Origin of the sequence: Clostridium perfringens ATCC 13124, from assembly GCF_000013285.1 — a bacterium.
Lineage (GTDB): Bacteria > Bacillota > Clostridia > Clostridiales > Clostridiaceae > Sarcina > Sarcina perfringens.
The window spans coordinates 2,191,518-2,306,860 of sequence record NC_008261.1 but is presented as its reverse complement, the minus strand read 5'-3'; the positions used below and the strand labels follow the sequence as shown (position 1 = coordinate 2,306,860).

Here is a 115,343-nt window from a genome sequence, read left to right as displayed (position 1 = left end):
TAATTGTAAAAAAATGGATATATAAAGTTGGTTAAGGAGAGAAAAGCATGAAGGAATCAAAAATATCTGTATTAATTGCTGATGATAACAAAGAGTTTTGCAATATTTTAAATGACTATTTATTAAGTCAAAGGGATATTGTTGTTACAGGAATTGCAAAGGATGGATTGGAAGCTTTAAAACTTATAGAAGAAAAACAACCAGATTTAGTTGTATTAGATATAATTATGCCACATTTAGATGGATTAGGTGTACTTGAAAGAATAAATTCTCTAGGATTAGAAAAAACTCCAAGAGTAATAGTATTATCTGCTGTTGGACAAGACAAAATTACTCAAAGAGCTATAACTTTAGGGGCAGATTATTATGTTGTTAAACCATTTGACATGGATGTATTTACAGAGAGAATAAGACAAATGTTTAATAGCACAATATCAGAGGAACCTACAAATAGTAAACCTACAATTAGTGTAGTTGAAGGTTCAAAAAGTGAGGATTCATCTTCTGATGATAACAAAGAGCCTATGGATTTAGAGGTTGAAATAACTAGTATAATTCATGAAATAGGAGTTCCAGCTCACATAAAAGGATATATGTATTTAAGAGAAGCTATAACTATGGTTGTAAATGATATGGAATTATTATCAGCTATAACAAAAGAGTTATATCCTTCAATAGCAAAGAAATATAATACTACTGCAAGTAGAGTTGAAAGAGCTATAAGACATGCTATAGAGGTTGCTTGGGGAAGAGGACAAATAGATGCTATAAACAAAATATTTGGACATACTATTCACAATGATAAGGGTAAACCAACAAACTCAGAGTTTATAGCTATGGTTGCAGATAAATTAAGACTAAAGAATAAAGTTAGCTAAATTAAGGAGAAAGCACTTTTTATCAGATAATATTTTCACTGATAAAAAGTGCTTTTTTATAGAGAGGTGAGGTAATTTGAGAAAAGCGGTATATGTAGAAGGAAATGAAAAAAAGATTATTTTAGCTAATTGTATAACTAAATCTGAGTATGAAAAAATATATAAAAAGAATTTAGTATGTCCAATAGATGGATGTAAAGCAAAACTTGGTTTTAGGGAAGTTAAAAAGCAAAGAGATGGAAAATATTTTTATACATTACCTAATAATAAACATGTTGATGGATGTCCTTATAAAATTCAAAAGAAGAAAAGAAGAGTAAGAAGAAAAATAGATAATAATTTAAGTGAGGATTTTTCACAAATATCCTTTGAAATTTTATAATATTTATATAAATTAAAAAAATAATTTTAGATTTTTTAGGTTCAAAATTGAGGTGATATATATGGATTTATATGAAAAAACTTTAAATGAGGAGAGCATATTTAAGTGTTCTTTTATGGAACTTGTTAAGCAAAAGGTGAAATTACCAGATGGCAATGAGGCAGAAAGAGATATTGTTAAACATTCAAATGGGGTTTGTGTTATAGCTTTCAATGAAAAAGGAAATATTCTTATGGTAGAACAGTTTAGAAAGCCTTTTAATAGAGTGTTTTTAGAATTACCAGCAGGAAAGGTTGATAAGGAAGAAATATTAGAAAAAGCAGCCTTAAGAGAACTTAAAGAAGAGACAGGATATTTCGCTAATAAGATAACATATTTAGGACAAATAGCACCATCACCAGGATTTTGTGATGAAGTAGTTCATATATATAAAGCTCATGAACTTAAAAAGGGAGAAACTAATTTTGATCATGATGAATTTTTAAATTTAAATGAATATTCCTTAGAGGAAGTTAAAAATATGATTATAGAAGGAAAAATAACTGATGCAAAAACTATAGCATGTTTATTTTTCTATGAAAATATTAAATAATGAGAAATAGGAACTAAAGTATTTGAAATTACTTTAGTTCTTATTTTTTTATAAATTTAAAAAAGTATGTATCTTTTTATTATGTTAATCATATCTTTTAATAAATAGCTTTAATGGAGGGGAAGAAGAATTTATGAGGATGTTTTTTAGTGGACTTATGGAGTCATTAAAGGAAAATAAAATCACTTTTTTATGGGTACTTTTATTCTTTTTAGTTGGAATAGTTTTAGGATCTTATACTGTTTATTACATGAGTGATTTTAATAGGGTTGAAATTACTACTTATTTTAATAACTTTTTAGAGTTTTTAGGTGGAAATTCTGTATCTTATACAAGTATTCTTGTAGATAGTATAAAGAGTATTTTACCAATGGTTGCAATAATAGTTTTATTAGGTTACACAGCTGTAGGAACACCAATAATTCTTATGATGGATTTAGCTAAAGGATATGTTATTGGATTTACATTTTCTTTAATCGTTAGCATGTTAGGAAGCAAGGGTGTTATGTTAGTCTTATCAGGATTAATGCTTCAGAATTTAATTTTTATTCCAATAATAATGTTAATCAGCGTTTTGGCTATAAGACATTCAGTTACAAAGTTAAAAATGGGAGTATCTAGAGATAGGGTAAAACTTGATGTTAGTAGAGCATATTTAAACTTTCAAGGGCTTTTAAGCTTAATTATAATATCAGGAATACTAATTGAAACATATATATCACCTAATTTAATAAGATTAGTAATTAGTAGGTGATTTCTGTAATATAAATAATTATGTAATAACATTTTGGTTAGGAGTTAATATGAAAGATTTAGTAAGCAAATACGAAGTATATCTAGAATCAATAGGCAAGAGAAAGAATACCGTAAGTGCATACATTACAGATGTCTCTATGTATTTAGATTTTGTAGAGGAAAAAGGGTTTAAGGTAAGTGAGGATTCATATCCTTTAATATCTTATGTACAACATCTAAAAGAGAGCCACAAGTCTCCATCATCAATTCAAAGAACAATCATCTCTTTAAGAAATTTTTATAATTTCTTAGTAGCAGAAGAATTTTTAAAGAAGGTTCCAAATTTAACTATGAAAAAAGAAAGAGTTGAAAAGAAAAAACCTTTAGTTTTAACTGTTGAAGAGATAAATAAAATAATGAACTCTACTAATGTTTTAACTGAAAAGGGAATACGCGATAAGGCTTTATTAGAACTTATGTATGCTACTGGAATGAAAGTTTCAGAGTTAATATCTTTAAGAATTGAAGATATTAATTTGGATTCATCTTTTGTAAATTGTAGAGATAGTAGAGGGTATGAGAGACTTATACCAATAGGAAAAGCAGCTAAGGAATCTCTTAAAAGATATATTGTGGTAAGAGAAGATAATTCTAAAGGATCAGATAAGCTTTTCTTAAATATGAGTGGAGAACCTATAACTAGGCAAGGAGTTTGGAGAATTGTTAAGGAGTATGCTGTTATTGCAAATATTGGTAAGGATATAAATTTAAATACCTTTAGACATTCTTTTGCAGTGCATTTATTACAAAACGGAGCAAATGCTAAGGTGGTACAAGAACTATTAGGAAATCAAGTTATGACTTATATAGATATGTACTATGATATTATAAACAATGAAAAAATTAACAATATATACAGAAAGGCTCATCCAAGAGCATAATATATAAAAGAAAAGGCTTTCATAAAAGTCTTTTCTTTTTATAATTTTTAGCTTTAAAATATTAGAATTTATCAAAAAATACATAAAAATAATTTGAATTTTATAATTAGGAAAAGAAAAATTCATTAATATTGAAAAAAATATAATATTTTATAGGGTGAAAGTACTTGTAAATAAGGAATCTCTCTGATAAAATGAATTTATGAAAAGGTTATCACAAATTGATAGTGTGGAGGAAAGAAACTTATGAGAATGTATGATTTAATATTAAAAAAGAGAAATGGTGGGGAATTAAGCACTGAAGAAATAAACTTTTTTGTTGATAAATATACAAATGGTGAAATACCAGATTATCAAGTAGCAGCCTTATTAATGGCTATATATTTCCAAAAAATGAATAAGAGAGAAACTTCAGATTTAACTATGGCTATGGTTAATTCAGGAGATATATTAGATTTAAGTGAAATACACGGTATAAAAGTAGATAAGCATTCAACTGGTGGGGTTGGTGATACTACTACTTTAGTTTTAGGACCTATGGTTGCAGCTTTAGGAATTCCTGTAGCTAAAATGTCAGGAAGAGGTCTTGGACATACTGGTGGAACAATAGATAAATTAGAAAGTTTTGATGGATTCTCAGTAGAAATGACTAAGGATCAATTTATAAATAATGTTAATAATATAAAATTAGCAGTTGGTGGACAAACAGGAGATTTAGCTCCAGCTGATAAAAAACTTTATGCTTTAAGAGATGTTACTGGAACTGTTGATAATGTATCATTAATAGCTTCAAGTATTATGAGTAAAAAAATTGCTGCAGGCGCTGATGCCATAGTATTAGACGTTAAGGTTGGAGATGGAGCATTTATGAAAACTCCAGAGGCAGCTAGAGAACTTGCAACTGAAATGGTTGGAATAGGTAAACATGTTGGAAGAAATACTGTTGCCATAATTTCAGATATGGATCAACCTTTAGGATTTGCTATAGGTAATGCATTAGAAGTTAAAGAAGCCATAGAAACTTTAAGAGGAAATGGTCCTAAGGATCTTTTAGAGCTTTGCTTAACACTTGGAAGCAACATGGTTGTTTTAGCAGGTGCTGCTAAAGATACTGATGAAGCAAGAAAAATGTTAATGGAAACAATAACTTCAGGAAAAGCAATTGAAAAATTAAAAGAATTTGTAAAAGCTCAAGGTGGAGATGCATCAGTTATTGATGATATATCAAACTTCCATAATGCTAAATATGTAATTCCAGTTAAAGCTAATAAATCAGGGGTTGTAAGCAAAATACATGCTGAAAACATAGGATTAGTTGCTATGGAACTTGGAGCAGGAAGAGCTACTAAAGAAAGTATTATAGATTTAGCTGTTGGTATTGTTCTTCAAAAGAAAAGAGGAGACAAAGTTAATGAAGGAGATATAATAGCATATATTCATGCTGATGATGAAGAAAAAGGTAAGAAAGCAGTAGATGGAATATTAGCTAATTACGAAATATCAGATTCAGTAAAAGATATTCCATTAATATATGATATAGTTAAATAGTTTTAAAAAATGCTTTAAAGCTGGTTGGATTCTTGTCAGGTATAGCTAAGATTTATAGTTATGCATCGTAATCTTTGAATAACCATATCTAACAAGGAACCCAACCACTTTAAATAAATTAAGTTTTGGTACTCATTATAGATTTTCTCGTTAAAGTTATCCTATACAAATTAAAGTATAGGATAACTTTTTCTTTTTTGCTTATAATTTATTTCTTTTGGGAGAAAATAAGCAAGAAAGGAGGAGATATTATGAAAAAATACATAAGAAAAATAGCAGCTTTTGCAATATTTTTATCTTTATTTAGCATTGTTTCTTCTGTTCCTGTAAAAGCTGAAGAGGCAATAGAAGTAGAAGCAAGATCAGCTCTTCTTATGGAAGCTAGTACAGGAAAAATAATTTATGAAAAAAATGCTAATGAAAAATTTGCACCTGCTTCAGTAACAAAGATTATGACAATGTTACTTGCCATGGAAAAAGTAGATAGAGGAGAAATAAAACTTTCAGATCAAATCACAGTAAGTGAGACTGCTAAGAAAATGGGTGGTAGTACTATGCTCCTAGATGTTGGAGAAGTAAGAACTGTTGAGGAGATTATAAAAGGTATAGGAATAGCTTCAGGTAATGATGCCGCTGTAGCTATGGCTGAATATTTAGGTGGAAGTGAAAGTGGTTTTGTTGAGATGATGAACAAAAGAGCTAAGGAGCTTGGAATGAAAAACACTACATTTAAAAACTGCACAGGGCTTCCTATAGAAGGACATTTATCTACTGCATATGATATTTCTATTATGTCTAGGGAATTATTAAAACATCCTACTATATTAAAATATACAGGAACTTATATGGAAACTATATCAGAGGGAAGAAAATCTCCTATTGAACTTGTTAACCATAATAAATTAGTTAGATTCTTTAAGGGATGTGATGGTCTTAAAACTGGATTTACTAATGACGCTAAATACTGTATATCAGCTACAGCAACTAGGGACGGAGTTAGAATGCTTTCAGTAATAATGGGAGCTCCAACATTTAAAATAAGAAATAGAGATGCTAGTATGCTTATGAATTATGGATTTTCTAAGTTTGAAAGCAAGCAAGTAGCTACAAAAGATGGTGAGGTAGAACAAATTCCTATGAGTCAAACAGGAGATAAGTTTATCATAGGAAAAGCTAAGGATGATTTAACTTTAGTTTGTCCAAAGGGTATGAGTGACAAAATAGAGAAAAAAGTTGTTTTAGATGAAAGTAAGAAAAAAATTAAAGAATTTGATACTATAGGATATTGTGAATATTATCTAGATGGTGAACTTCTAGGTAAAGTTGAATTATATTCAGATAGAGATATGAAAAAAGGCGGAATTATTGATAGTGTTAAATTCAAGGTTAAGAATTTCTTTAATGGTGAAGAGGAAGATAAAGTAGAAGAAAAAACAGAAGAAAAGAGTAATGAAAAATAAAGTATTAATTAGACATTTTGATTGTATTCATTAAAAATAAATACCTATAAGTTGAAAGAAGAACAACTAGCATATAGTCTCCTTATGCTAGTTGTTTTTATATATAAATTTTTCTTATATAGATGCAAAGTTAGTAAAAGAATACTAGAGAGAAGGTTATTTTTATAAAATCAAATTCTTGTATCTCTTAAACTTAGTGTTAATTGCTTTTTTATATGATAGTTGTTATGATATTATGTGAAGTTTTGAATAGTAGGAGAAAAATAGACTATGGAAATGCCAATTATCAAACTTAAAAACTTTGATGGACCTTTTGATTTGCTTTTGCATTTAATCAAAAAAAATGAAATGAGTATTACTGAGATAAAGATTCATGAAATCACAAAACAGTATTTAGAATATATAGCCTTAATGAAGGAACTTGATTTAGAAATAACTTCAGAGTTTATAGTTATGGCAGCTACTTTAATAGAAATAAAATCGAAATCATTACTTCCTAAGGTTAAAGTTGAAGATGAGACTTGTGAGGAAGATCTTCAGAAAATATTAATGGAAAAACTTCAAGAGTATAAAAAGTTTAAGAAAATAAGTGCTTATTTAAGAGAAAGAGAACTTTCTACTGGAGAAGTATTTACAAAAAAAGCTGAAATTATTGAAGTTGAAGTGGACAACAAACTTGATGATGATTACTTTAAAAATATAACTATGCTTGATCTTTATAAGCTCTATAACAATCTTATGAGAATTTACGGTGAAAAACAAAATGTAAATGTTATGGAGAAAAAGATAAGTGTAGATAAATATAAAATTACTGATAAAATTAATTTCTTAAGGGATAAGCTAAGTGAAAAGAGCATTGTTAGGTTTTCAGAGTTTATACCACAGTGCGAATGTAAGCTAGAAGTAGTTGTTACTTTTATGGCAATGCTTGAACTTATAAAAAGAAGTGAAATTAAAGTTGTCCAATATGAAAACTTTGGTGAGATTATGATGGAAAAGGTGATAGTAAATGAGTGATATAAATCAAATAGAATTTAGTGAAATATCTAAAAAAGACGAGCTTAAGTCTATTATAGAATCTCTTTTATTTGTTAGTGGAGAACCTCTTGCTTTAAAGGATATATGTAGAATAGTAGAAGAGGATTTTAAATATGTAGAAGATTTAATGAGAGAATTAATGAATATATATAATGGAGATAGTTCAAGAGGGATAAAAATTATTAGTTTAAATGGAACTTATCAGTTAGTTACTAAAACAAAAAATAGTGAATATGTTCAAAAGCTTTTAAAAAAGAATGTTAGACAATCCTTATCTCAGGCTTCTTTAGAAAGTTTAGCAATAATATGTTATAAGCAACCTATTACTAGAGTTGAGATAGATGAGATAAGAGGAGTAAAAAGCGAAAGTGCTATACAAAGACTTGTTGAAAAAAATTTAGTTGAGGAAACTGGAAGATTAGAGGTTCCAGGAAGACCTATACTTTATGGAACTACAGATGAATTTTTAAGACATTTTGCATTAAATGATTTAGGAGATCTTCCATCTATAGAGTTATTTGAAGAAAATGATGAGGTTTCTGACATGGTGGAAGAGTAGATGATTCTAAATTTATAAAAAGTAAAATAGTATAACTTAAGGAATTTAGTATAATAATTTGTTTATATAAATTAAGAAGGTAGAGAATATTAATTATTCTCTACCTTCTATTATTTAAATAGCAAATTAACTCATTAAACTATAAAGTTTCTATTTCTTACTCCCTGCGAAGTAAGAATTTTATTTTTTAGGTTTTAGGTTGTTTTATTATGGAGTTTGATTGGTTGATTTTATTGTATTAGAGGGTATTTATAATGTTTAACTCTTCAATAAAATCAGGAATAGTTAAGAAACTATTTAAATGAGTTAATAAAGCTATAGCAGGCTTTTAATCACAAAAATTAGAATCTTCTTTTTTGTCTTTACACTTTTTAATGCCCATATCCTTAAATATTTCAATTATTTGAGGAATATTATCAACTATTCTGTCATAAGTATTAGTTTGGTTTACAGGTAATAGCCTTACAGAATCACCTTTAAGAACTAAGAAAGCAACTGGCTTTACACTAACACCAGCGCCAGAGCCCCCACCAAAGGCAAATCTATCATCTATTTTTTCACATTCTTTATTTGGAAGTTCTGAGCCTCCCGAAGCAAATCCAAAGGAAACTTTTGATATTGGAATTATGTAACTTCCATCTCTAGTTTCTATGGCATCTCCAACTACAGTATTAACATCTATCATGTCTCTTATGTTTTCCATTGTTGTACCCATTAGATTTTCTATTGGGTGATTTGAGTTTATCATGGTACAAACCTCCTAAAGTATTTTTAAACTCTATTAAAAATAATATTTATAACTTCTTGAAGTTTAATAAGTAAAGAAATCCTATATATATAATTTGAGCAAAATTTATGGTTATTATACCTTGAACTTCAAAAAATAAGTAATTTTCATTATTAAATTTAGGATTTATGTTTCCAGTAAACTTTTTTAGTTTAAAAAAGTAATCCAATCTTGTGTATATTAAAGATAAAATTTGATGTATAAATCCATATAAGATAGCAGTTAAAGCTGCATCTTCACTTGAAAAATTTAAATCTAATACAATTTTTAAAGACGGTTTAAATTTACTTTTAGTTAATAATTTTATTAATTTTGCAATGGTAAGGTTAGATGGAGGCTTTAAAAAGGTTCTTTTCTTTTTAGAAGATTTCTTTATTTTAGTGTCCTTATTTCCTTTTTTTGAAATTTCCTTTTTTTCTTTATGAGCTCCTAATATTTTATTTAAAGATAATATTTCAAATTTATAAAGATTAATCTTAAAATCTTTTTCTGAAAATACTAATTTGAATTTTAAATTTATTGGAAAAAACAATAAAACTAAAAGTAGTAATAATAAAAATAATAAAAAAAACTTCAGCACTTCATAAACCTCCTTACCATTTATACATTATTGACAATAATAGCTTTAATTATCCAAAAATATACTAGGTTATTAAATTTATAAAGTGGAAAGCTAATAAAAGAAGGTTTCATAGATAAAAAAGCTTAGTTTAAGGAGAGATATTTTATGAAAAAGAAGATTTCAATTCTTATGTTTTTTTTAATAACAATATCTATATGTTCTAATGTTATTGTTCTTGGAAAGGAAAGTTGTATTCCAGAGGAAGTTTCAGTAGAGACTATGGATGTAAAAGATGGATATGGAAAGCAGTGCAAGGATATTACTCCTGATGCACATTTTGCTATTGCCTATGATGCTAAAAACAAAAAGATTTTATATGAAAAGAATGCTTTTAGAAATGTACCTATGGCAAGTACCACTAAAATATTAACTGCTTTAGTTGCAATAAATTATTCTGACTTAGATGAAGAGGTTACAATATCTAAAACTGCAGCAAGTATTAGAGGATCAAAAGTTGGATTTAGGGCTGGAGAAAAGGTTACAATGAGAGAACTTCTTTTTGGGCTTATGTACAAGTCAGGAAATGATGCTGCCATAGCTATTGCAGAGCATATTGGTGGTAGTATAGAGAACTTTTCTATACTTATGAATGATTTTGCTAGAATGTTAGGTCTTAAGGATTCAAACTTTCAATCTCCTCATGGATTAGATAGCCAAATGCATTTTTCCTCTGCTTATGATTTAGCGGTTTTAATGTCAAAAGCTATGGAGGAGCCTTTCTTTAGAGAGATATCAGGAACTAAGGAAGTAGGGGCTGAAAAATATAATTTTACTAGAAGTTATAGCAATATAAATAAAATGCTTTGGAGATTACCTAATGCCAATGGAGGAAAAACAGGCTATACTGGTCAGGCAGGGAAATGTTTAGTAAGTTCTGTAGATCATAATGGAAGAAATATAATCATAGTAGTTTTAAATTGTCCAACTAGGTGGGAAGCCACTGAAAGAGTTTATGAATATGTTAAAGCAAATTATTCTTAAAATCAAAGGTGTTATATTGATATTTTAATATAACACCTTTGATTTTTTGTTTTAAAGTTTAAAAAATATATTATTTTGTTATATATAAATGCTTAATAGCTTTTAATACTAGGGATTTAAAGTTCTATATTTAAAATAATTTTAGAAAATATTTTAAGGATTAATTATTTATTAAAGAAATTTTGTAACATTTTTAATCTCTCAGGGATATTTTAATAGTAAGAATTCAAATGGGAGGGTTTTTATGGATTATGAAGTAATTGATTGTATAGATGCTGGTACGGAATTTTGTCCTTGTCACTTAGCAGAAGAAGGAGAATGCATACTTTGTTCTCAACTTCACGGAAAGTGTTTTTGTGATTGTGTAAACTGGAAAGGGGTTTGCATATATGAAGAATTTGCAAGTAATGGATTTAAAGCTAAGGAAGGCAGAAAAACTTTTACTTGTGATGTCATAGATGCTGTAGAAGTTGAAGAAGGATTATTATTTATAGAGTTTAGGGCACCTCATAAACTTTGTATTGATTTACTTGGACCAGGTAAGTTTATATTCATAAGAACTAATGATAATCCGTTTTTTGATGTACCTATATCTATTTTAGAATCTGATGCAGATAAAAATATAATAAAAGTACTTATTGAAGTTAGAGGAATAAAAACTAAGAGGCTCTTAAATACTGAGGTCAAAGGAGAAATAACTATAAGAGGGCCTTATTTTAATGGAGTGTTTGGAATAAAAAATATAGACTCAACTAAGAATGGAGAGGTCCTTGTACTTTGCAGAGGAATTGGATTAGCTCCTGCTGTACCAGTTATTAAAAAATTAGCTAATGAAGGAAATAAGGTTAAGATTCTTTTAGATAAGGCACCTTTTAAAGAAAGTTATATAGAAAAATATTTAGAAGGATATGATGTTCAGTATATTCCTATGAATTTAATCAATAAAGGTGAAATATCAAATGAAGCAAAGGAAGTTATTAAAAATGGACAATGGGATTTAATCCATTGTGCTGGAGCGGATATATTAACTTATAAACTTATAGAATATTTAAATGATTTGAAAGATGAATCTACAAAAGTATCTTGTTGTAATAATGCTAAAATGTGCTGCGGAGAAGGGGTATGTGGAAGCTGTACAGCTAGGTTTGCTGGTCACAAGGTAAAAAGACTTTGTAAGGTGCAAAGTGATCCTAGAAAAATATTTGAAGATAGAAGATTCATTTAATAAAGATTAATTTATAGAAGGGAGAGTTTTTATGAAAGTTGTTGTTATTGGTGGCGGATGGTCAGGAGTTGCAGCCGCTATTGAAGCAAAAAAAATGGGAGCAGATGTAGTTCTTTTTGAAAAGACAGATTTATTATTAGGACTTGGTAATGTTGGCGGAATAATGAGGAATAATGGAAGATATACAGCCTCTCAGGAATTAATAGCTATGGGAGGCGGAGATTTAATAAATATAACTGATAAGGTTAGTAGACACAAGGATATACCATTTCCTGGACATGAACATGCTTGGCTTTATGATGTTAATTTAGTTGAGGGAGAAGTTAAAAGATATGTAGAAAGTCTAGGAATTGAAACAAAAATGGTTTCTAGAATCATTGATATAAAACAAGAAGACAACAAAATTTTAGGAGTTTATACAAGTGATGGACAATATTATAAAGGAGATGTGTTCATTGAAACTACTGGTTCAACAGGCCCTATGGGAAATTGCCTAAGATACGGTAATGGATGCTCTATGTGTATTTTAAGATGTCCTTCCTTTGGTCCTAGAATTAGTATAAGTTCAAGATGTGGAGTTGAAGATATACAAGGAGAAAGAGTTGGAGATGAACTAGGAGCATTTAGTGGTTCATGTAAACTTGCAAAAGAAACTCTTTCAGAGGAAATAAGAAAAGAACTTGAGGAAAAAGGTTGTGTCGTTCTTAAAATTCCAAAAGAAGATGTTAATTATGATAAATTAAATACAAAGGTTTGTCAGCAATATGCTCTTAAGGAATTTGCAGAAAATGTTGTTTTATTAGATACTGGACATGCTAAGCTTATGACTACTTATTATCCTCTTGAAAAGCTTAGAAAGATTAAAGGTCTTGAAAATGCTAAGTATGTTGATCCATATGCAGGTGGAAAGGGTAACTCTATAAGATACCTATCAGTGGCTCCAAGAGATGATAATATGAAGGTTAAAGGAGTTACTAATTTATTCTGTGCAGGAGAAAAATCAGGACTTTTTGTTGGACATACAGAGGCTATAGTTACAGGTACTTTAGCTGGACACAATGCAGTAAGACATGCTTTAGGAATTCCTTATTTAATTCTTCCAAGAGCAACTGTTTTAGGAGATATAATAGCCTTTGCTAATGAAGAATCTCAATCTAGAGAAGGAAAGAAAAATAGATATACCTTTGCAGGTTCAGTTTACTTTAATAGAATGAAAGAGTTAGGACTTTATACAATAGATAAAGATGAAATTCAAAAGAGAGTAGCTCAATTAAATTTAGATGGAGTTTTTAGCAAAAAACTTATGTAAATTTAAGATTTTATAATATTATTATGCTTAAAATATAGTTTGAAAACAAAAAGTATCTTTAGAATATTTATAAATATTAAGTTTATTTATATTCTTTAGATACTTTATTTTTTATAAAGAAATTAAGAAAATTTCAGTAAGTAAATAGAGTGTTAAATTAAGTAGGAATATAATTACAATGGGAATTTATATTATAAAATTAAGTAACAGGGGGTGTCTATATGAAAATATGTAAAAGATGTGGAGAGGTCAATGAGGATGAAAATTTGCTTTGTAAAAATGGTGATTGCTTAAATAAAGAGTTTGAAGATTATGAAGCCCTTAAAAATAAGGCGAAAAATAATTTAATAAGAAAAGAAAAATTAAAAAGTATTTTAGAAAAGGCTATTTTTATTACATATTTAGCAGGCGTTTTAATTGCAGGTATAATAAACTTTAGAAATTTAAGTTTTTCAAATATTATTTTAACTATAGTTTTAGGGATATCAGGTATTATGTGTATAAAGTTTACTAGTTTTGTTTTTGAGATTCAACATATTTTTTCTTTAAAAGACCCTAGTGGAGACAATATGGCTGATATTTATGAAAGTTATTTAAAAGTAATTGGAGTATTAGCTTTAATTTATTCAGTTTATTTATTGTTTAAATAAAAGATTAAATATATAAGTAATAAATAAGTATATAATTTATTTGTTATTTTAGTAAAAGGTACTATGATTAATTCATAGTACCTTTTCTTAGTTAAGATTTAAATTTAAAAACAAAAAATAACTTTCAGATTAAGAAAAAAGTTTTAACAAAGAAAATTAAAATAATTTAAAATGTAGTTAAAAAGCGTGATAATTATCATATTATTATGGATAATATAATGATATAATTCAAATAAGTATGATAAATTTTTAACAAAGTTATGTTTGTGAACGGAGGAAAAAAGTATGAAAAGAATACAATCTACTTGTAACTATTGTGCTCTTGCGTGTAATTTAGATTTTTACACAGAGGATGGAAAAATAAAAAGAGTAGTTCCAACTCCACATTATCCAGTTAATAAGGGATTTTCTTGTATAAAAGGACTTAATTTAGATAAACAATGTACTAAGTTTAATGGTTCAAAGAAGCCTTTACTTAAAATGAAAGATGGAGAAAGAAAAGCTATAGAATGGAAAGAAGCTTTTGATTTATTTGCTAGTAAGATGACAGCTATTCAAGAAAAGTATGGTAAAGAAAGTGTAGCTTACATAAGTACAGGTCAATTACCAACAGAGGAAATGGCTCTTTTAGGTCATGTAGGAAGAAGCTACATGGGTATAAATGGAGATGGTAATACAAGACTTTGTATGGCATCAGCAGTTGTAGCTTATAAACAAAGCTTTGGATTTGACGCCCCTCCATATACTTTAAAAGATTTAGAACTTTCAGATACTATATTTTTTATTGGAGCAAATCCAGTTATAGCTCATCCAATAGCTTGGGGAAGAGTTAGAAAAAATAAGGATGCTAAAATAATTACTATAGATCCAAGAAAGTCTGAGACAGCTATGAATTCAGATATGTGGATTGATATAAAAACTAAGGGAGATTTAGCTCTTTTCTATACTTTAGCAAATGTTCTTATAGAAAAAGGATGGATAAACCAAGATTATATAAATAATTACACAGAGGGCTTTGAAGATTTCAAAGCACATGTTAAGAAATATACATTAGAAGATGTTGAAGAAAGAACAGGAATCTCTAAGATGAGAGTTCTAGAACTTGCAAAAATAATCCATGAAGGAAAGAGAGTTTCATTCTGGTGGACAATGGGAGTTAACCAAAGCTATGAAGCTGTTAGAACTGCTCAAGCCATTATAAATCTTGCTTTAATCACAGGAAATATGGGAAGAGAAGGAACAGGAGCTAACTCCTTAACAGGACAATGTAATGCTATGGGATCAAGAATGTTTAGTAACACAACTGCTCTTTATGGTGGTGGAGAATACAATAACAAAGAGAGAAGAAAAGTGGTTGCTGATATATTAGGCATGGATGAGAATATGCTTCCAACTAAGCCAACTTTAGATTATGAGCAAATAATAAAAGGAATAAATAAGGGAGAAATCAAAGGACTATGGGTAGTTTGTACTAACCCTAGACATTCATTTAGTAACAACGAAGAGTTTAAAAAAGCTATGAAAAACCTAGATTTCTTTGTAGTTCAAGATATTTATGAAGATACAGATAGTTCTAAAGAATGTGATTTATATTTACCTTCAGTTCCAGCTATTAAAAAAGAAGGTTTCTTAATAAATACTGAGCGTAGACTTTCAGCTTTAGTTCCTGTTTTAGAGAAGGAAGAAGATGAATTAAGTGATTATGAAATATTATTAGGAATTGGAGAAGCCTTAGGAATGGGAAGTCTTTTAGACAAATGGAGAACTCCAGAGGATGCCTTTAAGCTTCTAAGAGAATGTAGTAAAGGAATGCCTTGTGATATTACAGGAGTATCTTATGAAAGATTAAGAGATTCTAAGGGAATTCAATGGCCTTGTAGAAAAGGAGAAGAATTAGAGTCTGATGAAAGAAGATTATTTGAAGACGGAAAATATTATACTCCAAGTGGAAAAGCTAAGTTTATTTTTGAAGATGTAACTGAAAATCCAAATGCTACAAATGAAGAGTTCCCATTTAACTTAAACACTGGTAGAGGAACTGTGGGACAATGGCATACTCATACTAGAACTAGAGAAATACAAGCTGTAACTAATATAGTTTCACAAAAGGCATATGTAGATATAAATAGAAAAGATGCAGAAAAGCTTGATATAAAAGAAAATGATGAGGTTTTAATTCATTCATCAAATGGGCATACATCTAAGTTTATAGCAAGATTAACTGATAATCTTAAAGAAAAAACTTTATATGCACCAATACATTATATAGAAACAAATTTATTAACACCATCTGTATTTGATCCTTATTCTAAGGAGCCTTCATATAAAACAGTTCAAGTTAATATAGAAAAGGTTAGAAAATAGGAGGGGATTACTTTGAAAAGAATAAAAATCAATAGAGATAAATGCGTGGGATGCTTAACATGCACAACTGCTTGTATAGTTTCTCATGATTCAGAGGATACAAGAAGTAGAATTGCAATAACAAGTGAAGGAAAATACACTCCTATTTTCTGTAGACACTGTGATAGACCAGAGTGTGTTTACACTTGTATGAGTGGTGCTATGAAGAAAGATAAAGAAACTGGTTTTGTAACTTATGACAAATCAAGATGTGCAAGTTGCTTTATGTGTGTAATGGCTTGCCCATATGGAGTATTAAAAGCTGAACATGAAATGAATAAATATATAATGAAATGTGATATGTGTGCAAGTACAAAAGAAAAAACTCCTCAATGCGTTGCAAAATGTCCAATGGGAGCAATAACTTTAGAGGAGGTAGAAGAATAATATGAGATATATTGTTGTGGGGGCATCAGCTGCTGGAATAAGTGGAGCAAAAACACTTAGAGAACTTGACAAAGATGCAGAAATAATATTAGTTTCAAAGGACGAAAATGTTTATTCAAGATGTATATTACATCATTACATAAGTGGCCATAGAGATATTGAGGCTTTAGATTTTACAGATAGAGATTTCTTTGAAAAATACAACATAGAGTGGAAAAAAGGCTTAGAAGTTAAAGCTATAGATGATAGAGAACATGTAATAGTTCTTTCAAATGGAGAAAGCTTAAAATATGATAAGATATTATTAGCAACAGGAGCATCAGCATTCATTCCTCCAGTAGAGAATTTAAGAGAAGCTAAAAATGTTGTTGGATTAAGAAACTTAGAGGATGCTATTAAAATTAAAGAAGAGGCAGAAAAGGTTAAAAACGTGGTTGTTTTAGGAGCAGGACTTGTTGGCATAGACGCCATAGCAGGACTTGCATTTAAAGATTTAAATGTTACTTTAGTTGAAATGGGGGACAGAGTCCTTCCAATTCAACTTGATAAATATGCTTCTTCTAAATACGAGAAGAGATTTGAAGATGCTGGAGTTAAATTAAAACTTGGAGTTAGAGCGGAAAAAGTTTTAATTGATGAAAATAAAAATCCAAAGGCATTACTTATAAATACAGGAGAAGAAATTCCTTGCGAGCTTATAATAGTTGCAACTGGAGTTAGATCAAATGTAGCATTCTTAAAAGATAGCTCTATAGAAACAGATAGATTTGGATTAATAATAAATGAAAAAGGCGAAACTAATGCAAGAGATGTCTATGGAGCTGGAGATATCACTGGAAGAAATCCTATATGGCCAACTGCTGTAAAAGAAGGTATAATAGCAGCAAACAATATGGTTGGTAATGAAATATTCATGGAAGATTTCTTTGGAAGTAAGAATACAATGAATTTCTTAGGACTTACAACAATGTCTTTAGGAGTTGTTAATGCTCCAGATGATTCTTACACAGAAGAAATTGATATTTCAGGAGAGAATTATAAAAAGATAATCCATAAGGATGGAAAAATTTATGGAGCTATAATTCAAGGCGATTTATCTTATGCAGGAGTTTTAACTCAACTTATAAAAGAGAAGATACACGTATCAAAGGTTAAAAAGCCATTATTTGAAATTGACTATGCAGATTTCTTCAATATAAAAGAAAATTTAGAGTACACATATTAATATAAATTATAATATAAGTATGTAAATTTTAATTTGGAAAACAATATATTTAAGTTATAATGGGAGGAAAAGGCTTTGGCTAAGATTGTGAATGTAGTTGCTAGCTGTTCTAATACAGGAAAAACAGTTTTAATAGAAGGACTTATAAAAGAGCTTAAAAATAGAGGATATACTGTTGCTACTATAAAGCATGATGTTCATGGTTTTGATATAGACAAAGAGGGAAAAGATACTTGGCGTCATAGAAAAGCAGGAGCTGAAGCAGTAATAATTTCCTCAAAGGAAAGAATGGCTCTTATAAGAGAGGTTCAGGAAGAAGTTCCTCTAGAAGAGTTAATAAAGCAAGTTGAAGATTTCGATTTTATAATAATAGAAGGTTATAAAAAGAGCAAATATAGAAAGCTTGAAGTATATAGACAAGGTATTAGTAAGAAAATAATAACTCCAAAGGAAAAGCTTATAGGAGTTGCTAGTGATGTTAGTTTATCTCTAGAAGGAGTTAGAGTTGTTAACTTAAATAATTATGAAGAAATTGCTAACCTTGTAATAGAAAATTAGTATAAATCTCCAAGCTTAAAGATCTAAGGAGAAGGTTCTATGATTTTTAAGCCTGGATTACTAAATTATTTAACATTAAGTTTAATAAGAACTTAAATTGTTAATTGGTTTAATTGGGGTAATCCACAGGGTAAGGTTTGAAAGAATTTTGCCTCCACGTATTTTGGGAAGGAGAATAAGCAAAAGTAAAAAACATAGAACTTACATAATAATATTGTTAATTATGTTTTTTAGTTTTAATATTAAGGTCTAAAAAGACTATTTAATTTAATGCTTATTATTCTTGTTGTTATAACAAAAATAATAAGCATTTTATTTTATAAAGGGATGGTGATATTTTGAAAAAATTTATAGCTTTAGAAGAAGCTCTTGAAATATTAAATAAGAACACTAAGGCTTTAAAAAGTGAGGTTGTTAGCATAAAGGATTCTTTAAAGAGAGTTTTGTATGGTGATGTTAAATCTAAGATTAATAATCCTCCCTTTAATAAGTCAGTTTTTGATGGATATGCTTTTAAATCAGAAGATTCTAAGGGAACTTCAAAAGAAAATCCTATAGAGCTTAAAATAGTAGATGAGATATTTGCAGGTGATTTTTCAGAAATAGAAATAAAACATGGAGAGGCTATTAGAATTATGACTGGGGCTCCAATCCCTGTGGGAGCTGATTGCGTACTTAAGCAAGAAGAAACAGAAAGACATGGAGATTTGGTTAAAATATTTAAGGAAATGAAAGCTAATGAGAACATATCTTTTATGGGAGAGGATATAAAGATTGGAGAAACTTTAATTAAAAAAGGTAAAAGACTTGATTATGCTGATTTAGGCATAATGGCTAGCTCTGGTATAAGTGAGGTACTTGTTTATAAAAAGCCTAAGGTTTCAATAATTAGTACCGGGGATGAGGTATGTGATATAAATTCCACCTTAAAACCAGGAAAAATATATGACAGTAATTTATATAGTTTAAGTGCAAGAATAGAAGAGCTAGGATACAATGTTTTGTCTATGGAACATGTAGGAGACAATATCTTAAAAATAGGAGAAGCTATAGAAAAAGCCTTTGAAAAATCAGATATAGTATTTACTACAGGAGGAGCTTCTGTAGGAGAAAAAGATCTTATGCAAAAGGTTTCTGGAAGTATAGGCTTTGAAAGGTTATTTTGGAAAATAAAAATTAAACCTGGCTCTGCAGTTGTATGTAGCAAAAGGCAAGAAAAAATATTGATAAGCCTTTCAGGAAATCCTAATGCTGCCTTAACTACATTTGAATTATTAGGAAAGTCTGTACTTAAAAAATTAGAGGGAGAGGAAGAAAATATAAATATTAAAAGAGAAAAGGGAGTCTTAATGGATTCTTTTAATAAAAAAAGCCCTCAAAGAAGGTTTTTAAGAGGAAATATTATATATGATGAAAAGGGAGCAAAGGTTTATATAACTCAAATTAAAAGTGGAAATGGTATATTAAGTTCTCTTCTAAATGCTAATTGCTTAATAGAAATTGAAAAAGGAAATGAAGGCTTAAATAGAGGAGAAGTAGTAAACATAATAAAATTATAAATAAATAATTAGTTTAAAAATAGGTTTATAGGAGGTGTATTAAGGTGATAAAAAAGAGTGCTGCTATTTTAGCTGGAGGGAAAAGTAGTAGAATGAATTATAGAAATAAGGCTTTTTTAAAATATGAAGAGGACTATTTTATAGAGAGAATAATAAAAGCCTTAGAAGATTATGAGGAAATAATAATAATATCCAATAATCCAGGAGAGTATAAGGAGTTTGGACTTAAAGTTTTTAAGGATATATATCCTGGTCAAGGGCCTTTAAGTGGAATTCATTCAGCCTTAAATCATATTAAAAATGATTATTGCTTAGTTGTTGCCTGTGATATGCCTTTTATAAATAAAGATGTGGTTAATTATTTAGGAAATATAAAGGAAGACTATGAAATTTTAATTCCTAAGTTTCAGGAAAGACTACAACCTCTTTGTGCCATATATAAAAAAAGTTGCAAAGATATTATGGAAAAAGAACTTATAAATAATAGCAATAAATTAATAAAAACCTGTTTTAAATTTTCTATGAAGGTAGTTGAAGAATTTCCTTTTATAGAAAAAGTACATAAAAAAGAAATAAAGAATTTTTATAATATAAATACAGTTGATGAGTATGAAGATTTAATAAAGAAAAAAGAAATTTAGGAAACCTTTTATTACTAAAAACACTAGGAGGAGGTGAACTGTTTAAAGTTATTTATATTAAATATATAGTTTTAGATGGAGATGGACTTAAAATAAATAACTTATAACAGGATTAGTATGAAACAAATAAGAGTTGAAGATGCTGTTGGAACAATATTATCTCATGATGTAACTCAAATAATACCAGGTAAATTTAAAGGAAGAGCCTTTAAAAAGGGCCATGTTATAAGAGAAGAAGATATAGAAAAACTTTTATCAATAGGAAAAGAACATGTTTATGTATGGGAAAAAGAAGAGGGAATGCTTCATGAAAATGAGGCTGCTGAAAGATTAAAGGACCTAGTTTGTGGAGAAGGATTAAGTTTTGGAGAAATAAAAGAAGGAAAAATAGAATTTTTAGCTGATAAAGACGGACTTTTAAAAATAGATAAGGAAAAATTATTAGAATTAAATATGCTAGGTGAAATAATAGTTTCTACAATTCATGGGAATTTTCCAGTTAAAAAAGGTGATAAGGTAGGGGCTACTAGAGTAATTCCACTAGTTATAGATGAAAATAAAATAATAGAAGCAGAAAATCTTATAAAAGATAAGATTATAGAAGTTAAAGAGATAAAAAATAAAAAGACTTTTGCAATAACTACAGGAAATGAAGTTTATAGTGGAAGAATAAAAGATGCCTTTGGTCCTGTTCTTAAGGAAAAGCTTAAGGAATTTAATATAGATCTTGAAAGACAGGTTATTCTTCCAGATGATAAGGAGAAAATTATAGAGGAAATAAAAAGAGCTTTAGATGAAGGTGCAGAACTTATACTTTGTACAGGGGGAATGTCAGTTGATCCAGACGATGTTACTCCTACAGCTATAAAGGAATGTGGAGGAGAATTAATAACATATGGTTCACCTGTACTTCCAGGAGCTATGCTTCTTTTAGCTTATTATAATGATGTTCCTATTATTGGAATACCAAGCTGTGCCATGTATTCAAAAAGAACAGCTTTAGATTTAGTCCTTCCAAGAGTTTTAGCAGATGAAAGATTAACTTTAAGAGATATAGCTGAATATGGTCATGGTGGACTTTGTTTAAATTGCCCAGTTTGTACTTTTCCACATTGTTCCTTTGGAAAGTAATTAGAAATTATTGTTAAAGGTTAGAAAAAGTTTGGATAAAGAGATAAAATCATTATTCACCTAAAAGAGGGAATGGAATTTGTATAAAGAAGAAGGTGAGAAAATGAAAGATAAATATGGAAGAGAAATTGACTATTTAAGAATTTCTTTAACTGATAAATGTAATTTAAGATGTGCTTATTGTATGGAGAAAGATCACAATGATTTTATTCACAATGATAAGCTTATGACTTTAGATGAGATTTTAAGAGTTGTTAAAGAATGTGCTTCTATTGGAATAAAAAAAGTAAGACTTACAGGTGGTGAGCCTCTTGTAAGAGAAGGTGTAGTAGATTTAATAAAAAATATAAACAAAATACCAGAGATAGAAGAGATTTGTTTAACCACTAATGGGATTTTACTAGGAGATAAAGTAAAGGAACTTAGTGAAAATGGATTAAAGAGAGTAAATATAAGTTTAGATACACTAAAAGAAGATAGATTTAAAGAAATAACAAGGATAGGAACCTTAGATAAAGTACTTTATTCAATAGAAAAGTGCTTAGAAAATAATGTTAAGGTAAAGATAAATACTATAATATTAGAAGATTTCAATAAAGATGAAATTTTAGATTTAATAAACTTAGCTTATAAAAATCCAATAGATCTTAGATTTATAGAGCTTATGCCTATTGGAGAAGGTAAAAAGTTTAAGGGCGTTACTAATAGTGAGATTTTAGAAATTATAAAGAAAGAAAAAAAGGTATTAAGTGATGGAAAAACCTTAAGACTAAATGGTCCAGCTAAATACATAAGCATAGAAGGATTCAAAGGAAAAATAGGCTTTATAAGTGCTATGAGTGATTGTTTTTGTGAGGATTGTAATAGAATAAGGGTCACTCCTGAAGGCTTTATGAAACAGTGTTTACATTGGAAGTATGGAATAAACTTAAGAGATAAGATGAGAAATGGAATAAGTGATGAAGAGCTTAGGGAGATAATTAAAAAAAGTATTTATGAAAAGCCAGAAAAACATAACTTTAAAATGAAAGAAAAAGATGAAGATAAAAGATTTATGTATGAAATAGGAGGATAAAAATGAGCAAGATAAGAGCTATTTGTATAAGTGAAAAGAAAGGTACAGCTAAGGTGCAAGTTCCTAAAGCTGAGTTTATAGAAGATTTCGGAATTAAGGGAGATGCTCATGCTGGGAAGTGGCATAGACAAGTAAGTTTATTAGCTTTTGAAAAGATAGAGGATTTTAGAGCTGATGGCGGAAATGTGGATTTTGGAGCTTTTGGAGAAAACCTAGTTGTAGATGGAATAGAACTAAATAAACTTCCTATAGGGCAAAAAATAAAGATAGGAGAGGCTCTTTTAGAAGTAACACAAATAGGGAAAAAATGTCATGATAAATGTGCAATATACTATCAAGTAGGAAGATGTATAATGCCTGCTTATGGTATATTTACAAAGGTATTAAATGGAGGAGAAGTAATTTTAGGAGAAGAGGTAGAGCTTCTTTAAAAATTTTTTAATATAAAGGTTCTAATATTTTTTATTAGAATCTTTTTTATTGTATAATTGTTAATAAAGAATGTACGGAAAATAGAGAGGTACAAATTTAAGAATAATTAGTTTTAGATATTCCTTTAATATGTAGTAAGGTGTAGAAAGAAATTAAAAGTTCTAAGGACTGGAGGAAAGAATATTGGAAGTTTTACTAGATGTAAAAGAAAGAATGTCTATATTAAAGAACTTTTATGATGAAGTTAGAGTGGTAGATCCTATAAATAATATAGTATTTTCAGATGACTTTAACCTAAAAATCAATAATAAATTTAATGAAAAAGATTGTTCACTAAGCAATTGTTATGATGTGTGGGGAAAAAAATCAATATGTAGTACTTGCATATCAAAAAAAGCTTATTTAAAAAATGATACTTTTATAAAGTTAGAATATAATAAAAATCATGTGTTTTTAGTTATAGCTTCCCCAATTGAATTTAATGAAAATAAATATGTTGTTGAAATATTAAAAGATATAACTAATAATGGCAGTATAGTAGATGGTAGTGGAGAAGGTAATTATTTAGACTTAACAATGAAAAAGATGGGAGAAAATCTTATTAAGGATTATTTAACTGGAGTCTATAATAAAAGGTATATAGATCAGAGATTTTCAAAGGAAGCTCATAGAAACTTAAAAGAATCTATACCTACAACTGTAATTATGACTGATATAGATTCCTTTAAAAAAGTAAATGATACCTATGGTCATTTAGTAGGTGACAAAATTTTAAGGGGTTTTGCAAAGGTATTAAATAATAATATCAGAGAAAATAGTGACTGGATTGGTAGATATGGAGGAGAAGAATTCATAATTGTTTTAAATAATACCAATTTGAAAAATGGAGTGAAGGTTGCTGAGAAGCTTAGAAAAATCATAGAAAAAATGAGCTTTGACTATGGTGATTTAAGTTTAAAAATAACTTCTAGCTTCGGAGTTTGTGAAGTTTCAGAAAAAGAAGATCCTTTTGATACCATAAAAAATGCTGATGAAAAATTATATATGGCAAAAATGACAGGAAGAAATAAAACTGTATTTTAGTATTATAATAAATTTTAGAATTGAATTAAGATTTACTTTAGGAAATTCATTAACTATAAAAGTATAAGAAGGGAGGAAAATTATCAAATTTCATATTAATATATTATGTTTTATAAATAAGGAGCTTTTTAATGAATACAAAATTAAGAGAAGTATTCAGTTAACATATTAATCTTATTGAAATTTTGATAATTGAAAAATTTGAGACCTTTAGCAGATATTATGCGTCCTAAAAAATTAGAGGATATAGTTGGACAGAAACACATTGTAGGAGAAGGAACTCCTTTAAACAAGCTTATAAAAAACAAGAACATAATGAATTGCATTTTTTATGGTCCACCTGGTGTTGGAAAAACTACTTTAGCTAATATAATTTCAAATTACACTGATAAGAAATTTTATAAAATAAATGCTACTACATCTTCCATAAAAGAAATACAAAGTATAACTTCTGATATAGATAATTTATTAAATTTTAAGGGAATAATACTGTATATAGATGAGCTTCAGCATTTTAATAAAAAACAGCAGCAAGCACTTTTAGAATTTATTGAAGATGGGAGAGTAATATTAATAGCAAGTACTACAGAAAATCCATACTTTGCTATACATAAGGCCATACTAAGCAGAAGTACCATATTTCAATTTAAACCAGTAAGTACTGAAGATATAATAATAGCTTTAGAAAGAGCAGTAAGTAAACTTGAAAAAGAAGGATATGTTATTTCTCTTGAAGAAGGCGTTTTAAAATATATTGGAGAGATTTCTCAAGGAGATGTAAGAAAAGCTTACACAGTGTTAGAATTAGCTATTAAATCTCAAGAAAAAGATAATATCCTTTTAAATAAAGAGTATGTAGAAAAATTAGGGCAATCTAATTTGAAATCTGATTCATAAGGAGATGATTATTATAATTTATTAAGTGCTCTTCAAAAAAGTATAAGAGGAAGTGACCCTGATGCCTCAATTCATTATTTAGCTAGACTTATTAAGGGTGGAAATATGGATAGCGTAATTAGGAGGATAGGAGTAATTGCAGCTGAAGATATAGGTCTTGCTCATCCTAATGCTTTGCAAGTTGTAAATAGCGGAATAGACCTTGCTTTGAAAATAGGAATGCCAGAAGCAAGAATAATATTATCTGAATTAGTAATATATTTAGCTACCTTACCTAAGTCAAATAGTGCGTATATGGCTATTGATGATGCTTTAAGAGATTTAGAAAGGAATAATGCAGGTGATGTGCCAAAACATTTAAAAGATGCTCATTATAGTGGAGCAAGCAATTTAGGTGTTGGTGGGTATTTATATCCACATAATTATCCTAATGGTTATATAAATCAAGAATATATGCCTGAAAATATGAGAGGAAAAGAATATTATAAGCCTAAGGATAATAAATACGAAAGTAGTATAAAAGCCTACTGGAATAATGTAAAAAACAAATAGTTGAATTTCAATTTTAAATTCCATTTTTTAAGTAAAAAATATGTGAATATTATTGTTGACAAATTTACTCGGTTTTGATATTATAATCACATAAAGTACATCGAATTAGTCAGATTTAGAGGTGATTAAATGAAATTATCTACCAAAGGAAGATATGGTGTAAAAGCCATGGTTGATTTAGCTATACATTATGGTGGATCACCTGTGTCAATAAAGTCAATATCGCAAAGACAGAATATATCTGAATATTATTTAGAGCAATTATTTAGTTCTTTAAGAAAAGCTAAGCTTATAAAGAGTATTAGAGGTGCTCAAGGAGGATATATTTTAAATAGACAACCAGAAGATATAACAGTTTCAGATATTATAGAGGTTTTAGAAGGACCAATAGAAATATCAGATTGTTTAGATGGTGTAACTTGCAATAATGTTGATTGTTGTGCAACTAGACTTTTATGGAAAAAGATAAAAACAAGCATAGATGAGGTTACTAATTCAGTAACACTTAAAGATATAGTAGAAGATTATAAAGCTATGAAAGAAAAAAATGAAGCTTTAAAAATTGTTAGTAGGAGTGAAGAAAATGAATAATAGAGTTGTTTATATGGACTACTCAGCAACTACATATGTTAAGCCAGAAGTATTAGAGGAAATGTTACCATATTTCACAAATAAGTTTGGAAATCCATCAGCATTTTACGGAGTTTCAAGAGAATCAAGAATGGCTGTAGACACTGCTAGAGAAAGAGTAGCTAAAGTATTAAATGCTGATACAAATGAAATCTACTTTACTGGTGGCGGATCAGAAGCAGATAACTGGGCAATAAAAGGAATAGCTTTTGCTCATAAAAATAAAGGAAATCATATAATAACTACAAAAATAGAGCACCATGCTGTATTACATACTTGCCAATGGTTAGAAAAACAAGGCTTTGAAGTAACTTACTTAGATGTAAATGAAGAAGGTTTTGTTGATTTAGAAGAATTAAAAAATGCTATTACTGATAAAACTATCTTAGTTTCTGTAATGTTTGCAAACAATGAAATAGGAACTATAGAGCCAGTTAAGGAAATAGGAAAAATTTGTAGAGAAAGAAAAGTAATATTCCATACAGATGCAGTTCAAGCTGTAGGAAATGTAAAGATAGATGTTAAAGATATGAACATCGATTTACTTTCATTAGCTGGACATAAAGTTTATGGACCAAAAGGAATCGGAGCTTTATATATAAGAAAAGGTATAAGAATAGATAACTTAATCCACGGTGGTGGTCAAGAGAGAGCTAGAAGAGCTGGAACTGAGAACATACCTGCAATAGTTGGATTAGGAAAGGCTATGGAAATAGCTGGAGAAAACTTAGATGAGCATATAGCTAAAATTTCTAAGTTAAGAGATAAGTTAATAAAAGGATTATTAGAAGTACCATTTACAAGATTAAATGGACCAAAAGATGGTAGCAAGAGATTACCAGGTAACGTAAATGTATGCTTTGAATTCATTGAAGGTGAAGGAATTCTTCTTTCATTAGACTTTGAAGGAATTTGTGGTTCAAGTGGAAGTGCTTGTACATCAGGATCATTAGATCCATCACACGTGTTATTAGCAATAGGTTTACCTCATGAAATAGCACACGGATCATTAAGATTAAGTTTAGGTGAAGGTACAACTGAAGAAGACGTTGATTACGTATTAGAAAAAGTACCACCAATAATCGCAAGATTAAGAAGTATGTCACCATTATGGAAAAATCATTTAAGAGAAGTAGAAGGAGAGAATTAATTATGATATATAGTGAAAAAGTTATGGATCATTTCAAAAACCCAAGAAATGTAGGAGAAATTAAAGATGCTAACGGAATCGGAGAAGTTGGTAACGCTAAATGTGGAGATATAATGAGAATATATCTTAAAATAGAAAATAACATTGTAGAAGATGTTAAATTTGAAACTTATGGATGTGGATCTGCTATTGCTTCATCAAGTATGGCTACAGAGCTTATAAAAGGAAAAACTGTAGAAGAAGCTTGGGAATTATCAAACAAAGCTGTTGCAGAAGCTTTAGATGGTCTTCCACCAGTAAAAATGCACTGTTCAGTATTAGCTGAGGAAGCTATACACAAGGCTATAAACGACTATAGACAAAGACAAGGATTAGAGCCTTGGGATATGAAAGAACATTCACATGACATACATGAGCATGTTCACGGTTAAGAATAATATTAAAGTGGTGATTTTGTGACAAAGAAAAAGGTTGTTATAGGTATGAGCGGCGGAGTTGATAGCTCCGTTGCTGCTTACCTTTTAAAGGAACAGGGATACGATGTAATTGGTGTTACAATGCAAATATGGCAAGAGGATAAGGAATATGAGGAAAGAGAAGGTGGATGTTGTTCACTGTCAGCAGTGGATGATGCTAGAAGAGTTGCTCAAAAACTAGATATTCCTTTTTACGTTTTAAACTTTAGAGATAGTTTTAAAAGAAATGTAATAGATTATTTTGTAGACGAATATATACAAGGTAGAACTCCAAATCCATGTATTGCATGTAACAAATATCTTAAATTTGATGAGCTTTTACAAAAAGCTAAAGGTATAGGTGCAGACTATGTTGCAACAGGTCACTATGCTAAAATTGAAGAAAGAGATGGAAGATTCCAACTTATAAGATCAAAGGATGATAGAAAAGATCAAACTTATGCTTTATACAATCTAACTCAAGAACAGTTAGAGCATACTTTAATGCCTTGTGGAGAATTCACTAAGGATAAGATTAGAGAAATAGCTAAAGAGATCGGTCTAGATGTACATAATAAAAAGGACAGTGAAGAAATATGCTTTATTCCAGATAATAATCATGGAAGATACATATGTGAAGCTGCTCCAAACAAAGTTAGACCAGGAAACTTTGTCGATAAGTATGGAAATGTCTTAGGAAAACATAAAGGAATAGTCTATTATACAATAGGACAAAGAAAGGGCTTAGGATTAGCTCTTGGAAGACCAGTGTTTGTTACTGATATAAACCCTGTAACTAATACTGTTGTAGTAGGACCAGAAGAGGATATCTTTAAAACTGATTTAGTTTGTAAAGATATAAATTTCATATCTATAGATAAACTTGAAGGCCCTATGGAAGTTGAAGCTAAAATTAGATATTCAGCTAGACCAGCTAAGGCTACTATAAGTCCTATGGAAAATGGAAGAGTTAAAGTTTCTTTTGAAGATAAGCAAAGAGCTATAACTAAAGGTCAATCTGTTGTTTTCTATAAAGATGATTTAGTTGTAGGTGGAGGAATAATCGAAAGCCTACTTTAATAGAAAGCTCCCGAAAGGGGGCTTTTTTCTTTTATATTAAAACTTTTTAAATTTTATTTTCAATATAAAGTGCACTATACAAAGTGTATTTATTAAGTTAATAATATATACTTACTTTATTTAGTTAATAACTTACTTAGAAAGTTTAAGGATTATTATTTAAGTTTACAAAAATAAATTTAAAATACCTATGAAACTATGTATTTTTTGGAAGGATATAGATAATACTAAATATATTACTAATGGCTTTACTTAAATTAGAAAGGGATGACTTTTAGAGTGTATAGAATAAGAGATTTAATTGGTCTTAAGGTTTTTGATTCTAATGGAAAAAAGGTTGGAGTAGTTTGTGATCTTGCTATAGATTATTTTAATGGGAAAGTCATGGGCTTTATAATAACAAAAAAATTATTTTCAAAAAGAGATTATGTGGACTTAACTAATGTTATTTCTTTAAGCGATACTATTATGACAGAAGGGGTACATGTACATAGAGGGTTAAAATTTAGCGAGATAAAAAACTTTGATCTTATAAATAAGGATGGCCATATGATAGGAATATTAGAAGATATTTTAATAGATTACGACTTTTATATAAGAGGACTAATAGTGGTAAGTGGATTAGTTGATAAATTTAAAAATGGAAAGCGAGTTATACAATTAAAAGAAACTATTTTAGGAGAAGAAAGCATTTTATTTTTTGGCAATAAAAATATAAATATGAGAATGATTCCAAGAAAATATTTTGGCGAGGTAAATTAAAAAAGGAGGAGTAGGAATGTTTAGAGCTTTAAAAGATAAAAAAAGATTTATAAGAAATTTAATATTAACATTTATAATTTTTTTATTTATATTCCTTTTATATCAATTTGAAGCTTTTAGAGACATTATTTTTATAGTGCTTGTATCAGGGATTTTTGCATATATTCTTAAGCCTCTATATAGATTTTTATGTGAAAGAACAAAAATAAATAAAAACTTTTTAGCTATGTCTATAGTACTTAGTGTAATTTTTCTTATATTATTTTTTTTAACAGTTCTAATTCCAAGTATGTTTAAAGAAGGGGAAAGTTTTGATGGTTTAATAAATGGTATAGAATTCTTTATAAATGATTTGATTATGAAGATGAAGTTTATGAAGCTAGGGATTTTTTATGGAGATTTTATATTAAGGATAATAAATTTTTATATTGCTGCCCAATAGAGAAGAGAGCTCTATTAAAAAATCTAGGGAGAGATGTTGATAAAGTCTTAGGTAAATATATTTTAGGGCAATTACTTTTAAGCTTATTAGTTGGAGTTATGACATTTATAGGTATGCTTATACTAGGAATAAAGTTTCCTCTATTATTAGCGTTTTTAAATGCGTTACTCAATATTATACCATATTTTGGAGCGGTTTTAGGAGCAATACCTGCAATAGTTGTAGCATTAGTAGAAGGCCCAAATAAAATTTTGTGGGTTATATTGACTTTTTTAATAATTCAACAAATTGAAGGAAACTTAATAGCACCTAAAATTACAGCTGAGAGTATAGATATGCATCCAATATTAATCATAATATTACTTTTGATTGGAGAGCAAATAGGAGGGCTTTTAGGAATGGTTTTTATAGTTCCTATAGCTGTTGTGATTAAAGTTCTATTTGATGATTGGGATTATTATATGTTTTTATGATATTTTAGTATTAGATTAAATCATAGTTATTAAGAAGTATGATATATTTTTTTATAGTTAAAAAGTTTTAGATATTAATAAATATACATAATAATATTATTTTAATAGTATTTTATATAAAAATAATATTTAACTTAGTAGATAAATAATCATAAAATATATAGGAATACATAGTAATTTAATAAAATAGATATTAATACAGTTGGCAATTATATTGACAGGTAAAGAAATTTTTTTTATAATTTGCCTATAATAACTTAATGAAAAGCGTTGACGAGAATGAGTAGGCATTTATCTTTTAGTCAGAGAGGAAGTGGTTGGTGAGAACTTCTTAAAAGAGATGTTGAAGCTATCTTTGAGCTATAATTTTTAGAGTGATGTAGTTTTACATAATTAGGGTGGTACCGCGGAGCATAGGATTTCGTCCCTTTTAATTAGGGGTGAGGTGTTTTATGTTCTTTTTTTATGTGTGAAACTAATTATAAAATAAAAGAATATCTAGGCTAAGTAGAGGGTTTAATCTTATTTTATAATATATGATTAAACTTAAAGGCTAAAGGATAAATACATAAAATTTGGAGGAATAAATTATGAAATTCATGGGAGCAAATGAATTAAGAGAAAAATATTTAAGCTTTTTTGAAAGCAAAGATCATTTAAGATTACAGTCATTTCCGTTAGTACCTAAAAATGATAAGAGTTTATTATTAATAAATGCAGGTATGGCACCACTTAAACCTTATTTCACAGGTTTAGAAGAACCACCAAAAAGAAGAATAACAACTTGCCAAAAGTGTATAAGAACTGGTGATATAGAGAATGTTGGTAAAACATCAAGACATGGTACATTCTTCGAAATGCTAGGAAACTTTTCATTTGGAGATTACTTCAAATCAGAAATAATTCCTTGGGCTTGGGAGTTTATAACAGAAACTTTAGGAATTCCAAAGGATAAATTATATGTAACTATATATTTAAATGACGATGAAGCTTATGATATTTGGACTAGTAAAACTGATGTAGATCCAAGCAGAATATTCAGATTAGGAAAAGATGATAACTTCTGGGAAATAGGGGTAGGTCCTTGTGGTCCTTGTACAGAGATTCACTTTGATAGAGGAGAAGGAAAGGTTGAAACTGTAGAAGAATTCTTAGAAGCTTCAGATGCTGATAGAATAGTTGAGTTCTGGAACTTAGTTTTCACTCAATTTGATAAAGATGAAGAAGGAAACTACAATGAGTTAGCTCAAAAGAACATAGATACAGGTATGGGCTTAGAAAGAATAGCTACAATAATGCAAGGTGTAGATAATATCTTCGAAATAGATACAGTTAAAAACATATTAAATAAAGCATGTGAATTAACAAATGCTAAATATGGAGAAGATAAAGACAAAGATGTATCATTAAGAATAATAACTGACCATGGAAAAAGTGTTACTTTCTTAATATGTGACGGTGTTCAACCATCAAATGAAGGTAGAGGATATGTTTTAAGAAGACTTCTTAGAAGAGCTGCTAGACATGGAAGACTTTTAGGAGTTAAAGGTATATTCTTAAATGAAATGGTTGATGCTGTAGTTGAAAATTACGGTGAAGCTTATCCAGAATTAAAAGAAAAAGCTGATTACATTAAGAAAATAATTAAATTAGAAGAAGAAAGATTTAATGAAACAATAGACTCAGGTATGGATATACTTATGAGCTATATTTCAGAAATGGAAGAAAAAAATGAGAAAGTTTTATCAGGAGCTAAAGCTTTCAAATTATATGATACTTATGGATTCCCTCTAGAGCTTACTCAAGAGATATTAGAAGAAAAAGGATTAGAGTTAGATATAGAAAACTTTAATAAGGAAATGAAAGAGCAAAGAGAAAGAGCTAGAAATGCTAGAGGAGAAAGTAGCTACATGGGAAGCGAAGAAAGTCCAGTAAACAAAGTGGATGCTTCAATAGTTACTGAATTTGATGGATATGTTAATTTAGAACTTAACTCAAAAGTTATAGTACTAGGAAATAATGAAGAATTTAAATCTGAACTTAAAGAAGGTGAAGAAGGATTCTTATTAACTGATAAAACTCCTTTCTATGCTGAAATGGGAGGTCAAGTTGGAGATAGAGGAAATATAACTTCAGAAACTGGAATGGCAATAGTTACAGATTGTAAGAAAAATGTTGGTGGAAAATTTGTTCACTACATTAAGGTTATAGAAGGTAGCTTAAAAGAAGGTCAAGAAGTTAAATTATCAGTTGATGCTTCAAGAAGATCTAACATATGTAAAAACCACACAGCTACACACATGTTACATGAAGCTTTAAAAGAAGTTTTAGGAGACCATGTAAATCAATCAGGTTCATATGTTGATGAAGAAAGATTAAGATTTGACTTTACTCATTTTGCAGCTTTAACAGAAGAAGAATTAGAAAAAGTTGAATTATTAGTAAATGAAAAAATAATGACTGTATCTGTAGTTGATACAAAGGAAATGTCATTAGATGAAGCTAGAAATAGTGGAGCAACTTGTCTTTTCGATGAAAAGTATGCTGAAAAAGTAAGAGTTGTTTCAGTTGGAGATTTCTCAAAAGAATTATGTGGAGGAACTCACGTAGCTAACTCAGGAGAAATTGGATTATTTAAGATAGTTTCAGAATCAGGAGTTGCTGCTGGAATAAGAAGAATTGAGGCTGTTACTGGAATAAGCGCATTAAAATTCATGGAACTTAAAAATAATATGCTTAAGGAAGCTGCTTCAATGCTTAAGTGTAATGAAAAAGATATTGCTAAGAGAATAGCAGCTCAAGCTCATGAATTAAAAGAAAAAGATAAAGAAATAGCAGAACTTAAAGCTAAATTAGTTCAAGGTGCTGAGGATGATATCTTAAAAGACAAAGTTGAAATAAACGGAGTTGAATTAGTTACAGCAGAATTAAAAGATGTTGATGGAAATTCATTAAGAGATTTAGCTGATAAAGTTAGAAATAAATTAAATAATGGAATAGTTGTTTTAGCAAGTGACAATGGTGGAAAAGTAAACTTAGTAGCTATGGCAACTAAAAATTCATTAGCTAATGGAGTTCATTGTGGAAAGGTAATAAAAGAAGTTGCAGCAGTTGTAGGCGGCGGCGGAGGTGGAAGACCTGACATGGCTCAAGCTGGTGGAAAAAATCCAGAAAATATAGCTAAAGCATTAGAAAAAGCAAAAGAAGTTGTAGAATTACTTGTAAAATAGTTGTACTTTTATGTAAATATAGTTTATAATGAGTATAAAGTAAAGCGTGAATAAAAACTAATTTAAAAGATAATAATATATGTAAATATATAAATTAAAATATATTTACTGTAAGGGGGTGAGCTGCTAGTAAGCAGCATGTTATGAGTAACAATTTTGACCACACAATGCAGTTTGATTTTAGTAAAAATAAGGAAGATTTAACTAAATCAATATTAACTGATGTATACAACTCACTAAAGGAAAAAGGCTATAACCCGGTTAATCAGCTAGTTGGATACTTAATTTCAGGTGACCCTACTTACATCACTAATTACAACGGGGCAAGAGCTTTAGTAAGGAAACTGGAAAGAGATGAAATACTTGAAGAAGTTATAAAATCTTATCTAGAGATAAAATAACAAAGAGTGCCCGAAAGGGTACTCTTTCGTTTATGTAAGGAGATTCAATGAGAATTTTAGGTTTAGATATCGGAAGTAAAACTATAGGAGTTGCAGTAAGTGATCCACTTGGATGGACAGCTCAAGGTGTAACAACTATAAAAAGAGATTGCTACACTAAAGACGTAGAGGCAGTCATGAAAATATGCAAAGAGTATGGAGTAGAAACTATAGTTGCAGGTATGCCAAAAAATATGAATGGAACAATAGGACCATCTGGAGAAATGGTTAAAAATTTATGTGAACAAATTGAAAAATCATTTGATGGTAAAATAGAGTTTTGGGATGAAAGACTTACAACAGTTGCTGCTCATAGAGCAATGCTAGAAGCGGATTTATCAAGAGCGAAAAGAAAAAAAATAGTCGATAAAATAGCGGCTACTTATATATTACAAGGATACTTAGACAGAATATCGAAATAAAAAGGAGAAGTTAAAATGAATAACGATTTACAACCAATAGTTTTAGTTGATGAAGAAGGAATAGAAACAACATTCAACGTAGTAACTAAATTAGATATCGAAGAAAAAGAATATTTCTTATTATCACCAGAAGGTGAGGAAGACGTAGTTATAGCTATGCAAGTTGTTCAAGACGAAGATGGAGAAGAGACTTTAGCTCCAGTTGAGAATGATTTTGAAATTGAAATGATAGAAGAAGCTTATGCAACTTTATTCGCAGAAGAAGAATAACGGTAAAGTGAGGTTTTAATATGGCAAATACAGCTTCAGTAGATTTTGATGCTTTAAAAGAAGAATTAAAGAAGAAGGGTTATAAGTTAACACCTCAGAGAAGAGCTATAGTTGATACTATAATACAAAATGAGGGTAAACACTTAACTGCTGAGGAAATTTATGACGAGGTTAAGAAAAGTTGTCCAGAGATTGGATTAGCTACCGTATATAGAACAATAATTCTTCTAGAAGAGATGGGTGTAATCTATAAGTTAGATTTAGAAGATGGATGCAGTAGATATGAACTTGCTCATGACGATGAAGAGCATAGACACCATCATCTAGTTTGTAATAAATGTGGAAAAGTTTTTGAGGTTGAAGCGGATTTATTAGACGAACTAGAAGAAGAGATTGAAACTAAATATGGCTTTGAAATATTAGATCATACAGTAAAGTTTTTCGGAATATGCAAGGATTGTAAAAATGAATAGAGAAATTTTCTCAAATGAGGAAACCTCTTTTATACATAAGCGTACTACTACAAAAAAGAGGAGGGAAAATATGAAACGTGAAAAGCTAAAGGTTAAAATTATACCTTTAGGTGGTTTGAACGAGATAGGTAAGAATCTAACTGTTATCGAATTTAAAGACGATATAATTGTAGTCGACTGTGGACTTAAGTTCCCAGACGAAGATATGTTTGGTATTGATATAGTTATTCCAGACGTATCATATCTTGTTAAAAATGCAGAAAAAGTTAGAGGAATATTTTTAACTCATGGTCATGAAGATCATATTGGTGCTTTACCATATGTGTTAAAAAATTTAAATGTACCTGTTTATGGAACAAAACTTACTTTAGGAATAGTTGAAACTAAACTAAAAGAACATGGTTTATTAAGCACCACAGAGCTTATAAGAGTTAAACCAAGAGATATTATAAAATTAAAATCATCATCTGTTGAATTTGTAAAAACTAATCATAGTATAGCAGATTCAGTTGCTATAGCAGTGCATACACCACTAGGAGTTGTACTTCATACTGGTGATTTTAAAGTAGACTATACTCCAACTGACGGAGAGGTAATGGATTTTGCTAGATTTGCAGAATTAGGAAGAAAAGGAGTTCTTGCAATGATGGCTGACTCTACTAATGTAGAGAGACCAGGATATACAATGTCAGAAAGAGCTGTAGGAGAAAATCTTAAAAAAATATTTGTTGGAGCAAAGGGAAGAATAATAATAGCTACATTTGCTTCAAATATTCATAGAATACAGCAAATTGTTGAAGCTGCAGAAATGACAGGAAGAAAGATTGCTGTTTCAGGAAGAAGTATGGAAAATATAGTTCAGGTTGCCATAGAACTAGGATATTTAACAATAGATAAGGATTCTTTTGTTAGCATAGATTCTATAAACAAATATCCAAATGAGCAAGTGACTATAATAACTACAGGAAGCCAAGGAGAGCCAATGTCAGCATTAGCTAGAATGGCATCTTCAGAGCATAAAAAAGTTAATATCATTGAGGGAGATACAGTAATACTATCTGCAACACCAATACCTGGTAATGAGAAGTTAGTTTCTAAGGTTATTAATCAACTTTTCAAAAAGGGAGCAGAAGTAGTGTATGGAAAACTAGCAGATGTCCATGTTTCAGGTCATGCTTGCCAAGAGGAATTAAAACTTATGCAAGCTCTTGTTAAGCCTAAATTCTTTATACCAGTTCATGGTGAGTATAGACACCTTAAACAGCATGCAGAGTTAGCTGTTGATGTTGGACTATCAGAAAAGAATTTTATGATAGCTGAAAATGGAGATGTTATAGAAATCACTAGAGATTCAATCAAAAAGAATGGATCTGTTACTTCAGGACAAATTTTTGTTGATGGACTTGGAGTTGGTGATGTAGGAAACATAGTTTTAAGAGATAGAAAACATCTTTCACAAGACGGAATTCTTACAGTAGTTGTTACTATTTCAAAAGAAACTGCTTCAGTGGTAGCAGGACCAGATATTATATCAAGAGGTTTTGTTTACGTAAGAGAATCAGAAGACTTAATGGATGAAGCTAAAGAGATAGTAAAAGACGTTTTAAGAGATTGTGAAAAGAAAGGAATCTGTGACTGGGCTACTATGAAATCTAACATAAGAGATGGCCTTAGAAGTTTCCTTTATGAAAAAACTAAGAGAAAACCAATGATATTACCAATAATAATGGAAATATAAAAAAATTAGATGATAATGTAGAATGTAACTGTTTAAGTAAAAAATGTTGTGTTGACTTTTTTAAAGCTTAACAGTAGAATCTAATAAGGTAAAGAAAATTGGGTACTTAAATAGTATCCAATTTTTTATGCACATAAAATTGGAGGAATAAATATAATGAGTAACGAATTTACAAGAAATGATATTAGAAATATAGCTATAATCGCTCACGTTGACCATGGTAAAACAACTTTAGTGGACGCATTATTAAGACAAAGTAACGTTTTTAGAACAAACGAAAAAGTAGAAGAGAGAGTAATGGACTCAAATGACTTAGAAAAAGAAAGAGGTATTACAATACTTTCAAAAAATACAGCAGTTCATTATAACGGAGTTAAAATAAATATAATAGATACACCAGGACACGCTGACTTCGGAGGAGAGGTTGAACGTGTACTTAAAATGGTAGAAAGTGTTTTACTTGTAGTAGACTCATATGAAGGGGCTATGCCTCAAACAAAATTCGTTTTAAGAAAAGCTCTTGAGTTAGGATTAAAACCAATAGTTGTTATAAACAAAATAGATAAACCAGATGCTAGACCAGAAGAAGTTATTGATGAAATATTTGAATTATTCTTAGAGCTTGGTGCAGATGATGAGCAATTAGATTTCCCAATAGTTTATGCTTCAGCTAGAGATGGAGTAGCTACAATTAACATAGATGAGCCAAAAGATAACATGAAAGATTTATTCGATACTATAATCGAAAAAGTTGAATCACCAAAGGGATCTATAGAAGACAGTTTACAAATGTTAGTTACAACTTTAGATTCAAGTGAATATGTTGGTAAAATAGCTATAGGTAAAATAACTAGAGGAATAGCTAAGAAAAACCAACAAGCTGCTGTTGTAAGACAAGATGGAACAGTAACTAAATTCAAAATATCAAGTCTTTATACTCATGATGGATTAAAGAGAATAGAGGTTGATGAAGCTCAATTAGGAGATATAGTTGCAATAAGTGGTATATCTGACGTAAATATTGGAGAAACTATAACAGATGCACAAAATCCAGAAGGATTACCATTTGTTAAAATAGACGAGCCTACATTAAACATGAACTTTATGGTTAATGACTCACCATTTGCTGGTAGAGAAGGGGATTTCGTAACTTCAAGACATTTAAGAGATAGATTATTAAAAGAATTAGAAACTAACGTAAGTTTAAAAGTTAAAGAAATAACTCCAGATTGTTTCGAAGTAAGTGGTAGAGGAGAGCTACATCTTTCAATACTTATAGAAACAATGAGAAGAGAAGGATATGAATTCCAAGTTTCTAAGCCAAACGTTATAACAAAAATAGATGAAAATGGTGTTAAGGTTGAACCAATAGAGCACTTAACTATAGACGTTCCAGAAGAATTTATGGGACCTGTTATGGAAAAATTAGGACCTAGAAAAGCTGAAATGGTAAATATGACTTCAGCGGTTAATGGATACTCAAGATTAGAGTTCAAAATACCTGCAAGAGGACTTATAGGATTTAGAAATGAATTCATGACAGATACAAAAGGTAACGGAATAATGAACCATGTATTTGATGGATTTGAAAAATACAAAGGAGAGATCCCAGGAAGAAGTAGAGGATCAATCGTAGTATTTGAATCAGGAGAAGCAGTTACATATGGATTATTTAATGCTCAAGAAAGAGGAACTTTATTCATAGAGCCAGGTACAGAGGTTTATGCTGGAATGGTTTGTGGAGAATGTTCAAGAGCAGATGACATAGACGTTAATATTTGTAAGAAAAAACAATTAACTAATACAAGATCATCTGGAGCTGATGATGCTTTAAAATTAACTCCAGTAAGACAAATGTCATTAGAGCAATGTTTAGAATTCATAAACAATGATGAATTAGTTGAAGTTACTCCAGTAAATGTAAGAATGAGAAAGAGAATCTTAGACAGTGCTGAGAGAAAGAGAGCTATAAATAGAAGTAAAAAATAATAAATTTTCTTATAATTTTATTTTATAACTTTGGGTACATAAACAAAAATTAGTAAAACAAGTTTGTTTTTATGAGAAAAAGATTTATAATTAGATAAATGGCTTTATGGCCATTTATCTTAAAATATGAGGGGGTACTACTGTGAAAAGGCTAAAAAACTCTAAAAGTATGGTTTTGATATCCATATTCATAATTTTACTTGTGATTAACTTAGCTGTATTTGTAGTTAAATATAACTCCATAAAGCGAAGCCCTTTACAATCTAATAAAGCTGATATAACCTTTAAAGTTAAAGAAGGAGAGTCACTAAATGGACTTTTTGAACGATTAAACAATGAAAATGTACTTAGAAGTTCCTTTTTTTCTAAGATATATATAAAGTTTAATAACGTAGAAGAAAGTATAAAACCAGGTACATATACTGTGAATAGTGACATAAGTTTTAATGATTTTTTAAGTGTACTAACTGATGGGAAAGTATCAGATTATAAGGTAACATTTCCAGAGGGATACACTGTAGAGGATATAGCTAAGAAATTGGAAGAATCTAAGGTATGCACAAAAGATGAGTTTTTAAAAGTAGTAAAAGAGTATCCATTACCATCTTATATAAAACCTAATAATGAAAGAAAATATGAGTTAGAAGGATTTTTATTTCCAGACACATATGCTATTCCTAAAGGCACAACACCAAAACAAATAATTGAAATGATGCTTAACAGGTTTGAAGGGGTAATTAGTGAGATACAAAGTGAACTAGGCATTACTATTCCAAAGGAAGAGTATGAGAAATATGTAATAGTAGCTTCAATGGTTGAAAAAGAGGCTAGGGATGATAGTGAGCGTGCAGAAATAGCATCTGTTATATATAACAGACTACAAAAAGGTATGCCTTTACAAATCGATGCTACAGTTTTATATGCTTTAGGAGAGCATAAAGATACTGTGCTTTATAAAGACTTAAAAGTGGATTCACCATATAATACATATAAGATTAAAGGACTTCCAGTGGGGCCAATATGTAATCCTGGAAAACCTTCACTTTTAGCTGCCATAAAACCAGCTAAAACAGACTACATATATTATTTATTGAATCCATCAAATAATAAGCACTATTTTACTAATAATTACGAAGATTTCCTAGCTAAGAAGAAAGAATTTGGATACTAAAATTTGGAGGAGCAAATGAGTGGAGTAACCTTTGAATATATGGAAAAGTATCTTAGAGATCTTATTCCAGATAGAAATGACGAATTAAAAGAACTAGAAGATTTTGCAAAAGAAAATAAGGTGCCAATAATACAAAAGGAAGGTGCTAAGTTCCTTGAGTTTATGGTATCTATGAATAAACCAAAGAAAATATTAGAATTAGGCACAGCTATAGGTTATTCTTCAATACTGATGAACAAAGCTTGTGGTGGAGAATGTCATATTACTACAATCGAGAGAGATGATAATATGATAAATTATGCTAAAGAGAATATTAAAAAATTTGGATTAGAGGAAAAAATCAATATTTTACAGGGAGATTGTTTAGAAGTTTTAGAGAGTCTTCATGATGAATTTGATATGATATTCATGGATGCAGGTAAAGGACATTATAATCATTTTTTACCAGAATGTTTAAGACTTTTAAAAAAAGATGGAATTATAATAGCAGATAATGTTTTGTTTAGAGGAATGGTTGCTTCTGATGACTTAGTGAAGAGAAGAAAAATAACTATTGTTAAGAGAATGAGAAAGTATTTGGATATGGTCTCAAAGGATGAAAATTTAATAACAACTGTTATTCCTATGGGAGATGGAATTGCGTTAACTAAGAGGAGGTAGCAAACATGAGAAAACCAGAAATATTAGCACCAGCAGGTAGCTTAGAAAAATTAAAGACAGCAATTGATTTTGGAGCAGATGCAGTTTATATTGGAGGAAGCAAACTTAACCTAAGAGCTTTCGCTGATAACTTTACAAATGAACAGATTGCAGAAGGTGTAAAGTATGCTCATGATAGAGGAAGAAAAGTTTATGTTACTATGAATGTATTTCCTCACAATGCAGATTTAGAAGGATTAGAAGAATACATTGTAGGACTTAATGATTTAAATGTAGATGCAATAATAGTTTCAGATCCATCAATAATAATGACTGCAAAGGAAGTTGCACCAGATTTAGAAATACACTTAAGTACTCAAGCAAACAATGTAAACTGGAAGTCAGCTAAGTTTTGGCATAGCTTAGGAGTTAAGAGAATTGTTTTAGCTAGAGAGCTTAGTTTTAAAGAAATTGAAAAAATACACGAGAATTTACCAGAAGATTGTGATTTAGAAGCATTTGTTCATGGTTCAATGTGTATGGCATACTCAGGAAGATGTTTAATATCAAACTACATGACAGGAAGAGACTCAAATAGAGGAGCTTGTTCACAAGCATGTAGATATAAGTATTATTTAATGGAAGAAAAGAGACCTGGAGAGTATTTCCAAGTTATAGAAGATGATAAAGGTACATACATAATGAACTCTAAGGATTTATGTATGATAGAATATATACCAGAGCTTGTTAAGAGTGGTATATACTCATTTAAAATAGAAGGAAGAATGAAGAGCCCATACTATGTTGCTGCAATTGTTAAAGCTTACAGAGAAGCTTTAGATAAGTATTGGGATGATCCAGAAGGATATGAATTTGATCAAAAATTAATGGATAATCTTTTAAAGGTTAGTCATAGAAGATATCACACAGGATTTTACTTTGGAAAATCAGGAGAGCAAGTTTATGAATCATCATCTTATATAAGAGATTATGATATCGTAGGAGTTGTTAGAGATTATAACGAAGAAACTAAGGTAGCAACTATAGAACAAAGAAACAGATTATTCGAAGGGGATACAGTAGAGGTATTAACTCCAGTAGGAGATTACTATGAAATCCAAATGAATGATATGAAGGATGAAAAAGACGAAAAAATAGATGTTGCTAACAAAGCTCAAATGATATTCAAGGTTAAAATAGATAAGCCTGTAAAGGTAAATGATATGTTAATTAAGTGCAAGGAGGCAAACAGCTAATGAAGAGACCAATTTTTATAGGAATAACAGGAGGCACTGGCTCAGGTAAAAGTACAATAGCTAAGGAGATATATAGACAATTTGGTGAAGATTGTATAGCAATGATAGAGCAAGATTCATATTATAAGGATCAAAGCCATTTATCAATGGAGGATAGAGTTAAAACTAACTACGATCATCCAAATGCTTTTGATAACAATCTTTTAGTTTCACATTTAGAATCACTTTTAAATGGACATTCTATACAAAAACCTAGTTATGACTTCTCTATACATAATAGAATTGAAGATACAACTAAGGTTGAGCCAAAAGAAATTGTTATTGTAGAAGGAATATTAATACTAGAAGATCCAAGAATAAGAGAACTTCTAGATATAAAGATTTACGTTGATACAGATGCTGATGTTAGAATCATAAGAAGAATGGTCAGAGACATAAATGAAAGAGGAAGAACTATGGAGTCTGTTATAAATCAGTACTTAAATGTAGTAAAGCCTATGCATAATCAATTTACAGAACCTACAAAGAAATTTGCTGATATAATAATACCAGAAGGTGGACATAATAAAGTTGCTATAGATATTATTGTTGCAAAAATAAAAGAGGTTTTAGGAAAATACGAATAATATCTTAAAAAGGTATATTACGATTTTACTTAAATAAGAGATAGAAGTAATTATTTCTTATTGAATAAAACACCCCTAACTTGGCTAGAATTTAGCCAGGAGGGGTGTTTTTATGTTTAACAGAAAAAGAAAAATTGAAATTAAAAATAGATTAATAAGCTTAGTTTCTTTATTGTTATTAGCTTTACTATTACTTGACATGAGGATTTATTATGTGCAGAAAAAGTATAGTACAAAAGAAACAGGAAATTTCAAAGGAAATCACAAACAATATGAAAATATTTCTGACCTTAATTATTCACTTTTAGATAGAGAGGGAGAAAGCATATTTCAATATGAGACTAAATACAAAGTTGTTATAGATTCTATGGCTTTTAGATTAAATAATTTAAATCAAAATTTAGAGAATATAATGGCCTTTAATTATATTATGCAATCTGAAGATAAGGATTTTTCTTTTGATAATGTAGTAAAAAGTGGAGGGAAATTATATTATGATGTTTCACAGGAAAGTTTTGATAAGATAAATAGTTTGAAAAATATAAAAGGAATTTATACTTATAAGGCACAAGAAAAGAAAAAAGATGATAATTGGAAAATAGAGAATATGGTAACTTCTACTAAGGGTTTTGCTTTAGTAGAGAATAAGGATAAAAAAGTAGAGACAAAAGAGGTTGATAAATCAGAAAAATCTCTAGAAATGGTAATAAATAAGGAGTTAGAAAATAATAAAGATCCTAAAATCATTTTTGAAAGGGACCATGAAGGATTATATGGAGAAGGAGAATATGAAATTCCAGAGGATAATCTAAATGTTAAGTTAACTTTGGACAATAAATTTCAAAAAATAGTTAGAGATGTTTTAGCTAAGGAAGATTATAAAACTTTTAAAAATGCAGGAGCAGTACTTATTGATAGTGCTAGCGGTGAAGTCTTAGCCTTAGCTCAAAAGGATGAATCAGCTCCAAATGTTGTTTTAGGTTCAGGTAGCATTAATGGTTATGAGGCAGGGTCAATATTTAAAATTTTAACTTTAGAGGCTGCGATGGAAGAAAAGGGTATTAGACTTTCTGATAAATTAAGATGCGATGGATTAGTATGTAAAAAGGAAAAAATACATGGAACAATAAGCATTGAAGAAGCTTTTGAGGTTTCATGTAATGATATTTTTTCTAAATTAGGAGCTCAAATAGGAACTAGGGGATTATTAGACTTTGCAAAGGAGCAAGGAGTTTTTTCTTTAGCTTTAGGATTAGATGAAAAAACAGGTATGGAGACTAAGGGAGATGTTCCTGAAAATGTTAGTATAACAAATCTTTCTATAGGCCAATCTATGCAAACTAGTTTAATTCAAATGGCAGGTATAATATCTACTGTTGTTAATGAAGGGGAATATGTAGAGCCATATATATTAAAAGATTTTGAAAACCAAAAAGGAGAGATAAAAAAAGAATTTAAGGAGTTAAGAAAAAATGTAATCTCTAAGAAGACAGCAGAGGACTTAAAAAGTGTAATGAACTCAACGGTTTTAGAAGGAACTGCAAATATAACTAAAATTGAAGGAGTTGAGATAGGAGCTAAAACTGGAACTGCTGAAGCTCTGGGGGGAGAATTACATGGATGGTTTTTAGGATATTTTAAACATGGAGAAAAGTATTATACTTTAGGAGTTATGGTGCCAAATATAAAAAATGTTTATGAAGATAGAAAGCCAGGAGGTGGAAATACTGCAGGTCCTATTTTCAGAGATATAGTTTTAGAACTTACAAAAAATAAATAGATTTAGCAATATTTTAACTATCAACTCATATTATAGTAATAAGCATTAATAGGGGGAACGATATGTTCATGTTACAATACTTATTAGAATTAGTTGGTAGTAAAATATTTTTAACTGGCTATGTAACAGGAAATTCTACTTTTCCAAAGCCTTTAAATGAGAAGGAAGAAAAAATCTATTTAGAAAGGTTAAAAGATGGAGATGTTGAGGCAAAAAGAGTACTAGTTGAGCGGAATTTAAGACTAGTAGCACATATAGTTAAGAAGTATTCTTCAAATTACCAAAACTCAAAAGAAATGGATGATTTAATATCTATAGGAACAATAGGTTTAATAAAGGCTATAGATTCTTTTGACACTAACAAGGGAATACGACTTGCAACATATGCAGCTAAGTGTATAGACAATGAAATACTTATGTTTTTTAGGAATACTAAGAAGACAAAGGGAGAAGTATTCCTTCAAGATCCTATAGGAGTAGATAAGGAAGGTAATGAAATTTGTCTCATAGATATTTTAAGTAGTGATTCTGATTCGGTATTAGAGGCTGTTGAAAATTCATTACAGGTTAAGGAGCTTTATAAAAAGATGTCCGATATCTTAAGTCCTAGGGAGAAAGAAATAATTAAAATGAGATACGGTCTTTTAGATGGTGATATAAAAACACAGAGGGAAATAGCGGCAATTCTTGGTATATCAAGATCATATGTATCTAGAATAGAAAAAAAGGCATTAAAAAAATTAAATAAGGAATTTAAATGTTAAATGATACTTAATAAATTGTATAAAAAAAAATAAGTTTTATAAAATTATGGAATTGATATATCATATGGTTTATAATATTTATTATACGATAAAAAAGGTGGATTCTTCTATAAATAATTTGTTCATTTCTTTATGGAGTGAACAAATTATTTATTAAGAATTAAGTTTAGGAGGAGATTTATGCAAAGTTTAGCAGAACTTTTAGAGTTAACAGTTAAAGAAGGAGCATCTGATTTGCATTTAACAGTAGGTATTTCTCCTATAATAAAAGTTAATGGAAAATTAGTAAGGTTAGAACATGAAATATTGCGCCCTGAAGATACTGAAGCGTATGCTAAAGAGATATTACAGGATGCATATGAAAAATATGATGCTATTGGAGAATACGATACATCATATTCAATACATGGTAAAGGTAGATTTAGAGTTAATATATATAAACAAAGAAATAGTACAGCTTTAGCTATAAGAGTTATATCTTTAGATATGCCAACTTTAGATAGTTTAGGATATCCTGAGACTTTAAAGGATATATGTAATCTTAAAAGAGGACTTGTATTAGTTACAGGACCTACTGGAAGTGGTAAAAGTACAACTTTAGCAGCTTTAATCAATGAAATAAATAGTAATAGAGAATCTCATATAATAACAATAGAAGATCCTATAGAGTTTCTTCATAAACATAATAAATCTATTGTAAACCAAAGAGAGATAGGAAAGGATACTTTAAGTTATGAAAGAGCCTTAAAAGCAGCTCTTAGAGAGGATCCTGATGTTATTTTAATTGGAGAAATGAGAGATTTAGAGACTATTTCAACAGCTATAACAGCGGCAGAGACTGGACACTTAGTATTTTCAACTCTTCATACTATAGGAGCTGCTAAGACTATAGATAGAATAGTAGATGTTTTTCCACCACATCAGCAGGAACAAATAAAAATACAGTTAGCTTCTGTTTTACAAATAATTATATCACAACAATTAGTGGAAACCGTTGATGGAGATAGAAATGCTGCATTAGAAATAATGGTTGCTACACCAGCTATAAAAAATTTAATAAGAGAAGGAAAAACTCATCAAATAGAATCTTCTATCCAAACTGGAAGTAAATATGGAATGAGAACGATGGACATGGAACTTGCTAATCTGTATAGAGAAGGTATAATAACACAAGAAACGGCAATGAATTCTGCTATAGATAGGGAGATTTTAAGTCGATTATTGATGTATTAAATATAGAGGTAATTTGAATTTTTAAGAGAATATATATATTATCACAATTTTTAGATAGGGAGGTACACATAGAAAAAATGTCTAAAAACATAGTGGGTCTAGATATTGGAAACAGAAATATTTGTGCGGCGATATCAGGTGAAAATGAAAATGGAGAATTCGAAGTATTAGATTTTGTAGTAAAAGATTTGCAAGGTGTATCTAAAGGTAAAATAATAGATGAAGAGTCTGTTGTAAAAACTATTAAAGAATGTCTAAAAGAACTAGAAGAAAAAAGTGGACATAATATTCAAGGTGTTTACTTATCATTAAAAAATAATGATTGTAGAATGGTAGAAAATAAGGGATATTCTTATACTGACAATGATGATTCATTAGTTTTTAAAGAAAATATAGAAGAAGCTTATATAGAAGGAAGAACATTAAAGCTTTCAGAGGAAGAATGTGTAGCAGATAGTACAATAAATTCATTCTATACTGAAGAATTTGGCTTTGTTCAGAATCCAATTGGAATTAGAGCTGAAAGAATCGAAATAGATGAAGATTTAATTATCGCTCCTAAATCTAAAATTAGCACTTTAAATAAAATTATTTTAGAAGCTGGATATGAGGTTTTAGGAACAGTTTCATTGGGATTTGGATTTAAAAATGTTTTTTTAAGTAAAAAAACAGAAACTTCAAATGTTGTAATTATAGATGTAGGGGCAGAAGAAACACAAATATATAGTTACAAAGGGAATACACTAAAGGATATGGATTATATACCATTAGGAGGAAGAAATATAAGCAAAGATTTAGCTATATGTTTATCTATATCAGAAGAGGAAGCAGAAAGATTAAAATTGCAATATTCTTCAAAATATTATAGTATTAGAAAGGATTATAATAATATTTCCTTTGAGGAACACATATTGGATACCTATTTAATTCATGATATTATAGATGCAAGATTAAGTGAAATAGTAGAATTAGTTAATAGTAAATTGATGGAAAGGGATATTCTAAATACCACAGATATGATAATATTAACTGGTGACGGTATTAGTTATTATGAACATATTAAGGAAAGAATAGAGTATACAACTGATAAGGATGTAAGAATTTTCACTAAAAAGCAATTTTTATTTGACAATTCTTCAATAATTAATTCAATTAGTATTGTTAAAGAGGTATATGATAGGTTAAAATTAATATGTGATGAAGAATTACTTTCAGGAAGAAAAGTAACAGTGGATAAAGAAAATAAAAGTGAAAATAAAAGTGTAAAGAAGAGAGGGCTTTCCAAAATAATGGCGTTCTTAGAGGAGCTTTTTTAAAGGAGGAATTAGTTTGTTAGATTTTGATGTAGATATACAATCATTTACTAATATTAAGGTAATTGGATGTGGAGGCGGAGGCGGAAACGCTGTTAATAGAATGATTCAAGAAGGATTAAGAGATGTTGAATTTATTGCTATAAATACAGATAAACAAGCCTTAACACTATCTCATGCCCAAAATAAAATTCAAATAGGTGATAAACTTACAAAAGGACTAGGTGCAGGGGCAAATCCTGAAATAGGAAAAAAAGCTGCTGAGGAAAGTAGAGATGAAATAACAGAGGCTATATCAGGAGCTGATATGGTATTTATAACTGCTGGTATGGGGGGCGGTACTGGTACTGGAGCTGCGCCAGTAGTAGCTGAAATAGCTAAATCAATGGGAATATTAACAGTAGGTATAGTTACTAAGCCATTCCCATTTGAAGGTAGAAGAAGAATGACTCATGCTGAAATGGGTATAGCAAATTTAAAAGAAAAAGTTGATACATTAGTTACAATACCTAATGAAAGACTTTTATCAATGGTAGATAAGAAAACAACTTTATTAGAATCATTTAAGAAAGCTGATGATGTTTTAAGACAAGGTGTACAAGGTATATCAGATCTTATAACTAATCCAGGTTTAATAAACTTAGACTTTGCAGACGTTAGAGCTGTTATGTTAGATAAAGGCTTAGCACACATGGGTGTTGGATATGGTAAAGGAGAAACAAGAGCACAAGATGCTGCAAGAGAAGCAATATCATCTCCATTATTAGAAACATCAATAGTTGGTGCTACTGGAGTTTTATTAAATGTAACAGGAGATTCTGAGTTAGGTTTATTAGAAATAAATGAAGCTGCAGAAATAGTTCAAGAAGCTGCAGATCCAGATGCTAACATAATATTTGGTACTGTTATTGATGAAACATTAAAAGATGAAATAAGAATAACTGTTATAGCTACTGGATTTGAAAAAGAGCGTCAAAGAATGGGAATGGGAGCTCAAGGAGTAACAAGTGGAGCTACTCAAACTCAAAGAGAAGTTATAGTAGAAAATGTTGAAGAAAAAGTAGCTGAGCAAGAAGTTGCTGCATCTTCACAAACTCAACAAGAAGATAGATATAATGATGATTTAGAAATACCTATGTTTTTAAGAAGAGGTAGAAGATAGTATTTTTAAATAGAAAAGCACTTATGGTAATTAATTACTATAAGTGCTTTTATTTTTACTTTAATTAGAAAAAATTTTATATATTTATAATAGAGTTTATGTAGAAATAAAAAGTTTTTCTAGTTATTTTTCAATATTTTGGGATTTAAAACTCAGGAAATGGAAAAAAATATTGAATTTTATTATTTATAGTTTAATAAATTATGAACTTATGTTTAATGAATACATTTTCATTACAAGAATAGACATGAAAAAAATAATTATAATATTAAGAATTTTTTATTTAGTAGAAAAATGTAGAATAATGAGGAAAAAGAAAGATAGAAAATATGCATATGGAATATATAATGACAAAATTTTAGAATAAGAAGCTTTATAATTATAAATAGGGAGTGAGTTGATTTATGACTGTATATATTGACATTGTCATATTAGAAAATTTTTTAATTAACTTTTTTCTACTTTATTTAACTTTACAGACCTTGAAAGATACAATAATTTACAAGAGAATAATATTAGCAGCTTTTTTAGGAGCAATATATACCTTGTTTGTTTTTGTTCCAGGATTAAATATACTCACATCATTGCCTTTAAAACTACTCTTTTCTTTTGGAATGATTACTATAATATCAGAAAGAAGAGAGTTAAAGACAATAATAAAAAGATATATAACTTTTTTAGTGATAACTTTTGCCTTTTGTGGTACTTGTTTTATGTTTGCTTTAGTTGAAAATCAGTATAATATTTCAGAATCCTTTATAATAAATGATTATTCAACTAAATCTATAATATTCTCACTAATTATAAGTTACATACTTGTTAGTGGAGTTATGAATTATTTTAAAAATAGAGCTATTATAAATAACTTTATATATGATTTAGATGTATGTATTGATTCAGAAGTTGTTAATATTAAAGCATTTTTAGATACAGGAAATGGACTTGTAGAGCCTGCAACTGCATTGCCTGTAATAATAGCAGAAAGAGAAAAGTTTAGAGGGGTAAACATTAAGGAAAAAGATCAATTTAGGATACCGTATAAAGTAGTTGATGGGAATTCAGGATATATGAAAGGGATTAAGATTGACAATATAAAGCTTTGTAATGTTAATGGGGAAACAATGACAAGAGATGCAATCTTATGTTTTTGTGATAATAAATTAAGTAAAGAGGGAGAATATGAAGCTTTATTGTCTAGAGGAATTATATAGGGGTGATTAGGTTATGTTAAATATAAGACTTTTGCTTAATAAGTTATTTACTAAATTAGATATTATGGTAGAACCAATTTATTATGTTGGGGGGAATGATGTTCTTCCAGCACCTCTTAGTAAAGAAGAGGAAGAGGAGCTAGTTAACAAATTAGGGGAGAATGATGAAGCTATTAGAAGTATTCTTATTGAGAGAAATTTAAGACTAGTTGTATATATAGCTAGAAAATTTGAGAATACTGGTGTAGGAGTTGAGGATTTAATTTCTGTAGGAACAATTGGACTTATAAAGGCAGTAAATACATTTAATCCTGAAAAAAAGATAAAGCTTGCAACCTATGCATCAAGATGTATAGAAAATGAAATTCTTATGTATTTAAGGAGAAATAGCAAGGTTAAAGCTGAGATATCATTTTATGAGCCCTTAAATATAGACTGGGATGGAAATGAACTTTTACTTTCAGATATACTTGGCACAGATGATGATATTGTTTACAATCTGATAGAAGATGAAGTTGACAAGGAATTATTATTTACTGCAATGAAGAATCTTTCAAATAGAGAAAAAGAAATTGTTGAATTAAGATTTGGACTATGTGGATATAAAGAAAAAACTCAAAAGGAAGTAGCTGATATGCTAGGAATATCTCAATCTTATATTTCAAGGTTAGAGAAGAAAATTATAAAAAGATTAAAGAAAGAAATTAACAAAATGATTTAAGAGTATAAAATTAACCTCTACAGGTAATAATTAAAATGCGGAAGGGAATTACTTCGAAGGGGTTGATTTCAATTATGATGATAAATAAAGTAGAAATATGTGGAGTCAATACAGCTAAATTACCAGTTTTAAAAGAAAAAGAAATGAAAGAATTATTGCTACAAATGCAAAATGGAGATACAAGTGCTAGAGAGAAATTTATTAAGGGGAATCTGAGATTAGTGCTTAGTGTAATCCAAAGGTTTAATAATAGAGGCGAAAATGTAGATGATTTATTTCAAGTTGGTTGTATAGGACTTATGAAATCTATAGATAACTTTGATTTATCACAAAATGTTAAATTTTCAACTTATGCTGTGCCAATGATAATAGGAGAAATAAGAAGATATTTAAGAGATAATAACACTATAAGAGTAAGTAGATCTTTAAGAGATATAGCTTATAAGGCTTTACTTGTAAGAGATAAGCTAGTAAATGAAAATAATAAGGAACCTACTGTATCTCAAATAGCAAAAGAGCTTAAAATTCCAAGGGAAGATGTTGTTTTTGCCCTAGATGCAATTCAAGATCCAGTTTCTTTATTTGAGCCTATTTATCATGATGGTGGAGATGCAATATATGTAATGGATCAGATAAGTGATTCAAAAAATCAAGATGATAGTTGGCTTGAAAATATAGCAATAAAGGAAGCTATGAAGAAATTAAACGATAGAGAAAAACTTATATTGAATTTGAGATTCTTTAATGGAAGAACTCAAATGGAGGTAGCTGATGAAATTGGTATATCTCAAGCACAAGTTTCAAGGTTGGAAAAAATAGCATTAAAGCATATGAGGAAGTATGTATAGAGCTCTTTTGAGCTCTATTTTTTATGGATAAATTAAAAATCTTATGTTATTTAGTATTTTTTACCTCTTCTAATTAATAAATATAAAAATTAAACATATAAATTAAATATAATAATTATATGTTTAGGAGGAGTTTATACATGGAAGAAAATTTATTTTCTTTAAATAATTTAAGGGCTATGGAAGTGATAGATGTAAGTGAAGGTAAAAAGTTAGGCTTAATAGCTGATGTTAAGATAGATTGTGATGATAATAGAATATTATCTATTATAATACCTGGAGAAAAAACATCCTTTTTTAGTAAGTCAGAGGATATAGAGATAGAATGGTCTGATGTATACAAAGTTGGAGTAGATGTTATACTAATAGATTCAAAAGGGAAAAATATACTAGATGTTCAAAAATATATATAGAAATTAAGTAAAAAAGAGGGTATAATATTATTACAACTTAGAGAAAGGCGTGGATTTTAAAATGAGATGTCCTTACTGTTCTTATGAAGAAAGTAAAGTTGTGGATTCTAGATCTGCAGAAGATTATAATGCAATTAGAAGAAGAAGAGAATGTTTAAGATGTTCTAAAAGATACACAACTTACGAAAAGGTAGAAGATATACCAATACTTGTTATAAAAAAGGATTTAAGTAGAGAAAGTTTCAATAAAGAAAAAATCATAAGCGGATTAATTAAAGCGTGTCAAAAGAGACCTGTATCTAGGGCTCAAATAGAAGAAATAGCAGCTGATATTGAACGAAACATAAGTAATAAAATGATGGTAGAAATAAAGTCTGATTACATAGGTGAAATGATAATGGAGAGACTTAAGGATATAGACGAAGTTTCATACGTAAGATTTGCTTCTGTATATAGACAATTTAAAGATATTAATACCTTTATGGAAGAAATAAAAAGTTTAATGAAATAATTTTAAGCTATCTTAAAGAGAGTTCTTTAAGGTGGCTTTTTTATTTGTTTTAATTTATCCATATACTTAAATAATATTTAACTTGAATTTAATTTAACAAAGAGTTGAAATATGATAATATGGTAAAATAAGTAGATTATAATTTGTGTTTTTGAGGTGAAAGTTATGAAAAGAGAAATAATAGATAACAAAGAATTTATAGTTTTTAACGATGGAAATATAAAAGTTAGATTTTCAACTGCATTAAATAATGTTAATTATAAAAAAGAAGATGAAGAGGGAAAGAAAAATTTAGAGGACTTAAAGGAAATATTTAAAGTAGACAAGGTAGTTTATGTTAACCAAACACATAGTAGTGATTTTATTGATGCAACTTTTGAAAATTTTAAAGGGGATAGAGACTGTGATTCCTTAGTTACTACGGATAAAAACACACTTATAGGAGTTTTTACAGCAGATTGTGTTCCAGTTATAGCTTATGATAAAGAGAAGGAAGTAATTGCAGCTATTCATAGTGGATGGAAAGGAACATACAATAAAATAGCTAGAAAAACTTGTGAATATATGAAAGAGAAATATGGTTGTGAAAATATTAAAGTAATAATAGGCCCTCACGTAAGACAATGTTGTTATGAAGTAAGTGAAGATTTAGCAGAGAAGTTCAGTGAAGAATTTGGGAAAGATGTATGTAATGGAAGAATGCTAAATCTTGAGAAGTGTGTAGAAATTCAGCTTAAGGGTATTGTTAAAAAAGAAAATATAACTTCTACTAGAATTTGTACTTATTGTGAAAAAGAAGTGAAGATGCATAGTTATAGACAGGATCAAGAAAAGTCAGGAAGATTATTTTCATCAATATTTATTGATTAAGGTGGATTAATAAATGAAAAAAAGGATTATTATTTTTACAACACTAATAATAACATTTTTTCTAGCAATAATGACTTCTATGTACTTAGTAATATCAAATCATAAATATTTAGAGGAATCAAAGAATGTTCTAAATGAATATAATAAGGTCATAGCTTTATTGTTAGAAAATGATAATGGAAATATTAAGAGTGAATTAGAAAGAATAGAATCAAATAATGATATGAAAAATATAAGAATAACATATATCAGTAAGGATGGAAATGTTATTTTTGATACCCATAAAAAATTAATCAATGATAATGAAAGTTATCTTAAGAGACAAGAAATAATAGAAGCCATAGAAAGTGGTTTAGGAAGCAGTGTAAGATATAGTAATGATCTTCATCAAAACATGATCTATAGTGCACTTAAACTTAAGGATGGCTCTATTGTTAGAACATCAATAGCTGTTGAAAATGCAAAAATACTAGATAGCATAAATAGTAACTATTTATTAGTAGGGGTTATATTATCCTTAGTCATTGCCTTACTTTTAACTGTTAAAATAACTAATATAATATTAAATCCACTAAAGGAATTAGAACAATTAACCTCTACTATTGCAAGTGGTAATTTTCATAAAAGAGTAAAAATTAATTCTAAAGATGATGAAATTCAAAGACTAGGAAAAAGCTTTAATTATATGGCAGAGCAATTAGAAATAACCATGGAGAGATTTAAAGATAAACAAAATGGATTAGAAGCCATATTAAAAAGTATGGGTAGTGGAGTAATAGCTTTTGACAGAGATATGAATGTTTTAATGATAAATCCTTATGCTAAAAAAATATTTGGCATAAGCGGAGAGATTATTGGAAATAAACTTTTGGATTATATAACTGATAAAGAGGTACTAAAGGCCTTTTTTGATGAAAAAGATAGGGTTGAAATTGAAGTTAACTATAATGATGATCCAAAAATATTAAAAATAAGAAAAGCAAGTATAATAAATGAACCAGAAATAATAGGGACAGTTGTGGTTATACAAGATATTACAGATATTAAAAAGCTTGAAAACATGAGAAGTCAATTCGTAGCTAATATATCTCATGAACTTAAGACCCCACTTACATCAATTAAAGGTTTTGCAGAAACCTTAAGATATGTAGATGATGATGAAACTAGAAATAAATTTTTAAGCATAATAGATGAAGAATCAGATAGATTAGCAAGACTTTTAGAGGATATATTATGTCTTTATGAAATAGAACAAAAAAGAAGTACTGTTTTAGAAGAATTTAATGTTGATGAAGAAATTGAAAAAGTTTATATGCTATTAAATGATCAAGCTAAGAAAAAAGGTGTGGAAATATTTTTAGATACAAATAGCAATTGTGTTCTTATGGGAGATAAGGATAAGTTTAAACAAATGTTACTTAATCTTGTAAGCAATTCTGTTAAATATACTGAAAAAGGTGGAAAGGTAAGAGTTGAAAGTTATAATCGTGACATGAATCTTGTTTTAGTTATTGAGGATAATGGAATTGGAATAAGTGCAGAGGATCTTCCAAGGATATTTGAAAGATTTTATAGAGTAGATAAAGCTAGAAGTAGAGAAAGTGGTGGAACTGGACTAGGTCTTGCCATAGTTAAACATATAGTTAGACTTTTTGATGGTGAGATAAATGTAACTAGTGAACTAGGAGTAGGAACTAAAATAGTAATAACTATACCTATAAATATATAATTTTAGTTAATTAATACTTTATAACACCTTTAAATTTATAACACTTATTATATAATTAGTTATATATTTAAAAATTTTTTTACTATAATAGAATTAAGAGAAAGCTATTAAAAGTAATCCTCAAAATTTTTTTAGGGGATTACTTTTTAATATTTAAACAACATAGTTTAAAGCTTAATGAAAAAGTTAATAATTAAATTTAGAGTTAAATAAAAAGTTAGTAATTGAAACAAAACACAATATATAGGTATAAAGTTATTTCAGTTGACTACATTATTTAATTAAGGTAATATAACATAGATAGTACTAAAATAGGAGTGAAGCATATGAAAAGTAGAATTGCTGAAGTCTTACCAGGAGGAATTGGTGAGGAATTAGGCTTTGAAAAGGGAGATATACTATTAAGCATAAACGGTACTAAAGTTGAAGATATACTTGATTATAGATTTTTATTAGCAGACGAATACGTTGAGGTAGAAATATTAAAACCAAACAAAGAGGTTTGGGAGTTTGAAATAGAAAAGGAATATGGCGAAGATTTAGGAGTGGAATTTGAAGAGGCCATCCTAGACAAAGCTAAAAGTTGTACAAATAAATGTATATTTTGCTTCATAGATCAATTACCAAAGGGAATGAGAAAAACTTTATATTTTAAGGACGATGATTCAAGACTTTCATTTTTACAAGGTAACTTTGTTACTTTAACAAATATGAAGGATGAAGATATTGATAGAATTATAAAATATAGAATAAGTCCTATAAATGTATCAGTTCATACAACAAATCCAGATTTAAGAAAAAAAATTCTTAATAATAGATTTGCAGGGAATGTATATGAAAGATTACAAAAATTAGCGGCAGCTGGTATAACTGTAAATGCTCAAATAGTTGTTATGCCAGGAATAAACAATGGAGACGAATTAGTTAGAACTGTAGAAGATCTTTATAAATTACGTCCTTCAATTGAAAATGTTGCTGCTGTACCAATTGGAATAACAAAGTTTAGAGAAGGATTAGCTGACCTTGAAATATATAATAAAGAAACAGCTAAAGAAGAATTAGATAGAATAAAAGTTCTTCAAGAAAAATACATGAAAGAAATAGGAAGCCCATTTGTAAGATTATCAGATGAGTTTTATGTTATGGCAGATGAGGAAGTTCCAAATGAAGAATTCTATAATGGATATGAGCAAATAGAAGACGGAGTTGGAATGATAAGACTTCTAAGAGAAACCATGGCAGTAGATATAAAGAATAAGTTAACTAAAAGTGGAAAAGGTAAATTTACTCTTATTACAGGAACATCTGCTTTTAAAGAATTAGATCAGGTTTGTACCGATATAAGAGAAGAGAATAATAATATAGATATTAAGTGTAAGGTTATATTAAATGATTTCTTTGGGCACACAATAACAGTTGCAGGACTTTTAACTGGGCAAGATGTTATTGCTCAACTTAAGGATAACATTGATAGTGAGTACTTAATTATGGCAGATAACATGTTTAGAAAAGGTTACGAGCCAGGAGATATAACTCAAAGAATAATGTTAGATGATTTGACAGCAAAGGATATTGAGGAAAGATTGGGAGTTAAAGTTATAGTTTGTAGCTATACAGGGGAAGACCTAATAGACTTAATAAATGAACACTGTGAGGAGGAATAAGAATGAGTAAACCAATAGTTGCTATGGTTGGAAGACCGAACGTAGGTAAGTCGACTCTTTTCAATAAATTAGCAGGAAAAAGAATTTCAATAGTACAAGATACACCAGGGGTTACTAGAGACAGAGTATATGCAGAATCAGAATGGTTAAACAGAAAATTCACAATGATAGATACAGGTGGAATAGAGCCTGAAAGTAGTGATATAATTGTTAAACAAATGAGAAGACAAGCACAAATTGCTATAGAAATGGCTGATGTAATAGTATTCGTTGTTGATGGTAAGGAAGGACTTACTGCTGCTGACCAAGAAGTTGCACAAATGCTTAGAAAAAGTAAAAAGCCTGTTGTTTTAGTAGTTAATAAAATAGATAGATTAGCTTTAGAAGAAAATAGCTATGAGTTCTACAATTTAGGAATTGGAGATCCTATAACTATATCAGCATCTCAAGGATTAGGACTTGGAGATATGCTAGATGAAGTTGTTAAATATTTTAATGATCCTTCAGAAGATGAAGAGGATGATGAATATATTAGAATAGCTATGATAGGTAAACCAAATGTAGGTAAATCATCACTTATAAATAGATTATTAGGTGAAGAGAGAGTTATAGTAAGTAATGTTCCAGGAACAACAAGGGATTCTATAGATAGTTACTTAGAAACAGAAGATGGAAAATTCATCTTAGTTGATACTGCTGGATTAAGAAGAAAAAGTAAAGTAAAAGAAGAAATAGAAAGATATAGTGTAATCAGAACTTATGCTGCTATAGAGAAAGCTGATGTAGCTATACTTGTAATAGATGCTGAGCAAGGAATAACTGAGCAAGATGAAAAAATAATAGGATATGCTCATGAAATGAATAAAGCAATTATGGTTGTTGTAAATAAATGGGATCTTATTGAAAAAGATGATAAAACATTAAGTAATTATCAAAAAGACTTACAACAAAAACTTAAGTTTATGCCATATGCTAAATACTTATTCATATCAGCTTTAACAGGACAAAGAGTACATAAAATATTATCAACAGCTAAATATTGCTATGATAATTACTCTAAGAGAGTTTCAACTGGATTATTAAATGATGTTATAAGTAAGGCTGTTTTAATGAAAGAGCCACCAGTTGTAGCCTTAAAGAGATTAAAAATATACTATGCTACTCAGGTTGCTACAAAGCCACCTAAGTTTGTGTTCTTTGTAAATGACCCTAATTTATTACATTTCTCATATGGTAGATATTTAGAAAACCAATTAAGAGAAAGTTTTGATTTTGATGGAACTGGTATAGAAATAGAATATAGAGCTAGAAAGGAGTAATTTTATGAGTAAAGTGGCTTTTTTAGGAGCAGGAAGTTTTGGAACTTCTTTAGGTATATTATTGGGGAATAAAGGTGTTACGGTTTCTCTGTGGGATAGAGATGAAAATGTAATAAATGACATTAACGTAAACAGAAAGAATGACAAATATATAAAAGATTTAACTATTCCTACTAATGTCACTGCTTATAAAGACTTAGATGAAGCTTTAAATGGGGCTGAATATGTAGTTCTTGCAGTACCTTCTCATGTTATAAGAACAGCTTGTAAAAACCTAAAGGGTAAAATTAATGATGATGTAATAATTATTAATATTGCTAAAGGAATCGAAGAGGGTACTAATTTGAGACTATCTCAAGTTATAAATCAAGAATTACCAAATAATAAGGTCGTAGTTTTATCTGGGCCAAGTCATGCAGAAGAGGTTTCAAAGGGAATTCCAACAACTTTAGTTGCAAGTTCAGAATGTATGGAATGTGCAGAGAAAGTTCAAGACCTATTTATGGATAAAAACTTTAGAATATATACTAATGATGATATCATAGGTGTTGAAATTGGAGGAGCTGTTAAAAACATTATAGCCTTAGCGGCAGGTGTTTGTGACGGTATAGGATATGGAGACAATTCTAAGGCAGCATTAATGACTAGAGGAATGGCTGAAATAGCTAGAATAGGAATTAAAATGGGTGGAAAAGCTGAAACTTTCTTTGGATTAACTGGTATGGGTGATTTAATAGTTACTTGTACAAGTATGCATTCAAGAAACAGAAGAGCTGGAATACTTATAGGTCAAGGGAAAACTGCTGAAGAAGCTATAGAGGAAGTAGGAATGGTTGTTGAAGGAATAAAAGCTTGTAAAGCCTTCTATGAGTTAAAAGAAAAAGAAGGAGTAACAATGCCTATAACTGATATAGCATACAAAGTTCTTTTTGAAGGGGCAAAGGCAGAAAATGCTGTAAGCCTTTTAATGGAAAGAGATAAGAAAAAAGAAGAAATATAAAATTTGATTTAAAAGAGATAGAAAATTTTCTATCTCTTTTTGTTTTAATTAAAAGTGGGCAGTGTTTATAAAAAATGTTTTTTATGTAGTTATAAAATTATGCTAAGTCTTACATATAAAAAAATAAAAATATTTAAAATAAATAGCATTAATTTAGATTTTTTTGAATAAATAATATTAATACATAATATTAGAAAGAGAAAGTTGAAGTTTAGATAAAGGAGTTAAAAAGTATATCCAATTAAAGTAAAAATATATTTTGCTAAACAGTATACTTTTTCAAAGTTTCTAATATATATATAGTGTTAATAATATTTATAGGAGGGTGTATCTTGGAAGATTTCAATATATACAAAGATATAGCAGAAAGAACACAGGGAGATATTTATGTTGGAGTTGTTGGGCCAGTAAGAACAGGTAAATCTACATTTATAAAAAGATTTATGGACTTAATGGTAATACCTAAGATTGATAATGCTTATAAAAAGGAAAGAGCAAAGGATGAATTACCACAAAGTGGATCAGGAAAAACTATTCATACAACAGAGCCTAAATTTGTACCTAATGAGGCAGTAGAAATTGCTTTAGATGATGGCATTAAGTTTAGTGTGAGAATGGTTGATTGTGTTGGATACATTGTTAAAGGGGCTAATGGTTATTTTGATGATGGAGAATCTAAAAAAGTTCATACTCCTTGGTTTGACTATGAAATTCCATTTGAAGATGCAGCGGAGATAGGAACTAGAAAAGTAATAACAGACCATTCAACAATAGGATTAGTAGTTACTACAGATGGAAGTATAACTGGTATAGATCGTGATGATTACTTAGATGCTGAAGAAAGAGTTGTAGCTGAGTTAAAATCAATAGACAAACCTTTTATAATTGTACTTAATTCATTAGATCCAAGGGCAGAAGAGACTTTAGACTTAAAACAAGAATTAGAAATCAGATATGGAGTTCCAGTTCAAATAATGGATGTAGCCAATATGAATGAAAATGACATAAACGATTTATTTACAAAAGTACTTAAAGAATTTCCAGTTAAGGAAATTAATATAGACATGCCAAAATGGATTGAAAAATTAGAGCCTTCTCATTGGTTAAAATCTAATTTTATAGACATAGTTAAAGACATGTGTAAAAACATATCAAAAATTAGAGACGTTAAGGATCTACTTAGTACTTATGGAGAAGATTTCTTAGGGGTAGCAGATATAAGTGAGATGAATTTAGGGGATGGAACTGTAAGAGTTAAAATGACTCCTAAAAATGGCATCTTCTATAAAATAATAAGTGAAATGTGTGATGAAGAATTAAATGATGAAAGTGATTTAATAGCTTTAATCAAAGATTTGCATAAAGCAAAATCTGAATATGATAAGGTAGCTGAAGCAATAAATAGTGTTAAGGAAACAGGTTATGGACTAGTTGCTCCTCAATTATCAGAAATGAAGTTTGAAAAACCAGATATTGATAAGCAAGGTTCAAAATATGTTGTTAAACTTAAGGCGAGTGCTCCTAGTCTACATTTAATAAAAGCAGATATTCAAACAGAAATTTGCCCAATAATGGGAACTGAAAAAGAAACTCAAGAGGTATTTAAAACATTACTTGAGCAATTTGAAAGTGATCCGGAAAAATTATGGCAAAGCAATATGTTTGGTAAGTCCTTAGAGACATTAGTTCAAGAAGGTTTAAGAAGCAAACTTTATAAGATGCCAGATGATATTCAAAGCAAGATTCAAAAAACTCTTCAAAGAATCATCAATGAAGGGGAAGGAAATTTAATCTGTATTATTTTCTAAGGTAATTAATATATTCAAAGACCATATCAAATTTTATTTTGATATGGTCTTTTAAATTTTTAATGAAGTAATTCTATGAATTTTAGAATGTGAAAAATATATATAAGTATTTTTATAATATATGTATTTTACGAAAAGAAGATTATATTAAAAAATATGCTTTAATTTATTAGTTTTATAAAATTTGTAAAAAGATTATAATTATTAGGGGAATGATTAAGTTATTAGGGCTTATTAGTATTTAATATAAGTTTAGCTTTGCAAAGATTGAATAGAATTATTAATTTAATTATAATAAGCATTGTGACGAATGATACTTAGTCAAATAAAAAAGAAATTCGGAGGTACTCATGAAGAAAATAGCTGTAATTTTTAATGGTGGAACAATATCAATGAAAGTTGATGATAGAATAAAGGCTGCAGTTCCAAGTTTGACAGGAGAGGAAATAATGGCTATGGTAACAGGAATAGAAAGCTTTGCAACAATAGAGTCACATAGCTTTTCTTCATTACCAAGTCCACATATTACTCCAGAGATAATGCTTGAACTATCAAAATTTATAAATGCTTTAGTAGAGAGAGAAGATATAGATGGAGTTGTAGTAACTCATGGAACAGATACTCTAGAAGAAACATCTTATTTTGTTAATTTAACAACTAAGACAAGTAAACCAATAGTTTTTACTGGAGCTATGAGAAGTGGATCAGAGTTAGGATATGATGGACCAGCTAACTTAGCTGCATCAATATGTACAGCTGCATCAGATGAAGCAAAAAATAGAGGAGTTCTAGTTTGTTTTAATGGGGAATTAAATAGTGCTTCAGAGGTAACTAAGGCTAATTCAATGGCTTTAAATGCTTTTAGAACACCTAATTTTGGCCCAATAGGAATAGTTGATAATAATAGGGTAATATTTGATAGAAGAGTTCCACAGGAAGATTTTATACCATTAGAGGTTATTGATAAAAAAGTAGCCATAATAAAATGTGCTGCAGGTATGGATGGAGATTTTATATATCACTGTATAGAGAAAAAATATGATGGAATCATAATAGAAGCTTTAGGAAGAGGAAATGTACCACCAACTATGGTTGATGCAATAAAAGATGCTTTAGATAAGGGAATAGTTATAGTACTTACTTCAAGATGTTTTGAAGGAAGAGTAAGTGATAGCTATGGATATCTTGGAGGTGGAAAAAATCTTAAAGAGCTTGGGGTTATATTTGGAGAAAGTATGCCAAGTCAAAAGGCTAGAATAAAGCTTTTAACTCTTCTTGGATTTAATAAAGATTATAGATATATTAAACATAGTTTTGAGAAAGAAAGATATTAAACACATATATTTTAAAAATAATAATAAAAAATATTCGATAATTATTGAATAATAACTTAGAATAGTGTACAATAACATTCGTAGACAGATGAAAAGTTCATTTTATATAAAAACGTTCGTGTTTTTCAATGAGGAATGTTAATAGTAAACTTGATTAAAGTTATTATTCAATAATTGGATAAAAGCTATTTTAAGTTTACTAAACTTAAAATAGCTTTTTTATATTTATGAACTTAAGACGAATGTGGAGGTTTTTTATGGAAAATAAAATTCATGCTTTAAGGGAAGAAGGAAATTTACGTGTTTTACCTGAGAATAAAAGTGAATATAAGAGAGAATTCTTAGCTGGAACAACAAGTTTCTTAGCAATGGCTTATATAATAGCTGTAAATCCATCTATATTAAGCGCAGCAGGAATGCCAGCAGGTGCTATAGTAACGGCAACATGTATATCAGCAGTTATCGGATGTTTAATAATGGGGTTTTATGCTAAATTACCTTTTGGACTAGCTCCTGGAATGGGACTAAATGCATTCTTTACTTTTTCAGTAGTTATAGGAATGGGAATTTCTTGGGAAGTAGCTCTTACAGCTGTTTTTGTAGAAGGAATAATATTTATACTTTTATCATTATTTAAAGTAAGAGAGGCTGTTGTTGATGCAATTCCAATAAATTTAAAATATGCAGTTACAGCAGGGATAGGTCTTTTCATAGCTTTCATAGGATTTAATGGAGCTGGAGTTGTTATTGGAAATCCAGATACAATGGTTGCTATGGGACAAGTTGGTCCTAAAATGTTAATAGCAATGGTTGGACTTTGTATAATAGTAATTTTAGAAAAGAAAAAAGTTAAAGGTTCAATGCTAGTTGGTATAGTAGTTTCAACTCTTTTAGCTTGGGGATATGCTTTAATAAATACTGAAGCCGCAGCTAGTATGGGAATCTATTTACCAAATGGAATATTTAAATTTGAATCAATAGCTCCAATAGCAGGTAAAGTTAATTTTTCATATTTAACTTCACCACAGCATGTATTTAATTTTATAACTATAGTTTTCACATTTTTATTTGTTGATTTTTTTGATACAGTAGGAACTTTAATAGGAGTAGCTTCAAGAGCTAATATGTTAGATAAGAAGGGAAGAGTTCCTAATGCAGGTAAAGCATTAATGACAGATGCTATAGCAACTACGGCAGGGGCTTTACTTGGAACATCTACTGTAACAGTTTATGTTGAAAGTGCTACTGGAGTTGAAGAAGGTGGTAGAACAGGATTAACAGCTATAACAATAGGAGCTTTATTTTTCGTAGCAATGTTTTTCTCACCAATATTTGTAGCAGTACCAGCATGTGCTACTGCACCAGCTTTAATATATGTTGGATATTTAATGCTAACTAGTGTGTTAAAAATAGATTTTAGTGATATTACAGATGCAGTACCAGCATTTTTAATAATAGCTTTAATGCCTTTAACTTATAGCATAGGTGATGGATTAACAATTGGAGTTTTAGCATATGTAATATTAAATATATTACACAATATCTTTACTAAAAATAAAAAAGATAAAAAAGAATTATCAATGGTAATGATAGTTTTAGCGATTATATTTGTAATAAAACTTTGTCTACCATTAATTACACAGATGATAGGTTAAAATGAAAATAAATTTTATTTAGAATATGTACTTTAAAAGACTTTACTATAAGATTGAGAGTTATTTAATAAAAAATAATTTGAGACTTAGGTAAAGTCTTTTTTATGTAGAAGAAATAAGTCTTAAAAAATAAATGTTAACAAAATGTAAAAAATAACTTGTTATTACTTGGATTTTATATTAATCTATATTTAGATTATTTTCAAGGAGGCTCTCTTTATGGTTAAAAGTATGACTGGTTTTGGGAGAGCAACTAGTGAAGAGGGAAAAGAAAGAATATTTTCTCTAGAAATGAAGAGTGTAAACCATAGATATTTAGACATGAACATAAGAATGCCAAGAAGTATGGTTTCTTTAGAAGAAAAAATAAGAAATATTATTTCTTCTAAACTTAGCAGGGGAAAAGTTGATATCTTTATAAATTATAAAGATTATGCTAAAAATCAAGGAGTTGCTGTTTTAAATGAAGATTTAGCTAAGAGTTATGTAAATTCTTTAGAACAATTAAAGTCCTTATTTCCTAATATGCAAGACGACTTAAGTTTATCATTAGTTGCTAGATACCCAGATGTAATAACTATAGAAGAAAAATCAGAAGATTTAGAAGCTATATGGGAAGAGATAAACTCACTATTAAATATGGCTGTAGAAAATATGATTTCTATGAGAAAAGTTGAAGGTGAGAAATTAGCTAGTGATATATTAGTTAAGTGTAGCTCTATAGAAGAAATAGTAGCTTTTATAGAAGAAAAGGCAGAGGTTATTGTTGCTTCTTATAAGCAAAAGTTAGAGGATAGACTTAAGAATTTATTAGGGGAAGTTCCAGTAGATGAAAACAGAGTAGCTATGGAAGTTGCCGTTTTTGCTGACAAAGCTTCGATTGATGAAGAGATAATAAGACTTAGAAGTCATATTAATCAATTAAGAAAAACTTTAACTTTAGATGAACCTATAGGTAGAAAGTTAGATTTCATAGTACAAGAAATGAACAGAGAAGCTAATACAATAGCATCAAAGTCAACAGATTTAGAAATAACCAACAAGGTTATAGATATAAAAAATATTATTGAAAAGATTAGAGAACAAGTTCAAAACATAGAATAATAGGAGGTAGCAAATGAGTATAAAGTTAATTAATATTGGTTTTGGAAACATAGTTTCAGCTAATAGATTAGTAGCAATAGTAAGTCCTGAATCAGCACCTATAAAGAGAATCATACAAGAAGCTAGAGATAGAGGTATGCTTATAGATGCAACTTATGGTAGAAGAACAAGAGCCGTAATAATTACAGATTCAGATCATGTAATTCTTTCAGCTGTTCAACCTGAGACAGTGGCTCACAGATTATCAACTAAGGAAGAAGTAGTTGTTGAAGATGATGAATAAGATACATAAGGATAATAGAGGTGTATTAATAGTTATTTCTGGTCCTTCAGGTGCAGGTAAGGGAACTATTTGTAAAGCCTTATTAGAAAAACACGATGATATATTCATATCAGTTTCTGCTACTACTAGAAATCCTAGAGTAGGAGAAGTTGATGGAGTTAATTATCATTTCTTAACAAAAGAAGAATTTAAACAAAGAATAGCAGAGGATGATTTCCTTGAGCATGCTGAAGTATATGGAAATTATTATGGAACTCCTAAATCAAGTGTTGAAAAAATGCTTGATGAAGGAAAAAACGTAATATTAGAAATAGATATACAAGGTGCTTTAAAAGTTAAGGAAAAGGCTACTGATGGAGTATTTATCTTTATATTACCTCCTTCAATGGAAGAGCTTAAGCAAAGAATAATAAAAAGAGGTAGCGAAACTCCAGAAAGTTTAATGACTAGATTTAAGTCAGCTTATAAAGAAATTAATTATGTGTCAAAATACAATTATGCAGTAGTTAACGATAATGTAGAAGATGCAGTAAAGAAAATAGAAGCTATATTATTAGCAGAAAAATGTAGAGTAGATAGATTAAAAGAAAACTTATTAGAGTCAAAGGAGGACGAAATGCATGAACAACTCTATGATTAATCCATCAATCGTTGATTTATTAAAAAGGGTAGAAGATAGATATTCTTTAGTAATATTAAGTGCTAAGAGAGCAAGACAAATAATTGACGGAGCAGAAACTTTTGTTGATGTTGAGTCAAATAAGCCATTAACAATAGCTATAAATGAAATAGATGAAGGATTTGTAAATTACAAAGACACTGAGGAGAAATAAGAGCTATGAAAGATAAGAAATGTGTTGTTGTAGGAGTAAGTGGAGGAGTAGCTGTTTATAAAGCCTTAGACGTTATAAGCAGACTAAGAAAAAAAGATGTAGAAGTACATGTAATAATGACTAAATCCGCTACTGAGTTTGTAACACCATTATCTTTTCAATCATTAAGCCAAAACATGGTTATAACAGATATGTTTGCTGAACCAAAGGCTTGGGAAATACAGCATATATCACTAGCAAAGAAAGCAGATTTAATGCTTATTGTACCAGCTACAGCAAACATTATAGGAAAGGTTGCAAATGGCATAGCTGACGATATGTTATCAACAACTATAATGGCAACAAAGGCGCCAGTTGTTTTTTGCCCTGCAATGAATACAAACATGTATGAAAATCCTATAGTTCAAAGGAACATAAGTCTTCTAAAGGAGCTTGGCTATGAATTTATAGAACCAGCTAGTGGAAGATTAGCATGTGGTGATGAGGGGAAAGGTAAACTTCAAGATACCGAAATTATTGCAGAAGAAACATTGAGAAGGTTACATTCTACTAAGGATTTACTTGGTAAGAAGGTTGTTGTTACTGCAGGACCTACTATGGTGCCAATAGATCCAGTGAGAATTTTAACAAATAGATCTTCAGGTAAAATGGGATACTCAATAGCAGAGGAAGCGAGAGATAGGGGAGCAGAAGTTGTTCTTATATCAGGACCTACTTCTTTAAGAAAACCTAATGGAATTAAAGTTATTGATATAAAGACAAATGAAGATATGTTTAATGCTATAAAAAATGAATTTAAAGATGCTGATATAGTTATTAAGTCAGCAGCTGTGGCTGATTATAAAGCTAAAAATTATAGCAATGAAAAGATTAAAAAAACAGGTGATGATTTAAATTTAATTTTTGAGAGAGATAGAGATATTCTAAAAACTCTTGGAGATATGAAAGAAAATCAAATTCTAGTAGGCTTTGCAGCAGAAAGTAGCAACTTAAAAGAAAACGCTAAAGGTAAACTAGAGAGGAAAAATCTAGATTATATTGTTGCAAATGACATAAGTAAGCCAGAAACAGGTTTTGCAAGTGATGAGAATAAAGTTACTATAATAAGCAAATCTGGTGAAGAGGTATCTTTAGAAAAGATGTCTAAAAGAGAAGTTGCAAAGAATATATTTGACATTATAAAAGGGCGCTAATTGCGCCTTTTTATTCTATATGAACAAGGGTGATTATTTTGGAGAAATTTGCTGAAGTAATTGTAAATAGTGAAGCTGTTACAATTGATAAGCCTTTTACATATAAGATTAAAGAAGATTTAGTTCATAATATAAAGGTTGGACATAGAGTTTTAATTCCTTTTGGAAATGGAAATAAAAAAATTGAAGGTTTTGTTTTAAAAATATTAGATAATGTTGAAAATAAAAGTATAAGATATAAATCTATATATAATGTTTGTGATAATGAACCCTTATTAAGTGAAGATTCTTTAAAGCTTATTAAATTTTTAAGAGAGAAATATTTATGTAAGTATATAGATGCTATAAGAGTTATGATTCCACCTAAAATAATGAGTGGAAATAAGGAAAAAACAAAACAAGTTATAGTATTTAAAAAATATATAGAAGAATTAAGTGAGCCACAAAAAAGAACTTTAGAGCTAATTGAAGAAAAAAGTGGTGGTTTCACAAAAGCAGAATGGAATAAAATTTTTAATATATCAACATATATGATAAATAAATTAATAGAATTAGATTGTGCTTCTAGTGAAGAAGTAAGGGTTGGAAGGGAAAATTTAAGAGAATTTAAGCCTTATCCGCCTAAGAGTTTAAATGAAGAACAGATAAGAGCATATGATACAATTTTAGAAAGTGATAAAAATATATTTTTATTAAAGGGCGTAACTGGAAGTGGAAAAACAGAAGTATATATGAATTTAGTTAGTTATATGCTCCTTTTTGAAAAGAGTTCATTAATATTAGTACCAGAAATAGCTCTAACTCCTCAAATGATTGAAAGATTTAAAGGGAGATTTGGAAAAGATGTAGCGGTCTTTCATAGTAGGCTTTCAGATGGAGAGAGATATGATGAATGGTATAGGGTTAAAAATGATCAAGTTAAGGTTGTTATAGGAGCCAGATCTGCTATATTTTTACCCTTTAATGATTTAGGACTAATAGTAGTAGATGAAGAACATGAAAGTAGTTATAAATCAGATATGAATCCTAAATATAATACTATAGAAGTTTGTGAGTATTTAAGTTTTCTAAAAAATTGTAAGGTTGTTTTAGGTTCAGCAACCCCTAGTGTTGTTAGTTTTTATAAAGCACTTAAAGGGAATTATGAATTAATTGAACTTAAAAAGAGAGTTAATAATGGAGAACTTCCTAATGTATCTATTGTGGATATGAGGGAAGAGCTAAAATCAAATAATAAAACAATGTTTAGTAGGGATTTATATTTGAAGATAAAAGATAGATTAGAGAAAAAAGAACAAATAATTTTGTTTTTAAATAGAAGAGGATTTTCATCCTTTGTTTCTTGTAGAAGTTGTGGATTTGTTTTTAAATGTAACAATTGTGACATATCAATGACTTATCATAATAATGGATACTTAGTTTGCCATTATTGTGGAAATACTGAAAAGATGCCTAAGCTTTGCCCTAAGTGTGGCAGTAACTATGTTAAACATTTTGGGGTAGGAACAGAGAAATTAGAGGAAGCAGTACATCATTATTTTAAAGAAGCAAAGGTTTTAAGGATGGATGTAGATACAACAAGAAAGAAAAATTCTCATGAGGAAATTTATAACTCATTTAAAAGTAAAGAAGCAGATATATTAATAGGAACTCAGATGATAGCTAAGGGGCTTGATTTCCCAGATGTAACCTTAGTTGGAGTTATGGCTGCAGATATGTCTTTAAATTTGCCAGATTATAAGTCTAGTGAAAAGACATTTCAACTTATAACTCAGGTAAGTGGTAGAGCAGGACGTGGTGATAAAAAGGGAGATGTAATAATTCAAAGTTATTCTCCAAAACATTATGCTTTGACCTGTGCAAGGGATAATAATTATGAAGAGTTCTTTAAAAGAGAAATAAATGTAAGAAAACTTATGGCATATCCACCTTTTGATGATTTGTTTTTAATAAACCTAAGTGCAAAGGGAGAAATAAAAGTAAAGATTTTTGCAAAAAAATTAGAGATGTATTTACGTAATATCTTAAAAGAATATGATAATATATTTATATACGAAGCATGTCCTTGTTCTATAAGTAAAATAAAAAATGTTTATAGATGGCAAATTCTAATTAAGGGAAAATTAGATTTAGAGGTATGCTCTAAAATAAAAAAAGGGGTTTATGAATTATCCAAAGATGTTTATAATGAGATTAAGATTGGTTTAGACATAAATCCTAATAGCTTAATGTAAGGAGGAAGTTATTTTGGCAATAAGAAACTTAAGATTTAATGACGACGAAATATTAAGAAAAAAATGTAGAGTAGTTGATGACATTAATGATAGAATAAAAGTCTTAGTAGAAGATATGATAGAAACTATGTATGAAAATAATGGAGTTGGATTAGCAGCACCACAAGTTGGAATACTAAAGAGGATCTTTGTTGTTGATGCTATGGATGGAGCAGGTTCTAGAGTATTCATAAATCCAGAAATATTAGAAAAAAGTGGAGAGCAAACTGATGAAGAAGGATGTTTAAGCTTACCAGGTAGACATAAACCAGTAAAGAGAGCTAATAAAATAAAGATAAAGGCGTTAGATGTTAATGGAAATGAGTTTGTATTAGATGCAGAAGAATTTTTAGCAAGAGCTATACAACATGAATATGATCATTTAGAGGGAGTACTTTTTATAGATCATGAGCTTTAAGACTAAGGAGGAATATGACATGAAGATAGTATTTATGGGAACACCAGATTTTGCTGTTCCATCATTAAAGAGCTTAATAAATGAATTTGGAGTAGAAGCTGTTTTTACTCAACCAGATAGACCAAAGGGAAGAGGAAAGAAATTAGGTATGTCACCTGTAAAGGAAGTTGCTTTAGAACACAACATACCAGTTTATCAACCTCTAAGATTAAAAAATGAACCAGAAACTATAGAAGAATTAAAAAGTATGGAGCCAGACTTTATAATAGTAGTAGCTTTTGGTCAGATATTACCTAAAGAGGTTTTAGATATTCCTAAGTATGGATGTATCAATCTACATGCGTCATTACTTCCTAAATTTAGAGGAGCAGCACCTTTAAACTGGAGTATAATCAAAGGAGAAAAGGTAACAGGAAATACAACTATGCTTATGGATGTAGGACTTGATACTGGAGATATGCTTTTAAAAGATGAAGTAGAAATAACTGATAATATGACTGCAGGAGAATTACATGATATTTTAATGGAAAGAGGAGGAGAGTTATTAGTTAGAACTATAAAGGGCATACTTAATAATGAAATAACTCCAGAAAAACAAAATGAAGAAGAAACATGTTATGCTTCAATGCTTAATAAAGAAATAGCTAAAATTGATTGGTCTCTTTCAGCACAGGATATTCATAATTTAGTTAGAGGATTAAATCCGTGGCCTGTAGCTTTAACTTCATATGATGATATTACAATGAAAGTTCATCAAACTAGAGTTGAAAAAGGGGATAGCAATAAAGAACCAGGAACTATAATAGCTGTAGATAAAACAGGAATTAAGGTTTCAACAGGCAAAGATATACTTGTTATAGAAAAATTACAGTTTCCAAATAGCAAGCAACTATTTGTAGAACAATTTATAAATGGAAACTCAGTAGAAATAGGTAAAGTTTTAAAATAATTTAAGAGGGTGATGGTATGTTTTATCCATATTATATTGATCCAACATATTTAATACTTATACCAGCGATTTTAATATCTGCATGGGCACAATTTAAAGTTTCTAGCACATTTAACAAATATAGCACAGTTAGAAGTATAAATGGATATACTGGTGCACAAGTTGCAAGAATTCTTTTAAATGATGCTGGACTTCAAGAAGTAGAAATTCAACAAGTACCAGGAAGATTAAGTGACCATTATGATCCAAGAGCTAAGGTTTTAAGATTATCATCTGATGTTTATGGAAGCACTTCTGTAGCATCCATAGGTGTAGCAGCTCATGAAGTTGGGCACGCTATACAAGATAAAGAATCTTATTCTGCATTAGTTTTTAGAAATGCCATAGTACCTGTAGTAAACTTTTCATCAAGCTTATCATGGATTTTGTTTTTTATTGGAATATTACTAAGTTATAGTACTTTAGTAACTATTGGTATAATATTATTCTCAGTAGTTGTACTTTTTCAACTAGTAACATTGCCAGTAGAATTTAATGCCTCATCAAGAGCATTAAAACTTTTAGAGGCAAGAGGAATATTATATGATAAAGAAGTAGATGGAGCTAGAAAGGTATTAAGTGCAGCAGCATTAACTTATGTTGCAGCAACACTTATGGCTGTTTTACAATTAGTAAGACTTATAGCTATAAGTAACAGAAATTCAAATGATTAGAGGTTAAAATATGAATGCAAGAAAAATAATAGTTGAAATATTAGACAATGTCTTATTAAATGGAGCATATTCAAATATAGAAATAAATAAGCAATTTGCATCTAATGATATAGATCCAAAAGATAAGGGATTAATAACAGAGGTTGTTTATGGAACAATAAAATACAAAAAAATGATAGATATAATTCTTTCAAGTTTTGTTGCTGATATTGGTAAGATAGATGAGAGTGTAGTAAACATATTAAGAAGTGCTATATATCAAATGAAATTCTTAGATAGAGTTCCTCCATACGCAATAGTTAATGAAGCTGTAAACTTAACTAAAGAAACTGAACCTAATTTAGCTAAGTTTGTAAATGGAGTTTTAAGAAATTATTTAAGAAATGAAAATAAAAACTTTAAAGTTGGATTAAGAAATAACGAAGCTTTATGTTATGACTTTTCTTTTGATAGATGGATGATAGAAATGTTCATAAAACAATATGGAAAAGAGGATGCTTTAAGAATACTTAGAGGATTAAATACAGTTCCATATGTAACAGTTAGAGTTAATACATGTAAAGCTGATTATGATGAAGTTTATGAAAGACTTGAAGAAGAAGGATATGATATAGAGGAAGGTGCATTTTCACCAGAAGCTATCATAATCAAAAAAGGTAGTGCAATAGAGAAAAATAAACTTTATCAAGAAGGATTAATAACAGTTCAAGATGAAAGCGCTATGTTAGTAGCTCCTTTATTTGATTTAAGGGGTGATGAACAAGTTATGGATCTATGTAGTGCACCAGGAACTAAAGCAACTCATATAGGCGAATTAATGATGAATAAAGGAAAAGTAGTGGCTTTTGATATTCATGACCATAAGTTAGCCTTAATAAAGGAAAATATAGATAGATTAGGATTAACTAATGTTGAAGTTGAATTAGGAGATGCTACAAAGATAAATTCTAAGTATATAAATTGGGCTGATAGAGTATTATTAGATGTACCTTGCTCAGGTCTTGGAATTATAAGAAAGAAACCAGAAATAAAATGGAATAAAAAGAACAATGATTTAACAGAAGTTGTTAAGGTTCAAAAAGAAATATTAAAAAATGCTTGGAATTATTTAAGAGAAGGTGGAGAATTAGTTTACTCTACTTGTACTTTAAATAAAAAAGAAAATGAAGAAGTTATAGATTGGTTCGTAGAAAGAAATTCAGACTGCGAAGTAGAAAAAGTATTTTTAGGTAAGGCTGATAATGTGGTATATAATGATAACGGAAGTGTTACCATATTACCTAATAAGTACATGGATGGTTTCTTTATTGCTAAGCTTAAGAAAAAAGAAAGTAAATAGCAAAGAGGATAAACATGGAAGGTGAGACTGTATGAAAAACATCTTAGATTTTACATTAGAAGAGTTAAAAGAGTGGATGAAGGAAAATGGAGAGAGTGCTTTTAGAGCAAAGCAAATCTTTGATTGGATATACAAAAAGGAAGTATTTAATTTTGAAGAGATGAAAAATATTTCAAAAGCTCTAATAGGCAAGCTTTCAGAAAATTTTTATATAGGTATCCCTGAAGTTATAGATTATTTATCATCTAGTGAAGATGGGACTAGAAAAATCCTTTTAGGATTAGGTGATGGAAACATAATAGAATGTGTTATTATGAGATATAAATATGGTAATTCTATTTGTGTTTCCACACAAATAGGATGTAGAATGGGATGTAAATTCTGTGCATCTACCTTAGAAGGAATGGTAAGAAATTTAACTGCAGGAGAAATATTATCAGAAGTTTTAATTGGACAGAAACTTCTAGGTGAGAGAATATCTAATATAGTTTTAATGGGAAGTGGAGAACCCTTAGACAATTATGATAATGTTATGAAGTTCTTAGAGCTTGTCAATGCTGATTATGGGTTAAATATAGGGCAAAGACATATAACATTATCAACATGTGGTCTTGTGCCAAAAATTCGTGAAATGGCTGATAAGGAAATGCAAGTAACTTTAGCAATTTCATTACATGCTGTTTCAGATGAAAAGAGAAAAACAATAATGCCAATAGCTAATAAGTATTCAATTAGTGAAATTTTAGACGCTTGTAATTATTATATTGAGAAAACAGGAAGAAGAATAACTTTTGAATATTCTTTAGTTAGTGGAGTTAACGATACTAAAGAAGATGCCAAGAGCTTAGGAAGATTATTAAAAGGCATGCTTTGTCATGTTAATTTAATTCCTGTAAATGAAATAAAGGAAAATGAGTTTAAAAAATCTACTAAGAAGGATATAGAAACATTTTTAAATACTCTTAAAACATATGGAGTAGAAGCTACAGTAAGAAGAGAGATGGGCTCAGATATAAATGCAGCCTGTGGTCAATTGAGAAGAAGCTATATTAAGTCAAAAGGGTTAAAGCTGTAGGGGGAAATATTTATGTTAGGATTTGTAACAGATAAAGGAAATGTTAGAGAGTTAAACGAAGATTTTTTATCTTATTCTAGAGAAGATGAATTTTCAATATATGTAGTTGGTGATGGAATGGGTGGACATAATGCTGGGGAAGTAGCTAGTAAAAGAGCTGTGGAAAGCATTATTTGTTTTGTTAAAGAAAATTTCGGTGTTATACCATTAGATAATCTTTTAAAAGATGCAATTTTACATGCTAATAGTAAAATATATAGTATGAGCCAAGAAAGTTCTGGTTTATCTGGTATGGGTACAACAATAACAGCTATATTAGAGGTTAAAAACATAGTTTATATTGCCAATGTTGGTGATAGTGCTTGTTTTGGTATTAATGAAAATGGAATAAAAAAATTAACAAAGGATCATTCCTTAGTTCAAGAACTTGTTGATAGTGGTTGCATTACAGAGGGGGAAGCTAAAAATCATCCAAGAAAAAATGTAATAACTAGAGCTATTGGAACTAATTCAAATGTTGATGTTGATGTCTTTAAGGTTGACAGACATGAATATAAGGCATATTTACTTTGTACAGATGGATTAAGTAATGATGTTGATGAGGATGAAATTTGGAAAAAAGTAATTAAATCTAATGATTTTGATAAAGCATGCAATGAATTAGTTGAAATGGCTAAAGCAAGGGGAGGAAAGGATAATATTACAGTGTTAGTTTTTGGAGGAGAGAAATAGAATGATAGGTAAAATCTTAGGGAATAGGTACGAGTTACTTCAGTGCGTAGGCGAAGGTGGCATGTCCTTTGTTTATAAAGCTAGATGTAGAAAATTAAATAGATTCGTAGCTGTTAAAATACTAAAAGATGAATTTAAAAACAATGAAGAAATTGTTAGAAGATTTAAAAAAGAAGCTACAGCTATTGCTAACTTATCCAATCCAAATGTAGTAAATGTATTAGATGTTGGAACTCAAGATGATATTAATTATATTGTTATGGAATACGTTGAAGGTAAAACTTTAAAAGATATAATTAAGGAAAAAGGTGCTTTACCTTATGAGGTTGCCATAAGTATAGGAATAAAGGTTGCTAAAGCTTTAGAATGTGCCCATAAAAGCGGAATTATACATAGAGATGTTAAACCACAAAATATATTAGTTACAGAAGAAGGGGTTGTTAAAGTAACTGACTTCGGAATAGCTAAATCTATGGATTCCTCTACTATAGCGCACACTAATAGTGTTATGGGATCTGCACATTATTTTTCACCAGAGCAAGCTAAAGGAACTTATACTGATTATAGAACTGACTTATATTCTTTAGGTATAGTATTGTATGAAATGGTTACTGGAGTTGTTCCTTTTAATGGTGATTCACCTGTTACTGTAGCTGTAAAACATATACAGGAGAAAGCAATACCTCCTAAGAATATAAATCAAAATATTCCAAATAGTTTAAATGATTTAATAATGAAAGCTATGGAAAAGGATCCTGTTAATAGATATCAAACAGCTAAGGAAATAATAGGTGACTTAGAAAAGATAAAGAAGGATCCAAATGTTACAATATCATCAAAATCTGCAGAAGATGAAGATCAATTTACAAGAGTTATGTCTCCAGTTGTTGTTCCAAATACTGAAACTAATAACTCAGAACCTGATGAAGATGATGAGGATGATGATGAATATTATGAAGATGATGAGGATGAAGATGAAGAAGAAAATAATATTCAAACTAAGCCTCAAAAAGCTATTAATAAAAAGAAAAAGAAATCACCAATATTAATTATAATTGCAACTATTTTAGTTGTAGCATTAGGAATAACTCTTGGATTCCTTGGTATGAAGAAATTTATGGAAGGTGGAAAAGATGTTAAAATACCTAATGTTGTAGGAGAAAAGGTAGAAGATGCTAAGAGTAAGTTAGAAGGCTTAGGATTAAAGGTATTAGAAGTTACAGAAGAAAGTGATCAAGAAAAAGGAATAGTTTTAAAAGTTGATCCAAATGTAGATTCTACTGTTAAGACCGGTAGCGAAGTAAAACTTACTGTTAGTGGTGGAGAAGGACAAATAAAAGTTCCAAATTTAGCAGATATGAGTTCAGATGAGGTTAGGAGAACATTAAAAAGTCTAGGATTAGAGCTTGTTGAGGATGAGAAATATAGTGATAAAGTTCCAAGTGGAAAAGTTATTTCTCAAAGTCCTAATGCTAATGAGTTAGTAGATAAAGGTTCTAAAGTAAAGGTTGTTTTTAGTAAAGGTAAAGAGATAAAAAAAGTAAGTGTTCCAAGCTTAGTAAATATGAATATAGATTCTGTTAAAAATAATTTAAATGATATAGGTTTAAAACTTGGTGAGGTAAAATATGAATACAGTGATAGTGTTCAACAAGGTCAAGTTATTTCTCAAAGTCCTAATGCTAATGAACCTGTAGATGAGGGTTCTAAAGTAAGCATTACTATAAGTAAAGGTAAAGAAATAAAAACTACAACTTTAAATATTCCGGATGTTTCAGGAAAAAGTGTAGATGAAGCTAAATCAATATTAGCTAATGCTGGTGTTGAAGCTAATGCTGTTAAGGGTGAAGCAGCTAAAAGTGAAGAAGAAGCAGGGAAGGTTTATAGTCAAAGTCAATCAGGATCTATTACTCTTAAAGAAGGAGAAAAGATAACTATAACAATAAATTACTATGGTGATTATATTAAACCAGTACAACCTTCACAATCAGATAAGACTAATCAATCAGAACAACAAACACAATCACCAGATCAATCAACGGAGAAACCAAAAGACCCAGCGCATCCTGGTAATAATTAATAAATAAGTTTAAATGTAATTTTATTTATTTTAGAAATAAAATTTATAAGGTAAAAGGGAGTTAATACTCCCTTTTATTTTATATAGTCAAATAAATAAGAGAAAAACTTGATTTATAAATAGAAAATAGAATTATAAGGAACGGAAAAGAGTCTATATAATTATTAAGATTCTTGCATTTTATATTAAAATTTGTTTATTATAAGAATATATAATATTAAAGATAGGGAGGAAACATGGAAGGAATTATAATAAAAGGTATAGGTGGATTCTATTATATAAAAACAGATGAAGGAATTATTGAATGTAAAGCTAGAGGTAAATTCAGATATAATTCATTAAAGCCTATGGTAGGAGATAGAGTTACCATAAAAGTAGAGAATGGAAAAGGTGTAATAGAGGATATACATGAGAGAAGCTCAGAGCTTATAAGACCAACTGTTGCAAACGTAACACAAGCTTTCGTTGTATTTGCAATAAAAAATCCTGACATAAATTTAGATTTATTAAATAGATTTTTAACTCTTTGTGAGTATAATGATATACATGCAGTTGTATGTTTAAATAAAGAAGATTTATGTACAGAGGAAGAAAAAGAAAACTTAAAAGAATTAATAAATGATATAGGTTATGAGGTTCTCTTCATAAATGCCAAGGAAGGAAAAGGTTTTGATGCTTTAAAGGAAAGATTAGAACATAACATAACAGTCCTTTGTGGCCCTTCTGGAGCAGGAAAATCTACACTTTTAAATTCTTTTATAGATAGAGAACATATGGAAACAGGAAGTGTAAGTGAAAAAATAGGAAGAGGTAAGCATACTACTAGACATAGTGAACTTATAGATGTAGACAATGGATACTTAGTTGATACTCCAGGATTTACAACTTTAGATGTTACTTTTATAGATAGAGATAGCTTAAAATATTGCTTCCCAGAATTTAATGATTATAATAATCTTTGCAAATTTAATGGATGTAATCATTATAAAGAACCTAAGTGTGCTGTGAAAGAAGCAGTTGAAGAGGGTAAAATAAACAAGCTAAGATATGATTTTTATATAAAAACCTTAGAAGAGATAATAAATAGGAGGGGTAATTAATGGTTAAAATAGCACCATCAATATTATCAGCAGATTTTAGTATTTTAGGAGAACAAGTTAAGAGAGTAGAAAAAGGTGGGGCAGAGTTCTTACATATAGATGTAATGGATGGTCATTTTGTTCCAAATATAAGCTTTGGATTTCCAATAATGAAAGCTATAAGGAACTTAAGCAATCTTGTTTTTGATGTTCACTTAATGATAGAAGAGCCAGGAAGATATGTAGATGAATTTATAAGTGCAGGAGCAGATTTAATAACTGTACATTATGAAGCTGATAGACATATTGATAGAACAATAAATTATATAAAAAGTAAAGGATGCAAGGCTGGAATAGCTTTAAATCCAGGTACACCAGTTTCAATGCTTAAGAATTTAATACCTTCAGTAGATATGGTATTAATAATGTCTGTTAATCCAGGGTTTGGGGGACAAAGCTTTATACCATATAGTTTAAATAAGATAAAAGAAGTAAAAGAAATGGCTAAGGCTTGTGGTAAGGAAGACTTATTAATCCAAGTTGATGGAGGAGTAGGTGCAAATAATATAAAAGAGATAGTAGAAGCTGGAGCTAATGTTTTAGTTGCTGGATCAGCTGTATTTAAAGAAGATAAAATAGAAGAAAACATTAAAGCTTTAAGAGAGGCACTATAAAATGAAAGTTCTTATAATAGCTGGGGGAGAAAAGCCTAGTAGTGAGTTATTAAAAAGTGAAATTAAAGAGTGTGACTTATTAATAGCTGCTGATAGGGGAGCTGAAGCCTATTTAGAAAATGGATTTACTCCAGACTATGCCCTAGGAGACTTTGATTCTATAGGAGAAGAATATAAGGATATATTAGATAAAATAAAAGTAGAAAAATTTAATCCTGAGAAGGATAATACTGATACTGAGATTGCTTTTTTTAAAGCCGTTGAATTAGGAGCTACAGAAATTGTCTTCTTAGGGGTTACAGGAACAAGATTAGATCATGTTATGGCTAATTTAGGACTTTTAAGAGAAGCTTTAGAGAGAGGTATTGAGGCATATATTATTGATAATAATAATAAAATTTACCTAAAGAATAAAGGGACAACTCTAAAAAAAGAATTTGGTGATTATATATCATTTCAAGCTTTTGGTTCTCCAGTAAATAATTTTTCTATAAAAGGTTCTAAATATGAACTTTATAATCATAAACTTTTAATAGGAGATTCATTATGTGTGTCTAATGAGTTTATTGATGAATATATTGATATATCCTTTGAAAAAGGTGAAGTTTTAGTTATATATTCAAGAGATTAAACACAATTTGAGTTTCTTCTGCATAAAATAAAATAAGAAATAATTTTAAAGGTAGGAGAGAGTTTATGAGAATAATGACTATTAAATTACCAAAGTTCTTAGCTAAAATAGTTAGAATGTTTAAAGGTAATAAGAAATCTGATACATAAGATGGAAAAAATTAAGGGATAAGTAAAACTTATCCCTTATTTTTATGCAAAATAAAAATGCAGTTATTAAACTGCATTTTAGCCAAAGATTTCTTATATAGCTCTTTGAACTTTTCCAGATCTTAAGCATCTTGTACAAACGTGAACAGTTTTTGGTGTTCCTTTAACGATTGCTTTAACCTTTTTTATGTTAGGAGCCCAAGTTCTCTTTGATTGTCTGTGAGAGTGACTGTATTGTACTCCAGCTACAACTCCTTTGTTACAAATCTCGCATCTTCTTGCCATTAAAAACACCTCCTTTAAAATGAAGATAAAATCTTCAATAGGACAGATAATATTCTATCATAATATATATTAGTTATGCAAGTATAATATTAAAATAATTCTTTAAAAATATGTTTCAAAAGGTATATAGTTCTTGAATAATCAAAGTATTTAATATAGAATATAGTATATGTAATAGGTTTATGTATTTATTTTTAAGTGACTTTTATAGGCAGTTAATATAGAATACAGTATATCTAATAGTTGAGGAGGAATCGCCATGATAGGATATTCAAATGAATATGGAAATGTGTCTTATACTGATGACGTTTTAGCAAAGATTGTTGGGTTATCAACAATGGAATGCTACGGAGTTGTTGGAATGGTTTCTAAGAGCGCTACAGAAGGCCTTTGGGAGTTAATGAGAATAGAAAATTTAACAAAAGGCGTAAAAATAGATGATAAAAATGATAAGTTAACAATAGAAGTATTTGTTATGGTAGAATATGGTACAAAAATATCTGTAATAGCAAACAATATAATTCAAAAAGTTAAATATAATGTTGAAAATTATACTGGGCTTAAAGTATCTAGCATAACAGTAAATGTTCAAGCGGTTAGAGTCTAGGAGGTAAAACAGAATGAAATTTAATAAAGTAAATGGGGAACACTTGTATTATATGATGAGTAATGCAGCAAATAAGCTAGAGTTACAGAGTGAATATGTAAACTCTCTTAACGTTTTCCCAGTTCCAGATGGAGATACAGGAACAAACATGTCTATGACATTTAGAGCTGCTGTTAAGGAAATCGAAGGAATGGATAACAAAAACATTGGTGAAGTTTCTAAGAAACTAGCTAAGGGTGCTCTTATGGGTGCAAGAGGAAACTCAGGTGTTATTCTTTCACAAATTCTTAGAGGTATATCAAAAGGGCTTGAAGGAAAAGAAGAGGCTGATGCAAGTGAATTTGCTAATGCACTTTTAGAGGGAAGTAAATCAGCGTATAAGGCTGTTATGAGACCAACAGAGGGAACAATACTTACAATTGTTAGAACTGCTGGTGAAGTGGCTGTAGCCTTAAAAGAAGATAATATAACTGAACTTATGAGAGAAGTATGCAGAGAAAGTAAAATTATGCTTGATAAGACACCAGAAATGTTACCAGCATTAAAGAAAGCTAAAGTTGTTGATTCAGGCGGAATGGGATTATTAATAATCCTTCAAGGAATGCAAGAAGCTTTAGAAAATGGATTAAAAGTAACTACAGGAACACCACAAGCTGTTAAATCTTCAGTAGCTAAGGCTCAAAGAAGTGAAACTATGAGTGAAGAAGATATTAAATTTGGATACTGTACTGAGTTTATAATCTTAGGGGACTCAAACCATGCAGAAGAATTTAAATCAAAAGTTATAAATAAGGGTGATTCTTTAGTTGTTGTTGGATATGAGGATGTAATTAAAGTTCATATTCACACAAATAATCCAGGAAAAGTTCTAGAAGAGGCAGTTAAATTTGGAGAACTTTCAAAAATTAAGATTGATAACATGAGAGAAGAGCATAGAGAAATGCTTGAAGGTATGTATGAAGAGGCAGCTGAAACAGAGGAGAGTGTTGCAGCTGGAGAGTTTAAAAAATATGCATTTATATCAGTAGCTATGGGTGAAGGTATGAAAAACATATTTAAGGACTTAGGTGTTGATTATGTTATAGAAGGTGGTCAAACTATGAACCCAAGTACTCAAGATATGTTAGAAGCTATTGAAAAATTAAATGCTGAGCATATATTTATTTTACCTAACAATAAAAATATAATTATGGCAGCTAATCAAGCAGCTGAAATATCAGATAAGGATATAAGAGTTATACCAACTAAGACAATTCCTCAAGGAATAACTTGTATAACTATGTTTAACCCAGAAGCTGACGTTGAAGAAAATACTGAAGAATTAAAAGAAGCTATGGAAATGGTAAAAACAACTTCTGTAACATATGCTGTTAGAGATACTGAAGTTGATGGAAAAGAAATCAAAGAAGGTAATATCTTAGGCTTAGTTGAAGGTAAGATAAAAGAAGTTGGAGAAGATCCATATAAAGTAGCTGAAGATTTAATAGATTCTTTAGTTGATGAAGATTCAGAGTTAATCACTATATTCTATGGTAAAGACTGTGAAGAGGAAAAAGTTGATGCCTTAATTGAAAAACTAGAAGGAAAATATGAAGATTTAGATGTTCAATGTTATAAGGGTGAACAGCCATTATATTACTTCATAATGTCAGTAGAATAATTAAGAGTTAATAATTTTTAGTGAAATTTTAGTTTTTTTAAAGCTAATATGAATAGAAATTTTATTATAGGGTTATAGCTATAAGTTTTATGGTTATAATCCTTTAATTTTGCAATTTTAAGAATGTAATTAAAGCATATTATTTTTTTATAGATGATTAAATTAGCTTTATTATTTAAGGAGGGGATTAGGATTAACATATACGATGATATAGGATTAGTAAAAGGTGTTGGACCTAAACTTAAAGAGAGACTTAATAAAGTTGGTATATTTACTGTTTTAGATTTACTTTTATATTTTCCAAGGGACTATGAATTTTTAAATGATGATATAAGTTTAAATGGAGATACAAGTGATGAAAAAGCTATTTTAAAATGTAAAGTCCAAAGTTATGGAAGTTCCATAAGAACTAGAAATGGAAAAACTTTAACCACAATTAACTTTACATATAATAATTTAAAGGTTATAGGGAAATGGTTTAATCAGCCTTATATAAAAAGGAATTTCATTTTAGGTAATGAATATAATCTTATGGGGAAATTTAAAAAGGTTAATAATACTCTAGAGGTTATTAATCCATTAATACCTTGTAAAGAAGCTAATAAAAGTGAGATTTTACCTATATATACTTTGAAAAATGGATTAACAAACAAAATTTTAGTTAAACTTATAAATGAAATACTTAAGAATATGATTATAAAAGAAAATTTACCAGATGAAATAGTGAAAAAGTATAAACTTATATCCTTAGATAAAGCTATAAGAAGCATACATTTTCCAGCGGGAAGAGGAGAGTTACAAAGTGCAATAAATAGACTTAAGTTTCAAGAATTATTCACATACTCCCTAAAAATAATAATGATGAAGGCTCATATAAAGAAAGAAAATAGCGGAATAAGTTTTAAAATGAGTCCTCTTCTTAAGGATTTAAAAGAGTCACTTCCATATACTTTAACTAATGCACAATCAAGAACTCTTAGAGAAATACTTCTAGATCAAAAGAGAAATATTGCTATGAATAGATTAGTTCAAGGGGATGTTGGATCTGGAAAAACTTTAGTAGCATTAATATCTATGTTTAATGTGTACATAAACGGATATCAAACTGTTCTTATGGCACCTACAGAAATATTAGCTAATCAACATTATGCTGAAGCCAAAAAATATTTAGATAAATTTGGAGTTGATATAGAGCTTTTAACTGGAAGCACTAAGGAAAAAGAAAAGAAGAGAATAAAAGAAAAAATAGCTTCAGGAAAAGAAATAATGTTAATAGGAACTCATGCCTTAATACAGGATGATGTTGAACTAAATAATTTAGGTCTTGTGGTAACAGATGAGCAACATAGATTTGGAGTAGAACAGAGAAGTAGGCTTATAAATAAAAATAAGAGAGCGGATGTTTTAGTAATGACTGCTACCCCTATTCCAAGAACTCTTTCCTTATATTTATATAGTGACTTGGATATTTCTATAATAGATGAATTACCTCCAGGAAGAAAGCCAATAGATACTATGCTAGTAGATATGAATCAAAGAATGAAGGCTTATAACTTTGCTTTAAAGGAAGTAGAGAAAGGAAGACAATTCTATATAGTATCACCTTTAATAGAGGAAAATGAAAAGTTAAATCTAAACTCTGTTGAAAAAATTTATGAAGAACTTAAAAATGGAATCTTTAAGGATATAAGAATTGAAATTTTACACGGTAAGATGGCTGGAAAAGATAAGGATAAAATTATAAATACCTTTAAAAATGGAGAAATAAAAGGTATAATATCTACAACGGTTATAGAAGTAGGTGTTAATGTACCAAACTCTACAATGATGATTATAGAAAATGCAGAGAGGTTTGGTTTAGCACAACTTCATCAACTTAGAGGAAGAGTTGGAAGAGGAGAACATAAGTCTTATTGTATTCTTATAGCTAATACTAAAAATGATATTACTAGAAGAAGGATGGAAATAATGACAGAGAGTTCAGATGGTTTTTATATTGCAGAAGAGGATTTAAAACTAAGAGGTGCTGGGGAAGTCTTTGGAATGAGACAGCATGGAGATGAAGGATTTATTCTAGCTAATGTAGTTGATGATATAAATATATTAAAATGTGCTAATCATGAAGCTAAATTAATAGTAAATAATATAAATGAAGATAATAAAAAGCTTTGTACAGAAATAATGAGGGGAATTGAAAGAAATAGTAGGTATATTTGTTTCAATTAGTAAATTGTTCAAAAACTAGTAATATGATAAAATAATTAAGGAAAATCAAAGGAGGACATTATAAATGAGAATAATAGCAGGAAAAGCAAGAGGAAGAAAACTATTATCACCACCAACATATGAAACAAGACCAACACTAGATAGAGTAAAAGAATCAATGTTTAGTATGATTCAATGGTATATACCTGATGCTGTAGTTATAGATGTTTTTGCAGGAACAGGAAGTTTAGGATTAGAAGCAGCAAGTAGAGGAGCTAAAGAATGCTACTTAGTTGATAAGAGTCCGGTAACATTCCCTGTTTTAAAGAAAAATATAGAAAATTTAGGCTTCGGAGATTTTTGTCATGCTCTAAACACAGATGCTTATTCTGCATTAAGAAGTTTAGCTTCAAGAGGTAAAGTATTTGATTTAATGTTTATAGATCCTCCATACATGAAAAATCTTATTCCAGAAGCTATAGAAATAATTGAAGAAAAGAACTTACTTCAAGAAGATGGGTTAATAGTTACTAAAATAGATTCAAGTGAAGAAATTTTTGAGGGAACTGAAAAGATAAAGCTTACAAAAGTTAAGAAGTATGGAAATACAACAGTTTGCTTTTATAAAATAGAGGAGGACTAAAATGAGAGTAGGGGTTTATCCAGGAAGTTTTGACCCTATTACTAAAGGACATCTAGACCTTATTGAAAGAGCGGCAAGTAAATTTGATAAGGTCATAGTTGCTGTTCTTATAAACATAAATAAAAAAGGTATGTTTTCTATAGAAGAAAGGGTTAATCTTATAGAGAAGTGCGTTGCAAAATACAATAATGTTGAGGTTAAAAGTTTTAATGGACTTTTAATTGATTTTGTGAGAAAAGAAAAAGCTGATGTAATAATAAAAGGTTTAAGATCAGTTACTGATTTTGAATATGAATTCCAAATGGCACTTATGAACAGAGAATTAGCAAATGAGGTTGAAACTGTATTTATGGTTACAAGCCCTAATTACTCTTATATAAGCTCGTCTGCAATAAAGCAGGTTGCAAGTTTTAATGGAGAAATAAAAAACTTTGTTCCAAAAGAGATAGTAGAGGATTTAGAAGAAAGGATTAGTAGTTTAAGAGGGGAGGGATAATTATTAACATGGAGTCACAAGTTATTGAAATTTTAGATTACTTAAGAGATATTGTTGAGGGAGCTTCTAAGGTCCCTATAACAGGTAAGGTTGTTGTTGATAGAAAAGAAGTTTTAGAACTTTTAGACCAAGTGATTAATTGTCTTCCAGATGAGATTAAAAAAGCACAGTGGGTTTTAGGAGAGAAAGAAAGAATCTTAGCTGAAGCTAGAAAAGAAAATGAGAGTGTTAAGCAAGAAACTTATGAAATGATGAAAAAAAGAATTGAGAATCATAATATAGTAAAAGAAGCAGAATTAAGAGCCCAGGAGATAATAGCTAATGCTCAAAGACAAGCAAAAACTATTAGACTAGGCTCAAGAGAATATGCTGATGAAATATTATCTCAATTAGAAAATGAAATAACTAATAAAAGAGAAGAATTTCTTAATCATATGAAAAATAATATGGAGAAGTTTGCTATTGATTTCACAGAAGACTTAGATAAAGCAACTGGTGAAATAAGAAGCAATATTAAGGAATTAAGAGGCGATAAGTAATTTATATAAAATTGCTAAGCCAAGGGTTATTCCTATAATTAATATTATTGGAGAAAGCGTAATTAAAAATGAGCTTTCTATAAGTGAAACTGCAATATTATTTTTAAATATCATATAAACGAAAAACATAAGTACAAAGGCAATTATTCCTTGCAAAACTTTAAATAAGAAGTATTTTATTATAGATACATTTTCTTTATAAAAGAAAGAAGAAGTTTGCATTATTATTGAAAGTCCACCAAAGGAACTTAAAAATGATAGTAAGAGTAATTTGCTAAAAAGTGATAAATTACTAGAAGCTATTATGTTACATCCATTTGTAACTTCTATGCTTCCTAAAAATAAACCGTTAAATATATCAGGATGTATATTTAACATAGAACTTAAGTTTGTTAATGTTCCAGTTGAAATAAATAAGGTTTTTAACATACTTATTATTACTGAAAACATAATTACATATCCGCATAGGACAAGTATATTTAAGGAAGCATCCTCAATAGACTTTTTAATCACTTCTCCTATGTTAAAAGTAGATTTGTTTTCAGTAATGACTTCTTTAGAAAGAGAGAGTTTTTTCTCTCTTTTTTTATTTTTAGTTATTATACCCATAATAATTGCAGAAAGATAACTTGGTATTAACAATAAGTATCCAAGGGTTGAATTTCCAAGCATTGATGTTCCCACAGCGCCTAATAGAAATAAAGGGCCTATATTAGAAGCTATATTTAAAAGTCTTACAAATTCATCGTGGGGAATAAGCCCCTTTTTATATAAGTCAGTGGAATATTTTGCACCTAGTGGATATCCACAAAGAAAACTTGCAACTAAAGCAAAGCTACAAGGATAACTTAATCCTAAGGGCTTACATAGAATAGGACCTAAGATCTTTGAATATAGTTTTATTCCATCTAAATTAATTATCATGTTACATATAACCATGAATGGAAACATAGTTGGAAGCACAGAGTAAAAAAATAACTTTGCACCAGCTAAGGATGCTTCCATGGAAAGTTTAGGATTTACTATAAAGTAAATTACTGTTAGGGTTAAAAATAAAGAAAAAATAATATTGCCTTTTATTTTTAATAATTTTATTAAAATTATACTTAGTATTATTATAAGTAAAAATAAAATACTATACATGGTTTCCTCCTTTTACGAAATCATATATAGTATTTATATTTAAGTACATATAATAATATTATTGTTATCTAAAAATAATAGGACTAATTAAATAATCACTGTTAATTTTAACTGATGGATTTAGAAAGCTATAAATATTAGTGGCTTTTATGTCAAATTCTAACAAAGAATCTGATTTAGCTTTTGATAATTTATTAACGATGTTTATTTCAGAATTTTTCTTAATCTCTTTTAAAATTTCCCTTCCTTTATTATTAAATCCTAAGATTCTTACATAATTAGGAGAAGATTTTCTAAGAGAAAGAAGATCTTTATTTACATTTAATAGTACGTGACATAAAATTCTGTTTAATCTAGTGTATGAATAACGCTTACTTTTACAAAGGTTTATTAATTCATCTAAAGAATTAGCTTTTCCTATGTTTTGAATTATCTTATTATCTATTCCTTCAGAAGCCTCTGGTATTTCTTTTAATACATTAGGATTGCTTACTATAGCGTATTTTACTAAGTCAAACATTTTGTCTAAATCACTAAATGAAGTATTTTTTAATAAGTTATAGCTATACTCAGGCATAAAATCAAGACTTTCTTCTATATTTGAAGTATAAATACTTTTTCTTATGGCAGAAGCAGAGGCTATTTCATTTTTTGAAAGTTTTTCATCATTGTAATCTGCTCCTAATCTTTGTATAGTAAAAGGTTTTATAGAACTTTGAAGCTTATAAAGGCTTTTACAATATTCAATGGCTAATATATTATTAGAAGAGTTTAGAACTTTTTCTAAGTATGAAAAATCAATTTTATAATTATTATCATCTAAGTACTTCATTAAAGCTTTACTTCTAGCTTTAGGAAAGGGAAGTCCTTCCTTTAAATAATCCTTTAAATATTCTTTAAATAGAGGAGGTTCATTGATAATAATTTCACTAAGTTTTTTGATTAAATCTATATCTCCACATTCTGACCCAAAACAAATATTATTAACTACATTTAAAGAATTAAGCAAAGATACTGCACCAAAGGCAAAAAATTCTGCTGAAGAAGTTGCAAAAAGGGTTGGAAGTTCTACAACTAAATCAACTCCAGCTTCTAAGGCCATTTTTGTTCTAGTCCATTTGTCCGTTAAAGCAGGCAAACCTCTTTGCACAAAGTTTCCACTCATAACACAAATAACTCCATCGCAATTTGTAATCTCTTTTGAACTTTTTAGATGAAGTTCATGACCTAGATGAAAAGGGTTATATTCAGTTATTATGCCAGTTATATTCATTTAAATCACCACTTTTTCCTATTTTGATAAAACTATAATAACCTAATATATAAAAATAATAAAGTGTATATATTTATTAGAAAATTCAGATAATTTTAAATATAAAAACAATATTATGATACCGTTTTTTTGTTTGTTATCTGTTGAAAAATATATTAGTATAGGAGTATAGTATTATTAGTATTGTGTGTGATAACACATAACATCTGCTTTGACTTGAAAGGAGAAATGAACATGGAACTTATGAAACAAATATGGGAAAGTGCTAAAAATAATAGAAAAAAAATAGTACTTCCAGAAGGTGATGAAGAGAGAACTCTTGTCGCTTCACAAAGAATAAAAGAAGAAGGACTTGCTGACGTTTACTTAGTAGGTTCAGAACAAGTAATAAGAGAAAAAGCTGAAGCTTTAGGCGTAAATTTAGAGGGAGTAAACATAGTTGATCCTGAAACTTCAGATAAATTAGACACTTATATAAACGAATTTTATGAATTAAGAAAAGCTAAAGGAATGACAGTTGAAAAAGCTGGGAAAATCGTAAGAGATCCTTTATACTTCGGAACAATGATGGTAAAAATGGGTGATGCAGACGGAATGGTATCAGGTGCTGTACACACAACTGGTGACCTTTTAAGACCAGGCCTTCAAATAATAAAAACTGCTCCAGGAGTATCTGTAGTATCAAGTTTCTTCATAATGATGGTACCAGGTTCACAATATGGAGAAGGTGGAATGTTATTATTCTCAGACTGTGCTGTTAATCCAAATCCAAATGCAGACCAATTAGCTGCTATAGCTATAGCTACTGCTGATACTGCTAAAAATCTTTGCAAAATGGATCCAAAGGTTGCAATGCTTTCATTCTCAACAATGGGAAGTGCTGATCATGATTTAGTAACAAAGGTAAGAGTAGCAACAGAAAAAGCTAAAGAATTAAGACCAGATTTAGATATAGATGGTGAATTACAATTAGATGCTGCTATAGTTGGAAAAGTTGCTTCACAAAAAGCTCCAAATAGTAAAGTAGCAGGAAATGCTAATGTTTTAGTATTCCCAGATTTACAAGCTGGAAATATAGGATATAAATTAGTTCAAAGATTTGCTAATGCAGAAGCTATTGGACCAGTTTGTCAAGGTTTCGCTAAACCAATAAACGACCTTTCAAGAGGATGTAGTTCAGAGGATATAGTTAACGTTGTTGCAATAACTGCTGTTCAAGCACAAGCAACTAAATAGTAATTGATTAGAATTTTATATAGATGGATAAAATTAAAATGAATTAAGCTTATTAATTTTACATTATAAGTTTAACAGGAGGAGTTTATAATGAACGTATTAGTTATAAATTGCGGAAGCTCATCATTAAAATATCAATTAATAGATATGGATACTGAAAATGCTTTAGCAACTGGATTAGTAGAAAGAATAGGATTAGAAGGCGCAAACTTAACTCAAAAGAGTGAAGGTAAAGATAAATATGAAATCGTAGAGCCAATGAAAGATCATCAAGATGCTATTAGATTAGTTCTAGGAGCTTTAATAGATGAAAAACATGGTGTTATAAAATCATTAGATGAAATAAATGCTATAGGACACAGAGTTGTTCATGGTGGAGAAAAATATGCTGAATCTGCATTAGTTACAGAGGAAGTTATGAAAGATTTAGAAGAGTGTGCTAAATTAGCTCCACTTCATAATCCTGCAAATATAATAGGAATAAATGCTTGTAAAGCATTAATGCCAAATGTTCCTATGGTTGTTGTATTTGATACAGCATTCCATCAAACAATGCCAGAAAAAGCATTCGTATATGCATTACCATATGAATTATATGAAAAAGAACACATAAGAAAATATGGTTTCCACGGAACTTCTCATAAATATGTTTCAGCTAAAATAGCAGAAGCTATGGGTAAAAACATAGAAGATTTAAAAATAATCACTTGTCACTTAGGAAATGGTGCAAGTATAGCAGCTATAAAAAATGGTAAATGTGTAGATACTACTATGGGATTCACACCACTTGAAGGTTTAGTAATGGGAACTAGATGTGGAAATATAGACCCAGCTGTAGTTACATACTTAATAGATGAATTAGGATATACTTCACAAGAAGTAAATACTTTAATGAACAAAAAATCAGGAATATTTGGAGTTTCAGGAGTAAGCAGTGACTTTAGAGATGTTGAAGCAGCTGCTGACAAAGGAAGCAAAGAAGCTCAAATAGCTTTAGATTTATTCAGAAACTCAGTTAAGAAATATATAGGAGCATACATTGCAGAGATGAATGGATGTGACGTAATAGTATTTACTGCTGGTGTTGGAGAAAACTCAATCATAGAAAGAGGAGCTATCTGTAGAGATTTAGAATTCTTAGGAATTGAGTTAGATGAAGAAAGAAACAATATAAGAGCTAAAGTTGCTGAAATAAGCAAAGAGGGTTCAAGAATCAAACTTTTCGTAGTTCCAACTAACGAAGAATTAATGATAGCACAAGATACAGTAAGTATTATAAGTAAATAATTATAAAATACTTGACTTTTAAATAGCTAGTTAATATAATAAGATATGTGTTGTTTAGGAATAAACAATGCATATCTTATGTTAAGGAGCGTGAAAGTAGTTATTTAACTACGATGATTATGAAATTAATTTTTTCAGAAATATGCTCAAAAAGAGAAAGAAGAAAATCTTTAGATTTTGTTCTGGATTTAAAAAGCTTCGAATTTGAAGGCGAAAATATGAAGGTTATAAAGCCTCTACATTTTACTGGTGAAGTTATATCTAATGAGTCTTTTATAGAGTTAGTAGGTAACATTACTGGAGAACTTCAGATGAAGTGTTCAAGATGCTTAACTAATTTCTCTTATGAAGTATCAATAGATATGGATGAGAAATTTACAAATAATTCAAATCAAGAAGATGATTCTATTGCTTATGTAGAAGGCGACGAATTAGATGTTGCTGAAGCGGTAGTAGAAAACGTAATTTCAACCTTACCTATAAAAAGACTTTGCAGCATAGACTGCAAAGGGCTTTGTCAAAAATGTGGTATTGATTTAAATAAAGAAACATGCCAATGTGACAATGAAGAAATTGACTTAAGAATGGCAAAGCTAATGGACTTGTTTAAGTAATAAGGAGGTGTAACAATGGGAAATCCAGCTAGAAAAACGTTCAGAGCAAAAAGAGATTCAAGAAGAGCTCAAACTTTCAAGGCAAGCTTACCAGGTATCGTAGAATGCCCACAATGTCATGAAATGAAAATGGCTCATAGAGTATGTAAAAACTGCGGACACTACAAAGGTAAAGAAGTAGTATCAGTTGAAGAATAAAAGAAAGTCTTATGACTTTCTTTTCTTTATATATAGGAAAAAAAAGGGGTGAAACTCATGAGAGTTGCTGTAGATGGAATGGGCGGAGATCATTCCCCAAGTGCAGTAGTTGAAGGTTGTGTTCAGGCATTAGAAGAATTTAAGGATATAGAAATATATATAACTGGACCAGAAGATCTTTTAAAAGAGGCTTTTTCTAAGTTTAAATATGACAAAGAAAGAGTTGTTTTTATAGATGCTAAAGAAGTAATAAGTACTAATGAGCATCCTGCTATGGCTGTTAAAAAGAAAAAAGACTCAAGTCTTGTTAAAGCTCTTAGACTTGTTAAGGATAATCAGTGTGAAGCAGTTATATCAGCTGGAAGCACAGGTGCATTTTTAACAGGATGTACACTTATTGTAGGAAGAATAAAAGGGGTTGAAAGACCAGCTTTAGCACCAGTTATGCCAGGTAAAAATGGTCCTTTTATGATAATCGATGCAGGAGCTAACGTTGATTCTAAACCTTCTTATTTAGTTCAATTTGCTAAAATGGGTGAGGTTTACTTTAAATCTGTTATGGATGTTAATAACCCTAAGGTAGGATTAGTTAATATTGGAGAAGAAGAAGAAAAGGGTAATGACCTTACAAAGGCTACTTATAAGCTTCTAAAGGAAGAAAAAGATATTAACTTTATTGGAAATGTTGAACCAAGAGAAGTTTCAACAGGAGATGTGGATGTCTTAGTTTGTGATGGATTTGTTGGAAATACTGTTTTAAAGATGTATGAAGGTGTAGCTTCTACAATATTAAGTATGATCAAATCAGAAGTTAAATCATCATTTTTAGCTAAATTAGGAGTACCATTCTTAGCGCCAGCTTTAATGAACCTTAAGAAAAAAATGGATTATAAAGAATATGGTGGAGCACCATTTTTAGGTGTAAAGGGAATATGTGTAAAAGCACATGGTAGTTCTGATGCAAAAGCTTTTAAAAATGCAATAAGACAGGCAAGAAAGTTCCATGAAAATGACCTAATTGGGAAATTAAGTGAAGAAATCACTAAAAAAAGCTTTGATAATCAAAAAAATATTTAAAAATTACGTAATGCGTATTGACTATGCATTTTATATATAATAATATTTTATTAGATTAACTTAGGAGGTGAATTGAATGTTTGATAAATTAAAAGAAATTATTGCTGATAAATTAAGCGTAAACGAAGATGAAATAACTATGGAATCAACATTTATAGATGACTTAGGTGCGGATTCTCTTGATATAGTTGAATTAATAATGGCTCTTGAAGAAGAGTTAGAGATGGAAATCCCAGATGAAGATGCTGAGGGCTTCAAAACAGTAGGAGATGTAGTAGAATACATCACAGAACATACAGAGAAGTAATAAAGTCCCGCAATAAGCGGGATTTTTAATTTAAGTTTATTCTTGAAGTTGTTTCACAAACAACTTGAAGAATAAACCTTAAGGAGATGAATTTTAAGGTGAAAGATATAAATTTAATAGAAGTTGAAAAACTTATAGGAATTGAGTTTGAAAACAAAGGAGTGCTTATAACAGCATTAACGCATAGTTCATATGCAAATCAATTTAAAGATGTAAAATATAATGAAAGATTAGAATTTTTAGGAGATTCAGTTTTACAGCTTTGTGTTACAAAATATTTATTTAATAATTACAAAGATAAATCTGAAGGTGAATTAACAAAAATAAGAGCTTTAGTAGTTTGTGAAAATTCTTTACATAAAGTTTCAAAAAATCTATCACTTGGTAAGTATATAAGAATGAGTAAAGGTGAGGAACTAACTGGAGGAAGAGAAAGAACTTCAATACAAGCTGATGCATTAGAAGCAGTAATTGCTGCAGTTTATTTAGATAAAGGAATTGAAGTTGCAAATGACTTTATTTTAAGAAACTTTAAAGATGTTATAGATAAGGCTATAAATGAAGAAATAATCTTAGACTTTAAAACTAGATTACAAGAAGTTCTTCAAAAAAATGGGGAAGTTAATATTGTTTATAATTTAGTTAAGCATGAAGGACCACCTCACAGAAGAAAATTCTTTACAGACCTTTTAATTAATAATGAGATTATGGGTCAAGGTGTTGGATTTAGTAAAAAAGAATCAGAACAAAATGCAGCTAAAGCAGCACTGCAAAGGTTAGGTGAAATTAAATGGGAAAAAGACACTATATAATCCCAATTTTTGTTCCTCATGAAGGATGTCCACATGATTGCGTGTTTTGTAATCAAGGGAAAATAACTGGAGAAAATAAAGAGATTATATTAGGGCCAAAGTACAAGCAAGAAAATAAGGTTAATAGTGATTTTGTAAGAAAGACAATTGAAGAATATATAGAAACAATTGGTGAAGGAGATAGAATATTAGAGGTTTCTTTCTTTGGAGGAACTTTTACTGCTATTGATATAAATAAGCAAAGAGAACTATTAGCTGTTGCAAAAGAATATAAGGATAAAAAAATTATAGACTATATAAGGTTGTCTACTAGACCAGATTATATTGATGAGTTTATTTTAGATCATTTAAAAAGTTATAAAGTTGATATAATAGAACTTGGAGTTCAGTCTTTAGATAAGGAAGTGTTGCATAAATCAGGTAGAGGTCATGGTTATGATGAGGTTCTAAAAGCTTCTAAGTTAATTAAAGAATATGGCTTTACTTTAGGTCATCAAATAATGGTAGGACTTCCTGAGGACACTTTTGAGAAGGATATAGAAACAACAAGAGAGTCTATAAAGATGAAACCTGATATATGTAGAATATATCCTGCTCTTACAGTGAAAAATACTCCTATGGAGGATATGTACTTAGAGGGAACTTATAAACCATATACTCTAGAAGAGGCTGTGTATATAAGTGCTAAACTTTATAATATGTATAAAGAAAATAATATACAGGTTATAAGAATTGGTTTGCAGCCTACAGATAATATAGCTTTAGGTAAGGATATTGTAGATGGGCCTTTCCATCCTGCTTTTAGGGAATTAGTAGAGAGTAGTATTATAAATGAAAATATATATAATATCTTAAAGGATAAAAGTGGAGAGGTAACTATAAGAATTAGCAATAAATCAGTTTCTAAGCTTTATGCTGATAAAAAGAGATACTTCAATGAACTTAAAGACAAGGCACAAAATTGTAATTTGAAGGTTAAAGTAGATAATTCTATGGAAGTAGATAAAATAAATATAGAAGTAGAATCGAAAGTATATAAAATAGATTTATAGTTATTATATGCCTTGGAGTTGATCTCTGAGGCTTTTTTTATTGATATTTTAATTGGCATAATATAAACTTATACCATGAGGAGTGAAGTACAGTGAGAAAAACTACGAGAGACAGGGTTATAAAAATTACTATTATTTTTGTTGTAATATGCTTTTTAGCAACTTTATTACCGATTATGTTTATGTAAGGATAGGAGTGAATATATGTTTTTAAAATCTCTTGAAATAAGGGGATTTAAATCATTTGCTGATAAAACAGAATTAAATTTTAAAAAAGGAATAACAGCTATAGTTGGGCCTAATGGAAGTGGAAAAAGTAATGTATCAGATAGCGTAAGATGGGTTTTAGGGGAGCAAAGTGCTAAAACCTTAAGAGGAGCTAAGATGGAAGATGTAATCTTTACTGGTACAGAATATAGAAAGCCTATAGGATATGCACAGGTTTCTTTAACTTTAGACAATTCTTTAGGGGAACTCCCTTTAGATTATTTAGATGTAAAAGTTACTAGAAAATTATTCCGTTCTGGAGAAAGCGAATATTTAATAAATAATTCTCCTTGTAGATTAAAAGATGTTGTAAACCTATTTATGGATACAGGAATAGGAAAAGAAGGGTATTCGCTTATTGGTCAAGGTAAAATAGATAGTATTCTAAGTGGTAAGCCGGAAGATAGAAGAGCTATTCTAGAGGAAGCTGCAGGTATTGTAAAGTTTAAATCTAGAAAAGGTGAAGCTGAGAAAAAGTTAAAGAATACGGAAGAAAACTTAGTTAGAATAAATGATATAATTTTTACTTATGAAGAAAGATTAGGTCCTTTAGAAGAGGAAAAAAATAAAGCTTTAAGATATTTAGAGCTTTCAAATGAATTAAAGCACAAAGAAATATCATCTATTATGAGTGAATTACATAATATTGATGGGGTTATATTAAAGCAAAAAGAAAAGATAAAAGATTTAATAGCATTTAATGATAAGCAAAAAGAAAAGTATAAAGAAGAAAGAGAGAAAATGTTTGCTTTAAAGGAAGAGTTAGACTCTTTAGAAGGCAGCCATTCTAAAAAGCAAGAAGAGTATTTTGTTAAAAAGGAAGAAATAAATAAAAGCTTAGGAAAAGTAAATCTTTTAAATGAAAGAATTAAAAATATAGATGAATTAATTCTTAAAAACAAAGAAGAGTTAGAAGAAAATAAGAAGAAATTAAATGTCTTAATGAAGGAAAAAAACTCTATAGAGAAGGATTTTAATTCAAATAAAAGTAAGTTTGAAAAAGAATTAGAAGAAATTAATACCTTAGAAAAAGAAGTTAATGAACTTAACTTAAAATTTATTTCTAAGGAAAAAGAAATTAAAAAGATAAAGGATGAGGAATTAGAACTTTTAAAAAAGGTTTCTTTATCTAAAAATAAAATGACAATGCTAGAAAGTGAATTGAGTAATATAAATGAAAAACTTGATTCATCAAAAAGCAAACAAGTAAATTATGATAATTCATTAAAAATTAATTTAGCAACTAATTTAAATCTTCAAAAAGAGCTTCAAATTATAGAAGAAGAAAAGAAAGATAAAGAAAGAGAATTAAGGGAAAAAGAAGAAGAGTTTAGAGAAGGCTTAAAGTTAATTAAGGAAACTCAAAGTAAACTTAATCAAATTTTATCAAAGGTAAATAAGGTTGAAGCTAATAAAGAAATGCTAAAAAAATTAGAAAATCAATATGAAGGATACAACCTTTCAGTAAAGAAAATAATGGCTAGTGTAGATGCTGGACGTGTAAAAATAAATAAAAACAAATGCAAAGTTTTAGGAGAGGTTGTGGAAACTAAGGCTGGATATGAAACTGCCATTGAAGTAGCCTTAGGTGGAAGTATTTCTAATATTATAACTGAAGATGAGGAAGTTGCAAAAATTCTTATTAATCATCTTAGAGAAAATAAGTTAGGAAGAGCTACATTCTTACCATTATCAATAATAAGGGGTAAGAAGTTAGAACTTAGCAAAAACATAGTTGAAAGTGAAGGATTCTTAGGAATAGCTTCAGATTTAGTAAACTTTAAAGAGGTTTATAATAATGTTATAAATTATGTATTAGGTAAAACTATAATATGTGATAATATAGATAATGCCATAAAAATTGCTAAAATGCTCAATTATAGACATAAGATTGTTACCTTATCTGGTGAGGTTGTAAATGCAGGTGGAGCACTTACAGGTGGTAGTCTTTATCAAAAAAACACAGGTATAATGTCTAGAAAAAATGAAGTTAAAGCTTTAGAGGATGAATTAGTTAGGGTAAAAAATGAAGAGCACATACTAACTAAAGAATTGGAAAAGTTAAATAGAGATCAAGAAGAGTTAAGCATAAAAAAACAAGAAATTATAGACAAAATATATGAAAAGAATTTAGAGTTAGCAGACTTAAATAACAAGATTAAAAATGTTAATGATGAAACTTTTAAAATAAAAAATTCTATAAAATCTTTAGAGTTAGAGCTTAAGGATATTGATTCAAGAAAGATTAAGATAGTTAAAGAAATTGAAATTGTTAATGAAAAGATTAGTCAATTTGAAAACAAAGAAGTAACTAATTCAGAAAAGGTAAAAGAATTAGATAAGAAACGTGAAGAACTTTCAAAAACTCTTTCTAAATATAAAGATAAGCTAACTAATATGAAAATAAATAAAGCTAAGCTTCAAGAAGTTATTGAGGGAAGAGAAAAGGAAGCTAATAGAATAAATTCTTCTATAGAAGAAGTGGAAAATAAACTTATAAATATTACTAAGTACTTAGAAGAGATAAAAGCTAATAAGGAAGAAAGTAAAAAAGAAATAGTTTTATGTGAAAAGTTCATAAAAGAAGAGGAAGTAAATATAATTACTCTTGAAGAGAACTTTAAATCCTTTGAACTTAAAAAAGGTAAGTTAAAAGAGACCATAAGCTCTGCTGAGAATATCTTAGAAGTTCTTTCAGTTGAAATAGCTAAAAAGGAAGAAGAAGTTCATAAAAATGATATAACTTATACAAAACAAGAAAATGAAAAAAATATCTTAAACAAAAGACTTCTAGAAGAATTTAATACAAGTTTTGAAGAAGAGAAAAATAGATTTAAGCCTATTGAAGATATGAATTCTCATAAGTCAAGAATATCAACTCTTAAAGCTAGAATAACTGGTTTAGGAAATGTAAATGTAAATGCTATTGAAGAATTTAAAGAAATATCTGAGAAGTATAATTTTATGACAACAGAAAGAGATGATTTAGAAAAGGCTAAGGAAGAACTTTTAAATGTTATAGAAGAAATGACATCTAAGATGAGAGTAGTCTTTAGACAAAATTTTAATATCTTAAATAAGCTATTTGATGAAACCTTTAAAGAATTATTTAAAGGCGGTAGTGCAAAACTTGTTTTAGGTGAGGGTGACGAACTTACAGGAAATATAGATATAAATGTTCAACCACCAGGAAAGAAGCTTCAAAATATTAATCTTATGTCTGGAGGAGAGAAGGTTTTATCTGCTATAGCCTTATTATTCTCCATATTAAAGATGAAACCTACACCATTCTGTATATTAGATGAAATTGAGGCTGCTTTAGATGATGCCAATGTAAGAAGATATGCAGAGTTTTTAAGTAAGTTTAGAGATAATACTCAGTTTATAGTAATAACGCATAGAAAAGGTACTATGGAAGCTGCTGATGTTATGTATGGAGTTACTATGGAAGAGAAAGGTATATCTAAAATTGTTTCAGTAGACTTGGAGAAATAGAGGAGGACAAAAAATGTTTGGAAAATTATTTGATAAATTAAAAACTGGATTAACAAAAACAAGAGATAACTTAACAGATAAAATAAATGAGGCTTTAAATTTAGCTGTAACTATAGACGACGATATGTATGAGGAGCTTGAAGAAGCACTTATAATGTCAGATATAGGAATGGATACTACTGTTGAAATAATTGATAGATTAAAAGCTAAAATAAGAAAAGAAAAAATAAATGATGTTGAAATGGTTAAACCAGCCTTAAAAGAAGTTATTGCAGAAATGATGTTAGAAGGAGACTCTGAAGAGGAAGAAGAGGATAACGAAAAGAAAGTTATGCTTATAATAGGGGTTAACGGAGTAGGTAAGACTACTTCAATAGGTAAGATAGCAGCTAGAAATAAAAATAATGGTAAAAAAGTTCTATTAGCCGCTGCGGATACCTTTAGAGCAGCTGCCATAGATCAATTAGATATATGGAGTCAAAGAGCTAATGTAGATATAGTTAAGCATCAAGAAGGGTCAGATCCGGCGGCAGTAGTTTTTGATGCCGTACAGGCTGCTAAAGCTAGGGATGTAGATTTATTAATATGTGATACTGCTGGGAGACTTCATAACAAGAAAAATCTTATGGATGAGTTAGCTAAAATAAATAGAATAATAGATAGAGAATTAGGAGATAGAAAAAAAGAAACTCTTCTAGTATTAGATGGTACAACAGGTCAAAATGCAGTTATACAAGCAAAACAATTTATGGAGGCTTGTCCTATTGATGGAATAATATTAACTAAGTTAGATGGAACAGCTAAGGGTGGAGTTGTTATATCAATAAAAAATACTTTAAATATACCAGTTAAATATATTGGTGTTGGAGAAGGTGTAGAGGACTTACAAAAATTCAATGCTAAGGAATTTGCAGAGGCATTATTATAAGAAAAAAATAAAAAAATATTAAAAAAATTATTGATCATAAATTAATAGATAGTATTTTATATAAGTAATCATCAGGTTTTTAAGCATAATTATCAAAAAAATAAGTGTTAAGTGAAAATACTTGACACTTATAAAATTATTTGTTATTATCTTATTCGTGAGCAAGGTGGTTATATGGAAAATAGATTTGAAATATCAATGTTAATAGATTACTATGGAACATTGCTTACGGAAAAGCAGTTTAATGTTATGACCCTTTATTACAATGAAGATTTGTCACTAGCAGAGATTGCTGAAATTAATAAAACCAGTAGGCAAGCAATTTATGATTTAATCAAAAGATGTTGTAAGCAACTTCATTCTTATGATGAAAAACTTAAATTATCAAAAAAAATTGATAAAAGGTATAGAATTAAAGAAGAGCTTATGGCAGAATTAAATAAGAACTCTAATTTAGATGAAGATATAAAAAAATATATAGATGAGAAATTAGAGGAAATTATAAACGCTTAGGAGGGTTAAGCATGGCTTTTGATGGATTAGCGTCTAAATTACAAGACACGCTTAAAAAATTAAAGGGTAAAGGTAAGCTAACAGAAAAAGATATAAAAGAAGCCATGAGAGAAGTAAAGCTTGCGCTTTTAGAGGCAGATGTTAACTTCAAGGTGGTAAAAAAGTTTATATCAAATGTTAAAGATAAATGTGTTGGTGAGGAAGTATTAAATAGTTTAACTCCAGGTCAACAGGTTATTAAAATAGTTAATGACGAATTAACAACTCTTATGGGAGAGACTGAGAGTAAATTAAAATACTCAGACAATGGACCAACAGTGTTCATGTTAGTAGGTCTTCAAGGTGCAGGTAAAACAACTATGGCTGGAAAACTTGCATTGCACTTAAGAAAGAAAAACAAAAAGCCATTACTTGTGGCTTGTGATATATATAGACCCGCAGCCATAAAGCAATTACAGGTTGTAGGAAAACAAATAGATATACCAGTATTCTCAATGGGAGATAAGGTTAAGGCTGTAGATATTGCCAAAGCTGCAATAGAGCATGCAAAAGACAATGGAAATAACGTTGTTATAATAGATACCGCTGGTAGACTTCATATAGATGAAGATTTAATGCAAGAGTTAAAAGATGTTAAAGAAGTTTCAAATCCTAGTGAAATATTATTAGTAGTTGATGCTATGACAGGTCAAGATGCTGTTAATGTAGCAGAGACATTTAATAACTCATTAGATCTTTCAGGAATAATATTAACAAAGTTAGATGGTGATACAAGAGGTGGTGCTGCTCTTTCCATAAGAGACATTACTGGCAAGCCAATTAAATTTGTTGGTGTTGGTGAAAAGATGAGTGATATTGAAGTATTCCATCCAGATAGAATGGCTTCAAGAATATTAGGAATGGGAGATGTCCTTTCTTTAATAGAAAAAGCTCAGCAAGCTATTGACCAAGATGAAGCAAGTAAGTTAAGTGAAAAAATGTTAAATCAAGAATTTAACTTTGATGACTACTTATCAGCTATGGATCAAATGAAAAAGCTTGGACCTATAAATAAATTGATAGAGATGATTCCAGGTGTTAACACAAAGGAACTTGAAGGTATTGATTTTTCTCAAGGAGAAAAACAAATGGCTACAGTTAAAGCAATCATACAATCAATGACAGCTAAAGAAAGAAAACAACCTTCTTTAGTAATAGGAAATGGTTCAAGAAAGAGAAGAATAGCTAAAGGTTCTGGTACAACAGTACAAGAAGTAAATAAAGTCTTAAAAGGCTATGAAATGATGAAAAAGCAAATGAAGCAAATGAAATCATTCCAAAAAAATGCTAGTAAAAAGGGATTTTTAAGTAAACTTCCTTTTATGAAATAAATTGAACACACTTTTGAAGGAGGTGAAAATGTAATGGCAGTTAAAATAAGATTAAGAAGAATGGGTGCTCACAAAGCTCCTTTCTACAGAGTAGTTGTTGCTGATTCAAGAAGTCCAAGAGACGGAAGATTCATCGAAGAAATAGGATACTACAACCCAATCGCTAAGCCAGAAGCTGAAGTTAAAATAGACGCTGAAAAGGCTGCTAAGTGGTTAGGAAATGGTGCACAACCAACTGATATAGTTAAAAAATTATTCAACCAAGCTGGTATAAAATAGTTTTCCTAGGGGGTGAATCTACTTATTTTTAAGTAGGAATAATATGAAGGAATTAGTTGAAATAATTGCTAAGTCACTAGTAGATAAACCTGAGGATGTTCATGTAAATGAGGTCTTAGGAGAGGAATCAATCATATTAGAACTAAAGGTATCACCTGAAGATATGGGAAAAGTTATTGGAAAGCAAGGTAGAATTGCCAAAGCTATCAGAACAGTAGTGAAAGCTGCTGCAATTAAAGAAAATAAAAAAGTTGTAGTAGAAATCATTTAAAAAGAGTTAGGGGAATACCTAACTCTTATTTTATATACAGAAAAGGGGTGTAATAATGGAAGATTTATTAGTAGTTGGTCAAATAATAAACACTCATGGTTTAAGAGGTGAAATGAAAGTTATGCCTTTAACTGAAGATATGAGAAGATTTGACTATTTAGAATATGTTATCTTAAAAGGGAAAAAGGTTAAAGTAGAGGGCGTAAAATACTTTAAGGATAAAGTTATACTTAAATTAGAAGGAATAAATTCAATAGAGGAAGCTGAAAAACTAAAAAGAACTTATTTAGAAATAGAACGTGAAGATGCTATAGAGCTTGAAGAAGATGAATATTTCATAGTTGATTTAGTTGGATGCACTGTTGTTGATACAGAGGGATTTGAGTATGGAAAAATCAAAGATGTAATCCAAACTCCAAGTAATGATGTTTATTGGGTTCAAGGAAAGAAGGAAGTATTAGTTCCAGTATTAAAAGATATAGTTTTAGATATTAATATGGATGAAAAATTAATTACTATAAGACCTTCTGGAGAGTGGCAATATGAAGATTAATATTCTTACATTGTTCCCAGAGATGTTTGATATATTTAAACATAGCATAATAGGAAGAGCTAGGGAAAATGGTTTTCTACATATAGAGACGGTAAATATAAGAGATTATACTTTAAATAAGCATAAGAAGGTAGATGATTATCCTTATGGTGGCGGAGCAGGAATGGTTATGACTCCTCAGCCAGTTGTAGATGCTATAAAGGCTGTTAAAGAAAAAAATAAGGGTAAGGTTATATTTTTAGGACCAAGAGGAAAAACTTTCAATCAAGAAATGGCTAAGGAACTTTCTAAAGAGGAAGAGCTTATTTTTGTTTGTGGGCACTATGAAGGTATAGATCAAAGAGTTTATAAATATTTTGATTTAGAAATTTCTCTTGGAGATTTTGTGTTAACAGGTGGAGAAATGGCATGTATTCCAGTTATTGATAGCATATCTAGATTAGTACCTGGTGTTTTAGGAAGTGAAGAGAGTTTCCAAGATGAAAGTTATTATGATGGGACTTTAGAGTATCCACAATACACAAGACCTTTTGAATTTGAAGGAGAGAAAGTTCCAGAGGTTCTTATGTCAGGTCATCACGAAAATATAAGAAAGTGGAGAAGAAAACAATCACTTCTTATAACTAAGGAAAGAAGACCAGATATGTTTGAAAAAATTAAACTTTCAAAAGAAGACATAAAATTGTTAAAATCAAAATAAATATATTGATTAAAGAATACAAGTATGATAGAATAAACTTCGTGCTAGTACCGGCGGTCCTCTGTCACAGAGTGTGTTAAGAACGTCAAAATTTTAGAAGATATCAAGGAGGAATGCACAATGAACGAAATCATAAGAGCAATCGAAAAAGAACAAATCAGAGAAGATTTAACTCAATTCAACATAGGTGACACTATAAAAGTTCACGTTAGAATTAAAGAAGGTAACAGAGAAAGAATCCAAGTATTCGAAGGAACTGTTATCAAAAAACAAAACGGTGGATTAAGAGAAACTTTCACAGTAAGAAGAGTTGCTTACGGTGTAGGTGTTGAAAGAACTTTCCCAATAAACGCTCCAATCATCGATAAGATTGATGTTGTAAGAAGAGGTAAAGTAAGAAGAGCTAAATTATTCTACTTAAGAGACAGAGTAGGTAAAGCTGCTAAAGTTAAAGAGTTAACTAGATAATTTAAACATAAACTGGGACTAGTGAATAGTCCCATTTTTTGTTTGTATAAAAATATTAGAATTTTACTTTAAACAATATTGATTTAATTTGTTTAAGATAATATATTGAATATAACCTAAAATAAAAAATGGAAGGGTGATTTATTATGGCAATAAACTGGTTCCCTGGCCATATGGTCAAAACGAAAAGAGAAATACAGAACAATTTAAAGCTTGTAGATGCTGTTATAGAAATTAGAGATGCTAGAATACCTAAATCTTCTAAAAATCCAGATATAGACACTCTATGTGCTGGTAAGCCTAGAGTAATACTTTTAAATAAGAGTGACTTAACTGATCCTAAGGTAACTAAAGCTTGGAAAGATAGCTTAACTAATGATGAAACAATTGTTTTAGAAGTAAACGCTTTAAAAGGTGAAGGACTAAATGCTATAAAACCTGCTCTTTTAAAACTTTTAAAAGATAAACATGATAGATTAAAAGCTAAAGGTTTAGCTAAAATCACTACTAGAGCTATGGTTGTTGGAATACCTAACGTTGGTAAATCAACATTTATAAATAAAATGGCTAAAAACAATATAGCTAAAACTGGAGATAGACCAGGTGTTACTAAGAATAAACAATGGATAAAAACTAAGTTAGGTATAGAATTAATGGATACACCAGGAGTTTTATGGCCTAAATTTGAGGATGAGATCGTTGGATTAAATTTAGCATTTACTGGAGCTATAAAAGACGAAATAATGGATACTGAAGAATTAGCTCTTAAACTAGTTGAAAGACTTCAAGAAACAAATCCAGAAGAATTAATGACTAGATATAAACTTACAGAACTTCATGAAAATCCATTAGATAACTTAGATGCTATAGCTAGAAAAAGAGGAGCTATAATGTCAGGTAATCAAATAGATTACAATAGAATTGCAGGAATAATTTTAGATGAATTTAGAGGCGGAAAAATAGGAAAAATATCTTTAGAAAAACCAGAATAGGAAGTAGGGTTTATTATGGATAATTTAATAAAAGATATGAGAGAAAATTTAAATTCATACTCTTTTAAAGTAGTAAGTGATTTAGTAAAAGAGTTAGATGTAAATAGAGATAACAAAGCTCAAATAAAAGAACTTGCTGACTTATTAAAAGAGGATAAAAGAAAAAATGTATCATCTTTAGGAAATAGATTAGAGAAGAACCTAAATAATCTTATTAAAGAAGAGGAAAGAGTTAAAAATATGTATCTTTTTGATAAGAGTTTTGGTGATTATAAATATGTAGCTGGAGTTGATGAGGTTGGAAGAGGTCCTTTAGCAGGTCCTATAGTTTCAGCAGCGGTAATATTAGATTCTAGTGATTTAGATGATATAATTCTTTACATAAATGACTCAAAAAAATTATCAGAACATAAAAGAGAAGAGTTAAGTGAGATCATAAAAGAAAAAGCCTTAAGTTACTCCATTTCAATGTGTGATAGCAAGGAAATAGATGAAAAAGGCATAGGATACTGTAATAATCATGTATTCATAAAAGCTTGTGAAGGACTTAGTATAAAGCCAGATTTAGTCCTTTCAGATGGATATTTAATAAAAAACTTTAATGGAGAAAATAAGCATGTTATAAAAGGCGATACAAAAAGTGCTTGTATAGCCTGTGCTTCAATAATTGCAAAAGTTTATAGAGATAATATTATGAAGGAATATCATAAAAAATATCCACAATATGATTTTGAAAAAAATGTTGGTTATGGAACCAAGACTCATGTAGATGCTTTAAAAGAAGTAGGACCTACAGAAATTCATAGAATGAGTTTTTTAAAGAATATTCTATAGTTATACCCTAAAAGCATCTTTTAAAAAGTTTAATTCATACTTTGAACTATCAATATGAAAGTTAACTTCAATAACATCAAATCTAATATAATAATTGTAGAGTTTTTTTACATGTAGATAGTATTTTGCTGCATTTATTATTCTACCTTGTTTAGAGCAGGTTACTGATTCTTTTGGATTACCAAAGGAGTTAGAAAACCTGCTTTTTACTTCTATAAAAGAAATTATTTCATCTTTAATAGCTATAATATCAATTTCTCCAGAGGAACAATTAAAGTTTTTTTCTAAGATTGAATATCCCTCTTTTTTTAAGAATTTTGCGCTTAAATCCTCTCCGTAGAAACCTATAGATTTATTATATTTTTTCATTTAAATCACCTCTACTGAATTTTTAACACTTAAGTACAAGTTTAAACATTTTAAAATTTTAATGATTAAAAAATTTTTTTGTGGTTAGTATGATTTTTAAAAGTATATCTTTTAAAGAAGGTGATTTGTATGTCTATAAGTTTGAAAAGTTCAACTTTAATAGGAATAGAAGGTGTAATTGTTAATATAGAGGTTGATATAAGTAAGGGGTTGCCAAGTTTTACCTTGGTAGGCTTAGCGGATACTTCCGTTAGAGAGGCTAAGGAGAGAGTAAGAGCAGCTATTTTAAATAGTGGTTATGAATTTCCTTTAGGGAGAATAACAGTAAATTTAGCTCCAGGTAATTTAAGAAAGGTAGGAACTGGATTTGATCTTCCTATAGCTTTAGCTATATTAATTGAGAGTGGTCAAATTCAAAGGGAGATTTTAGAGAATACTGTTTATTTAGGAGAATTATCTTTAGATGGCCATATTAGATCTGTTAATGGAGCTTTGTGCTCTGTTATATCTGGGGTTGAAAATAACAATGATAAGTTTATTATACCAATGGATAATTTAAGAGAATGTTCTTGTGTTGATAATATTAATTTATATGGCTTCTCTCATTTAAAAGAGGTAGTTGGATTTTTAACTTATAGAGATGTGCTACCTTATAAAAGAGAAGAGGAAATTTGTGAGTTAAAGGAAGATAATTCTTTTAATGAGATTTGTGGTCAAGAAAGTGCAAAGAGAGCTATGATAATTGCAGCAGCTGGAAATCATAATGTTATATTGCAAGGACCTCCAGGATCAGGTAAAACAATGCTTGCTAAGGGGGTTAAATCTTTATTGCCAGAATTAAATAAAAAAGAAATATTAGAGACAACAAGGATATATAGTGTTTCAGGACTTTTAAATAATACTAAAGGAAAAATTGAAAGACCCTTTAGAAATCCACATCATACTGCAACAAGGGTATCCTTAATAGGTGGAGGAAGAGATTTAAGGGTAGGAGAAGTTACCTTAGCTCATAATGGTATTTTGTTTTTAGATGAACTTTTAGAGTTTGATAGAAGAACCTTAGAATGTTTAAGAGAGCCTATGGAAAATGGAGAGATAACCATATCTAGGAATGTAGGAAGTGTAACATATCCAGCAGAAGTCATGCTTATAGGAGCTTTTAACCCATGTCCATGTGGAAATTACTTAAGTGGTTATGAAGGAAGAATATGTACTTGTAGTGAATATGAACGGATTAAATACAGAAATAGACTTTCTAAGGCTATGCTAGATAGAATAGATATTTTTACTTCTGTTAGATATGCCTCTTATAATGAACTTAATTCAAGTAATAAAAAAGAAAATTTAGAGGATATAAGAAATAAAATTAAGGAAGCAAGAGAAAGACAAAAATTTAGGTTTAAAGATTTAGAAATAACTTATAATTCTCAGATGAAACATAGTCATATTCAAAGTTTAATAAGATTAGATGAAGAATGTCATGAAGTTTTAAACAATATATACACAAGATTTTCTTTAAGTAGTAGGGCTTTAGATAGAATTATAAAATTATCTAGAACCATAGCAGATATGGATGGCAGTGAAGATATTAAAAAAAGCAATATTTATGAGGCTCTTAATTATAGAAAAAATTTAGAGGGAGAGGTTATATAAATGAAAGAGGTTGATTTAAATTATAAAATATGGCTTGGAAGTTTAAAGATTTCAAACAATATAAAAGTAGAGCTTTTAAATCAATTAGGAAATGAAGAAAATATATACATACATAGAAAGGATATAGAGGAAACTGGAATTAAATGCGCTAGTAAATTTAAAAATGATATTAACATTGATTTGAATAGTAGGGTAATTAATGATATAAATAAGAAAGACTATAAAATAGTAACATATTTAGATAAAGACTATCCTAAAAGACTTAAAAATATAGATGAACCTCCCTATATTCTTTTTTATAAGGGGGATTTAGAAAGAGCTGAAGATACCAATGTTGCCATTGTTGGATCGAGAAAATGTGATCCATATGGGAAAAGATGTGCAAGTCTTATAGCTTCAGGGCTAGGAAAAGCAGGTGTTGGAATAGTAAGCGGTGGAGCCTTTGGGGTGGATACTGAAGCACATAAAAAGTGTGTTGAAGAAAATTTTTATAATGTTGCCGTTTTTGGTTGTGGAATAAATTTAGATTATCCTGTCTATAATAGAGAATTGTATAAAAAAATAATTAAAAATGGATGTATAATTAGTGAATTTTTCCCTGATACGCCACCGCTTAGATATAATTTTCCTCAGAGGAATAGAATAATAAGTGGATTATCTGAAGCTGTTATAGTGGTTCAAGCTGGAGAAAAAAGTGGATCTTTAATAACTGCAAATTATGCTGTAAATCAAGGAAAAGATGTTTTTGCAGTGCCTGGAGATGTGTTTTCTTCTCAAAGCAGGGGCTGTAATAATCTTATAAAAGATGGAGCTGGTATATTCACTAATATAGGTGATTTATTAAATTCAATACCTTTTAAAATAAAAAAAGAAGGAAAATGTAATAAAGATGGCAAAAAAGAGGAAAATTCAGAGATTAACCAGTTGCTTTTAAGCATATTAGAGAATAATATTCTACATATAGACGATATTATAAGAGTAACAAATATTGACACATCTATCATATATGAGTTATTATGTGAATTGCAATTTGAAAATAAAATAGAAGTTATACCAGGAGATTATTATACAAAAATAATATGATAGTTTGAGGGGGTGAACACTCTGGATTTAATTCAGAGTTTACGATGGGTCAAAAATTAGTAATTGTTGAGTCACCAGCTAAAGCCAAGACAATAGAAAAATATTTAGGTAAAAATTATGTAGTCGAAGCTTCCATGGGACATGTAAGAGATTTGCCAAAAAGCCAATTAGGCGTTGATATAGAAAATGAATATAATCCTAAATATATAACAATAAGAGGAAAAGGTGAACTTTTAAGCAAACTTAGAAAGTTAGCTAAAAAAAGTGATAAGATATACCTTGCAACTGACCCTGATAGAGAAGGGGAAGCTATATCTTGGCACTTAGCTAATGTGCTTAAGATAGATGAAAACGAGAATTGTAGAATAGAATTTAATGAAATAACAAAGGATGCAGTTAAAAATTCAATAAAGCATCCAAGAAAAATAAATTGTAATTTAGTAGATGCTCAGCAAGCAAGAAGAGTGTTAGACAGATTGGTTGGATATGAAATAAGTCCACTTCTATGGAGAAATGTAAAATGGGGATTGAGTGCTGGAAGGGTTCAGTCAGCAGCATTAAAACTTATATGTGATAGAGAAGAAGAAATAAAGAAGTTCAATCCAGAAGAGTATTGGACTGTTGATGTTAAACTTAAAAAAGGAAAGAAGTCTTTCCCTGTTAAGTTAACAACTAAAAATAAGAAAAAGATAGAAATAAAAAATAAAGAACAAGCAGATCAAATAATAGATGAACTTAAAGAAAATGAATATATAGTAAGCAAGATAAAAAAAGGAACTAAGAATAAAAATCCTTTAGCTCCATTTACTACAAGTACTCTTCAACAAGAGGCAAGTAAAAAGCTTAACTTTATGACAAAGAAAACAATGTCAGTAGCTCAACAACTTTATGAAGGGGTTGAAGTTAAGAAATTTGGAACTGTAGGTTTAATAACTTATATGAGAACTGATTCTGTTAGAATCTCAAAGGAAGCTCAAGAAAAAGCTCTTAACTTTATAGATGAAACATATGGAAAAGAGTATGTTCCAGAGGAACCAAGAGTATATAAAGGAAAGAAAAATATACAAGATGCCCATGAAGCCATAAGACCTACATATGTTGAAATAACACCAGAGATTGCTAAGGCAAACTTAAGTAATGATCAATATAAGTTATATGCTTTAATATGGAAAAGATTCATAGCAAGCCAAATGGCTACATGTATATTAAATACTAATAGCCTAGAAATTAAAAATGGAGATTATACATTAAGAGCTAGTGGATCCACTATAAAATTTGATGGTTTCATGAAAGTTTATGAGTATATATTAGGGGAAGAGGAAGAATCAGTACTTTTACCTGAATTAGAAGAAAATGAAGTTTTAAAAGAAGAATCAATTGAAGGTAAACAACATTTTACTCAACCACCTGCTAGGTATTCAGAGGCTGCTTTTGTTAAGCTTTTAGAGGAAAAAGGTATTGGAAGACCAAGTACTTACGTTCCAACAATATCTACATTAATAAGTAGAAAATATGTAGATAGAGAGAAAAAGATTCTTATACCAACAGAATTAGGCTTTATAGTAAATGATATACTTTCTAATTATTTTAAGCAGATAGTTGATACTGACTTTACTGCAGAAATGGAAGTTAAACTTGATAATGTTGAAGCTGGAAAAGAAAGTTGGACTCATATAGTAGATGAATTCTTTACTCCATTAAAGGAAGATATAGAAAAGGCAGAAAAAGAGATATCTAAGGTTATTATAGAAGATAAAGTCAGTGATGTACCTTGTGATAAATGTGGAAGACTTATGGTTATTAAGCATGGAAGATTTGGAGATTTCTTAGCTTGCCCTGGATATCCAGAGTGTCAAAATACAAAACCTATAGTTGAAGAGGTTGATGCAAACTGTCCATTATGTGGAGGAAAGATTTTAGTTAAGAGAAGTAAAAAGGGAAACAGATTCTATGGATGTAGTAATTATCCAGAGTGTAATTTCGTAAGTTGGTATGAACCAACAAATGAAAAATGCCCAGAATGTGGTTCATATATGGTTAAGAGATACTCTAAGAGTAAAGGTGAATATTTACAGTGTAGCGATAAAGAATGTAAATATGAAAAAATAATTGAAAAAAATAATGATGAAAATAACTCAGAAAAGTAGTTTTTAGTCCTTATCTCCACCAGTATTACTGGTTGAAATGAAGTATTTACTATGTTAATATTTAAATAATAAGTTTATTATAAGAATATTTTAAAAATTCTGAAATTTACATCTTTTGTAAAATGGTGCGAGGAGGATATAATGTCGACACTACTTAGTAAAACTAGAAGATTAAATAAGATTTTACAAAAATCAGGTACTGAAGCTATAGCTTTTGGAGATATATGCCAATTATTAAGTGATGTTATGTCGTGTAATGTATATTTAGTTGGAAGAAAAGGTAGAATATTAGGTTATTCTTTTTCTGAAAAATTTGAATGTGACATAATGAAAGAAAAAGTTGTTGTTGATAGAAAATTCCCAGAAGACTACAATAATAAATTAATAAACATTCAAGATACAATTGCAAACATACCTAATAAAGGAATATGTGTTTTTGAAGGGGTAGGAGAATGTTTAATCTCTAAAAAAATATCAACTATTGTTCCTATAGTTGGTAATGGAGATAGATTAGGAACTTTATTATTAGCTAGATTTGGGGAAGAATTTAATGATGATGACCTAGTTTTAGCAGAATATAGTGCTACAATAGTTGGGATGGAGCTTTTAAGAGCTAGACAAGGTGAAATAGAAGAAGAAGCACGTAAAAAAGCGGTGGTTCAATTAGCTATTGGAACTTTATCTTACTCAGAATTAGAGGCTGTAGAACATATTTTTAGTGAGTTAAATGGAGATGAAGGATTATTAGTAGCTTCTAAGATAGCTGATAAAGTTGGAATAACTAGATCAGTTATAGTAAATGCTCTTAGAAAATTTGAGAGTGCAGGAGTTATTGAATCAAGAAGTCTTGGGATGAAAGGTACTCATATAAAAATATTAAACGAAAAGTTAATGGATGAACTTAAAAAGATAAAATAAGATTTGAAGAAGGTGTTTTTTTGCATCTTCTTCTTTTTTATATAACAAGCTAATAATAATTAAATAAATATAAAAAATCTATGATTTATAACTTTTATAAGAGGTTTAATAGAAATAAGTAATTTTTTATAATTAATTAGTATTTTTCAGTATATTTATAGATAATTTAAGATAAAATCAAATTAGGTAAAAAGTTTAATAGTGATATAATATTATTTTATAAAAACTTTGAAAAATCTTGTTGATACTTTTATAACCCTATGTTATACTATCAAAGGTAACAAATACACACATTATCGAATCTATAAGCCGGTGCTACTTTAAGTAGTGCTTATAGTAAAGAAGATAGTGGAGGAAATAACCAATCTAGGAGGAAAAAATAATGTCAGTAATTTCAATGAAACAATTATTAGAAGCTGGTGTTCATTTCGGACATCAAACAAGAAGATGGAACCCTAAAATGGCTCCTTACATCTTTACAGAAAGAAACGGTATATACATAATCGATTTACAAAAAACTGTAAAGAAAGCTGAAGAAGCTTACAACTTTATAAGAGAAGTATCAGAAGCTGGTAAAGACGTAATATTCGTTGGAACTAAAAAACAAGCTCAAGAAGCTGTTAAAGAAGAAGCTGAAAGATCAAACATGTACTTCGTTAACCACAGATGGTTAGGAGGAATGTTAACTAACTTCACAACTATAAAAACAAGAATAAACAGATTAAACAAATTAGATGAAATGGAACAAGACGGAACATTCGACGTTTTACCTAAGAAAGAAGTAATCAAGTTAAAACTTGAAAGAGAAAAATTACAAAGAAACTTAGGCGGAATCAAAGAATTAGACGCTTCAAACATAGGAGCTATGTTCGTTGTTGACCCAAGAAAAGAAAAGAATGCAATAGCAGAAGCTAAAATATTAGGAATTCCAGTAGTAGCTATAGTTGATACTAACTGTGACCCAGAAGAAGTTGACTACGTAATTCCAGGAAATGACGATGCTATAAGAGCAGTTAAATTAATAGCTGGTAAAATGGCAGACGCTATAATCGAAGGAAGACAAGGCGAGCAATTAGCAGAGTAATATTAAGATAAATACTGAAAAGGTAGATGAAGCTCTCTGCTTCGTTTACCTTTTAATTAAATAGTCAGGAGGAATTTCAATGATAACAGCTAAAGCAGTTAAAGAGTTAAGAGAAAGAACTGGCGCAGGAATGATGGATTGTAAAAAAGCGCTAACTGAAACTAATGGAGATATGGAAAAAGCAGTTGAAGTTTTAAGAGAAAAAGGATTAGCAGCTGCAGCTAAAAAAGCTGGAAGAGTAGCAGCTGAAGGTATCGTTAAAACTTACGTATCAGAAGATATGAAAAAAGGTTCAATAGTTGAAATCAACTGTGAAACTGACTTCGTTGCTTTAAACGAAGAATTCGTTGGATTTGCAGGAAGAGTAGCAGAATTAGTTGCTAACTCAAATGTAAACACTGTAGAAGAATTATTAGCAGAAAAATTAGACGGAGACAAAACTGTTCAAGAAGTTTTAACTGAGTTAATCGCTAAGATTGGTGAAAACATGAGCGTAAGAAGATTCGAAAGATTTTCTGTTGAAAGCGGATTAGTTCAAAGCTACATCCACGGTGGCGGAAGAATAGGTGTTATGGCTGAATTAGCATGTGAAGCTTCATCACCAGTATTAGCTGAAGTTGCTAAAGATGTTTGTATGCAAATAGCTGCTGCTAACCCACTATTCTTATCAGAAGCTGATGTTGATCAAGAATCTTTAGAAAAAGAAAAAGAAATATACAGAGCTCAAGCTCTTAACGAAGGTAAACCAGAGCACATCGTTGATAAGATGGTAATGGGAAGAATCAAAAAATACTGTAAAGAAGTTTGTCTTTTAGATCAAGCTTGGGTAAAAGATGGCGACAAATCAATCGCTAAATTATTAGAAGAAAAATCAAAAGAAGTAGGTTCTCCAATAACTATAACTAAGTTCGTAAGATTCGAAAGAGGAGAAGGAATCGAAAAGAAAGAAGAAAACTTCGCTGAAGAAGTAGCTAAAATGGGCGGAAAATAATAACATAAGAGAACACATTGTGTTCTCTTTTTTTAGAATATAGATATAAAAAATTAACAAAAATAGAGAATTCAGCGTTTTGGAGGTTTAAGATGGGAACTTGTAAATACAAAAGAGTTATGCTTAAGTTATCAGGTGAGGCTTTAGCAGGCGAAAATGGTTTTGGAATAGATTTTAATATAGCAATGAACATAGCAAAGGCTGTAAAAGAGCTTGTTGATATGGGAATAGAAGTAGGCGCAGTTGTAGGTGGCGGAAACATATGGAGAGGTAGAAGTGGAGAAGGCATGGATAGAACTACTGCTGACTATATGGGAATGCTAGCTACTTCAATAAATGCTTTAGCACTTCAAGATTCATTAGAATCTTTAGGGGTAGACACTAGAGTACAAACTGCTATAGAAATGAAGGAAATAGCAGAGCCATATATAAGAAGAAGAGCTATGAGGCACTTAGAAAAAGGTAGAGTAGTAATATTCGGAGCAGGAACAGGAAACCCTTATTTTTCAACTGATACAGCAGCAGCATTAAGAGCCGCTGAAATAGAAGCTGATGTAATATTATTAGCTAAAAAGGTTGATGGAGTTTATGATAAAGATCCACATAAATACGATGATGCTAAAAAATATGATGAATTATCATATATAGAAGTACTTGAGCAAGGATTACAAGTAATGGATTCAACTGCAACATCACTTTGTATGGACAACAACATCCCTATATTAGTATTTGCTTTAGATAATCCTGAAAACATTAAGAGAGTTGTTTTAGGAGAAAATATAGGAACAATAGTAAGCAAAAAATAAGGAGGAGTTTTAAATGATTAAGGACGTTATAAAAAAATCAGAAGAAAAAATGAATAAAACTATAAATTCTTTAAATTCAGAATTAGCTACAATGAAAGCTGGAAGAGCTAACCCAACTATGTTAGATAGAATTCAAGTTGAGTATTATGGAAGCATGTGTCCTTTAAATCAAGTAGCTAATGTTTCATCACCAGAACCAAGATTATTAGTTATAACACCTTGGGAAAAACCAATGCTTAAAGAAATAGAAAAAGCTATCTTAAAATCAGATTTAGGAATAAACCCTAACAATGATGGTACTATAATAAGACTTTTAGTTCCAGAATTAACTGAAGAAACTAGAAAAAATTTAGTTAAGAACGTTAAAAAAGTTGGAGAGCAAGCTAAGGTTGCTATAAGATCTATAAGAAAAGATGCAAATGATAAAGTTAA

115 protein-coding genes, 1 pseudogene, 1 riboswitch and 1 other annotated feature (1 of these 118 only partly in view) are annotated in these 115,343 nt (G+C 29.5%); of the genes and pseudogenes, 110 read left to right on the top strand and 6 right to left on the bottom strand.

The window, feature by feature from the left end:
* Positions 1-47 precede the first annotated feature (47 nt).
* From spo0A to scpB, 9 genes are all read left to right on the top strand, one after another.
* Positions 48-878: a sporulation transcription factor Spo0A gene (gene spo0A / locus CPF_RS10050; protein WP_003451549.1), complete on the top strand. Its 831-nt coding sequence runs from the start codon at positions 48-50 to the stop codon at positions 876-878.
* Positions 879-954: 76 nt separating this feature from the next.
* Positions 955-1,260 (top strand): hypothetical protein, encoded by a 306-nt coding sequence (locus CPF_RS10045; protein ID WP_003458729.1) that lies wholly within the window; start codon positions 955-957, stop codon positions 1,258-1,260.
* A 61-nt stretch (positions 1,261-1,321) separates the two neighbouring features.
* Complete coding sequence (locus CPF_RS10040; RefSeq protein ID WP_003458749.1) at positions 1,322-1,852, top strand: NUDIX hydrolase; 531 nt, start codon at positions 1,322-1,324, stop codon at positions 1,850-1,852.
* Between the two features lie 133 nt (positions 1,853-1,985).
* Positions 1,986-2,606, top strand: a complete 621-nt coding sequence (gene spoIIM, locus CPF_RS10035; protein WP_003451331.1) for a stage II sporulation protein M — start codon at positions 1,986-1,988, stop codon at positions 2,604-2,606.
* Positions 2,607-2,655: 49 nt separating this feature from the next.
* The gene (locus tag CPF_RS10030) at positions 2,656-3,528 is read left to right on the top strand and encodes a site-specific tyrosine recombinase (protein WP_003451532.1); all 873 of its coding nucleotides are present in this window, start codon (positions 2,656-2,658) and stop codon (positions 3,526-3,528) included.
* Positions 3,529-3,774: 246 nt separating this feature from the next.
* Positions 3,775-5,076: a pyrimidine-nucleoside phosphorylase gene (locus tag CPF_RS10025; RefSeq protein ID WP_003458658.1), complete on the top strand. Its 1,302-nt coding sequence runs from the start codon at positions 3,775-3,777 to the stop codon at positions 5,074-5,076.
* 251 nt (positions 5,077-5,327) lie between these two features.
* Entirely contained in the window at positions 5,328-6,536 is a 1,209-nt protein-coding gene (locus tag CPF_RS10020; protein WP_003469040.1) for a D-alanyl-D-alanine carboxypeptidase family protein, read from the top strand.
* Positions 6,537-6,806: 270 nt separating this feature from the next.
* On the top strand, positions 6,807-7,553 hold the full coding sequence (locus CPF_RS10015) for a segregation/condensation protein A (RefSeq protein WP_003458723.1): 747 nt from the start codon (positions 6,807-6,809) through the stop codon (positions 7,551-7,553).
* Positions 7,546-8,133, top strand: a complete 588-nt coding sequence (scpB, locus tag CPF_RS10010) for an SMC-Scp complex subunit ScpB (protein ID WP_003451108.1) — start codon at positions 7,546-7,548, stop codon at positions 8,131-8,133. Before CPF_RS10015 ends, scpB begins: the two co-directional genes overlap by 8 nt.
* Positions 8,134-8,461: 328 nt before the next feature.
* Here scpB and ytfJ read toward each other — a convergent pair whose 3' ends face one another.
* Together ytfJ and CPF_RS10000 are read right to left on the bottom strand one after the other, a co-directional pair.
* Positions 8,462-8,881, bottom strand: coding sequence for a GerW family sporulation protein (gene ytfJ / locus CPF_RS10005; protein ID WP_003458743.1), 420 nt, complete (start codon positions 8,879-8,881; stop codon positions 8,462-8,464).
* Between the two features lie 46 nt (positions 8,882-8,927).
* A complete protein-coding gene (locus CPF_RS10000) occupies positions 8,928-9,500 on the bottom strand; it encodes a DUF2953 domain-containing protein (protein WP_003458750.1) in 573 nt (190 codons plus the stop codon).
* 147 nt (positions 9,501-9,647) lie between these two features.
* Between CPF_RS10000 and CPF_RS09995 the strand changes: the two genes are divergently transcribed.
* From CPF_RS09995 to spoVM, 68 genes and pseudogenes are all read left to right on the top strand, one after another.
* On the top strand, positions 9,648-10,523 hold the full coding sequence (locus tag CPF_RS09995; protein ID WP_003451263.1) for a D-alanyl-D-alanine carboxypeptidase family protein: 876 nt from the start codon (positions 9,648-9,650) through the stop codon (positions 10,521-10,523).
* Between the two features lie 244 nt (positions 10,524-10,767).
* Positions 10,768-11,748 (top strand): sulfide/dihydroorotate dehydrogenase-like FAD/NAD-binding protein, encoded by a 981-nt coding sequence (locus tag CPF_RS09990; protein ID WP_003463476.1) that lies wholly within the window; start codon positions 10,768-10,770, stop codon positions 11,746-11,748.
* Between the two features lie 31 nt (positions 11,749-11,779).
* Positions 11,780-13,057, top strand: coding sequence for an FAD-dependent oxidoreductase (locus CPF_RS09985; protein WP_011590960.1), 1,278 nt, complete (start codon positions 11,780-11,782; stop codon positions 13,055-13,057).
* 221 nt (positions 13,058-13,278) lie between these two features.
* Entirely contained in the window at positions 13,279-13,707 is a 429-nt protein-coding gene (locus CPF_RS09980) for a hypothetical protein (RefSeq protein WP_011590959.1), read from the top strand.
* A 285-nt stretch (positions 13,708-13,992) separates the two neighbouring features.
* Positions 13,993-16,071, top strand: coding sequence for a nitrate reductase (locus CPF_RS09975; RefSeq protein ID WP_003481844.1), 2,079 nt, complete (start codon positions 13,993-13,995; stop codon positions 16,069-16,071).
* Positions 16,072-16,083: 12 nt separating this feature from the next.
* Complete coding sequence (locus tag CPF_RS09970) at positions 16,084-16,497, top strand: 4Fe-4S dicluster domain-containing protein (protein WP_003458719.1); 414 nt, start codon at positions 16,084-16,086, stop codon at positions 16,495-16,497.
* Position 16,498: 1 nt separating this feature from the next.
* Entirely contained in the window at positions 16,499-17,722 is a 1,224-nt protein-coding gene (locus CPF_RS09965; protein ID WP_011590958.1) for an NAD(P)/FAD-dependent oxidoreductase, read from the top strand.
* A gap of 75 nt (positions 17,723-17,797) precedes the next feature.
* Positions 17,798-18,280, top strand: coding sequence for a molybdopterin-guanine dinucleotide biosynthesis protein B (gene mobB / locus CPF_RS09960; RefSeq protein ID WP_003458698.1), 483 nt, complete (start codon positions 17,798-17,800; stop codon positions 18,278-18,280).
* Positions 18,276-18,470: riboswitch (molybdenum cofactor riboswitch) on the top strand. It overlaps the preceding gene by 5 nt.
* Before the next feature lie 148 nt (positions 18,471-18,618).
* Complete coding sequence (glp, locus tag CPF_RS09955) at positions 18,619-19,839, top strand: molybdopterin molybdotransferase MoeA (protein WP_011590956.1); 1,221 nt, start codon at positions 18,619-18,621, stop codon at positions 19,837-19,839.
* 44 nt (positions 19,840-19,883) lie between these two features.
* Complete coding sequence (locus tag CPF_RS09950) at positions 19,884-20,480, top strand: molybdenum cofactor guanylyltransferase (RefSeq protein WP_011590955.1); 597 nt, start codon at positions 19,884-19,886, stop codon at positions 20,478-20,480.
* A 117-nt stretch (positions 20,481-20,597) separates the two neighbouring features.
* Positions 20,598-21,611, top strand: a complete 1,014-nt coding sequence (locus CPF_RS09945) for a molybdopterin-binding protein (protein WP_003458733.1) — start codon at positions 20,598-20,600, stop codon at positions 21,609-21,611.
* Positions 21,612-21,714: 103 nt separating this feature from the next.
* Positions 21,715-22,686: a GTP 3',8-cyclase MoaA gene (gene moaA / locus CPF_RS09940; protein WP_011590954.1), complete on the top strand. Its 972-nt coding sequence runs from the start codon at positions 21,715-21,717 to the stop codon at positions 22,684-22,686.
* Positions 22,687-22,688: 2 nt separating this feature from the next.
* Positions 22,689-23,117: an MOSC domain-containing protein gene (locus tag CPF_RS09935; protein ID WP_003458736.1), complete on the top strand. Its 429-nt coding sequence runs from the start codon at positions 22,689-22,691 to the stop codon at positions 23,115-23,117.
* A 184-nt stretch (positions 23,118-23,301) separates the two neighbouring features.
* Positions 23,302-24,201 carry a GGDEF domain-containing protein gene (locus CPF_RS09930; protein ID WP_003458734.1) on the top strand — a complete coding sequence of 300 codons (900 nt, stop codon included), beginning with the start codon at positions 23,302-23,304 and terminating at the stop codon, positions 24,199-24,201.
* A 201-nt stretch (positions 24,202-24,402) separates the two neighbouring features.
* Positions 24,403-25,650: pseudogene (locus CPF_RS14810) on the top strand (replication-associated recombination protein A).
* A 129-nt stretch (positions 25,651-25,779) separates the two neighbouring features.
* Positions 25,780-26,241, top strand: coding sequence for an RrF2 family transcriptional regulator (locus CPF_RS09920; RefSeq protein ID WP_003451273.1), 462 nt, complete (start codon positions 25,780-25,782; stop codon positions 26,239-26,241).
* Positions 26,234-27,430, top strand: a complete 1,197-nt coding sequence (gene nifS, locus CPF_RS09915; RefSeq protein ID WP_003473085.1) for a cysteine desulfurase NifS — start codon at positions 26,234-26,236, stop codon at positions 27,428-27,430. Before CPF_RS09920 ends, nifS begins: the two co-directional genes overlap by 8 nt.
* Positions 27,431-27,432: 2 nt before the next feature.
* Positions 27,433-27,861 (top strand): Fe-S cluster assembly scaffold protein NifU, encoded by a 429-nt coding sequence (gene nifU / locus CPF_RS09910; protein WP_003451659.1) that lies wholly within the window; start codon positions 27,433-27,435, stop codon positions 27,859-27,861.
* A 24-nt stretch (positions 27,862-27,885) separates the two neighbouring features.
* Positions 27,886-28,965 carry a tRNA 2-thiouridine(34) synthase MnmA gene (gene mnmA / locus CPF_RS09905; RefSeq protein WP_003459581.1) on the top strand — a complete coding sequence of 360 codons (1,080 nt, stop codon included), beginning with the start codon at positions 27,886-27,888 and terminating at the stop codon, positions 28,963-28,965.
* A gap of 279 nt (positions 28,966-29,244) precedes the next feature.
* Positions 29,245-29,727, top strand: a complete 483-nt coding sequence (locus CPF_RS09900) for a PRC-barrel domain-containing protein (protein WP_003459697.1) — start codon at positions 29,245-29,247, stop codon at positions 29,725-29,727.
* Positions 29,728-29,743: 16 nt separating this feature from the next.
* Positions 29,744-30,169 carry an AI-2E family transporter gene (locus CPF_RS15160; RefSeq protein ID WP_233419453.1) on the top strand — a complete coding sequence of 142 codons (426 nt, stop codon included), beginning with the start codon at positions 29,744-29,746 and terminating at the stop codon, positions 30,167-30,169.
* Positions 30,133-30,642 (top strand): AI-2E family transporter, encoded by a 510-nt coding sequence (locus CPF_RS15155; RefSeq protein WP_320153869.1) that lies wholly within the window; start codon positions 30,133-30,135, stop codon positions 30,640-30,642. The genes CPF_RS15160 and CPF_RS15155 overlap by 37 nt, the downstream gene beginning before the upstream one ends.
* Before the next feature lie 261 nt (positions 30,643-30,903).
* Positions 30,904-31,074: a binding site (T-box leader), on the top strand.
* 158 nt (positions 31,075-31,232) lie between these two features.
* Entirely contained in the window at positions 31,233-33,872 is a 2,640-nt protein-coding gene (gene alaS, locus CPF_RS09890; RefSeq protein ID WP_003459676.1) for an alanine--tRNA ligase, read from the top strand.
* 143 nt (positions 33,873-34,015) lie between these two features.
* Positions 34,016-34,273, top strand: a complete 258-nt coding sequence (locus CPF_RS09885) for an IreB family regulatory phosphoprotein (RefSeq protein ID WP_003451703.1) — start codon at positions 34,016-34,018, stop codon at positions 34,271-34,273.
* Between the two features lie 47 nt (positions 34,274-34,320).
* Positions 34,321-34,734 carry a Holliday junction resolvase RuvX gene (ruvX, locus tag CPF_RS09880; RefSeq protein WP_003459573.1) on the top strand — a complete coding sequence of 138 codons (414 nt, stop codon included), beginning with the start codon at positions 34,321-34,323 and terminating at the stop codon, positions 34,732-34,734.
* 15 nt (positions 34,735-34,749) lie between these two features.
* Complete coding sequence (locus CPF_RS09875) at positions 34,750-35,004, top strand: DUF1292 domain-containing protein (protein WP_003459598.1); 255 nt, start codon at positions 34,750-34,752, stop codon at positions 35,002-35,004.
* A gap of 20 nt (positions 35,005-35,024) precedes the next feature.
* Positions 35,025-35,477, top strand: coding sequence for a Fur family transcriptional regulator (locus CPF_RS09870; protein ID WP_003451087.1), 453 nt, complete (start codon positions 35,025-35,027; stop codon positions 35,475-35,477).
* A 70-nt stretch (positions 35,478-35,547) separates the two neighbouring features.
* Positions 35,548-37,215, top strand: a complete 1,668-nt coding sequence (locus tag CPF_RS09865) for a ribonuclease J (protein ID WP_003459637.1) — start codon at positions 35,548-35,550, stop codon at positions 37,213-37,215.
* Positions 37,216-37,371: 156 nt separating this feature from the next.
* Positions 37,372-39,204, top strand: coding sequence for a translational GTPase TypA (typA, locus tag CPF_RS09860; RefSeq protein ID WP_003459575.1), 1,833 nt, complete (start codon positions 37,372-37,374; stop codon positions 39,202-39,204).
* Between the two features lie 142 nt (positions 39,205-39,346).
* The gene (gene mltG, locus CPF_RS09855) at positions 39,347-40,375 is read left to right on the top strand and encodes an endolytic transglycosylase MltG (RefSeq protein WP_003451288.1); all 1,029 of its coding nucleotides are present in this window, start codon (positions 39,347-39,349) and stop codon (positions 40,373-40,375) included.
* Between the two features lie 15 nt (positions 40,376-40,390).
* Positions 40,391-41,035: an O-methyltransferase gene (locus CPF_RS09850; protein ID WP_003459682.1), complete on the top strand. Its 645-nt coding sequence runs from the start codon at positions 40,391-40,393 to the stop codon at positions 41,033-41,035.
* Positions 41,036-41,040: 5 nt separating this feature from the next.
* Positions 41,041-42,270 carry a peptidase U32 family protein gene (locus CPF_RS09845; protein ID WP_003459619.1) on the top strand — a complete coding sequence of 410 codons (1,230 nt, stop codon included), beginning with the start codon at positions 41,041-41,043 and terminating at the stop codon, positions 42,268-42,270.
* Entirely contained in the window at positions 42,270-42,896 is a 627-nt protein-coding gene (gene udk / locus CPF_RS09840; RefSeq protein WP_003459577.1) for a uridine kinase, read from the top strand. The genes CPF_RS09845 and udk overlap by 1 nt, the downstream gene beginning before the upstream one ends.
* Positions 42,897-43,008: 112 nt before the next feature.
* A complete protein-coding gene (locus CPF_RS09835; protein ID WP_011590951.1) occupies positions 43,009-44,676 on the top strand; it encodes a penicillin-binding transpeptidase domain-containing protein in 1,668 nt (555 codons plus the stop codon).
* A gap of 62 nt (positions 44,677-44,738) precedes the next feature.
* Positions 44,739-45,440 (top strand): RNA polymerase sporulation sigma factor SigK, encoded by a 702-nt coding sequence (gene sigK, locus CPF_RS09830; RefSeq protein ID WP_011590950.1) that lies wholly within the window; start codon positions 44,739-44,741, stop codon positions 45,438-45,440.
* Between the two features lie 180 nt (positions 45,441-45,620).
* Entirely contained in the window at positions 45,621-46,673 is a 1,053-nt protein-coding gene (locus CPF_RS09825) for a type IV pilus twitching motility protein PilT (RefSeq protein WP_011590949.1), read from the top strand.
* 77 nt (positions 46,674-46,750) lie between these two features.
* Positions 46,751-47,989 (top strand): cell division FtsA domain-containing protein, encoded by a 1,239-nt coding sequence (locus CPF_RS09820; protein ID WP_003478307.1) that lies wholly within the window; start codon positions 46,751-46,753, stop codon positions 47,987-47,989.
* A 13-nt stretch (positions 47,990-48,002) separates the two neighbouring features.
* On the top strand, positions 48,003-49,148 hold the full coding sequence (ftsZ, locus tag CPF_RS09815) for a cell division protein FtsZ (RefSeq protein ID WP_003449411.1): 1,146 nt from the start codon (positions 48,003-48,005) through the stop codon (positions 49,146-49,148).
* Between the two features lie 404 nt (positions 49,149-49,552).
* Positions 49,553-50,359: a sigma-E processing peptidase SpoIIGA gene (spoIIGA, locus tag CPF_RS09805; protein WP_003458523.1), complete on the top strand. Its 807-nt coding sequence runs from the start codon at positions 49,553-49,555 to the stop codon at positions 50,357-50,359.
* Positions 50,360-50,372: 13 nt separating this feature from the next.
* Entirely contained in the window at positions 50,373-51,080 is a 708-nt protein-coding gene (sigE, locus tag CPF_RS09800) for an RNA polymerase sporulation sigma factor SigE (RefSeq protein ID WP_003449468.1), read from the top strand.
* Between the two features lie 74 nt (positions 51,081-51,154).
* The gene (gene sigG / locus CPF_RS09795; RefSeq protein ID WP_003449454.1) at positions 51,155-51,928 is read left to right on the top strand and encodes an RNA polymerase sporulation sigma factor SigG; all 774 of its coding nucleotides are present in this window, start codon (positions 51,155-51,157) and stop codon (positions 51,926-51,928) included.
* A gap of 140 nt (positions 51,929-52,068) precedes the next feature.
* Entirely contained in the window at positions 52,069-52,341 is a 273-nt protein-coding gene (locus CPF_RS09790) for a YlmC/YmxH family sporulation protein (RefSeq protein ID WP_003458476.1), read from the top strand.
* A gap of 61 nt (positions 52,342-52,402) precedes the next feature.
* Positions 52,403-52,852: a transcriptional regulator NrdR gene (gene nrdR, locus CPF_RS09785; protein ID WP_003449440.1), complete on the top strand. Its 450-nt coding sequence runs from the start codon at positions 52,403-52,405 to the stop codon at positions 52,850-52,852.
* 165 nt (positions 52,853-53,017) lie between these two features.
* Positions 53,018-53,722: a peptidoglycan editing factor PgeF gene (gene pgeF / locus CPF_RS09780; protein ID WP_003458458.1), complete on the top strand. Its 705-nt coding sequence runs from the start codon at positions 53,018-53,020 to the stop codon at positions 53,720-53,722.
* Positions 53,723-53,735: 13 nt separating this feature from the next.
* On the top strand, positions 53,736-55,451 hold the full coding sequence (gene pnpS / locus CPF_RS09775; RefSeq protein WP_003458438.1) for a two-component system histidine kinase PnpS: 1,716 nt from the start codon (positions 53,736-53,738) through the stop codon (positions 55,449-55,451).
* A gap of 326 nt (positions 55,452-55,777) precedes the next feature.
* Complete coding sequence (locus tag CPF_RS09770; protein ID WP_003458424.1) at positions 55,778-57,115, top strand: radical SAM protein; 1,338 nt, start codon at positions 55,778-55,780, stop codon at positions 57,113-57,115.
* Between the two features lie 2 nt (positions 57,116-57,117).
* The gene (der, locus tag CPF_RS09765; RefSeq protein ID WP_003458514.1) at positions 57,118-58,434 is read left to right on the top strand and encodes a ribosome biogenesis GTPase Der; all 1,317 of its coding nucleotides are present in this window, start codon (positions 57,118-57,120) and stop codon (positions 58,432-58,434) included.
* Between the two features lie 4 nt (positions 58,435-58,438).
* Entirely contained in the window at positions 58,439-59,434 is a 996-nt protein-coding gene (locus CPF_RS09760; RefSeq protein ID WP_003458497.1) for an NAD(P)H-dependent glycerol-3-phosphate dehydrogenase, read from the top strand.
* A 332-nt stretch (positions 59,435-59,766) separates the two neighbouring features.
* Positions 59,767-61,242 carry a stage IV sporulation protein A gene (gene spoIVA, locus CPF_RS09755; protein WP_003458520.1) on the top strand — a complete coding sequence of 492 codons (1,476 nt, stop codon included), beginning with the start codon at positions 59,767-59,769 and terminating at the stop codon, positions 61,240-61,242.
* A 350-nt stretch (positions 61,243-61,592) separates the two neighbouring features.
* Positions 61,593-62,576: an asparaginase gene (locus CPF_RS09750; protein ID WP_003458466.1), complete on the top strand. Its 984-nt coding sequence runs from the start codon at positions 61,593-61,595 to the stop codon at positions 62,574-62,576.
* A gap of 257 nt (positions 62,577-62,833) precedes the next feature.
* The gene (locus tag CPF_RS09745) at positions 62,834-64,231 is read left to right on the top strand and encodes an NCS2 family permease (RefSeq protein ID WP_003471594.1); all 1,398 of its coding nucleotides are present in this window, start codon (positions 62,834-62,836) and stop codon (positions 64,229-64,231) included.
* Between the two features lie 219 nt (positions 64,232-64,450).
* Positions 64,451-65,335 carry a YicC/YloC family endoribonuclease gene (locus CPF_RS09740; protein WP_003449417.1) on the top strand — a complete coding sequence of 295 codons (885 nt, stop codon included), beginning with the start codon at positions 64,451-64,453 and terminating at the stop codon, positions 65,333-65,335.
* Between the two features lie 13 nt (positions 65,336-65,348).
* Positions 65,349-65,618, top strand: coding sequence for an extracellular matrix/biofilm regulator RemA (remA, locus tag CPF_RS09735; RefSeq protein ID WP_003458433.1), 270 nt, complete (start codon positions 65,349-65,351; stop codon positions 65,616-65,618).
* Positions 65,608-66,258, top strand: coding sequence for a guanylate kinase (gene gmk, locus CPF_RS09730; RefSeq protein ID WP_011590947.1), 651 nt, complete (start codon positions 65,608-65,610; stop codon positions 66,256-66,258). The genes remA and gmk overlap by 11 nt, the downstream gene beginning before the upstream one ends.
* A complete protein-coding gene (gene rpoZ / locus CPF_RS09725; RefSeq protein WP_003449449.1) occupies positions 66,239-66,451 on the top strand; it encodes a DNA-directed RNA polymerase subunit omega in 213 nt (70 codons plus the stop codon). The genes gmk and rpoZ overlap by 20 nt, the downstream gene beginning before the upstream one ends.
* A gap of 5 nt (positions 66,452-66,456) precedes the next feature.
* The gene (gene coaBC, locus CPF_RS09720; protein ID WP_003471651.1) at positions 66,457-67,644 is read left to right on the top strand and encodes a bifunctional phosphopantothenoylcysteine decarboxylase/phosphopantothenate--cysteine ligase CoaBC; all 1,188 of its coding nucleotides are present in this window, start codon (positions 66,457-66,459) and stop codon (positions 67,642-67,644) included.
* Between the two features lie 38 nt (positions 67,645-67,682).
* Entirely contained in the window at positions 67,683-69,878 is a 2,196-nt protein-coding gene (gene priA, locus CPF_RS09715) for a primosomal protein N' (protein WP_011590946.1), read from the top strand.
* 13 nt (positions 69,879-69,891) lie between these two features.
* Positions 69,892-70,335, top strand: a complete 444-nt coding sequence (gene def / locus CPF_RS09710) for a peptide deformylase (RefSeq protein ID WP_003458459.1) — start codon at positions 69,892-69,894, stop codon at positions 70,333-70,335.
* 19 nt (positions 70,336-70,354) lie between these two features.
* The gene (gene fmt / locus CPF_RS09705) at positions 70,355-71,284 is read left to right on the top strand and encodes a methionyl-tRNA formyltransferase (protein ID WP_011590945.1); all 930 of its coding nucleotides are present in this window, start codon (positions 70,355-70,357) and stop codon (positions 71,282-71,284) included.
* Positions 71,285-71,301: 17 nt separating this feature from the next.
* Positions 71,302-71,997: a zinc metallopeptidase gene (locus CPF_RS09700; RefSeq protein ID WP_003465352.1), complete on the top strand. Its 696-nt coding sequence runs from the start codon at positions 71,302-71,304 to the stop codon at positions 71,995-71,997.
* A gap of 10 nt (positions 71,998-72,007) precedes the next feature.
* Entirely contained in the window at positions 72,008-73,336 is a 1,329-nt protein-coding gene (rsmB, locus tag CPF_RS09695; RefSeq protein WP_011590944.1) for a 16S rRNA (cytosine(967)-C(5))-methyltransferase RsmB, read from the top strand.
* Between the two features lie 31 nt (positions 73,337-73,367).
* A complete protein-coding gene (gene rlmN / locus CPF_RS09690; RefSeq protein ID WP_003458521.1) occupies positions 73,368-74,411 on the top strand; it encodes a 23S rRNA (adenine(2503)-C(2))-methyltransferase RlmN in 1,044 nt (347 codons plus the stop codon).
* Between the two features lie 12 nt (positions 74,412-74,423).
* Positions 74,424-75,143, top strand: a complete 720-nt coding sequence (locus CPF_RS09685) for a Stp1/IreP family PP2C-type Ser/Thr phosphatase (RefSeq protein ID WP_003458503.1) — start codon at positions 74,424-74,426, stop codon at positions 75,141-75,143.
* 1 nt (position 75,144) lies between these two features.
* Positions 75,145-77,223: a Stk1 family PASTA domain-containing Ser/Thr kinase gene (gene pknB, locus CPF_RS09680; RefSeq protein WP_003458522.1), complete on the top strand. Its 2,079-nt coding sequence runs from the start codon at positions 75,145-75,147 to the stop codon at positions 77,221-77,223.
* A 236-nt stretch (positions 77,224-77,459) separates the two neighbouring features.
* The gene (gene rsgA, locus CPF_RS09675; RefSeq protein ID WP_011590943.1) at positions 77,460-78,323 is read left to right on the top strand and encodes a ribosome small subunit-dependent GTPase A; all 864 of its coding nucleotides are present in this window, start codon (positions 77,460-77,462) and stop codon (positions 78,321-78,323) included.
* On the top strand, positions 78,323-78,976 hold the full coding sequence (gene rpe, locus CPF_RS09670) for a ribulose-phosphate 3-epimerase (protein ID WP_011590942.1): 654 nt from the start codon (positions 78,323-78,325) through the stop codon (positions 78,974-78,976). Before rsgA ends, rpe begins: the two co-directional genes overlap by 1 nt.
* Before the next feature lies 1 nt (position 78,977).
* Positions 78,978-79,607 carry a thiamine diphosphokinase gene (locus tag CPF_RS09665; protein ID WP_003449435.1) on the top strand — a complete coding sequence of 210 codons (630 nt, stop codon included), beginning with the start codon at positions 78,978-78,980 and terminating at the stop codon, positions 79,605-79,607.
* A gap of 65 nt (positions 79,608-79,672) precedes the next feature.
* Positions 79,673-79,756 carry a stage V sporulation protein SpoVM gene (gene spoVM, locus CPF_RS15260; RefSeq protein WP_100066303.1) on the top strand — a complete coding sequence of 28 codons (84 nt, stop codon included), beginning with the start codon at positions 79,673-79,675 and terminating at the stop codon, positions 79,754-79,756.
* A 93-nt stretch (positions 79,757-79,849) separates the two neighbouring features.
* Here spoVM and rpmB read toward each other — a convergent pair whose 3' ends face one another.
* The gene (gene rpmB / locus CPF_RS09660; RefSeq protein ID WP_003458496.1) at positions 79,850-80,041 is read right to left on the bottom strand and encodes a 50S ribosomal protein L28; all 192 of its coding nucleotides are present in this window, start codon (positions 80,039-80,041) and stop codon (positions 79,850-79,852) included.
* A gap of 259 nt (positions 80,042-80,300) precedes the next feature.
* Between rpmB and CPF_RS09655 the strand changes: the two genes are divergently transcribed.
* The 6 genes from CPF_RS09655 (at position 80,301) to CPF_RS09630 (ending at position 86,191) form a co-directional block, all read left to right on the top strand.
* Entirely contained in the window at positions 80,301-80,648 is a 348-nt protein-coding gene (locus tag CPF_RS09655) for an Asp23/Gls24 family envelope stress response protein (protein ID WP_003458425.1), read from the top strand.
* A 13-nt stretch (positions 80,649-80,661) separates the two neighbouring features.
* Entirely contained in the window at positions 80,662-82,308 is a 1,647-nt protein-coding gene (locus CPF_RS09650; RefSeq protein WP_003471654.1) for a DAK2 domain-containing protein, read from the top strand.
* Between the two features lie 153 nt (positions 82,309-82,461).
* Entirely contained in the window at positions 82,462-84,534 is a 2,073-nt protein-coding gene (gene recG, locus CPF_RS09645) for an ATP-dependent DNA helicase RecG (protein ID WP_011590941.1), read from the top strand.
* A 64-nt stretch (positions 84,535-84,598) separates the two neighbouring features.
* Positions 84,599-85,156 (top strand): 16S rRNA (guanine(966)-N(2))-methyltransferase RsmD, encoded by a 558-nt coding sequence (rsmD, locus tag CPF_RS09640; protein ID WP_003458525.1) that lies wholly within the window; start codon positions 84,599-84,601, stop codon positions 85,154-85,156.
* 1 nt (position 85,157) lies between these two features.
* The gene (gene coaD / locus CPF_RS09635) at positions 85,158-85,652 is read left to right on the top strand and encodes a pantetheine-phosphate adenylyltransferase (RefSeq protein WP_011590940.1); all 495 of its coding nucleotides are present in this window, start codon (positions 85,158-85,160) and stop codon (positions 85,650-85,652) included.
* Positions 85,653-85,660: 8 nt separating this feature from the next.
* A complete protein-coding gene (locus tag CPF_RS09630; RefSeq protein WP_003458392.1) occupies positions 85,661-86,191 on the top strand; it encodes an ATPase in 531 nt (176 codons plus the stop codon).
* Here the strand turns inward: CPF_RS09630 and ylbJ are convergent.
* Together ylbJ and CPF_RS09620 are read right to left on the bottom strand one after the other, a co-directional pair.
* Entirely contained in the window at positions 86,174-87,334 is a 1,161-nt protein-coding gene (gene ylbJ / locus CPF_RS09625) for a sporulation integral membrane protein YlbJ (RefSeq protein WP_011590939.1), read from the bottom strand. The two genes, CPF_RS09630 and ylbJ, sit on opposite strands and share 18 nt — an antisense overlap.
* A 64-nt stretch (positions 87,335-87,398) precedes the next feature.
* A complete protein-coding gene (locus CPF_RS09620) occupies positions 87,399-88,607 on the bottom strand; it encodes a nucleotidyltransferase (protein ID WP_011590938.1) in 1,209 nt (402 codons plus the stop codon).
* 234 nt (positions 88,608-88,841) lie between these two features.
* Here CPF_RS09620 and pta point away from each other — a divergent pair, with 234 nt between their 5' ends.
* From pta to CPF_RS09525, 19 genes are all read left to right on the top strand, one after another.
* A complete protein-coding gene (pta, locus tag CPF_RS09615) occupies positions 88,842-89,843 on the top strand; it encodes a phosphate acetyltransferase (protein ID WP_003458455.1) in 1,002 nt (333 codons plus the stop codon).
* A 90-nt stretch (positions 89,844-89,933) separates the two neighbouring features.
* Positions 89,934-91,130, top strand: a complete 1,197-nt coding sequence (locus tag CPF_RS09610) for an acetate/propionate family kinase (RefSeq protein ID WP_003458524.1) — start codon at positions 89,934-89,936, stop codon at positions 91,128-91,130.
* Positions 91,131-91,348: 218 nt separating this feature from the next.
* Positions 91,349-91,744 carry a YceD family protein gene (locus CPF_RS09605; protein ID WP_011010580.1) on the top strand — a complete coding sequence of 132 codons (396 nt, stop codon included), beginning with the start codon at positions 91,349-91,351 and terminating at the stop codon, positions 91,742-91,744.
* A gap of 15 nt (positions 91,745-91,759) precedes the next feature.
* Positions 91,760-91,942, top strand: a complete 183-nt coding sequence (gene rpmF / locus CPF_RS09600; protein WP_003449428.1) for a 50S ribosomal protein L32 — start codon at positions 91,760-91,762, stop codon at positions 91,940-91,942.
* Positions 91,943-91,999: 57 nt separating this feature from the next.
* On the top strand, positions 92,000-93,019 hold the full coding sequence (plsX, locus tag CPF_RS09595; protein WP_003458435.1) for a phosphate acyltransferase PlsX: 1,020 nt from the start codon (positions 92,000-92,002) through the stop codon (positions 93,017-93,019).
* A gap of 76 nt (positions 93,020-93,095) precedes the next feature.
* Positions 93,096-93,326 (top strand): acyl carrier protein, encoded by a 231-nt coding sequence (gene acpP, locus CPF_RS09590; RefSeq protein ID WP_003458423.1) that lies wholly within the window; start codon positions 93,096-93,098, stop codon positions 93,324-93,326.
* A gap of 98 nt (positions 93,327-93,424) precedes the next feature.
* A complete protein-coding gene (rnc, locus tag CPF_RS09585; RefSeq protein WP_003458447.1) occupies positions 93,425-94,138 on the top strand; it encodes a ribonuclease III in 714 nt (237 codons plus the stop codon).
* Positions 94,117-95,190 (top strand): elongator complex protein 3, encoded by a 1,074-nt coding sequence (locus tag CPF_RS09580; protein WP_003458439.1) that lies wholly within the window; start codon positions 94,117-94,119, stop codon positions 95,188-95,190. Before rnc ends, CPF_RS09580 begins: the two co-directional genes overlap by 22 nt.
* A gap of 204 nt (positions 95,191-95,394) precedes the next feature.
* Positions 95,395-98,952 carry a chromosome segregation protein SMC gene (smc, locus tag CPF_RS09575; RefSeq protein WP_011590936.1) on the top strand — a complete coding sequence of 1,186 codons (3,558 nt, stop codon included), beginning with the start codon at positions 95,395-95,397 and terminating at the stop codon, positions 98,950-98,952.
* Positions 98,953-98,965: 13 nt separating this feature from the next.
* Positions 98,966-99,880 carry a signal recognition particle-docking protein FtsY gene (gene ftsY, locus CPF_RS09570; RefSeq protein ID WP_003466435.1) on the top strand — a complete coding sequence of 305 codons (915 nt, stop codon included), beginning with the start codon at positions 98,966-98,968 and terminating at the stop codon, positions 99,878-99,880.
* A gap of 174 nt (positions 99,881-100,054) precedes the next feature.
* Entirely contained in the window at positions 100,055-100,393 is a 339-nt protein-coding gene (locus CPF_RS09565) for a putative DNA-binding protein (protein ID WP_003458448.1), read from the top strand.
* An 11-nt stretch (positions 100,394-100,404) separates the two neighbouring features.
* On the top strand, positions 100,405-101,763 hold the full coding sequence (gene ffh, locus CPF_RS09560; RefSeq protein ID WP_003458480.1) for a signal recognition particle protein: 1,359 nt from the start codon (positions 100,405-100,407) through the stop codon (positions 101,761-101,763).
* Positions 101,764-101,796: 33 nt separating this feature from the next.
* Positions 101,797-102,042 (top strand): 30S ribosomal protein S16, encoded by a 246-nt coding sequence (rpsP, locus tag CPF_RS09555; protein ID WP_003458442.1) that lies wholly within the window; start codon positions 101,797-101,799, stop codon positions 102,040-102,042.
* 43 nt (positions 102,043-102,085) lie between these two features.
* Positions 102,086-102,313, top strand: a complete 228-nt coding sequence (locus tag CPF_RS09550; RefSeq protein WP_003458429.1) for a KH domain-containing protein — start codon at positions 102,086-102,088, stop codon at positions 102,311-102,313.
* Between the two features lie 55 nt (positions 102,314-102,368).
* The gene (gene rimM / locus CPF_RS09545) at positions 102,369-102,866 is read left to right on the top strand and encodes a ribosome maturation factor RimM (RefSeq protein ID WP_003458412.1); all 498 of its coding nucleotides are present in this window, start codon (positions 102,369-102,371) and stop codon (positions 102,864-102,866) included.
* Complete coding sequence (gene trmD, locus CPF_RS09540) at positions 102,856-103,566, top strand: tRNA (guanosine(37)-N1)-methyltransferase TrmD (protein ID WP_003458426.1); 711 nt, start codon at positions 102,856-102,858, stop codon at positions 103,564-103,566. The genes rimM and trmD overlap by 11 nt, the downstream gene beginning before the upstream one ends.
* Before the next feature lie 120 nt (positions 103,567-103,686).
* Entirely contained in the window at positions 103,687-104,034 is a 348-nt protein-coding gene (gene rplS, locus CPF_RS09535; RefSeq protein WP_003449446.1) for a 50S ribosomal protein L19, read from the top strand.
* A 146-nt stretch (positions 104,035-104,180) separates the two neighbouring features.
* Positions 104,181-105,026: a ribosome biogenesis GTPase YlqF gene (gene ylqF / locus CPF_RS09530; protein ID WP_003458489.1), complete on the top strand. Its 846-nt coding sequence runs from the start codon at positions 104,181-104,183 to the stop codon at positions 105,024-105,026.
* 15 nt (positions 105,027-105,041) lie between these two features.
* Complete coding sequence (locus tag CPF_RS09525; protein WP_003478270.1) at positions 105,042-105,860, top strand: ribonuclease HII; 819 nt, start codon at positions 105,042-105,044, stop codon at positions 105,858-105,860.
* On the opposite strand, the gene CPF_RS09520 is transcribed toward CPF_RS09525, so the two are convergent.
* Positions 105,861-106,229 carry a YraN family protein gene (locus CPF_RS09520; RefSeq protein ID WP_003458506.1) on the bottom strand — a complete coding sequence of 123 codons (369 nt, stop codon included), beginning with the start codon at positions 106,227-106,229 and terminating at the stop codon, positions 105,861-105,863.
* A gap of 129 nt (positions 106,230-106,358) precedes the next feature.
* Here CPF_RS09520 and CPF_RS09515 point away from each other — a divergent pair, with 129 nt between their 5' ends.
* The 8 genes from CPF_RS09515 to frr form a co-directional block, all read left to right on the top strand.
* Positions 106,359-107,882, top strand: coding sequence for a YifB family Mg chelatase-like AAA ATPase (locus CPF_RS09515; RefSeq protein ID WP_003478266.1), 1,524 nt, complete (start codon positions 106,359-106,361; stop codon positions 107,880-107,882).
* Positions 107,883-108,965: a DNA-processing protein DprA gene (gene dprA / locus CPF_RS09510; RefSeq protein WP_003471623.1), complete on the top strand. Its 1,083-nt coding sequence runs from the start codon at positions 107,883-107,885 to the stop codon at positions 108,963-108,965.
* Between the two features lie 44 nt (positions 108,966-109,009).
* Positions 109,010-111,112: a type I DNA topoisomerase gene (gene topA, locus CPF_RS09505; protein WP_003458449.1), complete on the top strand. Its 2,103-nt coding sequence runs from the start codon at positions 109,010-109,012 to the stop codon at positions 111,110-111,112.
* A gap of 141 nt (positions 111,113-111,253) precedes the next feature.
* Entirely contained in the window at positions 111,254-112,030 is a 777-nt protein-coding gene (codY, locus tag CPF_RS09500; RefSeq protein WP_003449426.1) for a GTP-sensing pleiotropic transcriptional regulator CodY, read from the top strand.
* Between the two features lie 382 nt (positions 112,031-112,412).
* Entirely contained in the window at positions 112,413-113,114 is a 702-nt protein-coding gene (gene rpsB, locus CPF_RS09495) for a 30S ribosomal protein S2 (protein WP_003470452.1), read from the top strand.
* Positions 113,115-113,193: 79 nt separating this feature from the next.
* Complete coding sequence (gene tsf / locus CPF_RS09490) at positions 113,194-114,105, top strand: translation elongation factor Ts (protein WP_003459744.1); 912 nt, start codon at positions 113,194-113,196, stop codon at positions 114,103-114,105.
* A gap of 92 nt (positions 114,106-114,197) precedes the next feature.
* Positions 114,198-114,911, top strand: coding sequence for a UMP kinase (pyrH, locus tag CPF_RS09485; protein ID WP_003459788.1), 714 nt, complete (start codon positions 114,198-114,200; stop codon positions 114,909-114,911).
* 13 nt (positions 114,912-114,924) lie between these two features.
* Positions 114,925-115,343: the 5' portion of a ribosome recycling factor gene (gene frr, locus CPF_RS09480; RefSeq protein WP_003459781.1), read on the top strand. Its footprint extends 139 nt past the window's final position; only the first 419 of its 558 coding nucleotides appear in the window; the start codon lies at positions 114,925-114,927; its stop codon lies beyond the right edge, outside the window.

Coding starts and splice junctions, on each gene's coding strand:
- rpoZ (WP_003449449.1), top strand. CDS start 66,239: ATGAACAACTCTATGATTAATCCATCAATCGTTGATTTATTAAAAAGG.
- pknB (WP_003458522.1), top strand. CDS start 75,145: ATGATAGGTAAAATCTTAGGGAATAGGTACGAGTTACTTCAGTGCGTA.
- pnpS (WP_003458438.1), top strand. CDS start 53,736: ATGAAAAAAAGGATTATTATTTTTACAACACTAATAATAACATTTTTT.
- spoIIGA (WP_003458523.1), top strand. CDS start 49,553: ATGACTGTATATATTGACATTGTCATATTAGAAAATTTTTTAATTAAC.
- nrdR (WP_003449440.1), top strand. CDS start 52,403: ATGAGATGTCCTTACTGTTCTTATGAAGAAAGTAAAGTTGTGGATTCT.
- CPF_RS09745 (WP_003471594.1), top strand. CDS start 62,834: ATGGAAAATAAAATTCATGCTTTAAGGGAAGAAGGAAATTTACGTGTT.
- sigK (WP_011590950.1), top strand. CDS start 44,739: ATGTTCATGTTACAATACTTATTAGAATTAGTTGGTAGTAAAATATTT.
- CPF_RS09985 (WP_011590960.1), top strand. CDS start 11,780: ATGAAAGTTGTTGTTATTGGTGGCGGATGGTCAGGAGTTGCAGCCGCT.
- moaA (WP_011590954.1), top strand. CDS start 21,715: ATGAAAGATAAATATGGAAGAGAAATTGACTATTTAAGAATTTCTTTA.
- CPF_RS09990 (WP_003463476.1), top strand. CDS start 10,768: ATGGATTATGAAGTAATTGATTGTATAGATGCTGGTACGGAATTTTGT.
- CPF_RS09975 (WP_003481844.1), top strand. CDS start 13,993: ATGAAAAGAATACAATCTACTTGTAACTATTGTGCTCTTGCGTGTAAT.
- alaS (WP_003459676.1), top strand. CDS start 31,233: ATGAAATTCATGGGAGCAAATGAATTAAGAGAAAAATATTTAAGCTTT.
- rlmN (WP_003458521.1), top strand. CDS start 73,368: ATGAAAAACATCTTAGATTTTACATTAGAAGAGTTAAAAGAGTGGATG.
- CPF_RS09750 (WP_003458466.1), top strand. CDS start 61,593: ATGAAGAAAATAGCTGTAATTTTTAATGGTGGAACAATATCAATGAAA.
- typA (WP_003459575.1), top strand. CDS start 37,372: ATGAGTAACGAATTTACAAGAAATGATATTAGAAATATAGCTATAATC.
- rsgA (WP_011590943.1), top strand. CDS start 77,460: ATGGAAGGAATTATAATAAAAGGTATAGGTGGATTCTATTATATAAAA.
- ruvX (WP_003459573.1), top strand. CDS start 34,321: ATGAGAATTTTAGGTTTAGATATCGGAAGTAAAACTATAGGAGTTGCA.
- CPF_RS09980 (WP_011590959.1), top strand. CDS start 13,279: ATGAAAATATGTAAAAGATGTGGAGAGGTCAATGAGGATGAAAATTTG.
- CPF_RS09665 (WP_003449435.1), top strand. CDS start 78,978: ATGAAAGTTCTTATAATAGCTGGGGGAGAAAAGCCTAGTAGTGAGTTA.
- CPF_RS09995 (WP_003451263.1), top strand. CDS start 9,648: ATGAAAAAGAAGATTTCAATTCTTATGTTTTTTTTAATAACAATATCT.
- CPF_RS09515 (WP_003478266.1), top strand. CDS start 106,359: ATGTCTATAAGTTTGAAAAGTTCAACTTTAATAGGAATAGAAGGTGTA.
- CPF_RS10020 (WP_003469040.1), top strand. CDS start 5,328: ATGAAAAAATACATAAGAAAAATAGCAGCTTTTGCAATATTTTTATCT.
- ftsY (WP_003466435.1), top strand. CDS start 98,966: ATGTTTGGAAAATTATTTGATAAATTAAAAACTGGATTAACAAAAACA.
- recG (WP_011590941.1), top strand. CDS start 82,462: ATGATTAAATTAGCTTTATTATTTAAGGAGGGGATTAGGATTAACATA.
- CPF_RS09740 (WP_003449417.1), top strand. CDS start 64,451: ATGGTTAAAAGTATGACTGGTTTTGGGAGAGCAACTAGTGAAGAGGGA.
- CPF_RS09845 (WP_003459619.1), top strand. CDS start 41,041: ATGAGAAAACCAGAAATATTAGCACCAGCAGGTAGCTTAGAAAAATTA.
- CPF_RS09525 (WP_003478270.1), top strand. CDS start 105,042: ATGGATAATTTAATAAAAGATATGAGAGAAAATTTAAATTCATACTCT.
- spoVM (WP_100066303.1), top strand. CDS start 79,673: ATGAGAATAATGACTATTAAATTACCAAAGTTCTTAGCTAAAATAGTT.
- CPF_RS09825 (WP_011590949.1), top strand. CDS start 45,621: ATGCAAAGTTTAGCAGAACTTTTAGAGTTAACAGTTAAAGAAGGAGCA.
- remA (WP_003458433.1), top strand. CDS start 65,349: ATGAGTATAAAGTTAATTAATATTGGTTTTGGAAACATAGTTTCAGCT.
- udk (WP_003459577.1), top strand. CDS start 42,270: ATGAAGAGACCAATTTTTATAGGAATAACAGGAGGCACTGGCTCAGGT.
- CPF_RS09850 (WP_003459682.1), top strand. CDS start 40,391: ATGAGTGGAGTAACCTTTGAATATATGGAAAAGTATCTTAGAGATCTT.
- CPF_RS09700 (WP_003465352.1), top strand. CDS start 71,302: ATGTTTTATCCATATTATATTGATCCAACATATTTAATACTTATACCA.
- topA (WP_003458449.1), top strand. CDS start 109,010: ATGGGTCAAAAATTAGTAATTGTTGAGTCACCAGCTAAAGCCAAGACA.
- dprA (WP_003471623.1), top strand. CDS start 107,883: ATGAAAGAGGTTGATTTAAATTATAAAATATGGCTTGGAAGTTTAAAG.
- CPF_RS09885 (WP_003451703.1), top strand. CDS start 34,016: ATGAGTAACAATTTTGACCACACAATGCAGTTTGATTTTAGTAAAAAT.
- CPF_RS09605 (WP_011010580.1), top strand. CDS start 91,349: ATGAAGGTTATAAAGCCTCTACATTTTACTGGTGAAGTTATATCTAAT.
- CPF_RS09875 (WP_003459598.1), top strand. CDS start 34,750: ATGAATAACGATTTACAACCAATAGTTTTAGTTGATGAAGAAGGAATA.
- scpB (WP_003451108.1), top strand. CDS start 7,546: ATGAGTGATATAAATCAAATAGAATTTAGTGAAATATCTAAAAAAGAC.
- rpe (WP_011590942.1), top strand. CDS start 78,323: ATGGTTAAAATAGCACCATCAATATTATCAGCAGATTTTAGTATTTTA.
- CPF_RS09945 (WP_003458733.1), top strand. CDS start 20,598: ATGAAACAAATAAGAGTTGAAGATGCTGTTGGAACAATATTATCTCAT.
- rsmD (WP_003458525.1), top strand. CDS start 84,599: ATGAGAATAATAGCAGGAAAAGCAAGAGGAAGAAAACTATTATCACCA.
- plsX (WP_003458435.1), top strand. CDS start 92,000: ATGAGAGTTGCTGTAGATGGAATGGGCGGAGATCATTCCCCAAGTGCA.
- rplS (WP_003449446.1), top strand. CDS start 103,687: ATGAACGAAATCATAAGAGCAATCGAAAAAGAACAAATCAGAGAAGAT.
- CPF_RS09520 (WP_003458506.1), bottom strand. CDS start 106,229: ATGAAAAAATATAATAAATCTATAGGTTTCTACGGAGAGGATTTAAGC.
- rpsP (WP_003458442.1), top strand. CDS start 101,797: ATGGCAGTTAAAATAAGATTAAGAAGAATGGGTGCTCACAAAGCTCCT.
- tsf (WP_003459744.1), top strand. CDS start 113,194: ATGATAACAGCTAAAGCAGTTAAAGAGTTAAGAGAAAGAACTGGCGCA.
- rpmB (WP_003458496.1), bottom strand. CDS start 80,041: ATGGCAAGAAGATGCGAGATTTGTAACAAAGGAGTTGTAGCTGGAGTA.
- rpmF (WP_003449428.1), top strand. CDS start 91,760: ATGGGAAATCCAGCTAGAAAAACGTTCAGAGCAAAAAGAGATTCAAGA.
- CPF_RS09920 (WP_003451273.1), top strand. CDS start 25,780: ATGAAATTATCTACCAAAGGAAGATATGGTGTAAAAGCCATGGTTGAT.
- CPF_RS09550 (WP_003458429.1), top strand. CDS start 102,086: ATGAAGGAATTAGTTGAAATAATTGCTAAGTCACTAGTAGATAAACCT.
- pgeF (WP_003458458.1), top strand. CDS start 53,018: ATGAAAAGAGAAATAATAGATAACAAAGAATTTATAGTTTTTAACGAT.
- CPF_RS09965 (WP_011590958.1), top strand. CDS start 16,499: ATGAGATATATTGTTGTGGGGGCATCAGCTGCTGGAATAAGTGGAGCA.
- CPF_RS15160 (WP_233419453.1), top strand. CDS start 29,744: ATGTTTAGAGCTTTAAAAGATAAAAAAAGATTTATAAGAAATTTAATA.
- nifU (WP_003451659.1), top strand. CDS start 27,433: ATGATATATAGTGAAAAAGTTATGGATCATTTCAAAAACCCAAGAAAT.
- ffh (WP_003458480.1), top strand. CDS start 100,405: ATGGCTTTTGATGGATTAGCGTCTAAATTACAAGACACGCTTAAAAAA.
- sigG (WP_003449454.1), top strand. CDS start 51,155: ATGATGATAAATAAAGTAGAAATATGTGGAGTCAATACAGCTAAATTA.
- CPF_RS09630 (WP_003458392.1), top strand. CDS start 85,661: ATGGAGTCACAAGTTATTGAAATTTTAGATTACTTAAGAGATATTGTT.
- CPF_RS10025 (WP_003458658.1), top strand. CDS start 3,775: ATGAGAATGTATGATTTAATATTAAAAAAGAGAAATGGTGGGGAATTA.
- CPF_RS09565 (WP_003458448.1), top strand. CDS start 100,055: ATGGAAAATAGATTTGAAATATCAATGTTAATAGATTACTATGGAACA.
- coaBC (WP_003471651.1), top strand. CDS start 66,457: ATGAAAGATAAGAAATGTGTTGTTGTAGGAGTAAGTGGAGGAGTAGCT.
- CPF_RS09580 (WP_003458439.1), top strand. CDS start 94,117: ATGGGAAAAAGACACTATATAATCCCAATTTTTGTTCCTCATGAAGGA.
- pta (WP_003458455.1), top strand. CDS start 88,842: ATGGAACTTATGAAACAAATATGGGAAAGTGCTAAAAATAATAGAAAA.
- CPF_RS09870 (WP_003451087.1), top strand. CDS start 35,025: ATGGCAAATACAGCTTCAGTAGATTTTGATGCTTTAAAAGAAGAATTA.
- trmD (WP_003458426.1), top strand. CDS start 102,856: ATGAAGATTAATATTCTTACATTGTTCCCAGAGATGTTTGATATATTT.
- CPF_RS10040 (WP_003458749.1), top strand. CDS start 1,322: ATGGATTTATATGAAAAAACTTTAAATGAGGAGAGCATATTTAAGTGT.
- ylbJ (WP_011590939.1), bottom strand. CDS start 87,334: ATGTATAGTATTTTATTTTTACTTATAATAATACTAAGTATAATTTTA.
- nifS (WP_003473085.1), top strand. CDS start 26,234: ATGAATAATAGAGTTGTTTATATGGACTACTCAGCAACTACATATGTT.
- spo0A (WP_003451549.1), top strand. CDS start 48: ATGAAGGAATCAAAAATATCTGTATTAATTGCTGATGATAACAAAGAG.
- fmt (WP_011590945.1), top strand. CDS start 70,355: ATGAAGATAGTATTTATGGGAACACCAGATTTTGCTGTTCCATCATTA.
- CPF_RS10030 (WP_003451532.1), top strand. CDS start 2,656: ATGAAAGATTTAGTAAGCAAATACGAAGTATATCTAGAATCAATAGGC.
- pyrH (WP_003459788.1), top strand. CDS start 114,198: ATGGGAACTTGTAAATACAAAAGAGTTATGCTTAAGTTATCAGGTGAG.
- CPF_RS09770 (WP_003458424.1), top strand. CDS start 55,778: ATGAAAAGTAGAATTGCTGAAGTCTTACCAGGAGGAATTGGTGAGGAA.
- der (WP_003458514.1), top strand. CDS start 57,118: ATGAGTAAACCAATAGTTGCTATGGTTGGAAGACCGAACGTAGGTAAG.
- codY (WP_003449426.1), top strand. CDS start 111,254: ATGTCGACACTACTTAGTAAAACTAGAAGATTAAATAAGATTTTACAA.
- rpsB (WP_003470452.1), top strand. CDS start 112,413: ATGTCAGTAATTTCAATGAAACAATTATTAGAAGCTGGTGTTCATTTC.
- CPF_RS09835 (WP_011590951.1), top strand. CDS start 43,009: ATGTTTAACAGAAAAAGAAAAATTGAAATTAAAAATAGATTAATAAGC.
- ytfJ (WP_003458743.1), bottom strand. CDS start 8,881: ATGATAAACTCAAATCACCCAATAGAAAATCTAATGGGTACAACAATG.
- spoIIM (WP_003451331.1), top strand. CDS start 1,986: ATGAGGATGTTTTTTAGTGGACTTATGGAGTCATTAAAGGAAAATAAA.
- CPF_RS09935 (WP_003458736.1), top strand. CDS start 22,689: ATGAGCAAGATAAGAGCTATTTGTATAAGTGAAAAGAAAGGTACAGCT.
- CPF_RS09610 (WP_003458524.1), top strand. CDS start 89,934: ATGAACGTATTAGTTATAAATTGCGGAAGCTCATCATTAAAATATCAA.
- smc (WP_011590936.1), top strand. CDS start 95,395: ATGTTTTTAAAATCTCTTGAAATAAGGGGATTTAAATCATTTGCTGAT.
- rimM (WP_003458412.1), top strand. CDS start 102,369: ATGGAAGATTTATTAGTAGTTGGTCAAATAATAAACACTCATGGTTTA.
- sigE (WP_003449468.1), top strand. CDS start 50,373: ATGTTAAATATAAGACTTTTGCTTAATAAGTTATTTACTAAATTAGAT.
- acpP (WP_003458423.1), top strand. CDS start 93,096: ATGTTTGATAAATTAAAAGAAATTATTGCTGATAAATTAAGCGTAAAC.
- CPF_RS10015 (WP_003458723.1), top strand. CDS start 6,807: ATGGAAATGCCAATTATCAAACTTAAAAACTTTGATGGACCTTTTGAT.
- CPF_RS09820 (WP_003478307.1), top strand. CDS start 46,751: ATGTCTAAAAACATAGTGGGTCTAGATATTGGAAACAGAAATATTTGT.
- CPF_RS09655 (WP_003458425.1), top strand. CDS start 80,301: ATGATAGGATATTCAAATGAATATGGAAATGTGTCTTATACTGATGAC.
- rsmB (WP_011590944.1), top strand. CDS start 72,008: ATGAATGCAAGAAAAATAATAGTTGAAATATTAGACAATGTCTTATTA.
- CPF_RS09790 (WP_003458476.1), top strand. CDS start 52,069: ATGGAAGAAAATTTATTTTCTTTAAATAATTTAAGGGCTATGGAAGTG.
- CPF_RS09685 (WP_003458503.1), top strand. CDS start 74,424: ATGTTAGGATTTGTAACAGATAAAGGAAATGTTAGAGAGTTAAACGAA.
- CPF_RS09865 (WP_003459637.1), top strand. CDS start 35,548: ATGAAACGTGAAAAGCTAAAGGTTAAAATTATACCTTTAGGTGGTTTG.
- CPF_RS09650 (WP_003471654.1), top strand. CDS start 80,662: ATGAAATTTAATAAAGTAAATGGGGAACACTTGTATTATATGATGAGT.
- coaD (WP_011590940.1), top strand. CDS start 85,158: ATGAGAGTAGGGGTTTATCCAGGAAGTTTTGACCCTATTACTAAAGGA.
- CPF_RS09620 (WP_011590938.1), bottom strand. CDS start 88,607: ATGAATATAACTGGCATAATAACTGAATATAACCCTTTTCATCTAGGT.
- CPF_RS09760 (WP_003458497.1), top strand. CDS start 58,439: ATGAGTAAAGTGGCTTTTTTAGGAGCAGGAAGTTTTGGAACTTCTTTA.
- gmk (WP_011590947.1), top strand. CDS start 65,608: ATGATGAATAAGATACATAAGGATAATAGAGGTGTATTAATAGTTATT.
- ylqF (WP_003458489.1), top strand. CDS start 104,181: ATGGCAATAAACTGGTTCCCTGGCCATATGGTCAAAACGAAAAGAGAA.